This is a genomic window from Brasilonema sennae CENA114 (genome assembly GCF_006968745.1).
GTDB lineage: Bacteria > Cyanobacteriota > Cyanobacteriia > Cyanobacteriales > Nostocaceae > Brasilonema > Brasilonema sennae.
In genome coordinates this window covers 6,446,640-6,561,982 of record NZ_CP030118.1, presented here as the reverse complement: position 1 = coordinate 6,561,982, position 115,343 = coordinate 6,446,640, and the positions used below count along the sequence as shown (strand labels likewise).

Annotated in this window: 106 protein-coding genes, 1 tRNA gene, 3 pseudogenes and 1 CRISPR repeat array (2 of these 111 cut by a window edge); of the genes and pseudogenes, 58 read left to right on the top strand and 52 right to left on the bottom strand. The window is 42.3% G+C overall.

The features are described 5' to 3' along the window. On the top strand, positions 1-145 hold the 3' portion of the coding sequence (gene groL / locus DP114_RS27345) for a chaperonin GroEL (protein ID WP_169263010.1). Its footprint begins 1,538 nt before the window's first position; the window shows 145 of its 1,683 coding nt (coding positions 1,539-1,683); its start codon lies beyond the left edge, outside the window; its stop codon occupies positions 143-145. Between the two features lie 529 nt (positions 146-674). Next, on the top strand, positions 675-1,514 hold the full coding sequence (locus tag DP114_RS27340; protein WP_169263011.1) for an SPFH domain-containing protein: 840 nt from the start codon (positions 675-677) through the stop codon (positions 1,512-1,514). Here DP114_RS27340 and folP read toward each other — a convergent pair. Both folP and tpiA read right to left on the bottom strand, forming a co-directional pair. Further along, positions 1,511-2,377 carry a dihydropteroate synthase gene (gene folP, locus DP114_RS27335; RefSeq protein ID WP_171977622.1) on the bottom strand — a complete coding sequence of 289 codons (867 nt, stop codon included), beginning with the start codon at positions 2,375-2,377 and terminating at the stop codon, positions 1,511-1,513. The two genes, DP114_RS27340 and folP, sit on opposite strands and share 4 nt — an antisense overlap. Before the next feature lie 194 nt (positions 2,378-2,571). Then, positions 2,572-3,297 carry a triose-phosphate isomerase gene (gene tpiA / locus DP114_RS27330; protein ID WP_169263013.1) on the bottom strand — a complete coding sequence of 242 codons (726 nt, stop codon included), beginning with the start codon at positions 3,295-3,297 and terminating at the stop codon, positions 2,572-2,574. Positions 3,298-3,486: 189 nt separating this feature from the next. Here tpiA and DP114_RS27325 point away from each other — a divergent pair, with 189 nt between their 5' ends. The 3 genes from DP114_RS27325 (at position 3,487) to DP114_RS36440 (ending at position 6,324) form a co-directional block, all read left to right on the top strand. Further along, positions 3,487-4,968 carry a GTP-binding protein gene (locus DP114_RS27325; protein ID WP_171977621.1) on the top strand — a complete coding sequence of 494 codons (1,482 nt, stop codon included), beginning with the start codon at positions 3,487-3,489 and terminating at the stop codon, positions 4,966-4,968. A gap of 430 nt (positions 4,969-5,398) precedes the next feature. Then, positions 5,399-5,986, top strand: a complete 588-nt coding sequence (locus DP114_RS27320; RefSeq protein WP_169263015.1) for a hypothetical protein — start codon at positions 5,399-5,401, stop codon at positions 5,984-5,986. A gap of 227 nt (positions 5,987-6,213) precedes the next feature. Beyond that, positions 6,214-6,324, top strand: a complete 111-nt coding sequence (locus DP114_RS36440) for a transposase DNA-binding-containing protein (RefSeq protein ID WP_169263016.1) — start codon at positions 6,214-6,216, stop codon at positions 6,322-6,324. A gap of 216 nt (positions 6,325-6,540) precedes the next feature. On the opposite strand, the gene DP114_RS27310 is transcribed toward DP114_RS36440, so the two are convergent. The 5 genes from DP114_RS27310 to DP114_RS27290 form a co-directional block, all read right to left on the bottom strand. After that, positions 6,541-6,966, bottom strand: coding sequence for a DUF3011 domain-containing protein (locus DP114_RS27310; RefSeq protein ID WP_171977620.1), 426 nt, complete (start codon positions 6,964-6,966; stop codon positions 6,541-6,543). Positions 6,967-7,225: 259 nt separating this feature from the next. Beyond that, complete coding sequence (locus DP114_RS36435; RefSeq protein ID WP_370469290.1) at positions 7,226-7,327, bottom strand: element excision factor XisI family protein; 102 nt, start codon at positions 7,325-7,327, stop codon at positions 7,226-7,228. Next, positions 7,317-7,412: an element excision factor XisH family protein gene (locus DP114_RS27300; protein WP_211178816.1), complete on the bottom strand. Its 96-nt coding sequence runs from the start codon at positions 7,410-7,412 to the stop codon at positions 7,317-7,319. Before DP114_RS27300 ends, DP114_RS36435 begins: the two co-directional genes overlap by 11 nt. Before the next feature lie 52 nt (positions 7,413-7,464). Then, complete coding sequence (locus DP114_RS27295; RefSeq protein ID WP_171977619.1) at positions 7,465-8,022, bottom strand: thermonuclease family protein; 558 nt, start codon at positions 8,020-8,022, stop codon at positions 7,465-7,467. Between the two features lie 3 nt (positions 8,023-8,025). Further along, positions 8,026-8,421: a 2Fe-2S iron-sulfur cluster-binding protein gene (locus DP114_RS27290; RefSeq protein ID WP_169268980.1), complete on the bottom strand. Its 396-nt coding sequence runs from the start codon at positions 8,419-8,421 to the stop codon at positions 8,026-8,028. Positions 8,422-8,509: 88 nt separating this feature from the next. Here DP114_RS27290 and DP114_RS27285 point away from each other — a divergent pair. Together DP114_RS27285 and DP114_RS27280 are read left to right on the top strand one after the other, a co-directional pair. Then, positions 8,510-8,596: transfer RNA gene (locus tag DP114_RS27285), tRNA-Ser, on the top strand. Positions 8,597-8,660: 64 nt separating this feature from the next. Beyond that, on the top strand, positions 8,661-9,056 hold the full coding sequence (locus tag DP114_RS27280) for a hypothetical protein (protein WP_171977618.1): 396 nt from the start codon (positions 8,661-8,663) through the stop codon (positions 9,054-9,056). Positions 9,057-9,649: 593 nt separating this feature from the next. Here DP114_RS27280 and minE read toward each other — a convergent pair. The 5 genes from minE to DP114_RS27255 form a co-directional block, all read right to left on the bottom strand. Beyond that, positions 9,650-9,949: a cell division topological specificity factor MinE gene (gene minE, locus DP114_RS27275; RefSeq protein ID WP_171977617.1), complete on the bottom strand. Its 300-nt coding sequence runs from the start codon at positions 9,947-9,949 to the stop codon at positions 9,650-9,652. Between the two features lie 30 nt (positions 9,950-9,979). Beyond that, entirely contained in the window at positions 9,980-10,786 is an 807-nt protein-coding gene (gene minD / locus DP114_RS27270; protein WP_171977616.1) for a septum site-determining protein MinD, read from the bottom strand. 52 nt (positions 10,787-10,838) lie between these two features. Beyond that, positions 10,839-12,170 carry a septum site-determining protein MinC gene (gene minC, locus DP114_RS27265; protein ID WP_171977615.1) on the bottom strand — a complete coding sequence of 444 codons (1,332 nt, stop codon included), beginning with the start codon at positions 12,168-12,170 and terminating at the stop codon, positions 10,839-10,841. A 48-nt stretch (positions 12,171-12,218) separates the two neighbouring features. After that, entirely contained in the window at positions 12,219-13,592 is a 1,374-nt protein-coding gene (locus DP114_RS27260) for a four-carbon acid sugar kinase family protein (RefSeq protein ID WP_171977614.1), read from the bottom strand. An 83-nt stretch (positions 13,593-13,675) separates the two neighbouring features. Beyond that, entirely contained in the window at positions 13,676-14,338 is a 663-nt protein-coding gene (locus DP114_RS27255) for a magnesium transporter (RefSeq protein ID WP_171977613.1), read from the bottom strand. Positions 14,339-14,678: 340 nt separating this feature from the next. Between DP114_RS27255 and DP114_RS34545 the strand changes: the two genes are divergently transcribed. The 5 genes from DP114_RS34545 (at position 14,679) to DP114_RS35415 (ending at position 18,544) form a co-directional block, all read left to right on the top strand. Then, complete coding sequence (locus DP114_RS34545; protein WP_216669943.1) at positions 14,679-14,927, top strand: hypothetical protein; 249 nt, start codon at positions 14,679-14,681, stop codon at positions 14,925-14,927. A gap of 523 nt (positions 14,928-15,450) precedes the next feature. Continuing rightward, on the top strand, positions 15,451-16,839 hold the full coding sequence (locus tag DP114_RS27245; protein WP_171977612.1) for a hypothetical protein: 1,389 nt from the start codon (positions 15,451-15,453) through the stop codon (positions 16,837-16,839). Between the two features lie 311 nt (positions 16,840-17,150). Then, complete coding sequence (locus DP114_RS27240) at positions 17,151-17,540, top strand: hypothetical protein (protein ID WP_169265991.1); 390 nt, start codon at positions 17,151-17,153, stop codon at positions 17,538-17,540. After that, on the top strand, positions 17,537-18,004 hold the full coding sequence (locus tag DP114_RS27235; RefSeq protein ID WP_171977611.1) for a PIN domain-containing protein: 468 nt from the start codon (positions 17,537-17,539) through the stop codon (positions 18,002-18,004). Before DP114_RS27240 ends, DP114_RS27235 begins: the two co-directional genes overlap by 4 nt. Before the next feature lie 42 nt (positions 18,005-18,046). Further along, on the top strand, positions 18,047-18,544 hold the full coding sequence (locus DP114_RS35415) for a transposase (protein WP_246162827.1): 498 nt from the start codon (positions 18,047-18,049) through the stop codon (positions 18,542-18,544). 59 nt (positions 18,545-18,603) lie between these two features. Here DP114_RS35415 and DP114_RS27225 read toward each other — a convergent pair whose 3' ends face one another. Continuing rightward, positions 18,604-19,578, bottom strand: coding sequence for a GUN4 domain-containing protein (locus DP114_RS27225; RefSeq protein WP_169265989.1), 975 nt, complete (start codon positions 19,576-19,578; stop codon positions 18,604-18,606). A gap of 542 nt (positions 19,579-20,120) precedes the next feature. Between DP114_RS27225 and DP114_RS27220 the strand changes: the two genes are divergently transcribed. The 10 genes from DP114_RS27220 (at position 20,121) to moeB (ending at position 29,030) form a co-directional block, all read left to right on the top strand. Further along, on the top strand, positions 20,121-20,936 hold the full coding sequence (locus DP114_RS27220; protein ID WP_171977610.1) for an inositol monophosphatase family protein: 816 nt from the start codon (positions 20,121-20,123) through the stop codon (positions 20,934-20,936). A gap of 82 nt (positions 20,937-21,018) precedes the next feature. After that, positions 21,019-21,951 carry a J domain-containing protein gene (locus tag DP114_RS27215; RefSeq protein ID WP_171977609.1) on the top strand — a complete coding sequence of 311 codons (933 nt, stop codon included), beginning with the start codon at positions 21,019-21,021 and terminating at the stop codon, positions 21,949-21,951. Beyond that, positions 21,951-23,195 (top strand): ATP phosphoribosyltransferase regulatory subunit, encoded by a 1,245-nt coding sequence (locus DP114_RS27210; protein WP_171977608.1) that lies wholly within the window; start codon positions 21,951-21,953, stop codon positions 23,193-23,195. Before DP114_RS27215 ends, DP114_RS27210 begins: the two co-directional genes overlap by 1 nt. 285 nt (positions 23,196-23,480) lie before the next feature. After that, a complete protein-coding gene (locus tag DP114_RS27205) occupies positions 23,481-23,705 on the top strand; it encodes an indolepyruvate ferredoxin oxidoreductase subunit alpha (protein WP_169265985.1) in 225 nt (74 codons plus the stop codon). A 184-nt stretch (positions 23,706-23,889) separates the two neighbouring features. Continuing rightward, the gene (locus DP114_RS27200; protein WP_169265984.1) at positions 23,890-24,627 is read left to right on the top strand and encodes a PEP-CTERM sorting domain-containing protein; all 738 of its coding nucleotides are present in this window, start codon (positions 23,890-23,892) and stop codon (positions 24,625-24,627) included. Between the two features lie 286 nt (positions 24,628-24,913). Next, positions 24,914-25,657, top strand: a complete 744-nt coding sequence (locus DP114_RS27195; RefSeq protein ID WP_171977607.1) for an ABC transporter ATP-binding protein — start codon at positions 24,914-24,916, stop codon at positions 25,655-25,657. Between the two features lie 128 nt (positions 25,658-25,785). After that, on the top strand, positions 25,786-26,190 hold the full coding sequence (locus tag DP114_RS27190; protein ID WP_171977606.1) for a DUF4112 domain-containing protein: 405 nt from the start codon (positions 25,786-25,788) through the stop codon (positions 26,188-26,190). A 59-nt stretch (positions 26,191-26,249) separates the two neighbouring features. Then, a complete protein-coding gene (locus tag DP114_RS27185) occupies positions 26,250-26,996 on the top strand; it encodes a sterol desaturase family protein (RefSeq protein WP_171977605.1) in 747 nt (248 codons plus the stop codon). A gap of 260 nt (positions 26,997-27,256) precedes the next feature. After that, complete coding sequence (locus DP114_RS27180; protein WP_246163428.1) at positions 27,257-27,718, top strand: M67 family metallopeptidase; 462 nt, start codon at positions 27,257-27,259, stop codon at positions 27,716-27,718. A gap of 139 nt (positions 27,719-27,857) precedes the next feature. Next, complete coding sequence (gene moeB, locus DP114_RS27175; protein WP_171977603.1) at positions 27,858-29,030, top strand: molybdopterin-synthase adenylyltransferase MoeB; 1,173 nt, start codon at positions 27,858-27,860, stop codon at positions 29,028-29,030. A gap of 134 nt (positions 29,031-29,164) precedes the next feature. On the opposite strand, the gene DP114_RS27170 is transcribed toward moeB, so the two are convergent. Next, positions 29,165-29,809, bottom strand: a complete 645-nt coding sequence (locus DP114_RS27170; protein ID WP_169267722.1) for a Uma2 family endonuclease — start codon at positions 29,807-29,809, stop codon at positions 29,165-29,167. Between the two features lie 407 nt (positions 29,810-30,216). On the opposite strand from DP114_RS27170, the gene ada reads away from it, so the two are divergent. Beyond that, on the top strand, positions 30,217-31,302 hold the full coding sequence (gene ada, locus DP114_RS27165; RefSeq protein WP_171977602.1) for a bifunctional DNA-binding transcriptional regulator/O6-methylguanine-DNA methyltransferase Ada: 1,086 nt from the start codon (positions 30,217-30,219) through the stop codon (positions 31,300-31,302). On the opposite strand, the gene DP114_RS27160 is transcribed toward ada, so the two are convergent. Both DP114_RS27160 and DP114_RS27155 read right to left on the bottom strand, forming a co-directional pair. Beyond that, the gene (locus DP114_RS27160) at positions 31,299-31,835 is read right to left on the bottom strand and encodes a hypothetical protein (RefSeq protein ID WP_171977601.1); all 537 of its coding nucleotides are present in this window, start codon (positions 31,833-31,835) and stop codon (positions 31,299-31,301) included. The two genes, ada and DP114_RS27160, sit on opposite strands and share 4 nt — an antisense overlap. A gap of 91 nt (positions 31,836-31,926) precedes the next feature. Beyond that, positions 31,927-32,436: a MarR family winged helix-turn-helix transcriptional regulator gene (locus tag DP114_RS27155; RefSeq protein WP_169267719.1), complete on the bottom strand. Its 510-nt coding sequence runs from the start codon at positions 32,434-32,436 to the stop codon at positions 31,927-31,929. 70 nt (positions 32,437-32,506) lie between these two features. On the opposite strand from DP114_RS27155, the gene DP114_RS27150 reads away from it, so the two are divergent. Then, positions 32,507-33,154, top strand: a complete 648-nt coding sequence (locus tag DP114_RS27150) for a DNA-3-methyladenine glycosylase family protein (protein ID WP_171977600.1) — start codon at positions 32,507-32,509, stop codon at positions 33,152-33,154. Between the two features lie 83 nt (positions 33,155-33,237). Here DP114_RS27150 and DP114_RS27145 read toward each other — a convergent pair whose 3' ends face one another. Then, positions 33,238-33,906, bottom strand: a complete 669-nt coding sequence (locus DP114_RS27145) for a response regulator transcription factor (protein ID WP_169267717.1) — start codon at positions 33,904-33,906, stop codon at positions 33,238-33,240. Continuing rightward, entirely contained in the window at positions 33,903-35,186 is a 1,284-nt protein-coding gene (locus tag DP114_RS27140) for a sensor histidine kinase (protein WP_171977599.1), read from the bottom strand. The genes DP114_RS27145 and DP114_RS27140 overlap by 4 nt, the downstream gene beginning before the upstream one ends. Before the next feature lie 629 nt (positions 35,187-35,815). Between DP114_RS27140 and DP114_RS35865 the strand changes: the two genes are divergently transcribed. Beyond that, entirely contained in the window at positions 35,816-35,944 is a 129-nt protein-coding gene (locus DP114_RS35865; RefSeq protein WP_256379287.1) for a hypothetical protein, read from the top strand. 99 nt (positions 35,945-36,043) lie between these two features. Here DP114_RS35865 and DP114_RS27135 read toward each other — a convergent pair whose 3' ends face one another. Further along, positions 36,044-36,223, bottom strand: a complete 180-nt coding sequence (locus DP114_RS27135) for a hypothetical protein (RefSeq protein ID WP_169267715.1) — start codon at positions 36,221-36,223, stop codon at positions 36,044-36,046. Between the two features lie 424 nt (positions 36,224-36,647). On the opposite strand from DP114_RS27135, the gene DP114_RS27130 reads away from it, so the two are divergent. The 3 genes from DP114_RS27130 to DP114_RS27120 all read left to right on the top strand — a co-directional run bounded on the left by DP114_RS27130 (position 36,648) and on the right by DP114_RS27120 (position 39,557). Then, on the top strand, positions 36,648-37,091 hold the full coding sequence (locus DP114_RS27130; RefSeq protein WP_169267714.1) for a globin domain-containing protein: 444 nt from the start codon (positions 36,648-36,650) through the stop codon (positions 37,089-37,091). A 98-nt stretch (positions 37,092-37,189) separates the two neighbouring features. Next, positions 37,190-37,531 carry a glutathione S-transferase gene (locus tag DP114_RS27125; protein WP_169267713.1) on the top strand — a complete coding sequence of 114 codons (342 nt, stop codon included), beginning with the start codon at positions 37,190-37,192 and terminating at the stop codon, positions 37,529-37,531. 427 nt (positions 37,532-37,958) lie between these two features. Beyond that, a complete protein-coding gene (locus DP114_RS27120; RefSeq protein WP_171977598.1) occupies positions 37,959-39,557 on the top strand; it encodes a glycosyltransferase family 39 protein in 1,599 nt (532 codons plus the stop codon). Between the two features lie 162 nt (positions 39,558-39,719). Here the strand turns inward: DP114_RS27120 and DP114_RS27115 are convergent. The 7 genes and pseudogenes from DP114_RS27115 to DP114_RS27085 form a co-directional block, all read right to left on the bottom strand. Then, positions 39,720-40,653, bottom strand: a pseudogene (locus tag DP114_RS27115) (IS630 family transposase). A 235-nt stretch (positions 40,654-40,888) separates the two neighbouring features. Continuing rightward, complete coding sequence (locus DP114_RS27110) at positions 40,889-41,809, bottom strand: cation diffusion facilitator family transporter (protein ID WP_171977597.1); 921 nt, start codon at positions 41,807-41,809, stop codon at positions 40,889-40,891. A 32-nt stretch (positions 41,810-41,841) separates the two neighbouring features. Next, positions 41,842-42,339: a hypothetical protein gene (locus tag DP114_RS27105; protein ID WP_171977596.1), complete on the bottom strand. Its 498-nt coding sequence runs from the start codon at positions 42,337-42,339 to the stop codon at positions 41,842-41,844. 146 nt (positions 42,340-42,485) lie between these two features. Beyond that, entirely contained in the window at positions 42,486-45,611 is a 3,126-nt protein-coding gene (locus DP114_RS27100; RefSeq protein ID WP_171977595.1) for an efflux RND transporter permease subunit, read from the bottom strand. Between the two features lie 37 nt (positions 45,612-45,648). Further along, positions 45,649-47,337 carry an efflux RND transporter periplasmic adaptor subunit gene (locus DP114_RS27095; protein ID WP_171977594.1) on the bottom strand — a complete coding sequence of 563 codons (1,689 nt, stop codon included), beginning with the start codon at positions 47,335-47,337 and terminating at the stop codon, positions 45,649-45,651. Positions 47,338-47,762: 425 nt separating this feature from the next. Continuing rightward, the gene (locus tag DP114_RS27090) at positions 47,763-48,251 is read right to left on the bottom strand and encodes a DUF2808 domain-containing protein (protein ID WP_171977593.1); all 489 of its coding nucleotides are present in this window, start codon (positions 48,249-48,251) and stop codon (positions 47,763-47,765) included. A gap of 38 nt (positions 48,252-48,289) precedes the next feature. Continuing rightward, positions 48,290-48,763: a DUF2808 domain-containing protein gene (locus DP114_RS27085; RefSeq protein ID WP_169263241.1), complete on the bottom strand. Its 474-nt coding sequence runs from the start codon at positions 48,761-48,763 to the stop codon at positions 48,290-48,292. Between the two features lie 1,210 nt (positions 48,764-49,973). Between DP114_RS27085 and DP114_RS27080 the strand changes: the two genes are divergently transcribed. From DP114_RS27080 to DP114_RS35405, 5 genes are all read left to right on the top strand, one after another. Beyond that, positions 49,974-51,416: an ATPase domain-containing protein gene (locus DP114_RS27080; RefSeq protein ID WP_171977592.1), complete on the top strand. Its 1,443-nt coding sequence runs from the start codon at positions 49,974-49,976 to the stop codon at positions 51,414-51,416. A gap of 82 nt (positions 51,417-51,498) precedes the next feature. Beyond that, positions 51,499-52,110: an IS607 family transposase gene (locus DP114_RS27075; protein ID WP_169263239.1), complete on the top strand. Its 612-nt coding sequence runs from the start codon at positions 51,499-51,501 to the stop codon at positions 52,108-52,110. A gap of 32 nt (positions 52,111-52,142) precedes the next feature. Then, positions 52,143-52,877, top strand: coding sequence for a hypothetical protein (locus tag DP114_RS27070; protein WP_246162825.1), 735 nt, complete (start codon positions 52,143-52,145; stop codon positions 52,875-52,877). A 187-nt stretch (positions 52,878-53,064) separates the two neighbouring features. Next, the gene (locus tag DP114_RS35410; protein WP_246162823.1) at positions 53,065-53,451 is read left to right on the top strand and encodes a response regulator; all 387 of its coding nucleotides are present in this window, start codon (positions 53,065-53,067) and stop codon (positions 53,449-53,451) included. 55 nt (positions 53,452-53,506) lie between these two features. Then, the gene (locus DP114_RS35405; RefSeq protein ID WP_246162821.1) at positions 53,507-54,163 is read left to right on the top strand and encodes a sensor histidine kinase; all 657 of its coding nucleotides are present in this window, start codon (positions 53,507-53,509) and stop codon (positions 54,161-54,163) included. 212 nt (positions 54,164-54,375) lie between these two features. On the opposite strand, the gene DP114_RS27060 is transcribed toward DP114_RS35405, so the two are convergent. Beyond that, positions 54,376-55,701, bottom strand: a complete 1,326-nt coding sequence (locus tag DP114_RS27060) for a hypothetical protein (RefSeq protein ID WP_169263237.1) — start codon at positions 55,699-55,701, stop codon at positions 54,376-54,378. A 29-nt stretch (positions 55,702-55,730) separates the two neighbouring features. Continuing rightward, the gene (locus DP114_RS27055; RefSeq protein ID WP_169263291.1) at positions 55,731-56,825 is read right to left on the bottom strand and encodes a cysteine synthase family protein; all 1,095 of its coding nucleotides are present in this window, start codon (positions 56,823-56,825) and stop codon (positions 55,731-55,733) included. A gap of 1,078 nt (positions 56,826-57,903) precedes the next feature. Here DP114_RS27055 and nifJ point away from each other — a divergent pair. Further along, a complete protein-coding gene (gene nifJ, locus DP114_RS27050) occupies positions 57,904-61,812 on the top strand; it encodes a pyruvate:ferredoxin (flavodoxin) oxidoreductase (RefSeq protein ID WP_246162810.1) in 3,909 nt (1,302 codons plus the stop codon). A gap of 195 nt (positions 61,813-62,007) precedes the next feature. Here the strand turns inward: nifJ and DP114_RS27040 are convergent, their stop codons facing one another. Further along, positions 62,008-62,823, bottom strand: coding sequence for a class I SAM-dependent methyltransferase (locus tag DP114_RS27040; protein WP_171977591.1), 816 nt, complete (start codon positions 62,821-62,823; stop codon positions 62,008-62,010). 298 nt (positions 62,824-63,121) lie between these two features. Here DP114_RS27040 and DP114_RS27035 point away from each other — a divergent pair, with 298 nt between their 5' ends. Then, positions 63,122-63,949 (top strand): serine hydrolase domain-containing protein, encoded by an 828-nt coding sequence (locus DP114_RS27035; protein ID WP_171977590.1) that lies wholly within the window; start codon positions 63,122-63,124, stop codon positions 63,947-63,949. Here DP114_RS27035 and DP114_RS27030 read toward each other — a convergent pair. The 3 genes from DP114_RS27030 to DP114_RS27020 form a co-directional block, all read right to left on the bottom strand. Next, complete coding sequence (locus tag DP114_RS27030; protein ID WP_246162808.1) at positions 63,920-64,543, bottom strand: class I SAM-dependent methyltransferase; 624 nt, start codon at positions 64,541-64,543, stop codon at positions 63,920-63,922. The genes DP114_RS27035 and DP114_RS27030 overlap by 30 nt on opposite strands. A 246-nt stretch (positions 64,544-64,789) precedes the next feature. Continuing rightward, entirely contained in the window at positions 64,790-64,948 is a 159-nt protein-coding gene (locus DP114_RS27025; RefSeq protein WP_169263234.1) for a YqaE/Pmp3 family membrane protein, read from the bottom strand. A gap of 105 nt (positions 64,949-65,053) precedes the next feature. After that, the gene (locus DP114_RS27020; protein WP_169263233.1) at positions 65,054-65,425 is read right to left on the bottom strand and encodes a translation initiation factor; all 372 of its coding nucleotides are present in this window, start codon (positions 65,423-65,425) and stop codon (positions 65,054-65,056) included. 92 nt (positions 65,426-65,517) lie between these two features. On the opposite strand from DP114_RS27020, the gene DP114_RS27015 reads away from it, so the two are divergent. From DP114_RS27015 to DP114_RS27005, 3 genes are all read left to right on the top strand, one after another. Continuing rightward, positions 65,518-65,661 carry a hypothetical protein gene (locus tag DP114_RS27015; protein WP_169263232.1) on the top strand — a complete coding sequence of 48 codons (144 nt, stop codon included), beginning with the start codon at positions 65,518-65,520 and terminating at the stop codon, positions 65,659-65,661. A gap of 238 nt (positions 65,662-65,899) precedes the next feature. Beyond that, complete coding sequence (locus tag DP114_RS27010; protein WP_171977589.1) at positions 65,900-66,448, top strand: CAP domain-containing protein; 549 nt, start codon at positions 65,900-65,902, stop codon at positions 66,446-66,448. 148 nt (positions 66,449-66,596) lie between these two features. Next, entirely contained in the window at positions 66,597-67,220 is a 624-nt protein-coding gene (locus tag DP114_RS27005) for a ribonuclease H-like domain-containing protein (RefSeq protein ID WP_171977588.1), read from the top strand. A gap of 121 nt (positions 67,221-67,341) precedes the next feature. Here the strand turns inward: DP114_RS27005 and DP114_RS35400 are convergent, their stop codons facing one another. Next, complete coding sequence (locus DP114_RS35400) at positions 67,342-67,785, bottom strand: rhodanese-like domain-containing protein (RefSeq protein WP_246163423.1); 444 nt, start codon at positions 67,783-67,785, stop codon at positions 67,342-67,344. Positions 67,786-68,501: 716 nt separating this feature from the next. On the opposite strand from DP114_RS35400, the gene DP114_RS26995 reads away from it, so the two are divergent. After that, the gene (locus DP114_RS26995) at positions 68,502-68,795 is read left to right on the top strand and encodes a HEAT repeat domain-containing protein (protein WP_171977587.1); all 294 of its coding nucleotides are present in this window, start codon (positions 68,502-68,504) and stop codon (positions 68,793-68,795) included. Positions 68,796-69,169: 374 nt separating this feature from the next. On the opposite strand, the gene DP114_RS26990 is transcribed toward DP114_RS26995, so the two are convergent. The 3 genes from DP114_RS26990 to hpnA form a co-directional block, all read right to left on the bottom strand. Beyond that, positions 69,170-69,694, bottom strand: a complete 525-nt coding sequence (locus tag DP114_RS26990) for a hypothetical protein (RefSeq protein WP_169263228.1) — start codon at positions 69,692-69,694, stop codon at positions 69,170-69,172. A gap of 322 nt (positions 69,695-70,016) precedes the next feature. Next, the gene (hpnH, locus tag DP114_RS26985; RefSeq protein ID WP_171977586.1) at positions 70,017-71,039 is read right to left on the bottom strand and encodes an adenosyl-hopene transferase HpnH; all 1,023 of its coding nucleotides are present in this window, start codon (positions 71,037-71,039) and stop codon (positions 70,017-70,019) included. A 122-nt stretch (positions 71,040-71,161) separates the two neighbouring features. Continuing rightward, entirely contained in the window at positions 71,162-72,151 is a 990-nt protein-coding gene (hpnA, locus tag DP114_RS26980; protein ID WP_216670040.1) for a hopanoid-associated sugar epimerase, read from the bottom strand. Positions 72,152-72,335: 184 nt separating this feature from the next. On the opposite strand from hpnA, the gene DP114_RS26975 reads away from it, so the two are divergent. Further along, the gene (locus DP114_RS26975) at positions 72,336-72,593 is read left to right on the top strand and encodes a hypothetical protein (RefSeq protein ID WP_171977584.1); all 258 of its coding nucleotides are present in this window, start codon (positions 72,336-72,338) and stop codon (positions 72,591-72,593) included. A 7-nt stretch (positions 72,594-72,600) separates the two neighbouring features. On the opposite strand, the gene DP114_RS26970 is transcribed toward DP114_RS26975, so the two are convergent. The 3 genes from DP114_RS26970 to DP114_RS26960 form a co-directional block, all read right to left on the bottom strand. Continuing rightward, complete coding sequence (locus DP114_RS26970; protein WP_246162806.1) at positions 72,601-72,750, bottom strand: hypothetical protein; 150 nt, start codon at positions 72,748-72,750, stop codon at positions 72,601-72,603. 197 nt (positions 72,751-72,947) lie between these two features. Further along, positions 72,948-73,622 carry a thioredoxin family protein gene (locus DP114_RS26965; protein WP_171977583.1) on the bottom strand — a complete coding sequence of 225 codons (675 nt, stop codon included), beginning with the start codon at positions 73,620-73,622 and terminating at the stop codon, positions 72,948-72,950. A 52-nt stretch (positions 73,623-73,674) separates the two neighbouring features. Then, positions 73,675-75,795 carry a protein-disulfide reductase DsbD family protein gene (locus DP114_RS26960; RefSeq protein ID WP_171977582.1) on the bottom strand — a complete coding sequence of 707 codons (2,121 nt, stop codon included), beginning with the start codon at positions 75,793-75,795 and terminating at the stop codon, positions 73,675-73,677. Positions 75,796-76,254: 459 nt separating this feature from the next. Between DP114_RS26960 and DP114_RS26955 the strand changes: the two genes are divergently transcribed. From DP114_RS26955 to DP114_RS26945, 3 genes and pseudogenes are all read left to right on the top strand, one after another. Then, positions 76,255-77,283, top strand: coding sequence for a CHAT domain-containing protein (locus tag DP114_RS26955; protein WP_171977581.1), 1,029 nt, complete (start codon positions 76,255-76,257; stop codon positions 77,281-77,283). After that, positions 77,276-77,668: pseudogene (locus DP114_RS26950) on the top strand (RNA-guided endonuclease IscB); the annotation flags it as partial. The gene DP114_RS26955 and the pseudogene DP114_RS26950, both read left to right, overlap by 8 nt. Before the next feature lie 188 nt (positions 77,669-77,856). Continuing rightward, complete coding sequence (locus DP114_RS26945; RefSeq protein WP_171977580.1) at positions 77,857-79,737, top strand: ATP-binding protein; 1,881 nt, start codon at positions 77,857-77,859, stop codon at positions 79,735-79,737. On the opposite strand, the gene DP114_RS26940 is transcribed toward DP114_RS26945, so the two are convergent. The 3 genes from DP114_RS26940 to hpnI all read right to left on the bottom strand — a co-directional run bounded on the left by DP114_RS26940 (position 79,652) and on the right by hpnI (position 83,309). Further along, positions 79,652-80,155: an IS607 family transposase gene (locus tag DP114_RS26940; RefSeq protein ID WP_211178263.1), complete on the bottom strand. Its 504-nt coding sequence runs from the start codon at positions 80,153-80,155 to the stop codon at positions 79,652-79,654. The two genes, DP114_RS26945 and DP114_RS26940, sit on opposite strands and share 86 nt — an antisense overlap. Positions 80,156-80,263: 108 nt before the next feature. Further along, a complete protein-coding gene (locus DP114_RS26935) occupies positions 80,264-81,898 on the bottom strand; it encodes a B12-binding domain-containing radical SAM protein (protein WP_171977579.1) in 1,635 nt (544 codons plus the stop codon). A 229-nt stretch (positions 81,899-82,127) separates the two neighbouring features. Further along, the gene (hpnI, locus tag DP114_RS26930; protein ID WP_171977578.1) at positions 82,128-83,309 is read right to left on the bottom strand and encodes a bacteriohopanetetrol glucosamine biosynthesis glycosyltransferase HpnI; all 1,182 of its coding nucleotides are present in this window, start codon (positions 83,307-83,309) and stop codon (positions 82,128-82,130) included. Positions 83,310-83,452: 143 nt separating this feature from the next. Between hpnI and DP114_RS26925 the strand changes: the two genes are divergently transcribed. Both DP114_RS26925 and DP114_RS26920 read left to right on the top strand, forming a co-directional pair. Then, complete coding sequence (locus DP114_RS26925; RefSeq protein WP_171977577.1) at positions 83,453-85,075, top strand: cyclic peptide export ABC transporter; 1,623 nt, start codon at positions 83,453-83,455, stop codon at positions 85,073-85,075. 52 nt (positions 85,076-85,127) lie between these two features. Further along, positions 85,128-86,243, top strand: a complete 1,116-nt coding sequence (locus tag DP114_RS26920; RefSeq protein WP_171977576.1) for a radical SAM protein — start codon at positions 85,128-85,130, stop codon at positions 86,241-86,243. A gap of 91 nt (positions 86,244-86,334) precedes the next feature. On the opposite strand, the gene DP114_RS26915 is transcribed toward DP114_RS26920, so the two are convergent. Beyond that, positions 86,335-87,015, bottom strand: a complete 681-nt coding sequence (locus DP114_RS26915; RefSeq protein ID WP_169263217.1) for a class I SAM-dependent methyltransferase — start codon at positions 87,013-87,015, stop codon at positions 86,335-86,337. Between the two features lie 93 nt (positions 87,016-87,108). Here DP114_RS26915 and hemH point away from each other — a divergent pair, with 93 nt between their 5' ends. From hemH to DP114_RS26890, 5 genes are all read left to right on the top strand, one after another. Continuing rightward, positions 87,109-88,272: a ferrochelatase gene (gene hemH / locus DP114_RS26910; protein WP_169263216.1), complete on the top strand. Its 1,164-nt coding sequence runs from the start codon at positions 87,109-87,111 to the stop codon at positions 88,270-88,272. A gap of 44 nt (positions 88,273-88,316) precedes the next feature. Next, a complete protein-coding gene (locus DP114_RS26905; RefSeq protein WP_246162805.1) occupies positions 88,317-88,814 on the top strand; it encodes a hypothetical protein in 498 nt (165 codons plus the stop codon). Positions 88,815-89,068: 254 nt separating this feature from the next. Further along, positions 89,069-89,980: a CRISPR direct-repeat array (repeat unit 37 nt; unit sequence GTTGAAATTATTTATTCCCCGTTAAGGGGATTGAAAC). A gap of 148 nt (positions 89,981-90,128) precedes the next feature. Continuing rightward, positions 90,129-91,652, top strand: a complete 1,524-nt coding sequence (locus DP114_RS26900; protein WP_171978313.1) for an FAD-dependent oxidoreductase — start codon at positions 90,129-90,131, stop codon at positions 91,650-91,652. A gap of 410 nt (positions 91,653-92,062) precedes the next feature. Beyond that, positions 92,063-92,230, top strand: a complete 168-nt coding sequence (locus DP114_RS26895; RefSeq protein WP_169263215.1) for a PASTA domain-containing protein — start codon at positions 92,063-92,065, stop codon at positions 92,228-92,230. 131 nt (positions 92,231-92,361) lie between these two features. Continuing rightward, on the top strand, positions 92,362-92,763 hold the full coding sequence (locus tag DP114_RS26890; RefSeq protein WP_171977575.1) for a hypothetical protein: 402 nt from the start codon (positions 92,362-92,364) through the stop codon (positions 92,761-92,763). Positions 92,764-92,865: 102 nt separating this feature from the next. Here DP114_RS26890 and DP114_RS36430 read toward each other — a convergent pair. The 7 genes and pseudogenes from DP114_RS36430 to DP114_RS26855 form a co-directional block, all read right to left on the bottom strand. Beyond that, positions 92,866-93,018: pseudogene (locus tag DP114_RS36430) on the bottom strand (adenylosuccinate lyase); the annotation flags it as partial. Positions 93,019-93,169: 151 nt separating this feature from the next. After that, entirely contained in the window at positions 93,170-93,730 is a 561-nt protein-coding gene (locus DP114_RS26880) for a sugar-transfer associated ATP-grasp domain-containing protein (RefSeq protein ID WP_169263286.1), read from the bottom strand. A gap of 206 nt (positions 93,731-93,936) precedes the next feature. Beyond that, positions 93,937-94,191 (bottom strand): hypothetical protein, encoded by a 255-nt coding sequence (locus tag DP114_RS26875; RefSeq protein ID WP_169263213.1) that lies wholly within the window; start codon positions 94,189-94,191, stop codon positions 93,937-93,939. Between the two features lie 142 nt (positions 94,192-94,333). Continuing rightward, positions 94,334-94,531: a putative ATP-dependent zinc protease gene (locus DP114_RS26870; protein ID WP_246162802.1), complete on the bottom strand. Its 198-nt coding sequence runs from the start codon at positions 94,529-94,531 to the stop codon at positions 94,334-94,336. A gap of 228 nt (positions 94,532-94,759) precedes the next feature. Beyond that, on the bottom strand, positions 94,760-96,055 hold the full coding sequence (purB, locus tag DP114_RS26865; protein ID WP_171977574.1) for an adenylosuccinate lyase: 1,296 nt from the start codon (positions 96,053-96,055) through the stop codon (positions 94,760-94,762). 1,116 nt (positions 96,056-97,171) lie between these two features. After that, positions 97,172-98,134 (bottom strand): YihY/virulence factor BrkB family protein, encoded by a 963-nt coding sequence (locus DP114_RS26860; RefSeq protein WP_169266735.1) that lies wholly within the window; start codon positions 98,132-98,134, stop codon positions 97,172-97,174. A 572-nt stretch (positions 98,135-98,706) separates the two neighbouring features. Beyond that, positions 98,707-101,430: an MHYT domain-containing protein gene (locus DP114_RS26855; RefSeq protein ID WP_171977573.1), complete on the bottom strand. Its 2,724-nt coding sequence runs from the start codon at positions 101,428-101,430 to the stop codon at positions 98,707-98,709. Positions 101,431-101,892: 462 nt separating this feature from the next. Here DP114_RS26855 and DP114_RS26850 point away from each other — a divergent pair, with 462 nt between their 5' ends. The 4 genes from DP114_RS26850 (at position 101,893) to DP114_RS26835 (ending at position 106,957) form a co-directional block, all read left to right on the top strand. Further along, a complete protein-coding gene (locus DP114_RS26850; RefSeq protein WP_211178580.1) occupies positions 101,893-103,350 on the top strand; it encodes a serine/threonine-protein kinase in 1,458 nt (485 codons plus the stop codon). 550 nt (positions 103,351-103,900) lie between these two features. Beyond that, the gene (locus tag DP114_RS26845; RefSeq protein ID WP_246162800.1) at positions 103,901-106,018 is read left to right on the top strand and encodes an FAD-dependent oxidoreductase; all 2,118 of its coding nucleotides are present in this window, start codon (positions 103,901-103,903) and stop codon (positions 106,016-106,018) included. 306 nt (positions 106,019-106,324) lie between these two features. Continuing rightward, a complete protein-coding gene (clpS, locus tag DP114_RS26840) occupies positions 106,325-106,651 on the top strand; it encodes an ATP-dependent Clp protease adapter ClpS (protein ID WP_171977572.1) in 327 nt (108 codons plus the stop codon). Between the two features lie 12 nt (positions 106,652-106,663). Further along, complete coding sequence (locus DP114_RS26835; RefSeq protein WP_169266730.1) at positions 106,664-106,957, top strand: DUF2103 domain-containing protein; 294 nt, start codon at positions 106,664-106,666, stop codon at positions 106,955-106,957. A 45-nt stretch (positions 106,958-107,002) separates the two neighbouring features. Here DP114_RS26835 and DP114_RS26830 read toward each other — a convergent pair whose 3' ends face one another. Beyond that, positions 107,003-107,323, bottom strand: coding sequence for a hypothetical protein (locus tag DP114_RS26830; protein ID WP_171977571.1), 321 nt, complete (start codon positions 107,321-107,323; stop codon positions 107,003-107,005). 169 nt (positions 107,324-107,492) lie between these two features. Continuing rightward, on the bottom strand, positions 107,493-107,984 hold the full coding sequence (locus DP114_RS26825) for a molybdenum cofactor biosynthesis protein MoaE (protein ID WP_171977570.1): 492 nt from the start codon (positions 107,982-107,984) through the stop codon (positions 107,493-107,495). Positions 107,985-108,259: 275 nt separating this feature from the next. Between DP114_RS26825 and DP114_RS35395 the strand changes: the two genes are divergently transcribed. The 4 genes from DP114_RS35395 to DP114_RS26800 all read left to right on the top strand — a co-directional run. After that, positions 108,260-110,881, top strand: a complete 2,622-nt coding sequence (locus DP114_RS35395; RefSeq protein WP_370469278.1) for a hybrid sensor histidine kinase/response regulator — start codon at positions 108,260-108,262, stop codon at positions 110,879-110,881. Positions 110,882-111,187: 306 nt separating this feature from the next. Further along, positions 111,188-114,490, top strand: a complete 3,303-nt coding sequence (locus DP114_RS26810; RefSeq protein ID WP_171977569.1) for a PAS domain-containing protein — start codon at positions 111,188-111,190, stop codon at positions 114,488-114,490. A 129-nt stretch (positions 114,491-114,619) separates the two neighbouring features. Continuing rightward, positions 114,620-115,066 carry a response regulator gene (locus tag DP114_RS26805; protein ID WP_171977568.1) on the top strand — a complete coding sequence of 149 codons (447 nt, stop codon included), beginning with the start codon at positions 114,620-114,622 and terminating at the stop codon, positions 115,064-115,066. A gap of 16 nt (positions 115,067-115,082) precedes the next feature. Then, positions 115,083-115,343, top strand: the 5' portion of a protein-coding gene (locus tag DP114_RS26800) for a hybrid sensor histidine kinase/response regulator (RefSeq protein WP_169266727.1). Its footprint extends 1,632 nt past the window's final position; the window shows 261 of its 1,893 coding nt (coding positions 1-261); it begins with the start codon at positions 115,083-115,085; its stop codon lies beyond the right edge, outside the window.

Here is a 115,343-nt window from a genome sequence, read left to right as displayed (position 1 = left end):
GGTTTTAACCACTGAAGCAGTCGTGGTCGAAAAACCTGAGAAGAAACCCGCAGGTGGTGCGCCTGACATGGGCGGCATGGGCGGCATGGGCGGCATGGGCGGCATGGGCGGCATGGGCGGCATGGGCGGCATGGGCATGATGTAGTTCTGTTGACCATATAAATGTCACCCTTGGTGGGCACTGCCCACCTTTTTTGTTTAACCACTGAGTGATCGCCCGTATACGCCCAACCAAGCTGAGTCCTGCGGACACGCTACGCGAACGCTTGGTTCCCTGAACGAAGTTCAGGGGAGGCACTTCGTGCCTCGGGCGTAGGGCGCGCCTTGCGATCATGGTCGAAAAACTTGCTATGCCAAAATTGGACTTTATCATTAAGACTAATTAATTTCCCCTATACCCCTATTCCCTTACCCCCCTTTTTCTTGACATACTATTTATTTAGTAAAGTAAATGACAAAATTAGCACTTGCACACGCAGCTATGTTGATGATTTAATAGCCATGTCCAAAGCTAACTCATCGCTAATTTCATGTCATTTTTTACCAGAGTCTTGCCTTGAACCACAACTTGTGATAAGTACATTACACATTCTGGATATTAGACTGAAGATAGGACATAGTGTTAGTGCTATGTTCTTAGGGCTAATTCCGCCAAATGTTAAATAGGAGAATATATGGAACCAATTATTGCCATAGTCTTAGTGCTTATAGGGTATGCATTAGGATCGGCAAAGCTTATTAATCAGGGAAATGAAGCTTTGGTTGAACGTTTGGGGCAGTATCATCGCAAACTGAAACCAGGACTCAACTTTATTGTTCCCTTGCTTGATCAAATTGTCATGGAGGACACGACCCGAGAGCAAGTTTTAGACATCAAGCCTCAAAATGTAATCACCAGAGATAATATCTACTTGGAAGTGGATGGAGTTGTTTACTGGCGCGTCACAGATATAGAGAAAAGCTTTTACGAAATTGACGACTTGCAGCAAGCACTAACAAACTTGACTACAACTACGCTTAGGGAAATCATTGCCCAGAATACCTTGGAAGAAACCAACGCCGCCAGAGCAAGCATGAACACTGCCTTGCTGGCTCAGTTGAATGAGACAACGGCGCAGTGGGGAGTTGGAATTCTGCGGGTAGATATTCAGAGTATTACACCACCTGAAAGTGTTCGCAAATCAATGGAAGAGCAACGAGCTGCTGAAATTAGTAGCCGTGCTGAGATTTTAGAAGCAGAAGGGCGACGCGCAGCCGCAATTAAGAAAGCAGAAGGAACAAAAACCTCAATGCAGATCATTTCTGAAGCTTTACGTTCTAATCCTGAAAGTAAGGAAATTCTGCGCTATCTCGTGGCTCAAGATTACATCAATGCCAGCTACAGACTGGGTGAAAGCGAGAATGCCAAAGTTGTGTTCGTAGATCCAGGCAAAGGTGGTGAGATGATGGATTTGATTTCCCAAATGACATATGGCGAAGAACATGTCAACAATGGTGAAAATGGTTCTACTTAGTCTGATGGCTGGACTTGCGAAGATTGTCGGAAAATTGCATCAGCAACCAATGATACATCGCGCATTTCTTTAATATCGTGAACTCGCATGATATCAGCACCATTAAAGATAGCAGCACAACATGCAGCTGCTGTTCCCCAGACTCGTGCTTTCGGATCTGGCTGATTTAAAATACGACCAATGAAACTTTTACGAGATGCTCCTACTAAAATAGGACACTTAAGTTGACGCAATTGGGGTAAGCGGCGCAAAATTTCTAAATTTTGCTCATAGTTCTTGGCAAAGCCAATCCCTGGATCGATGATAATTTTTCTTTCGTCAATACCTACAGCAATAGCTGCAGCGATTTGCTTTGCCAAAAAACTATAAATCTCTCCCATCAAATCTTGATAATCAGTGAATTGTTGCATTGTTTGCGGGTTTCCCCGGATGTGCATTAATATAATAGGCACATTCATCCTTGCCACTGTCAGTAACATTTCTGGGTCTAAGGTACCCCCGGAAATGTCATTAACTATATCTGCACCTGCTTCTACAGCAGCCTGGGCAACAGCTGCCCTTGTTGTGTCTACAGAAATTGGCACTGGTATCTCTTTTCGCAGTATTTGCAATACTGGCAGAACTCGGTTAAGTTCTTGTGCAAGAGTGATTTGCTCTGCCCCTGGTCGAGTTGATTGACCACCGACATCGATAATATCTACACCACCTGCTACCATTGCTTGTGCTTGTGCTAAAGCAGCAGTGACTGTATTGAATTCGCCACCATCACTGAAACTGTCAGGTGTGACATTTAGAATCCCCATCAGATATGTTCGCTGTCCCCACTCAAAACAGCGTTCTCGAATGATTAAATTGGGTGTCATAAGATTCGCACTCTACAACTCGTTCCTAGGCTCAGCCTAGGAACGCTTGACTAGAGGCTCCGCCTCCAGATTTCAAAATGACTTTTGCGATTTTTACGTGAGACAGAGTCTGACTGTATGCATTCCCTGGCTCAGCCAGGGAACGAGAGCAACCAGAGAAGCCAGGGAACGAGAGGACTTTGGTTACTGAACATTCACTTATAATTCACAAGTCTGGCGAAACTTGCGGGTTCTAAACTTGCTCCTCCCACCAGAACGCCGTCAATTTCCCTTTGAGCCATGATTTCGTCTATATTATTCGGCTTTACCGAACCACCGTATTGAATTGGCACATTAGGATTGGTCAATTGATTGCGAATTATACCGATGACACGATTGGCTTCCTTGGTTTCACAAGTGTCACCAGTGCCGATCGCCCAAATCGGTTCATAAGCAATAACCAAATTCTCCTGATCAATATCCACAAGGTCTTTTTCGAGCTGGTTGATAATCAGTGATTCTGTTTCCAGCGCATCTCGTTGTTGTTTGGTTTCACCTACACATAGAATAGGCGTAAGACCAAACTTTTGAGCAGCTTTGAGGCGCAGGTTGACGGTGTGATCAGTTTCACCAAAGTATTGCCGGCGTTCGCTGTGACCGACAATAACATAGCGCACACCAATCTCGGTGAGCATAGGTCCAGAAATTTCACCCGTGTAGGCTCCACTCCCTTCCCAGTGAATATTTTGCGCCCCCAATTGTATACGACTTCCATGCAAACTCTTGGAAAAAACGCTTAAATCAGTGAAGGGGACGCACAATACCACTTCTCGGTCTTGAGGAGTTTCGCCCAAGCTGGGCAGAAATCCTTTTAAAAACTCCAGGGATTCTGCCTGGGTTTTGAACATTTTCCAATTACCGGCAATAACTATTTTTCGCACAGGTGATTTCGTCAAGAACTATAACGCTACTACATGCATTTTTCAGTTTATGACTTTAAGGGGTCATCACGAAAGATGAACATCACTACTGTCTATTTACTGTTGTAGATTCTGCCATTTTTCACGATGTGGTCGTTGTCGCTTCATGAACGTCATGATAGTAGACGAGATATACATAAAAATATAGATATGACTCCAACATTACCCTTACCCGAGCCACATCGTAATGATTCGCCCAACAGTAGCGAAAACTCTCTCAATTGGGACGAACAGCTAGATAGTGCGATTTTTACTTTTGAAGATATTCAAGCAGAACTCAACTATAAACAAGCGCGAACCGCACTGCGAAATTTGGTAGATAAGCTTGATCTGACTCAAGAGGAAAAAGACGGACTGGAGATGCAAATTGGCGATTTGGAAACAATGCTGTTGAAATTAGAACGCATGGTAGTTCAGATAGCCGCCTTTGGTATGGTGGGACGAGGCAAATCATCTCTACTCAATGCTTTGGTAGGGCAACCAGTATTTGAAACTGGTCCCTTGCATGGTGTCACGCGCAATTCTCAAACAGCAAATTGGACTATCACAGAAGAAGAGATTGGGGAAACACAACGTGCTTTGCGAGTGACTCTACCGGGAAGTGGTCAATCTCAAGTGGAATTGATTGATACCCCAGGATTAGACGAAGTTAATGGTGAAACCCGCGCCACACTAGCACAACAGATCGCAAAACAGGCGGATTTGATTTTGTTTGTCGTTGCTGGCGATATGACGAAAGTTGAACATGATGCACTTTCCCAATTGCGGGAAGCGGGTAAACCTATTTTGCTGGTGTTTAACAAAACAGACCAGTATCCTGAAGCAGATCGCATGGCAATTTACGAAAAAATTCGGGATGAAAGGGTACGAGAATTACTTTCACCTGATGAAATTGTGATGGCTGCAGCATCGCCATTGGTGAGGAGAATGGTTCATCGTCCCGATGGTACCAGGGGTGTGCAGCTCAGTACAGGAGAAGCCCAAGTTGAAGAACTGAAGCTGAAAATTTTGGAAATTCTACATCGTGAAGGCAAAGCTTTGGTCGCCCTCAACACAATGCTTTATGCTGACAACGTTAATGAGCAGTTGGTGCAGCGAAAACTTAAGATTCGAGATATCAGTGCCAATCAGTTGATTTGGAAAGCGACGATGACCAAAGCAATGGCGATCGCCTTCAATCCTGTCATGCTAGTAGATGTTCTTGCTGGTGCGGTGATAGACATTATCCTGATTCTAGGCTTATCAAAACTTTATGGCATTCCCATGACCGAAACCGGAGCCGTAAAATTATTACAAAGAATTGCCTTGAGTATGGGTGGTATCAGTGCTAGCGAATTATTGGCAAATTTGGGCTTGAGTTCACTCAAAACATTACTTGGTCTGTCTGCACCTGCGACTGGGGGTGCTTCCTTGGGTGCCTATGTGTCAGTAGCACTAACTCAAGCGGGTGTAGCAGGCGTTTCTTGCTATGGTCTTGGGTATGTGACCAAAGCATATTTAGCCAATGGGGCAAATTGGGGACCGAATGGTCCTAAAGCTGTGATTAGTCAAATTTTGGCAACCCTTGATGAAGGTTCAATTCTCAATCGGATTAAAGATGAATTGCGATTGAAGATAAAAGCTAAAACATAAAAGAACACAATAATACAGCAGAATAGAGGCGTCAGCAGTCAGAGCAAGCATTTAAACTTAAGGGGTGGACGCGGGATTATCTAGCAGGATGCGCACACTGTAGTCGTCAAGTTGTGATTAACTTCTTTGCGAAACGACCTGTTGAAAAGAAGTTGTTCCAATTTGTTTGGTGGGAGCTTCAGAAATTCCTCTAAAGTGAGGGGTTGAGCAGTTGTGGCTGTCATGGCTCCAAAAATTCGGTGTTGTGTTCTTAATTCTAACAACACGGGAGTTTCCTCGCTCATTTAAAGCGCGATGGCGCAGAGCGCCCGCTTCGCGATCGCCCTAAAGGGGTGGCATAAAATTAAGTCATCCTAAAAATGATACCTTCGCCAAAATGAGGTATCACAAAAACACGGCAAAATCATACGATTTGAAGTTATACACAGTTATGCAACCTGATTTACAAGGTTTATATATTACACAAGACGACTTAAAACAAATAGCTGGTCTGGGTCGTAGAGATTTGAAAGCTCATGAAACATTAAAATACCCAGGTAAGGCTCCCTTATTACTTTTAGGCGCGTATACAGAGCAAATATTGTTTTTTGGCTGGGGATTAATTCCAATTGCTTACTTAGTTAAGTGGAAATGGTTTAGAGAACGTCAGAGAAATATTCTCAGACAAATTGATGGTTATAATGCAGTGTTAAAAGCAATAGATATTAATGACCAGCTAGAAGCGGCTGGAAACCAAGGAGTCAGTTTAACTGATAGAGAAAAAGCCATTGACGTTTTAAAAATCACAAGAGCCAATTTAGTTTGTGCGTTAAAAACAGAGCGTATTTTGAGGAAAAATAAGGAATTTATTACTCGAAATATGGAACTTTTGGAGAGCAATGTCACTGCTATGCAAGGCATAAAATTCAGCCATGAGGCGAGAGAATACGCACAACGAGTTGATGATGCTTTGCAAATTGCACAACAGGTGCAAGTAGAAATCAGAAAGCTAGAAGAAGATAAAACCAATGAACAGTGATAACTGATAAATGTCTACAAAAAGATAAAGATAACCTTGGTCAAATCAATTAGTTGTAGAAAAAGACTTATGCAAGATGAAACGCCCTCACCCCCAACCCCCTCTCCCAATGGGCTATCCATTACCCGCATCTTTCTCAACATTTATACAACGCCGTTAAAATATGCCAAAAACATTGATAGGTATAGTTTTTGAGAGAAGAGAATATTTGCGGGTAATAGTGCATCATGGAAAAATGCGCTTCAGTTGAATTAAAACAGGCATATTTAGGAGACACAGGACGAAACAAGCGTCTAGTAAGGATCCTAGAAGACTTGGGAGCACAACCTACGCAGTAGGGTACCTTAAGCGTGTGGAAACATAGCCGCAACCACCGCAGCATACGATTTTTGGAACTCATCCGGACACGCGGGAGTGTGGAAGCCTCGGAGGAACAAGCACGTAGTGCTGTATTCCGTTCTTTAGACCGCGGTTCTTCGTTTTTGATAAGTGTTTATCCGGGTCTTATAGAATATCGAGTCTTAATTAACTCTCCAAAATCCCGCTAGATTCGCTTATCTACGGTATCCGCCGTTATTATATCTGTCATTTCCGCCGTATCCGCCGTATCCGCCGTTATTATATCTGTCATTTCCGCCGTATCCGTCATTATATCTGTCATTTATGTCGTATCTGCCGTCTTGGCGTTCGCGTAGCCGCTGCTTTGCAGCATCGCTGACTGCGAACTCTGCTCGACAGCCATTTCTTACCCAAATACGGTTTCTGCGATAACCCCAATTTCCTCTACAACTAGCATCAGACAATTGCCTGACAAATCTTACTCTGCTTCCTCTACCTACCTCACAAGTATTCCTATCATTACCACGACTTTCACAAGTTATTGTGTCTCGCGCAGAAGCTGGTGAAGCGTTAAAAACCGTACCTAAACTAACGGTGGTAACCATCAAGGTGGCAGCTATTATTGGTAAACGAATGCTCATATTAAATGTTGAATCTCTTTTAGAATAAAAAACTAACTATACTAATTATTCCAAATTTGTAAAAAGACTTGCCTATATCTCAAGTCATAAAATTTAGTATCCTAAACAGTTTCAACAAATCAGTGAACACAACGACCGCGCTCAGTGCATCGCAGTGAACAGTAAACAGTTAACAAAAGAAACAGATCCGTATTTTCTGTTGTAACTGATAACTGGTAACTGGTAACTGATAGCTGATAACTGATAACTGATAGTTGACTCAACCAACACCAAATTTTGTGTATTGATGCATCTTTGGTGGATCAATACCCAACACAATATCGTGTTTTGGTACTCCGATTTCAACTAGCTTATTGGCAATGTGGATATGGATCGTGGGTTATTTGCCATTTATCCTTCTGGAGGGCTGTTTTGACAATAGTATGAAATGCATCAATTGCCAGCATAAATGACTTATGAATGTTGAAAATTCCTAATTATCAGCCCCAGGGCGAATTACTAACGATACTGACGGCGAAATTCAGCGGGTGTCAAACGCATAGGTTTTTGTGGGTCCCAAATTCCTAACCCCATGAGTCTAGCCCATTGCTGGGCACGTTCTAAGCGTAGGTCATATTTGTGGTTAGGCGATCGCCCCACAAACAAAGCGTACCCTTGTTTCACCAACTGTTCATTCAACAAAACCCCATTTTTCCACGCATAAGCCAAACTCCGCCCAAATTGATCTTTGATTTGAACATCAAACTCCAGGATGACTGGCTGTTCCAAAACCTCCGCTTCTAGGCGTTCTTTGGCTGCATCTCCCCAAGGACGTTGCTGCAAATCTGGTGCATCGATTCCCAGCAAGCGTACTTGAGAAATGAGACTTGGTTGATCACCCAAACCTACCACCTTCAAAGTTTGTCCACTGACAACTTGTGTGATTTTGACTTGCACCTGTGTGCTTTCTTCAGGTTTTTTTTGAGGTTGACAAGCTACAAGTAGTAGTAGACAAAGCAGAATGACGATTTTTTCTAGCTTTGCACCAATGCCCTTGAAACAAAATTTAATCTTCATCTATTAATCTTCATCTAAGGGAAGACCTTTGCGAACTTTCCCCCTAGCGAAAAAGCGTCCAAATTGGAGTTCATAGACTTCATCTTCGTCTTGTGTCTCCACCTCCAAATCAGAACGAGCATAACTGACGCACAATAGGGCATAACCTTTTTTCTGTAATTCTGGTGAGAGTCCAAGAGCTTCCGGTTGGTAAATTTCTCCTGAGAGTACCCGGACAGCACAAGTGGTGCAAGCCCCATTCCGACATGAAAACGGCAGTTCTACCCCTTGTTTTTCACCCGTATGCAGGATGTAGCGGTCATCAGGGACTTGGAAGGTGTGTATAGTGCCTTTGGCGCGTTCGCCTTCGGCGCTGCGCTTTGCGCATTCACGAACTTTAATAGTGTATGTCTCGGACATTTGAATTTTTGATTTCAATTTGGGACTTTAGACGAAATTTAGTTGCAGTTTAATTTATCTTATTGTATACTTGGAATTCGTGACGCCTGGAGAGATGGCCGAGCGGTTGAAGGCGCAGCACTGGAAATGCTGTTTGGGGGCAACCTCAACGAGGGTTCGAATCCCTCTCTCTCCGTTTCATAATACAGCAATAACTCCTGAGTCAAGAGGAGCCAGCACTACAGGAGGGTCTCCCTCCTATGGCACAAAGTGCCACGCGCAAGGGACAGTACTGGCTCACGCCACATGCACGCCACTTGCTACAACGGGGGGAACCCTCCGCAGTCGCCACAACGGTCAAAGCTCGCCGCTTGGGTTGCTTCCCCCGGCAGACTTTGGGGGAACCCCCGCAAGGCGCTGCTCTCCGCAACGCAGTGGCTCCTCAACGCTTAAAGTCGCGCACGGTGAGACAGCACGGCGCAGGAGGTGAGACCAGTGCTGCGGGAGGGGAGCCACTGCGTTGGAGAGCCAGTACTGCAGGAGGGTCTCCCTCCGTAGGTATCTGGCGTCCGGGTTTCCCGGCTTGTTCGCATGATTGCGTCTCCCCTTGGGAGATAGCATGTGGCGTTTTCCCGACAGCCAGGCATCTGGCGTAAGCGCAAAGCGCACGCCAAGGGCGAACGCGTAAGCGCAAGCGCACGCTAAGAGCGTTCGCGCAGCGTCTCCGTAGGAGATACGCGTAGCGTGTCCGTTCGGCTTTGCCGTGCCCGTTCGCGCAGCGTGTCCCTTTGGGACTCAGGGCTCAGGACTCACCGTCTCCCAACGCGAGTGCGTGCCCGCAGGGCTTAGGAGATACCCGAAGGGGTCTCCCGACCTAGGCGACTGCGTAAGCGCAAGCGCACGCTAAGAGCGTTCGCGCAGCGTCTCCGTAGGAGATACGCGTAGCGTCTGGTGCAGGAGATACCCGAAGAGCAGTGGCTCCCCTACACCCTTACCCCCTTACACCCCTAGTTTGTTGACTAGCGTCCGCGCTACCTGAGCGCAGTGCTGCTTTCCCTCCGGATTGGCTCACCGCCCTGCTGACGTCTACAAGGCGGCGAATTTTAGTCGAGCAGTGGCTCTCCAAAGACAGAGCACTGCCTAACTGCGCTACTTCACTAGTCGCGCGGAATCGATTCTGGCGCAGTTAGGACAGAATTATTTATTGTTGTTGCTAATGATCACACAAAAAGCGTCAAATCACTTAGACCTAATTGCTGCTGTCTAATTCAGACATTTCTTCTTGATCTTCTTTGACTCGACGAATTGGCATGTTAGCAATTAAAGCTGTTGTCCGTTGATTGCTTTCCAGGGAAAACTCTAAGCCGTCCGTTTCAATTTCTACGTAACGACAAACAATATCTAAGATTTCTTGCCGCATCTTTTCTAGTACATCAGGGCTGATGTCAGCACGATCATGAGCTATCACTAATTGCAGGCGGCGTTTAACTTGAGTGCGACTGTTGTCAACACTACGAACAAAAAATTTTTCTAATATTTCAAGAATCATTGGAGCTAAGTCAGCAACAGACGGAACAGATTAAAGACTTTTTGTCCAAAACAACTTTCTCAAACGAGAGAATATGTTGTCTTGAGTTGAGTCCAGTTCAAGAAATTCAACCGTTTCCCCCTCTAATCTCCGAACAATGTTATCGAAAGCTGTAGCAGCTAAAGAAGGGTTTTCCGCTAATACTAAAGGTTCACCGCGATTGGTAGATACAATAACCCGCTCATCATCAGGAACAACTCCAATCAAGGGAATTGCCAGAAGTTCCTGAACATCTTGAACAGACATCATATCATTTGCCCGTACCATTGCAGGTCTGATACGGTTAATAACCAAGTGAATACGTTTAATGCCTTGTGCTTCTAGTAACCCAACGACGCGATCAGCATCACGCACGGAAGCAATTTCTGGAGTGGTGATAATCAGGGCTTCTTTTGCTGGGGCGATCGCATTTTTGAACCCCATTTCAATTCCCGCTGGGCTATCAACCAAAACATATTGATACTTCTGCGCCAGTGCATTCACCAATAACTTCATCTGGTCAGGAGTGACCGCATCTTTGGTGCGATTTTGCGCTGCAGGTAACAAAACGAGATTAGGTTGCCGCTTATCTTTCACCAAAGCTTGTTCTAACCGACACTCTCTTGCCAGAACTTCAACCGCAGTATAAACTATCCGGTTTTCTAGCCCTAGCAACAAATCCAAATTTCTCAAACCAAAATCCGCATCAACCAAAGCTACTTGACGCCCCATTTTGGCTAAAGCCATTCCCAAATTTGCCGTAATCGTGGTTTTTCCCACCCCTCCTTTGCCGGAGGTTGTAACAATAATGCGAGTCATGATAGAAACGAGCTCGATTAGTGATTAGAAAATATACAACAATAAAAAAGATTTATGTATCTTTTATCATCCTACTTAATAGGATTTTAGAAAAATCGCTCACCCTAGCAATACGGATTCCTTGGGACGTAATATACGCCACTTCTGGATAAAATTGCAATGGCGATTTTTCTGGTGCCCTAGCAACAGCATCTGCAATTCGCAGCTGGGTTGGTTCCATCTGCAAACTCATAATCAGACAATCACGGTTTCCAAGGGCACCCGCATGAGCAATTCCACGTAGACGACCCCAAACAAGAATATCTCCATTTGCAACTACGATACCACCAGGATTCAAGTCCCCTAAGAGGATAACATGACCCTGATGACGGATTTCTTCTCCAGAACGCACCGTCTTGTCTAAATAGAGAGGTTCTGCAAAAGGAGGTGTCTCAGACTTTAACTCACTGCCAAGTGTTGTTTGTCGCTGTAGTTGTTCTACAGAGTAGCCCATTGTAACTGCAGCGATCGCAGTTTGCCGACGACTAGTAGAAACTGATTTTAGCTGAATGTGAAATTGATTCAAACTTTCCGCCAGTTCTTGGAGTTGTCTGTTATCCAATAAGCGATCTTGGGCGATCAGATTCACGGCTGTGTTAGGTGAAAAAGAGCGCTCGCCAGCTAAAAGTCGCAGCTTCATTTGTTGCCAAATCTCAGTCCAACTGTATTCTGAGGCTGGCAATTGTGATTCTGTTGGTAGTATTAATAAAAGTTTTCCCTCCTGACTTTTTATTTGGACTTGAATATTAGGATTCACCGTTGCTGTTTTAGACGGGAATTCTTCACTCAACTCTACGTTGATATTGGCTGGATTAAATTCTACATCAGGAACGACGGAATTTGACTCAACATTGGAATCGGAAGGATTTGACTCTGTATCCGAAATAGGATGTGGCTCACTATCAGGGACGAGAGAATTTGCTTTTACATTGGAATCGGAAGAATTTGTCGGTTCTATATTAGGTTCTAAAGAATTTGCCTCCACATTGGAATCGGAAAAATTTGTCTGTTCTATATTAAGCTCGAAAGAGTTTGACTCCACGTTGGAATCGGAAGAATTTGTCTGTTCTATATTAAGCTCGAAAGAATTTGACTCCACGTTGGAATGATTGGAATTTGACTGGACATTATAATCTGGAATATGTGATTTTAAGTAAAGTAAGACAGAATTTACCTCTGCTTCGGGGAGGACTGGGTTTTCCTCTGGTTGCGAAATCGACTTTAAATCAGAAAGAGCAGAGATTTCCTCTACTTCACCAAAAGATTTTTTTGACTTCTGCTCAGGGATAGTAGAGTCAGAAGTCGTGTAACGGTTGCCAGAATACGGGATAGAGCGATCATCCATACTAGATTAGTTACAATTTGCAACAGCGTTATTAAAAAATCACACTCCTCACGCTAGATTTTTACTGAGTCTTTTAGCGACTATTGATAATCCATCGGCATCGCCAACATTTCCTGGAAACAGCACGACTGGCAGATTAGGAAACTGAGGATGGTCTGATGGAGTTATCACCATTGAACAACCAGGTAAAATTTGACCAAGTAACCGTGCCGAAGTCAAAGCTAAACCTGTACTTAAGACATCGTTTGAAGTAATGCCACCTTTACTGATTAAAAATCCCATATCCGATGGTAAACCCCGCACGATATCCATCAATAAGCTTGACACCTTTGTACCAAACTCTAACCTTGCCTTAGCATTCTTAAAAGTCAGTTCTTTACGACTGGTATAAACCACTGCTGTTTTTCCAGCATCATATGCTGCATGGATATGATCTAGAACCTCGTTTAGCAGTGTAGCAGATTCATTTGCTCCATCATCAACTAACCGCGCCACATCCACTTCAATTCCCATCGTTTTCTCTTGTTGCAACAGTACCTCTAACTGCTGAGTTGTCTTTTTAACATGGGAACCAACAATTACTATACCCGGTTTACTTCGTTGCACGTACTGTGACATATTTTCTGGAGCAATCGGTTGGGGCGGTAATCCTGCTAAAGCCGTTAAGATACTAGCAGCACTACGAAACAGAAAGCGTTTCCCCTGACTGACTGCGGTTAGAACGTCTTGTGCAAACTGGTTGAAATCTGCTTGAGTTTCACCATCCACAACAGCACATTGGTTATTAGTGAGTTGCATAAGTCGTTCTAAGCTACCAGCGCGAATATCCGCTAATGAAAACCTTTCTACCGACTCAGCACTGATACTTCCTTGAGTTTTTTCTTCCACATACTTGGGTAAGTAGCTATGACGATACTCAAAGACTGAATCACGAGCAAATTCAGTTTCATGGACAGGGGTGGGAACACCATCAACTATCAAATAATGTACACTGTCGCGCGTAATACGTCCGCCTTCAAAAAACGCTGGTACGATAAAATGAGCATCAAATGGACCTAGTTCATCGGCGATGACATCAGTTTCAATTGGGTAATGTCCCCGTAAAGTCGAATCAGAACGGCTGACAACGCTAAACCCTTTTGTTGTATCTGTTTGTAGGCTAATGGTGGATTTTTCTCCCGTATCTCCACTGACTGTAGATATAGCCTGTTTGAGGTTATGGCAAACTTCTCTGGTAATAGATGCTGCTTCTTCTGGGGGAAGTGCTCTTGTGTTTGTTAATACAAAGAAGATTGGTGAATCATCTTGCAACCCCAAGGATAGTGTTTCCACATCCCAACGCATGAGTAGCAAGCAACTGTGGACTGTTTGAGAACCTGTTGGATCATCATCTAAGACAATAATTTTTGGTTGGTTAGTCATGTTTAAGTCAACGGACAACTATTTGTTGGAAACTTCTGGCAAGGATTGCTCCTTTGAATGGAGACTGCTTTGATCAGCGGGATTCAGATTTCCCGCAATTTTGTGATCTCTGTTTGCACACTCATTGCAATCTGCAATGATTGATTTAGAATTTGAGCATACTCGCTTGCCTGACTGCTCACTTGTAAGGCTTGCAACTTAGTTAAATTATTGACAAGTAATTCTTGATTATTGGTAAATAATTCTTTATTATCTCGTATAATTCGTTCTGTTTTCAAAGCGCGAACGAAATCTTCTCTCATAAGTTGCAGAGCAGTAAGGACTTTTTCTCTATCAGCTATACGACTGTCTGTGTCCCCAGATGTTATTTGTTGATCATGGATAGCGATCGCGATCACCAACTTATGATATTTATCGACTTGATCCAAAAGTACTCTGAGTGTTCTGGGATAGGTAAAACGCCGCCAAAACCAACGCCCAACTATAATAGCAATTAGCACAGTTGTCAGCAAAACAATTCCTAGTATTATTGAAGAACCAATTGTCGGCAGAATCACAAACGCATAAACAAACCCGACAATGATCAAACTCAGCAGCAGTGCTACAACAATTTCGTTAATCAAAAAACGAAATCGCTTCTCGCGATCCTTCATAATAGAAGGTCGTAAGACATCATCTGGATTTAATCCAATTAAACGTCTCAGTTCTCCCTTAGTTATTTCCAGGCTCAATAAGTCCGGCTGCACAGATGGATACTCCTATCAAAGAGCGAGTGACGTTTTTGTTGTATCCTCATTTTAGGTAACAGTGTATCGCTCTTTGATCACTTTAGTGGGATAAAAATTAAAGGCAAAATCACCAAACCAAGATACTGCTAAGCGTTTGGACTTTAATTTTTCACACAAAGCCCAAAACATTGATTTTTGCCTAAAAGCCGTCAACAGTTACAACAAAGCGCTAAAAACTCTCACACAAGCAGATTTCTCTGAGTTACATCTGGAGGTTTTGCAAGACTTAATTCGCGTCTTTTTGGATTTGTGAGAAACTGCGAAAGCCCAAGAACTGCAACGACGCGGTACAGATTTGTTGCGACGCTTGCTGGATGAGTGCAAAAGTCCTGAAAAGAAAAAGCAGTTGGCTTTGAAGTTTGCTCCTTTTGAGCAGTTAACTGTTGACTTGGCTGTGCAGTTGGGTGAGATGGTGCAAGCGTTGGAACTGGTAGAACAAGGGAAAAATGCTTGCTTGGCTTGGTTGCTGGATACTGGGAGTGATGAGTCACCTGCATGGGAGGAGATGAAACAACTGCTCAATTCCACTACTGCTATAGTTTACTGACATCTTAGCCCAGCCGCCCTACACACTTTCATCCTCAAACACGACGCTTCATCACCTATCCTCATTTCTCCTTCCTCTTTTGCAAGCGGGGTTGGGGGATCTCTTCTAGGTAAATCCTATCTTCAATTCTCCACATTTTTCTTATGCTAGAAAGATACACAATCCGCTACCAAGCTTTTTTGCAAGCATTCAATAAACTTGATTTATCAACCCTTTGACCAGAACTGCAAGAAAAACTTCACCCAGTCCGTCAAGCGTTGGGGAATAATGTGAATGAAGCTACAATTAGGCGGCTTGACGCTTTGGTAAAAAAGAGCGAGACTCCTGCGGAGTCGCTCCGCGAACGCCTCAATCAACTTTACGAAAGCGAATGTCTTACTTTAATAGGGAAAAACAATGAACAAGATGCTGCGGACATTTCACGTTTAATTAGGTTGAGTTACTTATCTTTTTTACAAAATTTGGGATACTCCCAAATCGACTGTCAATTAATAAAACTAGAATTTGATTAGATCTTTACTCGATGAATGACTTAATTTACTACCCCACTCTCGATGTATTTGTCTACCAATTAAGAGATGGATTGGGAGACAGTGAAGCTCAAGTTGCTGAAAATCACGATAAATTCTGGAACAACCTACCTCCTAAATTACATGTCTATTTAGAGGAGGAGTTAGCAGCTGAGAACCCAGAATATATCAAATTACTAGACTTACTTGATCCAAAATACCGAAAGCCATTTAATATCAAAGATAATCATTTGATTTTTCAAGATAAGGTTGCAGATTATCAAATTGGAGGTTATTACTATCCAGTTCGCTTAAGTGATACTTACGGACTACTGTTTGACTGTTCTGTTGATGACTTTGATCATCCTCACTCTGTTACTTTTTTTCAAAAGCTCAAAGAAAAAGCCTCTGCTAAAAATGGTAACCTAGGGAAAACTTGGATGCTTTCCGGTTGCCTACCTGCAAATTTTCAAGCTAATTTAGAAGATTTAGCCAAAGCATCTGCCAACGCTTTAATCCCTGGTGATTGGCAAGAGTTAAAAATTGGAAATTTTTTAGGCGCTACAGTTTTTGAAGTTTGGAAATCGCCCCAGAAGTGGGAGAACGTGGCAGAAGAAAATACTCACATTTTAATATTTTTCTATCCCGCCCTAAATATTATGGAGGAAGCTGCAGGCTTTTATGGAGATTGGCTGCGGTTATTATGTGTGCGTAACAAAATTTTGTGGGAATATGCTTATGCTGAGAAAACAACGAGAAGTTTACAAGCTGAATATAAGTCTATCACAGAAAACGTTGCAAAAGTGAAAAGTTTATATACAGAACATGGAGAAGTAATATTATCTGGTAACAAGTTACAGTACTTACAAAAAATATTGAGTGAGAGTATTGCGACTTTATCAGATTATCTCAGAAAAATCAGCGATCTGGAAATTATCAGCTTGGCGATAGAGACGAATTTAAGCAACTACCAAAAATACCATCAACAGATCGTCCAAAAAGCAGAACAAAAGCAACAAGAATATGGTAATTTGGGTGATACAGACTTGGGGTTTTTGAAAAACTTCAGTGATATTGTTGAGGAAAAATACAAAGCGCAGGTAGCGCAAGACCGTGCTAGCCTGAGTGTAGGCTTGAGAATTTTAGAAGACTTAATCAACACTGTTCGGGGTATTATTGAGATTGAGCAAACCAAGAGCGATCGCACTCTAGACAACACCATCGCGCTTGCAGGAATTGGACTCGCCATCAGCGGCATAACAGCCACCGCCATCTCCACCCAACAACCTCCAGTGGCATCTTATAAAGACTTTTCTTTCGTAGGTTCACCAACTTTTGTGTGGAGTATTGTCTTTAGTTCACCATTTTTAATTATTCTCATCCTTCGCCTACTTCGCCGGTAATATAGCGGTTTTCAATTGGGTGGAATACATCAAACAGTTAAGAAACTACTCTGCACACCTTACGTTAATCTACCCTACAGGAACGGCTAGCGGCGAACGGGCACCGAAAGGAGTATGTTGGCTATTGCTTATACCTGTAAACCAAGGATAGTACACAGAGCTACTGCTCAGTCCATTTTAATGGACTTCGGCTATTAGCCTGGGACTTATAGTCCTAGGCGGACTACCAATACAAGATTATGATATAATTTTCTATATAGTTAATCTTTAAAAAAATATTATTCATAATCTCGTGAAAAACTTAAATCAATATGAATCTAGCTGTAGAACTCCCTAGTGGAAAAATATTAAACCTTTCTCGCTTCATTGCTCTTATTCCACTTACAACTACAAGTAATAATTACAACTTGATTTTAGAAGGTTATTCTGCTCCCATTACTCTAGAACCAGATGATGCTGAAGCTCTCAAGAAACTATTGCAATTAGATAAGGATTTAGTTACTGCTAATCAATTAGAATTGGACAGGCAGAAGCGATTAAAGCAAAATCAGCGAGCAATAGCCTTATTAAAACAGCGTATTCAACGCCATGAAAATATGTCTGAAGCAGAATCACTACACAGAGAAGAAATATTTGAGAATTTTAAACAAATAATAGATGCAGAACGTTTTCCCGAACAAAAGTTATATTCGCAATCATGATAGTTTTTATTGACTCTGGGGTACTGGGAATTCTTACCAATCCCAATAAGTTAGGAGAAGCTTACGATTGCGAGCAATGGCTTTATACTTTGTTATCGCATGGTGTTCATGTTTGTTCTTCTGATATATGCGATTTTGAAGTCAGGAGAAGTTTAGTTTTAGCATCACAAAAGAAAACTGAACTCAATAGTATTCAGAATTTAGATGAACTTCGAGAAATCATTGATTTTTTACCAATTACTTCAGCTTTATTGAAACAAGCTGCTTCTTTATGGGCTGCTGCTCGAAGTCAAGGCATTCCCACTGCAGATGATAAGAGCCTTGATGTAGATATTATCATTTCTGGTCATTGGCAAATTCTTAAGGAAGATTTTCCCGGTCGTTATATTGTTATTGCCACTACAAACGTAAAGCATTTGAGTCGCTTTACTGAGGCTAAAGTGTGGAGAGATATTAAATTTTAATTGAATGTTTTCCCTCCGTGCCAGGTATTGTGTTTTAATCGGATGCTGAACCGGACAGGACACTTTTGGGAAAAACGATATCACAGCACAGGTTTTGCTAATACAGATACCAAAAGGGCGTTAAATACGCTGCTATATATCCACGCTAATCCTAAAGCAGCAGGAATACAGCAGGGTTTTTTCTACGATTTCAGCAACTATGGCATCCATGACCGCTTCAGTGATGATGGTATCACCCAGTGGCATCCTGCATTTTTGCAATTGGGGAAAAACTTGGAGGAATGCGCTGCTAAATATCGAGGATTTTGCAAAAAATATCGACCACAAGCAAAGTCAGAAAAAAGAAACCATTGGGGTAGTCGCTTTTTGCCATCAATGAAGAGTAAAGGAAATCAGAAAAAGTCACCAGGGCAAATGAGTTTACCTTGGGATAAGCAAACAATCACCGAATGTACAGAGGTGCATGAAGTAGCAGAAAAATTTATCCACGCAAATGGATTTTTCCCCCCGGTGCCAGGTATTGAAATGCGGAAATGTTGATTCTTGCGTACGAAAGGAAGCTGCAATAAATATTCACAAAATTCTGAAACGCTTAAACATTACAGTTTACAAGTCTCGATGCAAGAGAAGAGACCAATCACAAACTCTACCCCACATACCATACCACACGGGAGGTGTCCAGGCGAAACAGTTGTATCAAACGTGGTATCAAAAGTGACTTTATTGATCCCAAGACTATTAACGCTTATCTCCCAACCTACGCGATCGCCAAACTTTCTCAAGGCTTGTTCGTTGTATCTACCCGGCTTGCCGCCGACACTCAGGTAAATTTCCTTCTGAACGCTGAAGCCAAAATGTCCATTACTGTATTTTACCCACAATTGGTCAATTGTGCGCAGGTCAGTGCAGGGAAAGTTTAAGAGTTCTTCTTCCCTAATGTAGTCATTTTTCTGGCTATCTACAGCTTGAAGCATTACCAGATAAGTTTCATAGTCAGCTTCTTCCCACTTTCTTGCTGCCAGTAAGTCTCGCAGTTTCGTGTAATCTACACCTTTTTCTGATCTGAGGTCATCACTTGAATCATTTCTTTGATTTTGCGGAGTGTTTTGAGCTTGGCTTTGTGGGATCACCTTCACCCTTACTGGCTTTCTCCCAGTAATACCCCAGATCAGTCTATCCATTGGAGGAATATAAACACGTGTCTGTTCCCGAAAATCAACCCATGTCATGCCTTTAAGAAAACGTGCGAGACTAGGCTCCTGTGGAGCATCAGGAAGAAGCACAGGAATAACAGGACACTGTCGAGCGTTAAATTCACTCAAAAAGGCTTCTATTTCATTTTTTTGCCAAGGACCAATACCACTTTTACCAACAAAAACTGCTGCTGATTTTATGTGATCAATCTGCTTTTCTAGTTCTCGCTGCCAAGGAAAACCAGGTTGTAGTTCCCATATATCCAACCACGGTTTAATCTTATTTTCTTCTAATTGCTCTGCAATTTTTATGACTGCGTCCTTATCTTCGCTATTGTGGCAAAGGAAGACATCGAATTGAAATTGAGCATCAGTTTCCATCTGGTTTGACTAATTCCTGTATTGCCTTGAGTGCAACTTCTAACTCTTGCTCATTACTATAGCAATCCTAGTTTGTCATTGCGTTAGCGCAGCGTGCCCGGAGGGCAGCAGAACGTAGTGGAGCGTAAGCGCAAGCGCACGCCAAGGGCTAACGCGCAGCGTGTCCCCTTGGGACTCAGCAATCGCAAAGTACGGATAGAGATTGAGCGTCAGAACGGTTACAATTTTTGTAGGGTGGGCACTGCTTACTGTTCGCGGAAACTTCTACTTGTATGTTGTCAGCAGTGCCCACCACCAAGGATTTTGAGAAGGGACTCAGGGCATACGTAGCGCAATTGCTTCACTGTGCGATACGCGTAGCGTCAAGCCAAGGGCTTATCGCCAAATCTTGAAATTGCTGTGACGGTAATTTGTAAGGTGGGCACTGCCTATCTTCTGATGTCATGAGTCTGCTATGAGTGAGCAGTGCCCACCCTACCCTTAATTCACTACCCTTAATTCACAATTCGTAATAGGCTAATATTACGAATTATTAACGAGTCATGAGTAATCTGCAAATCTTTTTGGATATTGCTACAGAAGCAGCCCTTGCTGGTGGCGCGGTGTTGCAAGGTTATTTGGGTAAGGTGGAAGACGCGATTACTGAAAAAGGACGCCCCGGTGATTTGGTAACGGCTGCTGATAAAGCTTCGGAAGCTGTCGTTTTAGATGTTTTGCGTCGTCACTTTCCTGACCATTCTATCCTGGCTGAGGAATCTGGGAAACTAGGAAATCAAGATAGTGAGTATCTCTGGGCGATTGATCCTCTGGATGGAACAACGAACTTTGCTCACCAATATCCCTTTTTTGCTGTTTCTATTGGGCTTTTGATTCAGGGTGTCCCGCAAGTTGGTGTTATTTATGACCCTTTCCATGATGAACTGTTCCGGGCGGCTCAAGGTTTGGGAGCTACGCGGAACCGTTGCCCAATAAAGGTTTCAAAAACTTCTGAACTTGGTAAAAGTTTGTTGGTTTCCGGATTTGCCTATGACCGTCGTGAAACATCTGACAACAACTATGCGGAATTCTGTCACTTGACTCATCTGACTCAAGGAGTTCGGCGTAGTGGTTCTGCATCTCTAGATTTGGCTCATATCGCCTGTGGTCGTTTGGATGGCTACTGGGAAAGAGGTCTTTCTCCTTGGGACATTGCTGCTGGTATCATTTTAATACGAGAAGCTGGCGGAAAGGTGACTGCATACGATGGGAGTCCCTTAGATATCTCGTCTGGTAGAATTCTTGCTACGAATGGTTCTATTCACAACAGCCTAAGTCAAGAACTACAACAAGTTCCACCACTATCTTCATGGGTTGACTAGCGATATTACTTAGTAATAATTAGTACATAAATATTAAACTAGAGAAATCCAACGGCTAGTCAACAAATTGTGATGCAATTCTATGTCTTTCAAGTTTAATCGCGGATTATTTAAATATGATTTTATAGACCATCACGCAGTTCTGTGTGTACCAGTTGATGCAGATGTCAAAGAAATCCGCAAACGCTATCTCAAAATTGCCCGCCGCTTACATCCTGATACCTGTAGGGATGAAAGCGATGCGGAAAAAGAACTTGCTAATGAATTGTTATCTAAGCTGGTGAATCCAGCTTATGAAACACTCTCTGGTGAGAAACAGAGAATGGAACATATTTTAATTTTGTCCCAAATGGGTAAGCGTTTGGTGCAAGAATCTGTTTCGGTGGAACTCAAGAGTGATGTGACTCAGCAGCTAGCTAGTGCACCTCATTTTGAGCATATCTATAAGAGTGCAGTGGCTCAAATTGCTGAAACTCAATATGACTCTTTACAGGAAGTACAAGACACGATAGCCTTAGCCAGCGAGTTGAATTTGGTATACATAATGCGGAGTGCTGGCAAAATATTTGCAGCAGCATCATCAGCAGAAATTCCAACGAATGCAGCCAACAAAGCCGCTGTAACCTCTCCACCACAAAAGCAAGACTCGGTTGTCTTACAATACATCCGTCGTGCTCAAGATTTAATATCACAAAATCAATTGACACAAGCAAGGGTAGAATTACAAGATGCTCTGAAACTAGAGCCAAATAATAGTCGTTGCCATAGCTTGATCGGAGTGGTCTATTTGAAGCAAAATCTTACCACGAGTGCAAAAGTTCACTTTAACCGCGCCCTGCAATTAAACCCCAAAGACGAAATAGCGTTGGCGGGGAGACTTAAAGTTGAACAGATTACAGGGCAAAAATCCAGTGGTGCGAAGCGTACAGCTTCGTCTCATACTGGGAGTCAGCAACCAGGTAAATCTGGGGGTAGCGGTTTGTTTGGTGGTTTGTTTGGTGGGAAGAAAAAATAATGGTGTATCAATCTCCAGTGGGAGCGAGGGATTTATTACCCTTAGATGTGGCTCAAAAGCGCTGGATAGAAAACAGGCTACAGCAAGTGTTTCACCGTTGGGGATATCATAGAATTATCACCTCAACGTTAGAGCGTATGGATACGCTGATGGCGGGGGGAGCAATTGATCGCTCTGCGGTGATTCAACTGCAAAATGGTAACGATGAGGATTTGGGGCTACGTCCAGAATTGACAGCCTCTATTGCTCGCACGGCTGTAACGCGTATGGCAGGGGTGAATTATCCACAACGCCTGTATTACAATGCCAATGTTTTCCAACGCACAGGCGAGTTGAAGCACAACCGTCAGCAAGAATTTTATCAAGCTGGGGTGGAGTTGTTGGGCAGTGGTGGTGGCTTAGCCGATGCAGAAATTCTGCTGCTGATGGCAGATTCTTTACAGGCTGTGGGTTTGAACAATTGGTATTTGATTTTGGGTGAAGCGGAAATTACGCGCTCGCTCCTCAAACCTTTTCCCCCTCATCTACAAGAAAAAGTCAGGAGTGCGATCGCCCACCTTGACCGCATAACCATAGACACTTTACCGTTAAGTGATGAACTACGAGAACGCGCCAGAATCATGCTAGATTTGCGCGGGAAGCCTGCGGATGTTCTGCAAAAAGTCAGCAGTCTGGGTTTAGACGAGAGTTTACAAGCAGTTGTAGATAATCTGAAAAACCTAGTAAAATTGCTAGAGCTTTCAGTCAAATCGAGTACAACATCAATCTCGTCAAAAGGGATAGAAATCATCCTTGACTTGAGCTTATTACAAACCTTTGACTACTACACAGGTATCGTATTTGAGGTCATCAGTCAGATTGATGGACAAACGCGAGTTCTTGGGCGAGGAGGTCGTTATGACCAGCTTTTAAAGCTTTATCATCCGAAAGGAGAAAGTGTACCAGGAATAGGTTTTGCACTATTCTTGGAAGGTTTACAACAAATTCTCTTGTCTTGTGGGCGGTTACCACAAACCACGCCAGGGACTAATTGGTTGATTGTACCAGAAACGCCCGATGCTTACACAGCCGCCTTTGCTTACGCTACAAAACTTCGAGACTCGACTCACTTGGTACGGGTTGAAATGGATTTGGGGGGACGAGATGTGGATGAGATTCGACAATATGCACGCGATCGCACTATCAACCAAATTGCTTGGATTAAAGCTGATGGTTCAAGGATGATAGAGTCATTAGTCAATTAGTCATCAGTCATTAGTCTTTAATAAACAGGACTTACGCAGCGATGATTGGTCATTGCGAGTGGAACGCAGTGTAACGTTCGCGCAGCGTGTCCCTTTGGGACTCAGCAATCCTGGTCTTGACGAGATTGCTTCGCTTCGCTCGCTGCGGACGAAAATACGTTACCTTTGCGTAAGTCCTGATAAAAAACCAAAGACAAATGACTGTCAGACTAGTGATTCAGTATTATTGCTAGGCTATATAGAGCTGGCTAAATACAGCAATTTTGATCCAAAGAGAGGGGAACTATGCCACACACAATTGTGACTAATGTCTGTGAAGGTGTCGCTGATTGCGTAGACGCTTGTCCAGTAGCTTGCATTCATGATGGTCCTGGCAAAAATGTCAAGGGAACTGATTGGTACTGGATTGACTTTGCCACCTGCATTGATTGTGGTATATGTATCCAAGTTTGTCCAGTAGAAGGGGCAATTGTTCCAGAAGAGCGACCAGAATTACAAAAAACACCGTAGTATCAACGATCACGTTATCAGCAAACAGGCGGTATTATCTATTACATACAAACATGATACCGCCTGTTTTTACACTGATAGTACTAGATAAAGATTTCAAAAAGTAACAGTAAATATTTATTGTTCGGAAATTGCTAGTGCACCTGTGTATAGGTGAGTATAGTAATCTTACGTAGAACCATTCATGAGTGTAGCTCTGATTAGCAATTTCTTGAGATTAAGTTTGGCTACTGGGGTAATCACCCTAGTATCAGTTTCCAGTGCTATAGCAGGAACACTGAATGTTGATTTTACAAAGTTAGAAGGCTTAACAGGTGGAAACCCCGGTTTAACTGGTGTTTACCGTGCGGATCTCTCTAATCTTGGCTTCGATATCAATTCCATTGCTATTGCTGATAGCAACAGCGCCCAAGGTGGTCAACCTGGGAAATTTAGCGGCTTTGATTTAGATGCAATCAAGATTAGCAACGTGTTAGTTAACAATGCAACAGACATCAAAAACTTACCAGGGCTAGATGTCTTCGATTTTACTCCCTCAGGGACTTTATTCACCCCAGGAACCCAGCGCTCTCCAGCTGACCCAACAGATTTATTTGGCACAAGGGGTGGTAACATTGATCATTCAGTTGCAACACTTGCGTATTTTGATGCCAACGCTAGTGCTGATGCCAATGCTTTCGGGATGGTAAGCTTAGGTGATGGTGGAAAAGTTGTATTTAACCTCAAAAATCCCATTTCAAACACCACTCCACTTTACTTATACATTGGAGAAGCTGGTGATAATGGTGAGGTAGCAAGTGGTCAAATTACAGTTTCTGACAACAAATCTACTCAAGTTCCAGAACCAACTAGTTTAGCTGCTGTATCTTTACTCGGAATTTACTTTACCGCTATCCGTAGAAAGAAAACGAAAGCTGCTTAACTTCAAAATTTAGTTAGTAATTTTTGAAGCTCACGTTAGGACATAGGTTTTTGACCTATGTCATTTTATTGGCGCTGTGTTTGTCTTGGGATATAGTTGGATCATTTAACTTTAAGCTAAATGATTGTATTTTAAAGTAACTATAGGATTCGTATTTGATTTTTGCGAAGCTTCGTACAGTTTATATTAAGCGTTAAGAGTTAAGCGTTCGGGTGTTAAGCGTTGCCTGTTAAGCGTTAAGCGTTCCCTAGCTCAACTATATTTTGTATTTATAATATAGAACATTATGTCTGATTCGCTAACTGATTCATCTGCCCTGCTAGAAGTGAAAAATGTCCACGCTGGATACATCAAGGATGTGGACATCCTACAAGGTGTGAATTTTCGAGTGGAACGGGGGGAACTGGTAACAGTCATTGGTCCCAATGGTGCTGGAAAATCAACCTTAGCAAAAGCTATTTTTGGGCTTTTGACTCCCCACACAGGCTCAATTACCTTCAATGGCGAGAATATCGGTGGACTCAAGTCGAATCAAATCGTTGAGAAGGGAATGTGTTACGTACCGCAAATTGCTAATGTCTTTCCTTCGCTGAATGTAGAAGAAAATTTAGAAATGGGCGCTTTTGTGCGCAATGTTCCCCTCAAACCGCTCAAGGATAAGATATTTCATATGTTTCCTAGGCTAGGCGATCGCCGCAACCAACGTGCTGGTACTCTCTCAGGTGGCGAACGTCAAATGCTAGCAATGGGCAAAGCCTTGATGTTAGAACCCAGCTTACTGCTTTTAGATGAACCTTCTGCAGCTTTGTCTCCCATCCTGGTAACGCAGGTGTTTGAGCAAATTAAACAAATTAACCAGACTGGTACAGCGATCGTACTCGTAGAGCAAAACGCCCGTAAAGCTTTGGAAATGGCTTCACGGGGTTACGTTCTTGAGTCCGGACGCGATGCTATCTCAGGTCCAGGTTTGCAATTATTGAATGATCCCAAGGTAGGCGAACTGTATCTGGGAGCAGGTAAGGCGCACTGAGAAAATGAGGAAGTCAGACAGCAAGCTTAAGGCAAAGCTACTTCTGATGTAATGGGTGTTCTTTCTCAGGGTACAAGACTCGTAACCGAAACTGATGCAATTTAAGAGTAGTGCAAATCTTGGAAATTATGGACGCTGCCAAACGCCTTGCTACTCTCAATCGCATTCGCAAACTCAGCGTATTAATGGATACGTCTATACGGGTTCCTTTTTTCGGTTTTCGCGTCGGATTAGACCCAATTATTGGTCTAGTTCCAGGTGCTGGTGATTTAATCAGTACAACATTTTCAGCTTACATCATCTTTTTAGCTACTCGCTTTGGTATACCACCTAAAGACTTAGCCCAAATGATTTTCAACATTAGTTTGGAAGCAGTCGTTGGCACAGTACCATTGGTGGGTGATTTGTTTGATGCTTTCTATAAGTCCAATATCCGTAATTTGGCGATTTTAGAGCAACATCTCACGGTAGTTGAACCAGAACTCGAACAAGTCAGGAGTGAAATTTACGACACTAAAGTTAGCCAAATTTAAAAGTGAGAGTTTCGGTGTGAGGAGTCATATTATCCTGACTGCTTGGAGGAAACGTTAAATTGACGAACCACTCATTTTTGTTCTATTGGTTTGTCTTGTTCGCTGTTATTCTTGCTCGATACTTTCTCATAGCTGGGGGAGCATACTTGCTCTTCTATTCAGCTGTAGGAAAGTTCCTTGCAAAACGGAATTTGCGTCTGAAGCCGCCGATGGCTGGTTCCATTCAAACGGATATCAAATTATCGGTTCTCTCTGCAGTCGTTTTTGCTCTTTGTGCAGCGCTCATATCAAAGTACGGTATAGGAGTAACACTCTTCTACACTGACTTGCATAAGTATGGACTGTGGTATTTAGGAGTTAGCTTTGTTGCGGTGCTCATCCTTCAGGATACGTACTTTTACTTTATCCATCGGATGTTTCATCACCCTCTGATTTTCAAATGGATGCATCAGGGGCATCACCGTTCGGGAGAACCAACACCGTGGAGTTCCTTCGCTTTCGACCTACCGGAGGCAATCATACAGGCACTCTTTTTTGTCGGTGTCATCTTCACCGTTCCCCTCCATTTAATCACCTTGGTTGCCGTGCTCATGACCATGACAGTATGGGCAGTGTTAACCCATCTTGGATTTGAAGTATTTCCCTCGTCATCCCACCACCACTGGCTTGGAAGGTGGTTCATCGGTCCAATGCATCACTTGATGCATCATCGCAAGTACACAGTACACTACGGATTGTACTTCACGTTTTGGGACAAGCTACTCGGTACGGAATACCCTAATTATGAGGATGAGTTCCACCTGTAAATTTCTTAAGGTAGAATCTACTCCCATCAGGCGTGCAAGATTACCTATCTTCTTTTTGATTTTCTTGGCGTACTTGGCACGGCAGTTGCTTCAACGGGGGGAACCCCCACAACGCACTGCCTCGTGTTGGCGGTTTGTTAAATTAGGTATTCTTCTGGCGGGAAGGGAGTAAACTGCTCGTCAGGAATTTCTGATCACAGCCACAAAATGGCAATACATTTAATTCATCAGCGTCTATCTGCGGTTAAAAATCTTTCATGATTCTCAAACTCTTCCCACAGCACATAGAAACCATCTACACCCACGCCGAAACCACTTACCCAGAAGAATGTTGCGGTATAATATTTGGTCATCTGACAAGCGAGGGCAAAACTGTGGTAGAAGTGATGTCAACAGAAAATGCTTGGAATGCAGAAACAGCCGCAGATTTCCCTAAAGATGACACATTAGATTACAGTAAGAAGCAAAGGTACGCGATCGCCCCCCAAGTCATGTTGCAAGCACAAAGGGAAGCACGTGAACGTAACCTAAATATCGTAGGTATCTATCACTCCCATACTGATCATCCAGCAATTCCCTCAGAGTTTGACCGTCAGTGTGCTTGGCAGGAATACTCTTACATTATTGTTTCTGTACAAAATGGCAAAGCGAGTGACATCAAAAATTGGTGTTTAGACGATAACCACCAGTTTCAGCAAGAAGCAATTGAAAACAAAATTTAACAGTATTTTACAATCTCTCCAGACACGTCGTTTTTGGATAGGATCAATAAACTGTCTTGCGTATAGAAAGGCGTAGCGTGCCCATAGGGCATATTTTCAATTTTGAATTGTTCAGTTCGCTCTTGCTCATTAAAGTGCTATGCTCAATCCTAATCTGGATGAAATCCAGCTGACGAAAGATGATTACGAACGTTACTCCCGCCACCTGATTTTGCCAGAAGTGGGGTTGGAGGGACAAAAACGCCTGAAAGCTGCCAGTGTACTATGTATTGGTACAGGTGGACTGGGTTCACCTCTGCTTTTGTATTTGGCTGCTGCAGGTATTGGACGTATTGGTATTGTTGATTTTGATGTTGTCGATACTTCCAATTTGCAACGTCAAGTTATTCATGGTACGTCTTGGATCAATAAACCTAAGATTGAATCTGCAAAGAATCGAATTTTAGAGATTAATCCGTATTGTCAGATTGATTTATACGAAACTCGTCTGACTTCGGAAAACGCTCTCGACATTGTTAGACCTTATGATGTTGTGGTGGATGGTACCGATAACTTCCCCACTCGTTATCTAGTCAATGATGCTTGCGTGTTGCTGAATAAGCCCAATGTCTACGGTTCCATTTTCCGTTTTGAAGGACAAGCTACAGTATTTAACTACGAGGGTGGACCAAATTATCGTGATCTTTATCCCGAACCACCACCACCAGGAATGGTTCCTTCTTGTGCAGAAGGTGGTGTCTTGGGAATTTTGCCAGGAATTATTGGTGTCATCCAAGCAACGGAAACGGTTAAAATCATAATTGGTAAGGGGACAACTTTAAGTGGACGCTTGCTGCTTTATGATGCGTTGAACATGAAGTTTCGAGAGTTAAAGCTGCGTCCTAACCCAGTTCGTCCAGTCATTGAAAAGTTGATAGACTACGAACAATTCTGCGGTATCCCACAAGCCAAAGCACAAGAGGACAAACAGCAGATGGAAATGTCAGAAATAACAGTTCAAGAGTTGAAGCAATTGCTGGATAGTGGTACAAATGATTTTGTGCTGCTGGATGTCCGCAACCCGCACGAGTACGAAATTGCCCAAATTTCTGGTTCTGTTTTGATACCTTTGTCAGAAATTGAAAGTGGTTCAGGCGTTGTGAAGGTAAAGGAATTACTCAACGGTCATCGCCTGATTGCTCATTGTAAATCAGGTATGCGTTCTGCCAAAGCCCTTGGCATTCTCAAGGAAGCGGGAGTTAATGGCACGAATGTAAAGGGTGGTATTCTTGCTTGGAGTAAGGAAATCGACCCGTCAATTCCGACATATTAAGATGAACTGCAAAGACACAGAAATTTTTTGTGTCTTTGCGCAAGTTTCTATCAGGAAAAGAATCTAGATTATTGAAAGCAATAGCGATGAGGTATCAGATCCATATTGCCTAAAAAGGCTATCACAATAACGTTTCACTTATTGTTTTTTAAGCCTTGCTCAAATTCGTCGATACACTCAAGTGAATTTGTCATTAAAGCGCATCGAGAGAGCAATGATATGTCTAGGTCTGGCAAAAGTTCACTTGTATCAATGCGCTCGTATCCATAGGTATCTATAAATTGCTTGGGAGTTTCTTCTCGCAAATAGTATAGATAGAGTCCATTAGTTTTCCACATCCAAACTTCTTTGACACCAAGTCGCCGATAAGTCTCTAGCTTATCAAGATTACCGCTTGTGATATTTACTTCGATAGCAATATCTGGGACGCTTTTTTCTTCTCCTATGCAGTAACACTCATCTGGTTCAGCACCAGCTTTTTTAGCTTGATTTCTAAAAGTAGTGCTTCCCATAGGTATACAGTTAATGCGCTTTCTGTACATATAATGCTCTAGCAACATAGCCAGATTTTTTTTCACTTTTTCATGTCTAATTGACGGCGACACAATTTCTAATACCCCATCCAAGTAGGTAATACGGTAATGGGAATTATCCTCCAGTTTGGCTAGCAGCGCCTCATAAATTTCCCAACTTACGCCGCTAATGGTAAATCTTTCCTCTGGGTCATCTACATGTACCAGTTCTGATTCTTCTATGAGTTCTTTTAAGCTGCTTACCATATTATGCGCTGCTTGCGGTACATCATTACCGTAACACAATGGAACAACATGGCAGTTGCTTACTTCGTGTAAGCAATTGAAGATTTTATATCATGTCCGCCTAATTAGTTATAATTCGGTGCATCTGTGCAAAAAGAGTGAAAACTCTTTCTCCCCCCTGCTCCCTTGCAGTCTTAATGATAAGTCTTTCACCGGACACGATATTAGTCAAGCACTGTCGATTAATCCCAACTTTGCTGAAGCGTACTTAGTTAGAGGGTGAAGTTTTTCTTACAATCTCTACGCGGATTGCTATAGAAGCTTAAATATTGATCGCAATAATCGGGTAGAACGTAGTTTGTGCATACGTCTAATCTAGTGTTACTTCAAGCCCTTAATCATGAGCGATATATCTTAACGAGATATCAATGAAATTACAACAAACCAGCACCACAGAAGAAACTTTTTGGCAAGCAGTTCTCAATAGAGATTCCAGTTTCGATGGAAAACTATTCTACGGTGTTCGCTCTACAAGCATATACTGCCGACCAACTTGTCCTAGTCCAAGACCGAATAAAAACCAAGTTTGTTTCTTTCAATCACCACAAGAGGCTGAAACAGAAGGTTTTCGAGCTTGTAAGCGATGTCACCCACAATATGAAATAGTTGAGAATTTGACCAAGGCTAAAATCTTGGCAGTCTGTCGATACATCGAAGAACAAGTTGATCGTATCCCAACTCTATCGGAACTAGGTTCTCACTTTGGAATAAGTCCTAGCTACTTGCAACGAGTTTTTAAACAAATGATGGGCGTATCTCCTTTTGAATATGCAGATGGACTTCGCAGCGAACGCCTCAAACAGCGTCTTCAGCAAGGAGAGGAAATTGCTCATGCACTTTACGACACGGGATATGGTTCAAGTAGCCGACTCTATGAAAAAGCATCAAAGCAACTTGGAATGACACCCAAGACTTATCGGTGTAGTGGCAAAGGAATCCACATTACCTATACCGTCGTTCCATGTTCTTTAGGATATCTGCTTGTCGCAACAACAGAAAAAGGAATCTGCGCTGTTAAATTGGGTGATGAAGCAGATGAACTAGAACGTCTTCTTCTTAGTGAATTCAATCAAGCGCAAATCGTACGTGATGACGATATGCACCGAGACTGGGTACAGACAATCCTTGATTTCGTCAAAGGAGACATAGCCCACATCGATTTACCCCTTGATGTACGTGGGACAGCATTTCAAAAACAAGTCTGGCAGGCGTTACAGAATATTCCTTATGGCGAAACGCGTACCTATACTGATATTGCCTCTGAAATTGGTAAGCCTCAGGCAGTCCGCGCTGTGGGTAGTGCTTGTGGTGCTAATCCAACAGCGCTGATTATACCATGTCACCGTGTCTTGCGAACGGATGGCAATCTCGGCGGCTATCACTGGGGGATTGAACGCAAACAAAAATTACTTGCACAAGAAGCACAACAAAATGACAAAAGTTCAAGCTGCTAGCTATTAGAAGCAACTGGCTGTTTCTCCGGCTTTTTAATCTTTCGCCTTCCCCAAGGCTTGAGAACTGAAATACCAATAATGACTAAAAGACATGAAGTCTGAATAATAGCACCCACAAGTACTGCCTTTTGGTCAAATACGTACAGCGGATTTTGCAGCGCTTGCAACCTTTCTGCATCAGAGATAGCAGTCATTGCATTTGTCCAAGGACCAAGCCAAATTGTACCAGTAACGATGAGTGTTACAGTTGCTATCCACTTGACGATAACCCAGTAGTGTTTGAAGAATCCCCAAATCGTCAGCCAGCAGAGTAATCCACCGGTGATCAGCGATAAGGTAGCAGAAGGAATAATCACAAAATCATCCAGTAGCTTCATAACTGCATTGACAGCGTACAATTCATCACCGCTGGGAGTGTTTCGGTTGCTTAAAGCAATAGCGATCATGCATAAAGCAGTACCAAACCAAATTCCTCCAAAGGCGACATGAAACGTTAGCAACCAGTTTTTTTGCTTGACGCTTAGCTTGTTCATATGAGTTTTTCCGAAACTTGATTAGGTGGCATATAGTTAGCCTCCTAATTAATAGGTTACACTAGCTAACAATCATCGACAAGCATTTTATTTAGGGGTCAAGCATTGCTGAGGTGCCAGCGCGTACCTTATTTAAAAGCTTGATGAGTGTCTTTTTTTCGGTGTCAGTGAGATTTGCCATCAAGTTGGTGGTGCGGCAAAAATGGTCTGGAAGCATTTGAGAAAGCAAGTCCCGTCCCTGTTCTGTGAGTTGTAAACGAAGCATCCGCCTGTCTTCTGAATCAGGAAAGCGTTTGACTAATCCATCTCGTTCAAGTCCGTCAAGGAGTCCTGTGATTGTTGCTTTTGTAACACCTGCTCTCTCAGCACATTCAGAAGGTGTTAATCCTTTCTCGTCAGCCTGAAACAATTGCATCAATAGCGTAAATTTGCCCTTTGAAAGACTATATCGGGCAAAATGAGCGTCTATGGCTTGATAAACATCAGCCGTGGTGTGTAGAAAAGTTAAACAAGTTTCTACTGCAGCAATGTCTAACTGCGGGTAGCGCTTGGCAAAATCTAGTATTGTCTGTTTATCAACGAAAGGACGCAGTATAACCACAATCAAAAAGCAATTTGGAACGCTAGCTTATTCTAAGGTACCTTAAAGTCAAATTTTTATTACTGTATTTATGTTGATCTCAGAATCACTCACACAAGAAACTCTTGCCCGTGCTTTGATGGAACTTGCCAGTCGCGACAACGATTTTGCTCACGTTCTCGAAACTCTGGGATCTCCACCAATGTGGAATAGAATTGCTGGTTTCCCAACGCTTGTGCGTATCATTTTAGAACAACAAGTTTCTTTGGCTTCTGCAAAGGCTATCTATGAACGCTTGTGTGCAATGGTAGTAAGGCTGACGCCAGAAAATTTTCTCACACTTGATGATGTTCAGTTAAAAGCAATTGGCTTGAGTCGGCAAAAGACTGTGTACACTCGTGCATTGGCGAATGCTATTGTAAACGGTGAGCTTGACCTTGTTAAGCTAGAGACAATGGAGGAAACAATTATCCGGACTGAGTTAAAGCGGATCAAAGGTATTGGAGATTGGACAGTAGATATTTACTTGCTGATGGCGCTGCAACGCCCTGATGTTTTTCCCAAAGGTGATTTAGCATTGGCGATCGCCTTACAAAAACTCAAGAACTTATCAGTACGTCCAACACCAGAACAACTCGAAGCCATTGCAGACAATTGGCGTCCTTGGCGTGCCATTGCTGCAAGAATTTTATGGCATTACTACCTAAACATCCCTAAAACTCTACCATCCCAAACGTAATTTTTCCCTGTTCCCTGTTCCCTGGGATGCACTGACTAGCACTGAGCGTAGTCGAAGTGGCTTGTCGAAGTGTTCCCTGTTCCTCAAATTTCCAATTGTGGGAGAAAAGTACTAGCAAGGAGGGCTGCTTGAGTGCGATCGCGCAAATGCAACTGACTCAAAATACTCGTGACATGATTTCTAACTGTCCGTTCTGAGATGTAAAGTGTATGAGCAATTTCGCGGTTACTCAACCCCATTGCAATTAATCTTAAAACTTCTTTCTCCCTAGGAGACAGTTCTGCTAGTTCTGATGGAATGGCTGAGTGTACTGGTTCAGATATCTCAGGCGCATTTAGGGCTTTTTCAAACAGTCCTGGTCCCATATGGGTGTAACCTTGATGTACGGCTCGAATGGCGATAGCCAAATCCTCAAGCGGTGTATGCTTCAACAGATAACCTTTTGCTCCATAGCGCATGGCTTGTGAAACATATTCATCATCATCAAATGTTGTCAGTACCAGAATGTTTATTTCTGGAAATCCCTGACAAATCAACCGAGTTGCAGCAACGCCATCCATAACGGGCATTCTAACATCCATCAGCACAACATCTGGTTGCGATGGTGTTCCATAAAGTCTCTGCAATGCTTCAATGGCAAGTTGACCATTTTCAGCATCACCAACCACCTGTAAATCAGGTTTTGATTCCAGTAGGTTCTTAAGTCCTTGACGAATAATAACTTGGTCATCTACCAGCAACAGTCGAATCATAAGATTTTGGATTTTGGATTTTTTGTTGCAGGTTCAGAATTCATCATACTAGACTCTAGTATCAGTATGCTGACTTGAATGCGGCATCCCGCTCCTTGTTTGCTCATAATATTAAAGTTTCCTCCTAATGCAGTTGCTCGTTCTCGCATTCCTTGAAGTCCAAAACCTGTGGTGTTTTGTTCTGGATAAAAGCCTTTGCCGTTGTCTTCCACAAGTAAGTTTATCCTTCCAGTTTGCGTTTGCAACTGCACACTCACCTCAGTCGCTCCGCTATGTTTGGATATATTGGTCAGTGCTTCTTGTAAAATGCGATAGATAGCAGTACCCACTTCAGAAGTCACAGGAGATGTCAGGCTAATTTTGCACTCTGGTGTGAGAGTTGTTGCGCTACTAAAGTCTCGGATGAGATTGTCAATTGCCTTTTCTAGAGACTTCCCGCGTAATGGATCAGCTCGCAGTGTTGCGACAGAACGAGAGACTTCCTGCAATGCTTGGTAACCTAGCTGTTTTACTTGTTGAAGAAACTCTATAGCTTTATCAACATTAGAAGGCAATAATAGCAAAGCATTCTCTAGCTGAATTGTCTGAGCTGTGAGAGCATGTCCCAGGGAGTCATGAATTTCACGAGCAATGCGGTTGCGCTCTTGTAAAGTTGCCTGATTTTCAATTCGCAAAGCATACTGGCGTAGCTGCTCATGAGCAAATGCTAATTCTTGCCGACTTCTGCGTTCTGCCAGCACAGCGTTAACTAGTAGCAATACAAAAGTCAACGTCAAAGCAAAAGTAATCGCATTATTCAGTATAAAATTAACTGTATTAGGCGGCGGCATGGGTGGTCCTATACACGCTCTTCCGTGTCTCAAAGGCAAGGGCATTTTGAAGAAAACAGGGGTTCGGCTAATTCGTAAGAACTCTGTGTAGAGGTATGATATGTATACTAGAGCGGCAACAATTAAGCGACCTTTTAAGTTGAACATTTGGCAACTGCGAATCACCGCAATTAACCCAAGTAGGGGAGCACAACGAAGATGATTGTTTGTCAAAGCTGGTAGCAAAAGAATCCCGAATTCTACTACCGTATAGATAACTTTGTAACTGAAGTTCTGCTTTGGTAGCCTTAAACCCATGACTCCAAACACAACAATCCTCAAAACAGTGAACCAAGGAGAAGTGTGGAATGGGTAGATAGGGGGAATTAGGAATTCTGCCAAGAGACTCATGCCCAATAACAGCCATTCCAAATAAAGTAACAAGCGCAGGGAAGGGAAAGAAGGTGACATTTCACAAAAGACAACAAAATAGTGCAACGTTTGGGCTACTTTTACCGTATTTTATGTGAGAGTTTCAGACTAGCGCTTGCTATCCTATTTTCATTCGGTAAAGACTATGACAAAAGTCACAAATCAATGGTTACTTTATTCCCAATGTGTTTGGGACATTTGCTTCATGTGATCTATGGGGAGAATCATTTAGGATAGCAACGTGCTGATCACGAAAAGCAAGGATTGAGAAATAAGGTAGAGTGGGTATAAAAATAGGAAACCTATACAAACTGTTCTAATAATAGAGAAATTATCAAAGATTTGCTCATTTGAGCACAGTTGATACTCATGATGGAGTTGTTGGTAAGAATTACGAGTGATCAATTGCTAAATATCCATGCTCCAGTTCCCCCCAGTTCTTTGAAAATAGAGGATTGGGGGTTTTTTTATTTTTAGATCAATATATTCGCGTTTGCACGTTGCGGGAGTAGTGCGCCAGAAAGTTAAAGATATGGGAGCCAGTAGACATACTTACGAGTTACGAGTTACAAGAACTTCTTTCCAAAGGATGAAGTTACTTTTGAGTAGGCTGTTATACACTTCTTTTTAGTAAGCAGTTATTTTTTACATAAATTTATTAAGACATTATGCAAACTCAAAACGCTGAAATCCTACAAAAACTGTTTGAAGAAGAACTGAGTGACGATGAGTTGCTTGCTATTATTGCAGGGGTTTTAGAAGATGATGTTGTAAAGAACACTTCCTATCAGCACTGATGTTCCAGCAACTATATAGATATAGGTATAGAAAACCCCAGTCCTAACCTTAGGCTGGGGTTCTCGGTTAGGGGTTGCATAAAGTGACCTACCAGCCAGTTATTCTTCCGGTTGCTCCTGTTCTTTCAACAACTTTTCTAACCATAGCCCTCCTGTTTCCAGGTTAGTTATCGCTAGCTCTCTAGAGCGGTTAGGCGTTGCATTATCTAGTCGCTTCAGCCCAAGGATAACTTCCGATAGCATCTCAAGTAGCTCTTCATCAGTTTTATAGTGTGCCATTTATACGCTGCTCCACTTACGACCAAAGGCAGTACTGTACCACTTCTACGCGTCAGCCCAAAAACAAACCCTCGTTAGTTTTATCTAACAGGGGAATAAAATAGCTGTGGTAACGGTTATCACCTGGTAGTATTGTGAAGTCCCACTACCAAAACGGAGTTGTTGCTGAGCGCAGTCGAAGCACCGTTTATGGTAGGGGCTTCCAGTTTCATCCGTCAATGCCACGTTGGGTATTTCTATTGCTAGAAATTCGGAACCAAATCCGATGATGGTCTTACTTGACGTCCGGAGGTTTGGAACGCGTCCCCTACGGTTTGGTCGATTTACCTGAAAATTGCTCTCCAAGTATGAGCTTGCTCATAGTAACTAATTTTCAGACCGATTAAATTGGTGTTAGTCAAAAATCATTTCGGTGAAAGAGATTATGATTAGCCAACAAACGATAGACATTGTTAAGTCTACAGCCCCTATGTTGAAAAAGCACGGGTCTAAAATTACATCTCGAATGTATGAAATTATGTTCTCTAAGCATCCAGAGATTAAAGAACAGTTTGATATGTCTGCTCAAGCAAATGGTTCTCAGCCTGCAAGATTGGCTACAGCAGTTTATAGCTATGCCAGTCAAATTGACAATCTACCTCCTCTTAAGGCAATGGTAGAAAAGATTGCCCATCGCCATGTTCAGACCGATGTTTTACCAGAACAATATCCGATTGTAGGAGAGTGCTTACTGCAAGCGATGAAAGATGTATTGGATCAAGCAGCTACAGAAGAAGTGATCGCAGCTTGGACAGAAGCTTACCAGGCATTATCTGTTGTCTTCATTAACAGAGAAAATGACATATACACCAGTGTAGCTCAACACTAATGCAATGAATGCCGGACTGATATAAGCCTAACAAGTCGTTTTAACCAACACCATTAAGGTTGTAAAACTGTTTTAGCCCCATAAGGGAGTTTGAGAAAATGATGACCTTATACACTGCCCCATTCTTTGAGGAACTACCTAGCATCAGCCCAGCCTGTCTAGAGCTTGAAACTTGGCTGCGTATGGCAAAGCTGTCCTACAACAAGGTCATCGTCACAGCACAAAGTTTTGAGCTTGCTCCTAAAGGTAACATTTATTTCATCGATTATCCGGTAAAAATCGTAGGTGATGCCTTCTTGATCATTGAGATGCTCAAGCAAACAGAAGCGATTGATCTTGATGCCAGCTTAAATGCTACAGAACGAGCAATCTCCTTGGCGTTCCGCCGCATGTTCAAAGAGAACACTGTTTTCCTTACTCGCATTGTTGAACTGCCCTGATCAAACAGACTTGACTTTTCCTCCTATTTAACTTTTTGTGTTCCACTATCAGCTAGCTCAATAAAATTGTTGAGAAAATTTGTCATAATAAAGGTAGTTCAAGGTTATGAGGGTAACCATATGATTCTCACAAAAGCAAACACAAGCGTATGGAGAGTAAAAACTCTCGCCAAACTTCACCTATAAACACAATTATATTCTCATGCAGCTGGCTTGTATGAAAAGTTGATGGGCTTGCGCGGTTCGGAAGAAACCTCAATAATAGACTTCTCACGGCAACGTGCTACCTTGTGTTGGCGGTTCGGTATTCATCCCCATTTTGTGTAAGGCCGAAAATAAAGTTCTTCAGCAGTACCTGTATTTTTTATATTGATAAAAAATATAAAAGAAATAAGTTAAAATATTTCAAAATTAAGGATGAAATAAAATGAGTAAACAAACAGGTACTGCTCATTTGCTAAGCATCAAGAATATTTACCCTTATGCTTTTTTCGGAATTCTCTTATTGGCAGGGGTTTTAGGTCTAATAGGCTTAAATAAAGGACTCTGGAACGATGAGTATTTTACAATTCACAAGATTTCACATCCTAACATTGTAGAAATGTTTAGGGAGTTAAGAAGAGATGTTCATCCACCTTTATATTATATATTGCTTTATTTCTGGGGTCAAATCAGCAAAAAAGAAGAATTTCTCAGATTATTTTCAGTTGGTTTGAGTTTAGGAACTTTAACTATTGTCATTAACTGGATTAAACAATACTCTCCTCTAGCTAGTCTGCTTGCAGGAGTTTACTTAGCAACAACACCAATAATGCTAAGATATTCACAAGAGCTAAAAGCTTACCCTTTACTAGTTTTTGCAACATCACTGGCGTTTCTTTTTGCCTCCCATATCATAGCTAAACCAGAAAAAGTTTTAGGATATATTGGTTTATGTTTGAGCTTTTTTTTCGCGGTATGTACGCATTTAGTTGGGATAATGCTTATACCTAGTATTGTCTGTTTTCTTTATATTCAAGCTTTCTTGCTTAGAAAAAAGATACAAGACTTAAAACTACTTTTAGCAATAATAATACCTATCATTACCTTTCTTTATCTTAAGTTTTTCTGGCTAAAACAAGTACGAGAAATTCAAGAGACTTGGTGGTGGATGCCTGATATTAACTTAAATTTAATATCATCCACAGCTAAATATGTATTCGGTTTATCTTCTTTGTATTTACCGATTACTATTATTCCTTATTGTGCGTTTTTAGTTTCAGGTATCTTCGCTCTTTCAGTGTTTTTTGGTAGCTGGAGAATTAGCTTTCCTTTTCTGGCTGCTACAATAATTTATTGGATAGTAATTTTAGTTTATTCTCTGATAGGTAGTCCAATATTTTATTATCGAATTATTTTGCCTAGTCTAGTGCCGTTTGTTGCTTTTGTGGCATTACAAATAGCAACTATACCAACTCATAAAATAAAAATAGCATCTATTGTATGCTTAATCATATTAAGCCTAAGCTATACAGCAAACTGGGTAACTCATCAAGCCTATAAACCTGTGGAAGAAAACCGAGAAGTCGCTCGATTAGTGGAGTTGGAGTGGCAAAAAAATGACTTGATTATATTTTATCCAGATTTTATTCAGGGAACCGTCAATTATTACTTTAAAAAGATCCCATTGGAAAAACAAATTGTCGTATTGCGAACCAATAATCTTAACGAAATTAATAATAATATTAAAACGAAGATATCAATGATTTATAGAGAAAGAAAAATCATTGATCTATTTTTTGTTGTGATGGATGGAAATCTTGAAGGGTATAACGACTTATTATATAATGTCTTTCACGTTCTCAAAGATAAAATGATCAAGGAAACAAGAGTTCACTTGTTTTTAATTAAAGGTCATGACTCATATTTTTCAAATAAATCTGAATCTGTAGATAAGTTTCTAGTAGCTTCGGAGTCCAAATTGGGTAAACCATATTTATATCAAGACTTCGGTATGTATGTGAGTTCAAAATATATAAGTAGGTAGGCGGGAAAAAACCTAACTATGTTAAGATAAGTAAATACCCAGAATATATCTATGTAAGTAACAAATGATATGGGCGGTCGTTTAAGGGTATTCCTCACGCGTGAGCAAGACCAAACCCTGTTAAACCTGAGAATTGTAGATGTATAGCTGTAGCCAGATTAATTAGGACGCTGCTTGCTTGAGAACGATTTCCATTGCATCACGTAAATTGTCTGATGTGGCTAAAAGCTTGCGAACCTTACTTTTCAAAGTAGCCCAACACTTTTCAATCCGCCAATCGATCCGGTAAATAAGGTGGTAGGTAAACTAACTGACAAGAAAGCCTCTTCAATTAATTGAGCAATCCGACCGCCACGATGAAAGGTAGCATTATCGACTGTTTCCCCCACTCACGGGGACGCAACATTGAAATCAAGCAAGTTTCGCTCCCAGGTCTCAAACACGGTACGATTACACGCCCCCTCTCCTATCGGAGACGCTGCGCGAACGACCGTAAATGGCGCAATTATTTGCCCATCTCGATAACCAGCGATCATGTTGAGCCGACTCTTGCGACAACCTGATTTGAGGTCGTAAAAACGTTCCCCAACAGGGGCCTATCCGTAACCGTAATTATCTCTCTCATCCATGCCAGACTCATCAACGTATACCAGGTGCGGTGCTTTAGGGTTTTTCAGTTGCGCCAAGAACGCTGCCCGCTTGGCTTCATCTCGTTGACTATATCCGTATGTTTTTTTTTACGAGTATGTCCTATTTTTTGCAATGCCCTGGAAATTGTGCGTTGGCTAATATCTCCCTCCCATAGCTGTGCCATTTCACTCTGGGTTTTGTCCCCATACTCTTTGACAAAGGTGCGAAACTTCTCCCAATCCCTGATTTTACCTTTCTGCGGCGATGCGTTCCTGTGTTTGGGTTTGACATCACCCGTTTGGGCTTTGCGCTGACACCACAAGTTAATTGTGTTGCGACTGATATTGAACAGAAGGCTTGCTTCACACTTCTTGAGACCGTCCAACTCGATACGCGTAGCGTCAAGCCTCCGGCTTATCGCCTGCATTACCTTTTGCCGCAAATCATCACTATAAGGTTTAGCCATTGAAATCGGGTAGATGCTATGGGAACTCTTATAGTTTACGTCCTAATCTTGATGGCTATAGCTATAATTGTTAGAAATTGAGAGATAAAAATTAAGAGTACTTTCTCACCTCATATCTTGCAGCATTCTCAACAAGACCCAAACCTAGGGTTTCTGAACCAGAAATTAAGGTTTATAAGAGCAGGCATTGTCAAGAAACCCGGTTTTTAACTCAGGTGCAAGATCTGAGTCACCTTTAAACAACATTTTCATTTTCTTGAGCAAGAGAACATGGATAATTCGGATCACCACTTTCTATTTGGATTGTGGCGTGTTCAATGCCGAAATTGTCGTGAAGTTCTCGATTTACCTGTGTGAAAAAAGCATCGCCGGGATGTCCTGTAGGTATAACCAAGTGAACTGTAAGTGCTGTTTCAGTGGTACTCATTGCCCAAATATGCAGGTCATGAACACTACTCACACCAGGAAGTTCAGCTAGATACGTACGAACTGCAAGCGGTTCAATACCTGCTGGTACGGCATCTGTCGCCAAGTTGAGAGATTCTTGGAACAATTGCCAAGTACCTACAACAATCACAACAACAATAATCAAGCTCACAACAGGATCGAACCACAGCCAGCCAGTTGCAATAATAGCGATACCAGCCAACACTGCACCCAAAGATACGACTGCATCAGCAACCAGGTGGAGAAAGGCTCCTCTGATGTTCAAGTCCCTCTCGCGCCCAGACATGAACATTAAGGCACTTACCGTGTTAATGACGATGCCTACCGCTGCAACGCTGATAATTATACCGCCTGATACTGGGCTGGGTTCAAGAAAGCGCTGAATAGCTTCCCATGCGATCGCACCTGAAGCTACAAGTAAAAGGATAGCATTCAACAGAGCAGCCAAAATCGAGGAGCGACGCAACCCATAGGTGCGACGTGGCGTGGGACGACGACGGACGAGGACGCTTGCTCCCCAAGCAAGTAGCAAACCCAAAACATCACTCAAATTATGACCCGCATCGGCAAGCAGGGCAAGGGAGTTAGCAAGAATGCCATAAATTGCCTCGATGATGACAAACCCTGTATTGAGAGTGACGCTAATTATAAAAGCACGGTTGTAATTACTACTTCCGTGGTTATGTCCGTGACTGTGATTATGAGACATAAATGCCCTGCAAGCTATGTCAACTGCTCAAATTATTGCTTAACAGTAAATCGACCGTTTACCTTTTCACCGCCAATATCAGCAGTAACTTTTACCGGATATTGACCGGGTGCGTTTCCTGGAAGCGCAGCTGTATAGTGTTTATCTTTAGCATCATATTTGAAATCTAAGGTTTTCTGAGTTCCGTCAGGTAGTTGAACTTGAGCTGTTACTTTGGCATTGGATACTATTTCGTGTTTTTCACCTTTTTCTATAATGAAATCCAAATGAGAGCCTTTGTCTTCTTTATGAGTTACTAACTCTAAATGATATTGACCTGACTCGACAACTTGACCACCATGTCCATGCTCTTTGTCACCATGCTCGCTTTTCCCATGTGATTTAGCAGTCTCAGTTTTTGAGGTATTGGTTGCGGTTGAAGATTCTGTGTTACTTGCTGAATTATTTTCTTGGGTTGCATTACTACAAGCACCTAAGAAAAGCAGCCCCACAGTTCCTAGAACAATCAAGCCTGATTTTAGTGATTTCATTGATTTACTCCTCATCTAGAATAATTAAGAATTGAGACAAAGTTGGGTAAACTTGTATTTTTATACAACCGACCCTTGAGCAATGTTAATGTTTTGCACTTGCATGGTCTTTTTAAAAACCAAAAAGCTGCCAAACATGGTATTAACTATCGCTCAAAAACTGCTTGAACTGCCTTGCCATTTTCCACAGATGACACAGTTCGCTTTGGCATTAAGAAAGAGCCAAACTTAGCATACAAGGCTGGTAATACTACCAGAGTTAACGCTGTAGAAGTAAACAACCCACCTAACACGACTATTGAAAGAGGTTGTAGAATTTCCTTTCCAGCACCACCTTCAACGACCAAGGGTGCTAATCCTAAAGCGGAGGTAAAAGCTGTCATCAAGATGGCGTTAAGACGTTCCATCGAACCTTTCATCAAAACTTCTTTAAAAGGCATTCCTTCAGTAAATTTCGTGTTGTAATTATCCACCAACAGCAAACCGTTACGAGTAGCAACTCCAAATAAAGTTACAAAACCAACCAAAGACGCAATGGAAATGATGCCTCCAGTCAAAGCTACCGAAAATATCCCCCCCACTAATGCCAAAGGCAAATTAATCATAATCATGGCGGTCGAGGGAATAGATTTGACTGAAAGGTACATGATTACCGTAATGAGGACAAAGGCTATGGCACTGAAAATTAAGATATTTTGAGTTGCTCTTTCTTGCGCCTCGAATTGACCTGCGTACTGAATATAGTAACCAGAGGGCGGATGTACTTGTTGCTGAATTTTGGTTTGAATTTCATTGACAACAGAACTTAAATCTCTACCACTGGCATTTGCAGAAACAACAATCAAACGAGAAACATTTTCACGGTTAATAGTGTTGGGACCAGTACCATTGTTAATTGCGGCAACTTGTGCTAAAGGAATTTTATTACCGCCATTCGTATCAACTAACAAATTACCAATGGTCTCTAAATTTTGCCGTGCATCTGGTTTTAACCATACTATTAAATCAAAGGTTTGTTGTTTCTCCAAAACTTGGGACACCACACGTCCATTGAAGGCAGTTTCAATAATTTCAGAAAGTTTTCCGACTGTTAAACCATATTGAGAAGCGGTTCCTCGGTTAAATTTAATTTGTATCTGTTCTACTGGAACTTGAGGTTCAAGTTGCAAATCAACAATTCCCTCAACGGTTTTCATCACCTCATTTACTTGATTCCCAATGGTACGGAGTTGTTCTAAGTCTGGTCCAAAAATCTTGAGTGCGATCGCACTCCTCACCCCAGACAATACCTCATCCATCCTGTGAGAAATAAAACCACCAATATTTGGTGCAATCCCTGGTATTTTGGCAAATTCCGACCGCAGCTTTTCTATAGTCGCCTCCCTGTTTTTCATCCCTTCGTCGCTTAACTCAATATCAATGTGTCCTGAGTTCACCCCGGCTGCTTCCTCATCTCTTGGCGCACGTCCAGAACGCAACTGTACATATGGAAATCTCTTGTCATCTTTAAGTGCGGCTTGGAGTGCTTCGCCTGCTGCATTGGTCGCTTCTAAAGAAACTCCCGGATAGAGAATCATACTATTTACCAAAGTTTGCTCCTGAAACTCTGGTAAAAACACGCTTCCAAAGGAAGGAACAATGACCATTGCGGCTATGAGGCTGGCAGCAGCGACAACTAATATAATTCCAGAATATCGTAGAGCAAACGTTAACAGGGGACGATAAAGTCGCTTAAAAAATCTTGCTACCCAAGGTTCGGTTTCTGGTAGGTGTCCGTGAGGCAAAAGAATTGCACATAAAGCCGGAGTTACAGTTAATGCTGTCAAACTAGAAGCAATTACTGCTGCTAAATATCCCAATCCCATTGGAATAAAAATGCTTCCTTCTACACCAGTCAAAGCAAAAATTGGAGAGAAGACAACTATAGTAATGATGGTAGCTCCAAAAACTGAATCGCGCACTTCCTGACAGCCATCAAATACCACATCTAAAACGGGACGTGGATTGAGAGAGTGTTTATTTTCTCGCAAACAACGGTAGACATTTTCTGCGTCTACAATTGCATCATCAACTGCCGAACCAATTGCAACTGCTAACCCTCCCAAAGTCATTGTATTTAAACCTTGTCCCAACCAATTGAGTAACATCACTCCTACTAGTAAAGACAGGGGAAGTGCAGTTAAACAAACAGCGAGGTTGCGCCAATTCATTAAAAATGGAATGAGGATAAGGGCAACAATAATACTGCCTTCAACTAAAGCCTCTCTCACATTTTCAATAGAAGAATCGATATAGTTTTCCTGACGGAAAGTGGCAGTCACTTTAATATCTTTGGGTAAACCTGGTTTGATTTCTTCTATCGCCGCTTCTAAGCCACGGGTGACAGTGGGAGTATCAGCTTGAGGCTGTTTATTAATCAAGACAATAATTGCCTTTTTACCGTTAAAGCTACCGTCCCCCCGTTTAATAGCTGCACCAATTTGCACATCAGCAACATCTAATAGTTTCACTGGTGTACCATTACGAGCAGTAATAACAGATTGCTGTAATTCTTCGATAGATTCAATCCGCCCAACACCCCGAATTAACCTTTCTCGGTCAGGAGTGATTAAGTAGCCACCAGGCGCATTGACATTTGCAGCTTTGGCAGCTTCTGCCACATCTTCTAAAGTAACATTAAAGGCGTTTAACTTCTCTGGGTCAACTAAGACTTGATATTGGCGAATATCGCCGCCATAAGCCACAACCTGACTCACACCAGGGACAGCCAAAAGACGGTTTGTCACTTGCCAATCAACAATACGCCGTACCTCCATCAAAGAAGTGGTTTGGGAGGTGAAGGCATATTGCAATACAGTACCAATAGGAGAACTAGTAGGGGAGACTTGGGGTGTTTCCACACCTTCAGGAAGCTTACTTTGAGCTTGTTGCAATCGTTCTGTGACTAGCTGTCTGGCTTGATAGGTATTCGTTCCCCAGTTAAAAATGACTCTGACAACCGAAATTCCCGATGCACTCGAAGAACGTACCGTTGTCACACCGGGAGTACCATTAATTGCACTTTCAATTGGTAATGTCACCAGAGATTCGACTTCTTCTGGTGCTAGTCCTGGCGCTTCTGTTTGAATTTCAACTTGAGGTGGTGCAAAACTAGGGAAGACATCTAAGGGCATTTGGATAATTGTTTGGAATATCCAAAGAGTGGCGACAATTGCACCCAGGATGACTAACCAACGACGCGCAATTGCCCATTTTATAATTCCACTTAACATTTTTATTTATATTTATTTATGACTTAATTAATTATTTTTATTTCTGATTGGTAATTTTTGATTCATGATGAATAGTGTGGTGATTATCAGTAAATTCTGTTGATTCATCCCCAGAAACTGCGCTGGAGAAAGATTCTTCACTTTGAAATGCTGGTGTTAAACCTGGTTTGGTACGACGACCTAGTATGAAACCAGTGAGTGCGATCGCACCCCCAACTGAAATGGCTGACCACCAGGGCAATTGCACTCCACTTTTGTTTTGTACCGTCGCTTCACTTGAGTTCTGTTCTTCTTTTGAGTGGTCGTGACCGTGTTCATCTTCGTGTGAGTCAGATTTGCTACCGCCCCGCAAAGACTGGGCATAAAGTTGCGGCGCACGTTGTGTAACCACCAAATCTCCATTGAACAAACCACTCTTGACCTCAACTAAATCTCCAGACGTTTGACCTAATGTCACTTCCGTTGACTCGAAGGCATTACCGTTTTGTACATAGACCATTGTTTTATTATTTGCCTCTACTACAGCAGATTTGGGAATTGCTAAGGTAGCTGCTGATGTTTGGTCTGTCAAAACTTCTAGTTGGGCAAACATTCCTGGCTTGAGAATTCCTCCTAAATTATCTATTTGGGCTTTGACAGGAACAACTCGTGTTTCACCTTCTACTACTGATCCAACGACAGCTATTCGTCCGGTGAAGGTGCGATTAGGCATAGAAGCCACCTTTAAGCTTACCCTTTGACCCCTCCTGATCTTGCCCAAATCTTTTTCGTAGATATTTGCGGTAGCATAAACTTGACGGTCATTGACAATCGTCATCAACTTGCCACCCGCATCCTCAAAGGATTGACCAATGGTAACTTCTCTGTCAGCAACCCGACCGGAAATCGGAGATGTTACTGTTACCAGTCCCTTAGGATTGGCGCTGTTTCCCAATTGTTGCAGTCTCGTTTCATAAGTAGTGCTACTTAGTCTTATACGTTTTTTTGCTACTTCAACTGTTGATTTAGCACGTTTGAGTTTATTTTCAGCATCTATCACATCTCGGCGACTGGAAGCTTTGGTGAGTTCAGCTTTTGCCTCTGCTAGCTTGGTTTGGGATTCTAAAGCATCACGTAATGGTAAAGCGCCAGAATCAGCTAACTGCTTGTCCTTGTCGTACTTCTCTTGAGCAAATGATACCTGGCTTTGTGCAGAGGCTATTTCGGCTGTGGCTATTTGCTGATATTTGTCGTAGTTTTGCTGAGCAAGTTGTAAATCAGCTTGGGCTTGCTGCAAATCAGCCTCAGCTTCAGCAAGTTTTTCCTGAGATTCAACGCGCAGTGTCACCAAATCAGGACTAGTTACAACAGCTACGGGTTGACCTTTTTTTACGACTGCACCAGGTTCCACCAACAACTCAACTACTTTCGCCCCAGAAATTGGTGTAGTCACTTCCGCTTTTTGACTGGGCAAAGTTTCAATCTGTCCAGTAGTTTTAATCCCCACAGCGAGCTGCTGGCGTTTAACTGGCTCGACTTTAAGCTTTAGCCGCTGTGCAGTTGTAGCATCAATCTCAATTTTACCGGAAGTTTGACCTGCTTCAGTATTGAATGCATCCGCACCACTATGATCATGCCCAGCGCCTGCTAGAACTTGTCCAGGAATGGTTAGTAAGAGCAGACTCAAAAGTCCTCCAGAAATACAATGGAGTGTCGTAGATTTTTGGGAAGGTTCAAGGCTGTGCATTATTAGAAATGTCCTTGAGTACTGAGGAACTAGAGTAACGGCTTGAAGCTGGCATTTGCGTTCTGTTAAAGTCGCTTGCCATTGAGTCAACACAGCAAATGTTCTACGCTAACAGAACCACCTTGCTCTAGTCTGTCATATGAGGATGAAATTACTGTGAAATTTTGGGCTTGACTTCAACAAATATGCAATCAAACTCTAGCTTGACTATAAAAGTTTTTAATGGCTGGGTAAGTAAGTCGGCGTAAAAAATTCAAGGTATGTCATTGCGAGTAGAACGAAGTGAAACGTAAGCGCAAAGCGCACGCCCAGAGGGCGAACGCGCAGCGTGTCCCCTTGGGACTCAGCAATCGCAAGGTTTTTATTCTTCTTTACATTCTGTTACATAGTGAGGTTTATTTGTGCCGACTTACTTAGTAATAGGATTAATAACCCATGCGAAAACTAGCTCCTCCTATAGGAGTTTGCGTACTACTGCCAGCAAATTTAGCGAAGAAGCGGTAAAAATAACTATTTCCTCCTGTTACTCGTTTGACATTCTTAAGGTCAATTTCTAATTGAGTATCAGGAGCAACTGGTTCGGTAAAAGCTAATAGTATAGTTTTGTCATTCACAGAAACATTAGTGTTAATTTTTCGACCATTTTTATCTTCTACAATAATGTCATCAACACTAGTACTCAAAGTTATATTAGTTGGTGCCTGAATACTTATCTGAGAAATCTCCTTACTATTTTTGGGAATATGTACTCGGAAAGTATGTCTAACAACATGCCAGCGCGTAGGAGGAAATTGCACGTTTCCATCAATGTGAGGATCTTGACTATCATCCGCGCTAGCATTTGCATAGTTAACAGGAATTAAGGCTACAGTAGCCAGAGCCGATGCAACAGCATACATGATTATTTTCTTCATTCAACACCTGTTGTGATAATTTCGTGATAATTTATAAATTAAAATGTGGAAAACTGAGCTGTGCCTACGGGAATCTCTGTGTCGTTACCGACGGCTTTAGCCCAAAAGCTGTAAACAGAAGCAGGACCAACAGTTGGTTGTCTGACTTTATTAAATTCAATTAAGAGCTTGGTGTTAGAAATCACTTTTTCCGGAAAATCTATTAAGATTCTTCTACCATTGACAGAAATATTAATGTTAATTTTTTGACCACTATTATCCAACACATCAATATCATTACTAACAGCCACAGAGGATGGAGTATCAATAATTAGCTGGGAAAGAGCATTGTTATTCTCAGGAATGTGTACTCGAAAGGTATGTTTAACAATCCGCCAGCTATTAGGAGGAAAATTGACATCATTAACATTGGAAACCCTGTTGTTATCTGTTTTAGCAGTTGCATAGCCAGCAAAAATTAAAGCTGCGCTAGTCAGAGCAAATGCCGCAGCAGAAATCAGTGTTTTTTTCATCTTGTCTGTCCAATGAATCAATTATTCAATTAGATTGCAGATTCATCCTTTGCACGAACCTTTATTTAACTAGAATGACAGGTCACTATGAAATCAAGATGAAATTTTGCCTTTTTAACAAAAATTCTTCATTCATATTGTGATAAAGAGTCAGGATCACCCCTGCTGGCAACAGTACCTATGCTCATATCTTGCACCAGCTTTTGGATCCGCCAAGAAATTTATTTCTTGGCTTAAAACTCAAGTAAGCTAAAGCTTACTGAATATACATTCCAGTCGGTTAAAACTGAGATCTTGCACCAGGCGACTGCGTAAGCGCAAGCGCACGAATCGAGCGTTCGCGTAAGCGTGTCCCTTTGGGACTTACAAAGTAGCGTACGCGTGCAGGAGATACCCGAAGGGCTTCGGTGCAGGGTACTTTAGTTCAAGGCGTACTCAGGGGAAGGTGCAAGATCTGAGTATGAAGTGATCGGGCGATGCTCCCAAAAGGAGCCGCTGAGTCCTTACGGACATCTTCTGTCCAGACGCTCTTGCAACGCCCAAGCCGCGTCCGGTAGGCATACGCGATTGTGCGGAGCGCAGACGCCCTTGGCGTATCGCACAAGAGACTAAAAACGCATCGATAAGCCAACAAAGGGCTGAAAATTATCAGGTTCTTGGGTGTAGGGTGAAACAGGTTGTACTGGCTTTTGTCAAACAGAGGAATCTCCAGGGCGAACGTATCTTATTTACTAATAAAAACTAAAGAATATCGCAACATCACATAGATAATTGTAAAAATGGACGGGATGAAAAAAATCAAATATTTGCTACAAATGTGAATTAGCTTATCTTCAACTGCCTGACTATTTATTAATAGCAAAAACAAAGTACGGAATACATAATAGTATATTTTTCCATAAAAAATAATAATAAATAAACCTTTCATATCAAAGATGAAACTCAATTTTTGATGTGTTTTTTATTTTGGTATAAATGTACTATAGTGGATACGTTCGCGCTGTCTATGCACGTGATTATGCAAGTGGAGCAGATCAAGCTTTTATTTCCCAAAGTGTTTATTCTGCATCAAAAACGGTATACTTTACATCAAAATAATATAAGCCTGAACTTTTTGACTCCGGATTGGTAGTAAAAACCTATGCAGTTGAAAGAGCACGCTATGCTAAGATTGCGCCCTTATTAACAAGGAAAGGAAGACTGTTCGCAAATGTCCGAGAATCGTTTGTCTTCGGGAATTTCGGGTTTAGACGAAGTTCTCCACGGTGGTTATGTTCCAGGTCGCGCCTACTTAATCCGGGGTGGACCTGGGGCTGGCAAAACAACGCTGGGAATGCATTTCTTAGTAACCGGGGCAGCAAGAGGCGAACAGGTTTTGTTCATTAGCTTGGGAGAATCTGTCACACAACTGAGGCGAACTGCTGTTGGGCTGGGATTTGACTTAGAAAACATTACTTTTCTTGACCTCAGCCCCACAGCGGAATTTTTCGCCGAAGTTCAGACTTACGATATTTTCTCACCGGCTGAGGTAGAACGTGAACCGACAACCCGTCGAATTGTACAGCAGGTAGAAGCCCTCAAGCCGCAGCGCATTTTTATTGATTCGATGACCCAGTTTCGCTACCTTGCGACCGATACGTTTCAGTTTCGTAAGCAAGTGCTGTCGTTTCTGCGATTTTTGGTCGAGCAAGACATCACTGTTCTATTCACCTCAGAAAGCAGTGAAGAAGCACCCGACGATGATTTACAGTTTATGAGTGATGCGGTAATTAATCTAAGCTTCAGCGACAGTGAGCGCACGCTGTGTATTTCTAAATTTCGGGGGAGTGACTTTCAAAACGGCAATCATGCAATTCGCCTAACCAGTACAGGAATGCAGCTGTTCCCGCGATTAATAGCACAAACCTACGGACAAGCTTTTACTACTGAAGTGATCCCCTCTGGGATTCCAGAAATCGACGAGTTGCTGCACGGTGGAATTGAGCGCAGCACCATTACCATTATCAGCGGTCCGAGTGGCGTGGGTAAAACTACGTTGGGACTCCAGTTTATGAAAGAGGCTGCCGGACGGGGGGAACATTCGATCATTTACACTTTCGAGGAAAGAAAGGAAACGCTGCTGCGCCGCGCAGAAGGGATTAACATTGCAGTTAATGCGATGCAGCAGCGCGGGACACTCTCAGTTGTTCAAGTGGAGCCGCTGTATTATACACCCGATGAATTTGCTAACTTGGTGCGTCAGGAAGTAGAGCAAAAACAAACGCGGATTGTCATGATTGATAGTGTGTCCGGCTATCGGCTTTCGGTGCGCGGGGAAGAGTTGACTAGCCATATTCATTCGCTATGCAAGTATTTGCAAAATATGGGTGTTGCTGTGCTGCTGATCAACGAGGTTGAAACGATTACCGGGGAATTCCGAGTTACAGAAATTGGCATTAGCTATCTGGCAGACACGATTATATTTTTGCGTTACTTAGAAATGCAAGGTGAACTGCGGCGGGCGATCGGCGTTTTGAAAAAGCGCATGACCGACTTTGAGAAAACCCTGCGCGAATTTAAAATTAGTCGCTACGGAATCAAAGTCGGCGAGCCACTCACACACCTTCGAGGTGTGTTGACTGGGGTGCCCGAATTGCTTAAGGACAAACCGTGATTCGTAGCTTGTGTCGTTTAGCCGATTGACCTCATCTAAAAATAACGGAGTATATTGTAGTCAACCGTATTCAATCAGAACAATGAAATACCTGACTCCACAGCAAGTGTACGAGCAATTTGGCTATCACCCAAAAACAACCGCAGAGTGGGCAGACTTGGGGAAAATAGAATGTATTAGATCACCCGGAGGTCATCGACGATATCCTGAATCTGCTTTTACCTCGCCAATCTCATCGGACAAACAAAGAGTTCTCTATGCTCGCGTTAGCACCAGAACTCAGTTAGAGGAATTGACTAGCCAAATAGATTACCTTGGTAAAACCTATCCTGGATGCCGCGTTGTTAAAGATGTTGCCAGTGGAATGAACTGGAAACGGAAAAACTTTACCAAGCTGATGACCGAAGTCTCAAACAACGAAATCTCTGAGATAGTCGTAGGGCACAAGGACAGGCTCTGTCGTTTTGGTTTTGAGTTTGTCGAGTGGTTCTGCAATCTTCACGACTGCAAGATCACCGTAATCAATAACGCTAAACTTTCTTCCCACGAGGAATTAATGCAAGACTTTATGTCAATCATGCATTGCTTCAGTTCCAAACTTTACTTCCTTCGCGCTTACAAAAAGAAGATCGAAGAGGAGCAGAATATTTCTGATATTCCGGAGAAAAATCGTAGTCAATGTGAGTCAATATGAGTAGAATCGAAAGATCGTAGTGAGTCGAGACTATGAAACGCAAAGTGAAAAATCAGATAACCGTAACAAGAATAGCCATTGTTGGCACTGCAAAATTAAATAAATGGAAGTCTGAAGAACTTGATACTATTGCGCTTCGACTTGGTAAACTGCGTTGTGATCTATGGAACGAGTTTGGCTCATTGAAAGCTTGGGGAGTTTCCAAGTTTGATATTGACAAACAGCTAAGGGCAAGTAAAGACAAGTACCAGATGCCTACAAAACTTTGGGAAGCAACACTATACGACGTTATCGATGACATCCATCTGGTACAAGCAGCTTGTATAGAGAAAGTCATGAAAGCTTTAGGGCAACGTTATCAGTCATTTCAGTCTAAAAAAGGAGTGCTGCAACTCACTCTAGAGAGTCGAGAATGGATGGTACACCCTGCCCTTTGCACTTTGATCACAAAGTTTTGGTATCGCGGACATACCAAAGTCAGTAATCAGATCATTCTCAAGGCTTTTGATACTCAAATAGATTCTGGCAACGTTGTTTGGCTTAGGTTTGGTGGTTTAAAGAACGGAAAAACTTTAAAAATTCCTACTACTCTCCCCTATACCGTAAAATGCCAACTGCGCTTGATTAAGCGCAACGGTAGGTGGGAAATTCACTACACGACTGATATTGAGAAAGCCAGCAAGAAGACAGAAGGTAAGACTATTGGCTGTGACCGTGGTTACACTGAAGTTTATGCAACATCTCAGAAAGAACTCAGAAGTTTCTAGACGCTCTTGCTCCCACTTGGGACAAAGTGTTTGAAGCGATAACGGGCACGGATAAGCCCAAGACTCTAGAACCTAAAAGAAAACGTACGAGTAAGGTCAATAAGAGAGCGAATTACGAGCAATTAACGCTATTTAACTACGCTTGACTACGTTATTTGCGTATCCCAGTTAGCAAGGTATAACAGCGATGAGTGTAATTTTAATTTTTGTAGAGCAATCTGAGAATCGTCGTCTGCTGGCAGAGTGGCTGGGAATATCTTACAAAGTAGTGGTTCCAGACTCACTGGTGCAGGCAGGAAAAGCCATGCCACTTTTAGATGAGCCATTTGACTTATGCATTCTTGATGGTCCAGCACTGGATCACCTCTGGGAGTGGGTGCAAGCCAGAAAACACAAAGAGCAACCCGTTTTTCTGCCGTTTTTGCTGATTACAATCCGCTCTGATGTCAAACTATTGACACGGCATTTGTGGCAAAGTATTGATGAGCTGATTGCAAAACCAATCGAAAAGCTAGAGTTGCAGGCACGAATTGAAATGCTGCTGCGATCGCGGCGGCTTTCACTACAGGCTTGAGACTGCACTCAAGCAAGAACGCGAACTTAGAGAACAAAAATCGCGCTTTATCTCAATGGTTTCTCATGAATTTCGCAATCCACTAAATACAATTGCTGGTTTCACTCGTTTGCTAGAACAAGACAAACTATCTCAAGAAAAAAGAGCGGACTTTTTTCAACGTATCCAAGCTGCAGTTCGCCGCATGATTGCCCTGCTGGATGATGTTTTGACCTTGAGCAAATCTGAAGCCAATCGCCTAACGTCTCATCCTGTTGGGCTAGCTATTTCGCCTTTGTGCCAGAAGCTAATCGAAGAAATCAAATTCAGCACATCCACTGGTCACACGATTAATTTCAATTGCGAGGATGAATGTGTCACAGTTTATATGAATGAAGCTTTAGTGCGGCACGTTTTGACCAATCTACTGTCTAATGCTATCAAATACTCAGCACCCGACAGCAGCGTTGAACTGAGAGTGCAATGTCAATCGCAAGCTGTGATATTTCAAGTGCAGGATGAGGGGATCGGTATCACTCCAAAAGATCAACAACGACTGTTTGAATCCTTTTATCGTGCTAGTAACGTCGGCAATATTTCTGGAACTGGACTAGGACTGGCGATTGTTAAACAGTTAGTTGAGCGACATGGCGGAACAGTTACGGTAAAAAGCGAAATTAATGTTGGGACAACATTCACCGTAACCCTGCCCATCAGCAGCGAAATGTCTTAATTGGGAATGGAGCGATGGTTGAAGCAGATTTTTCTAAAAAGTAGGTAAATTTGTAGCAATTGCGACTTCTAAAAGTTTTTTAACTAATTCGCGGAAGTCCCCATCTTCAATCGAAAGTAGGATGGGGATTGACAGCGGTACTTCACATAAAATTCATTTGCAGTCAGGAACTTGCAAAAAATAAAATATTACATTTCAAAGAATAATAATCACTATCTATGTTGAAGTGCGAAAAGAAGCACCAAAATTTCACCTATAATTCCCGCAATCATTCCATACGCTGCTGAAGTAGCTCCGCTATGTCCAGCGAAAATGAGACTTCCACATACTATCAAGGTGAAAGATGCGGCAATGATTGTTGCAAGATTAATGAACCAGTTCTTTGCCCAGTGAATAAGAAGTCCTTGGAAAGTATTTTGGAGCGCCAGGAGAAAGGGGAAGCACGAGAGAATTTGTACAACCGGACGTGCTGCTTCCACAAGAGTTGGATTATCTCCGAAAAACTGACGAAGAAGTGAGAATCCTTTGTCCGTAAATCCCAGAAAAAACGGTATTGAGGTAAAACCCAAACCGACAATAATTACAAAGGTAATAAGTGTCCGCTTTGAAGTCTCTTCATACGAAGAAATCACCACTTGTTGAACCATTCGTGTGCCATTCGCAATAGAAAGAACCAATCCCCAAGCAGCGGGCCACACAGCGAGTGCAAGACTTCCATCGAATGATCGAGCAACAAGACTCAAGAGTATCGCCCTCGAACCCCAGAGAAGAAGCATTGTTGAGGCAAGGGGAAGATAGTAAGATGTGACACCTCGAAAGGTTTTAGGAAACTTTGTAGTCTCATGGTGTATGTGCTGGTCAAGAATAGAGGTAATGCCGAGACGCGAACAAAACCATGTGACTAGTACCGCTTCAATGAGTATTGCTCCCATCAAAGTGACACCTGCAAGGAGTGCCCCATCACATTTGAGACTCACTCCCACTGACAGCGCTACAATGACCCAAATAAATCGTGCAACACTTGCCCATCCTACGGGAGCGCTTTTTCGAGCACGGATAAGCAGTCCTTGAAAAAACCGTCGCCAAGCAATCACGAACGGCCAAAGAAACATCAAAAGAAAAGGAGTTCTGCCTCGTGTGGCGATGAAAGTGCTGACTCCAAATACGTCAAGAAGAAGCCAGTTATATAAAGGCTCCCATGTGAGTATAAGAAAGATACCACTTAGACAGAGTCCCGCAAATACCGTAAACTGCCAAAGCGCACGCCGAGACATGGCATAGCTCCCAAGCGCCGTTGAGGCATGAAGAATCATAATAATTGGGCTTTCCAGAAATACAGCAACCGCTTTGACAATTCCTACTCCTGCTAACGTCTCCTGCGGGAATGCAAGGCGACTGAGTGCAGCTGTCTGAAGCGGATCGCCGAGGGTCATAGCCACATCGGACAGGGAAAGTGGAATAAACTGGGTGAGTAGCATCAGAAGCGATCGCTCCTGAAGTGCGTTCTTACCTTCTTCAATGTGGGGTGGGGTGTTCATAATATTTCTCAGCGCTATCCGTGATGGTACTAGAAATACAAGGGACTTAGTGAAGCGATTGCATGATCAAGATGCTCCCCCTCGATAAGCGCAAATCCGTGATGGGAGAGCCAATTGGAATCGTACACTGTCTCCAAATATCGATCCCCTCGGTCTGGATTGATCATAAGAATACGGGCACCAGGACCAAGTTCACGTGCAAGATGCAAGCCACCAGCAACAATTGCCCCAGTTGACGCACCCAGAAGCAATCCCTCGCGACGTGCAAGTGCATGACAGACTGAGTAGGCGATCGCCTCAGGTATCACATACGCACGAGTTAACAGCGAAAGGTCGAGATTCGGTGGAAAGAACGATAAGCCAATACCCGTCATCTTGTATGGTTTTGATGGTGTTCCCATAATGACCGACCCCTCCACATCAACGCCAACAACTTGCAGATGCGGAAAGCGGGGCAGAAGATAGCGAGCAATTCCCATTATTTGTCCAGCAGTACTAATACCGACCACTACGGCATCGAGATCTGAAGAAAAGTAGGCTTCAATCTCACGCGCAGTATAGTGTGAATGTGCCTCCGGATTCAAAGGATTCAAATGCTGACATGGATACCAAGCATGAGGAATAGTTGCTGCAAGCTTCTTTGCTCGTTTCATTCGGGCTTTTTGCATCGAGCCTGATTCGTCTGCCTCGTGAAGAGGTACATCTACAAGTTCAGCACCGTATGCTTGAATCATTCGTCGAAACGGTGAAGCAGTTTTTGCATCGACTACAATAATGACTCGATACCCTCGTGCTGCTCCTACCATAGCAAGACCAACGCCGAAATTGCCCGAACTTGATTCGATAATTGTACCACCAGGCACAAGTAGCCCTTCCTCTTCCGCACGCGTGACGAGGTAAATCGCATTTTTCTCCTTAATTGACCCTCCAGGATTGCAGCTTTCTAGCTTCAAGAAACATTCTGATGTAACACCGACACGGCAGATGTTTCTGAGTTGTACAATAGGCACATTTCCTATTGCCTGGGTAACATCAGCAGCCGCAAATTTTTTCCATGTACTATGATTTTTTTGTTGAGAGTTAACAACATTCTCGAAAGCTGAAGATTTGGCAAGGTGATTCATATTAATTGTGTACAAAAATAATAAACTTGTGAAACTGATCGTGACTGCTGCATCATTAACATTAGAAACCCTGTTTTTATCTGTTTTAGTAGTTGCATAGCCAGCATAAATTAAAGCTGCGCTAGCCAGAGCAAATGCCGCAGCAGAAATCAGTGTTTTTTTCATCTTGTCTGTTCAATGAATCAATTATTCAATTAGATTGCAGATTCATCGTTTGCACGAACCTTTATTTAACTAGAATGACAGACCACTATGAAATCAAGATGAAATTTTGGATCTTTAACAAAACTTATTCATTCATATTGTGATAAATTGTCATGAGCGCCTCTCCTGGCAACAGCACCTGTGAAGTGATCGGGCGACGCTCCCAGAGGAAGGCTTACCTGGCGCGATTGCACAAGAGACTAAAAACGCATCGATAAGCCAACAAAGGACTGAAAATTATCAGATTCTTAGGTGTAGAGTGAAACAAGTTGTACTGGTTTTTGTCAGAGAGAAGAATTTCTGCTTGTAATGATAATTGTGAATTCAATGAAATATTTATTTTATACCCTAATTGTATTATTAATTATACTCCAATTTGCCCTATAAAAGTTCTGATGAAATTCTCGAACCTATACCCCCATAAAAAGACTTAATTTTCTAAAATCCTTAGAGATTCGAGCCTTTTTTGTTTGAGTACATCAGTAATTAACAGAAAAAAACAAAAATGATGTGATGCAATACTAAAAAAGCAAGATTAGTGTTCCTTCAAAAAAAGAGCGAAATGTAGTCAGTCAACGAGATAACTTAGCATGAAAAAATATTGATCTAAAAAATGACTTCACGGGTAGCAACTACACAGTTTATTTTATCTCCAGCAAGTCATAAGTTTTAGGCTCATTACATTTCGATGAAGTGAGCTAAACAGTGTAACAGCTAATTATGTATTTGATACCTGATATCTTGCACCCTCCGGCTTCGGCTGCTCATAATCTGTACTACTAATCGCTCAAGAAGAAAACGAAACTTGCATCACTAGGTAGGAATAGATGACCGCAATTCCAGCAGGCGGCAATCTCAGAGGAGAGGAGAAATCATGAAAAAAACCTTTGCAACAATAGATGGAAATGAGGCTGTTGCCCGTGTTGCTTACCGCCTAAATGAAGTGATTGCCATTTATCCTATCACCCCCTCATCATCAATGGGTGAATGGGCAGATACCTGGTCGAGTGAAGAACGTCCCAATGTATGGGGTACTGTTCCAAGAGTGGTGGCAATGCAGAGTGAAGGTGGGGCAGCGGCTGCGGTGCATGGGGCATTGCAAACAGGTAGTCTCACGACAACCTTCACATCATCCCAGGGATTGCTGTTGATGATTCCCAACCTGTACAAAATAGCAGGTGAACTCACCAGTGCCGTTATTCACGTTGCTGCACGGTCTTTGGCAACCCACGCCCTGTCAATTTTTGGCGATCATAGTGACGTGATGGCTGCGCGTGCGACTGGCTTTGCCTTGTTGTGTTCCGCTTCAGTACAGGAAAGTCAGGACTTTGCTCTGATCGCTCAAGCTGTCACCCTTCAGGCACGAGTGTCATTTATGCACTTCTTTGACGGCTTCCGCACCTCTCATGAAATTCAAAAAGTTCAACTCCTGGAAGACAGCGATCTTCAGGCGCTGATTGATGAGGAACTGGTATTTGCTCATCGCGATCGCGCTTTAACCCCAGATCATCCAGTCTTGCGGGGAACCGCCCAAAACCCCGATGTTTACTTTCAATCCCGCGAAAGCATTAATCCTTATTACAACGTTTGTCCCGACATTGTCCAACAAGCAATGGATAAATTCGGGGAACTCACAGGACGATATTACCGCATCTTTGAATACCACGGTGCCCCTGATGCTGAAGAAGTTATCGTGATCATGGGTTCCGGCTGTGAAACAGTGCATGAAACCGTAGATAACTTCATTGCCCGTGGAAAAAAAGTTGGTGTTGTCAAAGTTAGGCTATTCCGTCCTTTTGACGTCAAACGCTTTGTAGAAGTTTTACCTGCTAGTGTCAAAGCAATAGCAGTCCTAGATCGCACCAAAGAACCTGGTAGTGCAGGTGAACCCCTTTATTTAGATGTTGTCACTGCTATTCACGAGGAGTGGTTAGATAGAGAAAGGGGGAGTGGAAGACTTTCTACTCCGAGAATTATCGGTGGTCGTTACGGTCTTTCTTCCAAAGAATTTACCCCAGCGATGGTGCAGGCAGTTTTTGAAAGCTTGACTCAGGCAAAACCAAAAAATCACTTTACCATCGGTATTAACGACGACGTTAGTCACACGTCTTTACCATTTGACGCCGACTTTTCTATTGAACCAGATAACGTCGTGCGAGCAATGTTCTACGGATTGGGTTCCGATGGTACAGTCGGCGCAAACAAAAACTCAATCAAGATTATTGGTGAACAAACTGATAACTACGCTCAAGGTTACTTTGTTTACGATTCCAAAAAATCTGGTTCAATGACCGTGTCGCACCTGCGTTTTGGTCCACAACCAATTCGCTCAACTTACCTGATTGACAAAGCCAACTTTATTGGTTGTCATCAGTGGACTTTTTTAGAACGCATTGATGTCCTAAAAGCCGCTGTTGTTGGAGGAACATTCCTGCTGAACAGTCCTTATGATGCTGATACTGTTTGGGAACATCTTCCAGTGGAAGTACAACAGCAAATTACTCGCAAGCAACTGAAGTTCTATATCATTGATGCGAATCAGGTTGCTCGCGAAAGTGGGATGGGAGGACGGATTAACACAATCATGCAGGTATGCTTTTTTGCCTTAGCAGGCGTCTTACCACAAGAAGAAGCGATCGCCAAAATCAAGCAAGCCATTGAAAAAACTTACGGAAAGAAAGGCGCGGAAGTCGTCCGCATGAACTTAGAAGCTGTAGACAGAACTTTGGAAAATTTGCATAAAGTCGAAGTAGAGATCAAACAGATGACTTCCTCATCATCCCCATCTCCGTCATCACCCCCACCCCCCCCACCTCCCCCATCACCCCCATCTCCTCCATCTCCCTATCCCTCACTCCCCGTTAGTCCACCAGAATTTATGCGAGAAGTTCTCGGCAAAATCATGGCATGGCAGGGAGATGAATTGCCCGTGAGTGCGTTCCCTGTAGATGGAACTTTTCCCACAGGGACCGCAAAATGGGAAAAACGCAATGTAGCAGAAGAAATTCCTGTTTGGGACCCTGATGTCTGCGTACAGTGCAGCAAGTGTGTCATCGTTTGTCCTCATGGTGTGATTCGGGGTAAGGCTTATGAAGCGGGTGAATTAACTAACGCCCCAACAACTTTTAAATCAATCAGCGCTAGAGATAAGGATTTTGCGGGACAGAAGTTTACGATTCAAGTTGCCCCAGAAGACTGTACAGGATGTGCTATCTGTGTAGATGTTTGCCCTGCCAAAAATAAATCTTTGCCAGAACGCAAAGCAATTTATATGGAAGCGCAGTTACCTTTGCGGGAACAAGAACGTGAAAACTGGAATTTCTTCTTAAGTCTGCCAAATCCTGACCGTCGGCAACTGAAATTACATCAGGTTCGCCAACAACAACTGCAAGAACCATTGTTTGAATTTTCTGGTGCTTGTGGTGGTTGTGGCGAGACGCCTTACCTAAAATTGCTGACACAATTGTTTGGCGATCGCGCAGTTATTGCCAACGCCACAGGTTGTTCTTCAATCTACGGTGGAAACCTACCGACAACTCCTTGGACAACGAACGCCGAAGGAAAAGGTCCTGCATGGTCTAATAGTTTGTTTGAAGACAACGCTGAATTTGGCTTTGGTTTCCGCCTCTCCCTAGATAAGCACGCCGAATTTGCCACTGAACTTCTGCAAAAATTGAGCGATGAAATAGGAGATGATAACCTCGTTCAATCTATCCTTAACCAAGAGCAAAAAACCGAAGCAGATATCTACGAACAACGCGAACACGTTAAGTTGCTAAAACAAAAGTTAGATCAGCTGCTGGAGAGTGAACAAAACGCAAAGACGCAGGAACACCAGAACGCAGAGAGTTTTGCGATCGAAAGTTTAAAATCTCAAATTATAACCGCAGACGCACGCGGATACACACAGACAGAACAGACAAATGTCAACCTCCAAAAGCGTCCATCGGCGGTTCAAAATCTTAGACCTCAAATTATAACCGCAGATATAAACGGACACACGCAGATGAAACAGACAAATGTCCGCGTTCATCAGCACGGCAGGTGCTTCAAGTCGGGAAACGCGCCCAACGCACTGCCTCGTCCATCAGCGGTTCAAAATCTTAAGTCAATAGCTGATTACCTTGTTAGGAAAAGTGTTTGGATCGTCGGCGGTGACGGTTGGGCATATGACATCGACTTTGGTGGAATCGACCATGTAATTGCAAGTGGTCGCAATGTCAACATCTTGGTCATGGATACCGAAGTTTATTCTAACACGGGTGGTCAGTCTTCCAAAGCAACTCCACGAGCAGCAGTTGCTAAGTTTGCCTCGAGTGGCAAGCCAGCAGGTAAGAAGGACTTGGGACTAATTGCCATGACATACGGTCATGTTTACGTAGCAAGTGTAGCGCTTGGTGCACGAGATGAACATACTCTCAAGGCATTTCTGGAAGCAGAAGCTTATGACGGACCATCACTGATTATTGCCTATAGCCACTGCATTGCTCATGGTATCAACATGACTACAGCAATGAATCATCAGAAAGCTTTGGTAGAAGCAGGTCGTTGGTTGCTGTATCGATATAATCCTGACTTACGCAAAGAGGGTAAGAATCCTTTGCAATTGGATATGCGTCAGCCCAAGCAATCAGTAGATCAGTCGATGTACCAAGAGAATCGCTTCAAAATGCTCACTAAGAGTAAACCTGCCCTTGCCAAGCGCCTGTTGGAAGAAGCGCAAGCCGAGGTAGATGCACGCTGGCAGATGTACGAGTATTTGGCAAATCGCAAACTACCTTAACAGCTTTGGATTCATTACTGTAATTCCTGCCCTTACCTCACCCATATCCTCTGTGCAACATCCAAGAGGGTAGGGGTAAGGTTCGTGAAATTCTTCATTTTTTGTAAGCGATTCGGAATTATTTCTCCTTGTGCTTCCTCTGCGCCTCTGCGCTTCTACAGTTTTTTAATCATTCAGATGCTACCGGATTTGATATCATCTGTCTTTTCGGGCAATCTGAACCGCACAGAGATATGAGAGTTGAATATTCTCTCCAAAGTCCTCCAATTTTTCCCTCAACCTTTTAAATAGCAAATCCTTTGTCTGCGGATCAAGCGATCGCAGAGTACTTAGAAGATTAAGAAAATTATCGATACTATATGTAACTTCACACGCTATCTGCTCAGACACCAAATCTCTAAAATAACCTGAGTTCAGAATGTTTTGTCCAAAACTTCTCAAAATATCCGCTTGAGTTTCTGCACCTTCATAATGCGCAAGTGAAGGAGCATACGCTTGATAAACCTCCTCAATGGCTTGGTACACTTCGTATCGAGGTTCGGGTGTCATGTTCCATAACAAGATCAGACTACCGTTGTCTTGTAATGCCTCAGCCGCTTTGGAATATCCAATCTCTGGCGGTATCCAGTGAAAAGCATTGGCTGACAAAACAGCGTTGAACTTCTTAGCTTCCAATTCCCACTCTTCAAATGAAGTATTGCAAATCTCAACTTTTGAATATGGCGCACAATTGCGTTGTGCTAAATAATAGAAATCTTGGTTTGGCTCAAGACAAATCATACAAAAACCCAATTGAGCAAAACAGACTGTTGCGTTCCCCGGGCCACAGCCGACTTCAAGAATCGTTGCATCTGAAGAAAGTTGAGCTAGAGTCACAGCACGATTAATCAGTTTTTGAGAATAAGGTGCTCTTGCTTTATAGTAGACATCAGCGACAGGAGAATACCAAGTTTTTCTCTGTTCCAAGTTCATGGAATAACGAGGGTTTCTTTGTTGTTTAGGGTCTTGCATGAGTTATTCCTACTTACCGATAACTGAAGCAGCACAACAACTTCAGACTGACTTCGTTTATTTTACATACGTAATCTATCCTTGACTGGTTAAGGTCAGAAACAAAGTTATATTTTGAGAATTTTTTGTCCTGTACTGATGAGAATGTCATGAAAATTTTATTGTACAAATGTATCCACTATGACACTTGTAGTCAGTGAAACTAAGAGTGTGTATTCCCTTTAAACTTATCTGCTTGACAATTCTGTCTATCCTAGTTTTTCTTTTTTCTGGACTTCCCTGCTTTGCCCAGGAAAGCTTGACCAAACTAAACAACCCTGCACCTGTATCTATTTCGCAGCAAGGTCCAACTGAACCTAAAGAGTTAGAAGCCTTTACTGATAAATTCTTCCTCCAATTGAAAGATGGGAATATTCCTGGTGCAGTGTTTGTTCTAGTCAAAGATGGCAAAATCTTCTTCTCTAAAGGCTATGGCTATGCCAATCTAGAGCAGAAAACACCTGTGATTCCAGACAAAACTCTATTCCGTCTTGGATCTGTTTCCAAAGTGTTCACAGCCACAGCCGTAATGCAACTAGCTGAACAAGGCAAACTCAACTTAAACGAGGATATTGACCACTATCTCAAGCAATTTCACACTCAGAACAATCAGTTTAAACCTATTACCTCTGCCCATCTGTTGACTCACACAGATGGGTTTAATGTAGGATGGTCGATTGGGGCTGCGACTCGCTGTCAGTCTCAACTGCCATCCTTAGAGGAATTTTTGAGTAAAAACCTGCCCAAGCGAGTTCGACAACCGGGCGAACTGTATGTCTACGGCGATGTAGGGATAGCATTAGCAGGCTACTTGGTAGAAGTGCTGTCTAAAGTTTCATTCACCGAATACATCAACCAAAATATCCTCAAGCCATTAGATATGGGCCACAGCAGTTTTCAGCAGCCCTTACCAACTGCACTTGCACCTGATTTAGCCGTGGGCTATAGCTACAGAAAGAATGCATATATACAAAGCCCCTTCACGTGTGCCAAGAGTGTTCCCAGCGCTGGTATGAGTGCCACAGCCACAGACGTTGCTCACTTTATGATTGCTCAATTACAGGGGGGGCGTTATGGCAATGGATGAAGCTACGTAATCACTTATTCCATCTTCCCAAGTCAGATGCTTTCCTTCGCTGAAGTAAGAAAACTTGTGACTCCAATCCACATCAAACATCATAGCTACAGGATGGAAATCGACCAAAACAAAGCGTCCACCTGATTTGAGAACGTCTGCAATTCCTTTTGCCCAAAGGTTCAGATTAGATATCCAACAAACTGCACCATAAGACGAGAAGACAATATCAAATTGCTCGCCTCGCCTTGCTGTTTCTTGCAACCAATCAAATACATCTGCGCGATGAAAGGTAGCTGGAATTCCAGATTCTTCTGAGAGTTTTTGAGCAAAGGTAATTGCTTCGTCACTTATATCTACACCAGTCACAAAAGCACCAAGTCGCGCCAAACTCAAGGTATCTTGTCCTGCGTTGCACTGAAGATGAACCAAGGATAAGCCGGTAATATCTCCTAAAAGTTCTTTCTCTTCTCGAAAAAGGGTGCTTCCCCCCTCCCGAAAAAACTTAGCTTGATCGCCTTTATGGCTATTATGTGCCTTGGTAGCTTCATTCCAAGATAAACGGTTCTCTTCGTGAAGGTCTTTTCTTGGAGAGCTTGCTGTCATTGTTTTGCACCCACTTTATAGGTTAAATTTATCGAAACTGGGCGAATACCTTTTATGAAAAGACCCTTTGATGAATTTTCGCAGCGTTTACTAAAAAGACTTTTTCCTAACAACAAAACAAAAACAATATGGGTGAGCAATGCCCACCCTAAACAATCAAACCTAAATGTTCACTTCCAAAATTTTTTGGCTTATTTATCTAGTTTTCTTTGTTCTTTTTTTTTTCTCACTTTGTTAAGTTTATTTTTATTTTCTAGCAATTACCCACACAGCGTGAATAATTCCAGGAATATAACCAAAAAGTGTCAAAAGTATATTAATCCAGAAGTCTGTACCCAAACCCACTTGCAAAAATACTCCTAAAGGCGGAACAAAAATAGCACACAGTAACCTAACTAAATCCATTGTTTCCTCCTATTAATATCAAAACGAGCAGGATTTTTATATTTTTCCAACATAACATTTCTGTACTAAAACAACATATTTCTGAAGTTCGATAAACACAACAGATTAACCACCGCTAATTTTAGCTTTATAACCTAGCTTGGTTACAATCTCTAGTATTTTCTGCTTATGGTCGCCTTGAATTTCTATTTCGTTGTCTTTAACTGTACCACCTGTACCGCATTGAGCTTTCAATTGCTTCAGTAAGGCTTGTAAGGTTTCTGGTTTGGATTGAAAGCCAGTAATGACAGTGACAGTCTTGCCTTTGCGTCCGGCGCGAGTAGCTTGCACGCGCAGATTTTGCTGTTGAGGGGGTAGTTCCTCGATTGGTCTTTCTAGGGCAGCAGACATTGGTCTTTGTAGGGCGGCGGAGTTATCGTTGCCAAATTCCCGGTAGACAAGACGGTTTTCAGAGGATTTGCGATTTGATGATGACATAAGACTAAATTGAATGAACCGCACACAACCAAGAGACAAAGAGGAAAAAGAGTTTATATAATGATGGTCGTTCTGTTATTTTAGCTTGTCCTGTGACTACGATTCCCCTACCCTGTGGCTTGAAATCAACAACTCAACTTCCTGATATACAAGGACGTTTTAACGCTCAGTATGTCTTTAAAACCCTCACGAGTGCTGTTGCTGGATTAGAAACAGCGATTAGGGCGATACCGTAGAATGTGGTTTGATGTATGCTGTCACAGTCTCGATGGCTATGCAAAGAAATACGGTAACTTCTGTATCATTTTTATAAAAACTTAGCTCTCTTATGATTGTTATGAAAGACTCTTGACGCTTCTAGTTATGATATGCCATCATTTCCTAACTTCCTGAATACAAACAAGTATACGGGTATATGAAGAAACAAAAAAATAAGTTCTGCGTCTTACAACTTTACATACTACATAATTCTCCATGTTACGACAAACTGCTTTTGGCATTGCTTTAAGTACGCTTGTCCTTGCTAGTGGAATGTCTTCCGCTTACATACGAGGTCAAACCTTACCAAAGAAATCAGACCAGAAGCAGGTATTGTCAATGTCCTCACCTCGATTGACGCCACCTGTAACTGCTAAATCGACTGATTTAGAAAGGTCAGTTTTTGACCAAATTAATCGATATCGAGCTTCTAAGGGTTTGCCGAAGCTGGTGCTAAATGCCAAAATATCGCGGCAAGCAAGACTTCACAGTTTAAGCATGGCTAACGGTAAAGTTCCGTTTAGTCATCAGGGATTTAGAAGGAGGGTTGGTGCTATTCCTATTCGCTGTAGAAGTGCAGGAGAAAACCTTGCCTTTAACTTAGGATACAGCGATCCCGCTGAGGAAGCTGTAACTGGTTGGCTTCACAGTTCCGGACATCTTGCTAACATCAAAGGTAATTACAATATGACTGGAATTGGTGTGGCGACTAATAGCCAAGGTAAAGTTTATCTTACGCAAATTTTCCTTCGTAGTACTAGATAATGATAAAAATCTGTTCATAGTGAGTGTTTAAGCGCTCACTATTCAAAATGGTCAAAGTTCTATAACCTGGAATAGGAGGAGGTTAGAAGCTCCTCAAGAAGCCATGAATATAGATAATATAGGTATTTAACCAAACGAAATCTCATTCATGGAAGATTTTCAGGTTTGCGATCGCGACCTTAGTGATGATGCACTCTCCCACTATCTACAGGCTGATGTTATTGCTGTAGATACCGAAACAATGGGATTGTTACCACAACGCGATCGCCTGTGTCTGGTTCAGCTGTGCAACAGTGAAGGTAAAGTGAGTGCAATTCGTATTGCAAAAGGTCAAACTGATGCTCCCAACTTAAAAAAACTCTTAGAAGCCGCGAATATCCTTAAGGTCTTTCACTTTGCGCGCTTTGACATTGCCACGCTGCGTTACAATTTGGGCATTCACGTTAATCCTGTTTTCTGTACTAAGATTGCCAGTAAGTTAGCTCGTACCTACACACAACGTCATGGACTCAAGGATGTAGTGCAAGAGTTGGAACGGGTGGAGTTGGATAAAAGCGCTCAAAGTTCTGACTGGGGAAACGCTGCTAATTTATCTGATGCACAACTGAGTTACGCCGCCAACGATGTACGTTACCTAGTCAGTGTACAGCAGAAACTCGTTGATATGCTCAAACGAGAAGAACGCTTAGAACTTGCTGAAGAATGCTTTCGATGTTTACCGACAATAGTTTCTTTGGATTTGTTGCAATTCAAGGATTTGTTTGAACATTAATCACATTTGTGCCTTGTCTGCGCCAGTACTGCTTTAAAGGTAACGCTGGCGCAAACAAGTGACTTTACCGTTAGGTCAAAAGTCAATAACGAAGGACAAACATACTAATGAGTAAACATCTTTATTGCTGTTTTTCTGCGTGATCTTTCAAACGATCAACAACATTGTAGTCATCTGCACCAGCCGGAGTTTGTGATTCTACAATACCCTCTGTAGGACCGCCAATTTCCTTCCAAGCCGCCAGACCACCTTTGAGTTGGGAGACGTGTTCAAAGCCTGCACTTTTCAATGATTGTGCAGCTTGAGAAGCTTGTTCATCGCTATCACCGTAAACATAGATATCACGGGCTTTATCCAAAGATGATTTGGCTCGATCTACCAATGTATCAACTGGAAAAGGCATTGCGCCCATGATGTGACCTTGGTTGTAGGTATTGCGATCGCGCACGTCTAGAATTGTCAAAGCAGGTTCACCCCATTCCAGACGAGACTTAAGGACATGAGCATCAGACACTGGCTCAATTGGTGGCTGTTCTGGAATGATATCGCCCAGTAGATTATCCACAGCATTTTTCGCTGATTCAACAGTGTTCTTCGCTGCTGATTCAACATTATCCTTAGCTGATTGTGCGGTTTGCTTGACTGATTCTGTAGTGTCCTTGGCTGCTGATTGCGCAGTTTCTTTCGCTGATTGTGCAGTATTTTTTACAGATTCTGCAGTATCCTTGGCTGCTGATTGCGCGGTTTCTTTCGCTGATTGTGCAGTTTCCTTTGCTGATTCGGCAGTGTTCTTTGCTGATTCTTCAGTGTTTTTTGACGAGTCCATACTATTCCTCTCCTGCGTGACTTAGATAAAACGCCTTGCAAAAATTTCAAGGCAACATAGATCAATATACGCCCTTGCCTAGCGCGTTTTTACATTAGATTCGCGCCATACTTTTGCAAAAATTTATTCTATTGACAAAAATGTACCGAATAACACTACTTGAATTGCTCTTTCTTGAGAGTGAAGTTCTACATTTCCGTCTAACGGTAGACTGGCTTAAAAAACTTGCTTACTAAAAATAAGTTTTATTAATTTTTATGTTATTGCTCTAGCCAACTCTATTAGGACGTAGGGAACGCTTAACAGTGAAGAAATACTTAACTCGTCAAGAAGTTTGAAAGTCTCGTAATCTCCATATTTTTTCATGAGTTCATGTGCTAATCTACCTGGCAACGGCTATATTATCTTTTGCTTCCAGAATATCCTAAATAAAAATACGTAAAAAAACGATATAAATGTCTGAAACAATCATAACAATCCTTGGTGCTGATGGGAAAGAAATTTATATCCAATACGACGAGCAAGACAGTGATGAACTTCAAGCAGTGGAAACTTTAATTGCTGCCCTCAATGACTCACACTCGGACGTGAGAAAGAAGGCGGCAGAAGCTTTGGGTGAGATTAGCAATCCAGAAATTTTGCCAAAGCTGATCCAATTCCCTGAAATAAACATTTATGATCCTGACATATTTGTCTTCGCAACGACATTGGCGGTTCGATTCAGCAAGCAACCACTACTTAGGAAGTAGATTTCTCCAAAAATGATTTTTAGTGCAAGCGTGGGGTATTGGTTTAATAGCCATTTTTGGAGAGGTCTAGTGGGGAAAGCCTTTGATTCCCGTCTATCCTGTGGGAGTAATCGCTGCAAAAGTAGCCATACACAGACAAGCACTTACAAATAAGAATTTTGGCTATAAAAACTGTCTAGCGTCTCATTTCCATGAGACAAGCTTTGGCGATGCATTTGTTAGTCCATTTTAATGGACTTAGGCTGTTAGCCTGGGACTTACAGTCCTAGGCGGACGAGAACACTAAGATTGACGTGTTTAACTAAAATTAAATTAAAAGGTGGTTGTTGGAACCACCATGAAAAGTCAAAATATTCTCATCAAATCACTATCAACTAAGCAGCAGTTAGAACAAAGTCAACTTCGCTTGTTCCACCAGTTTCTGACTTCCCAGATGTCAGTTTCTGATTATTTACTTCCACTGCAAAAGGTGTGCCTTGAAGGTTGATATTGTAATCAGTTTTTTGATTTGTATATCCAACACTGGCAATCATTTTACGACCTTGATCTGTATACATGAAAGCCAACATTTGATTTTTTTTCTGCTGATTGTCGTATGCCCAAATCACCATATATTGTTTGCCTTGATAATCAAATACCTTAGGCGGACGGTTGGGGACATAACGACCAGGATTACCAAAGCTTCTATCAAGGAACTCTTGAACAGAGTTTTGTTCTACAGTTGCATAAGCAACTTCTTTTGAAGATGTTGGTTCAGCATCTGGTTGGTTTTCATCAACGACTTCTTCTTGTCCCCGGTTACGAAAATAATCTACTGCTGCTTTAGTTCCAATTGCACCAACAGCAGCAACACCTGCACCAACCAAAACATTGCGAAGGAGGTTATTTTTATTACTCATTTTTTCTCCTAGTGGATAGAAAACACCGTGGTCAATAGTATCATCACCAGTTGTTTGCGTTAAATATATAAAATGTATTGATTTTTTAACTTTTGTGATGTTGGACTTTAACCGAAATCCACAAATGACCACTACGCCAGAAAACAGCGTGTCCAAAAGAAGGAACGCAAATTCCAACAGAGTAATCATTTGTGGTGGCTGATGGGAAATGTATTCTCAGACTAGTACTTCACCAAAGCAACTTTAACGGGTTGATGAGGTGAAAAAATTCTTAGTCTCCCCCCTGCTTGCCTTAACCTGGCAATTTTGGGTTGATCCAGCACTAGTTCCCCATACCCAAAAGCGCCTTAACCGATCGCCCGATATTTGTTGGCTGCATCGCATCCATTGCAGCGGTGGGTTCATAACCGCAATGTACCATGCAATCTGCACACTTGGGATTTTTACTAGCCTGACCGTATTGACTCCAGTCGGTTTTATCTAATAGTTCTTGGAAAGTTTTGTAGTGACCTTCATTTAGAAGATAACAAGGCTTTTGCCAACCAAGAACACTATAGCTGGGACTACCCCAAGGAGTACAATCGTAGTCTTTCTCACCAATGAGAAAATCTAAAAACAATGGGCTATTAATAAAATCCCAGTTTTTCTTGCCTGCTTTGTAGGGAGCAAAAATTTGCCGGAAAAGTGCCCGTGTTTGTTCGCGTTTGAGAAAATGATCTTGATCCGGTGCCCATTCGTAACTATAGCCAGGGGAGATCGTCATCCCATCAACACCCAAGGTGGTGAGCAAATCAAACAAGTCCTGCAATTCTTTGGGATCACTACCGTCAAAAACCGTAGTGTTTGTCCCGACACGAAATCCTTTTGCTTTTGCCGCACGAATCGCGCTAATTGCAGTATCAAAGACACCTTTGCGATCGACACAATGATCGTGCCACTCCTTCGTCCCGTCTAAATGCACACTGAAGGTCAGATATGGGGAAGGTTTAAACTTGTGCAGACTTTTTTCTAGCAACAAGCCATTTGTACATAAGACAATAAACTTTTTGCGTGCAATCAAACCTTCGACAATCTGATCAATTTGAGGATGCAGCAGGGGTTCGCCTCCAGGAATGGAGACAACTGGTGCGCCACACTCATCCACTGCAGCAAAGCATTGTTCGGGAGTTAAGTGTTGCTTGAGTATTTCTTTAGGATGCTGGATTTTGCCACAACCTGGACAAGCCAAATTACACCGGAATAAAGGTTCCAACATCAGAACCAGAGGGAACCGTTTGCGACCCAACACACGTTGAGTCACTATGTACTTACCTATTTCAATAGCTTGTTGTAAATGAATTCCCATAATTGTCCTCTACACCACTATCAAATAAACTCTAGCCAGCAGCAGTCTGCATTGAACCCATGAGCAAAATGCCCGATGACAATTTTGCATCGTTATGATAATAATCCCAAAAGTCTCTAATTTTATGCTACCTCAACGTATTTCTCTGCTACAAACCAATTTACGGCGTCTTGTAAAGCTGTTTTGATTGACGTTTGAGGTAAACCTAGTTCTCGGACTGCTTTGGAAGCATCGTAATACATAGGTTGATGCGCCATGCGAACACCATCTAAAGGAATCGAAGGCGGTTTGCCTAAAGGCGCGAGAATTCGTTCATCAATCCAAGCTAAACTCAAGGGTAGCCACGCTGGGACAGATTTTTGAGGAGCGCTCAAACCTGTTATTTCGGCAAGTTGGTCTAGTAGTTCTTTTAGGGTAAGGTTTTGGTTCCCTAAGATATAACGCTCTCCCGTTTTTCCTTTTTCCAAAGCTAATAGGTGTCCCCTCGCCACATCGCCCACATCGATAAAATTCAAACCCGTATTCAAATAGAAAGGCATTTGCCTTCGCAGAAATCGGAGAATGATATCCCCAGTGGGAGTTGGTTTTATATCCCAAGGACCAATTGGAGTGCTTGGATTGACTATCACGATATCTTGACCCTGTTTTACGGCTTGTTTTGCTTCCTGCTCAGCTAGATACTTAGACTTCTTATACTGACCAATTAGTTCCTCAAGAGGACTTTGATGAGTTTCATCCACTACCTTCCCTAGTTCATGAACCCCAATAGCAGCAACCGAACTGGTGTAAACGGTGCGTTCAACACCTGCTTGACGAGCAGCCGCCAACACATTGCGTGTTCCCAAAACGTTATTCTGGTATAGTACATCTTGGTCAGCTTGCCAAAGGGAATAGTGAGCCGCAACGTGAAAAAGTACCTGAGCACCCTGTATTTTCCGGTACAAATCAGGATCGTTCAAGTCACCTTTGACAACCTCTACATCTAAATTCTGTAAATTGTTCAAGGAGCTGTTAGGACGAACTAAAGCCCGGACTGCATAGCCTTCTTGAAGCAGCAAGCGTGCCAAGTTAGCACCAACAAAACCAGTAGTACCAGTCACAAACGCGCGAATTGTCATTGGTCGTTTACCTTGCTATCAGGTTGTTAAATAAAATACCCAGGATAGAAAAAATATAAATCATTATAGAAAAACATTGCTGAAGAATGAAAGATTTTCTTCGTTTTTTTTGGGGATAGCTTTGTGAAAGTTTTTAGAATAGAAATAGAAATTTATAATAACAATTAGGAATAGTCTAATGCCCAAATGCCTTTTTAATAAAATAATTGTACCTGGCTTACTTTTTTCCTTGCTGATCATGACAACCGCTTGCGCCAAGGATGAAAGTTATAGTGACTCCAACTCTTCAGAAGTTAATCAAACAACAGAAATTCGGAATGGTGAAGTGAAAATGAATTGTTCCTCCAGTTCACCAGATAATGAGGTGACTACAACAGCGACTGTTAATGGCAGAGAGTACAAGTGTGAAAATGGACGGGCGGTTAGGGTGAGATAACTTATGGCTACTTTATTTGTGTGATAATTTGCCTGACAACAGCAAGAAAACGTTCCATGTCAGCATGGGCGATCGCTCCCATTGTCGAGACTCTAAAGATTGATTTGGCTAAAGTTCCTTGCCCAGCATAAATCACAAAGCCCTGTCGTGGTTTCATGATGGGCGACGGCGAGGTGAGTGATGTCGTTGTTTTTATCTAGAAGTGTTAAGTAGCTCAACATAAAAAAACGTAACATCTAGAAACCCTTCGGCTACGCTCAGGGTTTCTGACACCACGCATTTTATGTTTAATTTGGTGGTTCTACTTACCAAATCCTTGATATTGATTTCGTCACCCCAAGGATAATGCAGGTATTAACTACCATATTTTACAGAGCAACCGTAAGGCTGAGTGGTGGAATCAGCTACGTTCTGTCCTTTGAGTACACTGTCTACAGCAGGAATGACATAGTTTTTCGCCGATTTGATATCAGCAGCATTCGTGCTAGGCTTGTCGTCAATAGCACCTGCATACTTTAAGACACCGCTACTATCAATAACAAATATATGAGGTGTAGTGCGGGCTTGATAAAGACGACCAATTTCACCACTAGCATCTAAAAGTACAGCGGTAGGGCTAGCATTGCGGCTCTTTGTCAATTGATTTGCTTCTTGGGGGGTAACATATCCTTGTTGTCCTTGAGCTGACGAGATGACAGATAACCAAACTACACCTTTACCAGTAGTTTCTTTTTGCAATTTTTGCATATTGTTGCTGTTGTAATGCTTTAGGACAAAAGGACATTGATGATTTGTCCATTCCAACACCACAACTTTACCCTTAAAGTCGCTAAGTCTGTGACTTTTGCCATTGCTATCAGTAGCAGTAAAATCTGGTGCAGGTGAACCAACGCGCACGGGAGTAGCAGCTTCAGCCGCATTGCTTGCAACATTAGGAGTATTCTGGCTCACTGTAGAGGGATTTTGGCAAGCAGTCAGCGCTAGGCTAAAAGCAGAGTAAAGTGCAATTGCAATAAGTTGATTTTTCATGGTTTTTCTGAGTTCAATTGTGAATTGTTAATAGCTAATAGCTAATTACTATTTACAAACTTTTTACCTTTTGTTGCACCTCTTGGGGAGAAAGAATCTGAGGTAAAATCTGCGGTGTAGCAGAATTAGCTGGGTATAATAGGTACAAGGGTACGCCACTGCGCCCGAAAGCTGCTAGTGCTTGGGTTATTGCAGTGTCGCGGTTTGTCCAGTCAGCTTTAAGGAGAGCTACGTCTTTTGCTTGGAAAGCAGTTACTGTCTCAGGTTGGTTAAGAGCGACGCGTTCGTTTACTAGACAAGTAATACACCAAGCAGCAGAAAAGTTGACAAATACAGGTTTACCAGACTGGCGTACTTGAGTTAATCTTTCAGGAGTATAAGGTTGCCAATTTAGAGAAGTTGAAGTTGCTTGTTGAGTGTTAGAGTTGGCAACGTTGGGAGCTATGCTACCTGGTAATTGTGCCAAAGCCAGGGCAAATCCCAGTACTACCAATGCAGCAATACTACCAAAGCGCCGTCTCCAACCGGAAATGATTTGAGTTTTTTGATGCAACCAAACGGCAAAACTTATAAGTACCAACCCAAATAAGACTGCGGCTACACCATCGCTTCCTGCTTGCTGCGACAATACCCACACTAACCAAGCGGTTGCAGCATACATTGGGAAGGCAAGAAGTTGGGCAAAAGTTTCCATCCATGCACCCGGTCGAGGTAAGATTTTTTGTAAACCGGGAAGAAAACTGATGAGTAGATAAGGTAAAGCTAGACCAAAACCTAAGACTAGAAAAATAGCTAAGGCTACTATCGGTGTTTGTGTGAGTGCAACTCCAATAGCGGTTGCCATAAATGGTGCGGTACAAGGTGTAGCGACGACTGTGGCAAAAACCCCTGTGAAAAATTCACCCCACAAACCGTTACGTGCTGCTAAAGTTTGTCCCATTCCCATTAAGGAAGCACCAAAGATAAACACCCCTGACAAACTCAAGCCAACAGCAAACAGTAAATACGCCATTAAACTGACAAATACGGGTGACTGTAACTGAAACCCCCAACCAATTTGCTGTCCAAAACTACGTAATACTAGGAGTATCACCGCTAGGAATAGGAAACTTATTAATACTCCTGCGGTAAAGACAATTCCTCTCTGACGGACTTCCTGTTTGCTGAAATTTGATTTTTGGAGAACGTTTAATGCCTTGAGGGATAACACGGGGAAAACACAAGGCATAAGGTTGAGGACAATTCCACCCAATAGTGCTAATCCTAAAACCTGCCATAATGGTAAAGAAGCTGTAGTAGCAGGTTGTGTTGTTGTTGCTGCTCCTAGTTGAGTTGCGATCGCGAATGCTTGAGTTGGAGTTTGCCTATCTAGGACTTCTTGCAGTACGAGTATACCAGTTACTTGGTTGACCTCACCGCGATTTCCTCTTTCTAGTAGAAGAGTTAACCCATCTTTGTCAAAGCTGGCTTTCTGGGGTGCAGGGTTATTGATAATACCATCTTGATCAGGGAAAAACGCAACTTCTTTAATCTGACTTGCTTGTAATTGCGGTGCATTAACTTTTAATATCAGAGTTTCTCCCTGAATATGAGCGGTAGTTTGCCACGGAGAATCTTGAGGTAGAGTAGCCCGTGTTTTCTCAAATTCCTTTGCCCACCGCGTGTTAACTGTAGGCGTACCTGTTGCGATAGGTAAGCTGAGACTAAAAGTACCATTTTCTGGAATACACTCTTTCTCACATACCAGCCAATCAGCCCTAGCAGTCAGTTGAATAGGCTCCTTAGTATTCACAGTGCCTGGAGTCGTAATTTGACTCAACAGCATGACCTCATCTTTGTAGCCAAAATTCATCAACCCACTAGCAGGTAGTCTCTCAGGGTAAGGATACACCAATTCTCCCGCCGAAAATCCCTGCGGTAACTTCCAAGCAATACTGGGAGCAGCACCAGAGTCACCAGGGTTTTTCCAATAAGTATGCCATCCTTGTTTTATTTGAAAATGTAACCCTACCCAAAACGGTTTCCCTGGTTGAATACTATTGACTTCACTTACCAAGTGTGTTTGCACGTGTTCAGTCTTGACTGGGTTTGCCCAAGCAGTAAGAGGGAGAAGAACGAGAAAACTGAGGATGAATGTAATTATTTTGATGGCTATTTGTGTCAATTTATGCATATCTTTAGCTCATATTTGTACTAACACATTTTGCAGATGTTAGAGGTTGTTTTAAAAGTCCCAGAACGAGTTAGTTCACCCTATGGCTAACGCCACGCCTTACGGCTATCGGGTTCGCCAGATGCCTACCGAGGGAAACCCTCCTGCAGCACCGGTCTCACCAAGTCAAACCGGATTCCTATAGATGTGTCATATCAATATATAAAGTTCTAACCTATTTTTTTGAAGTAGCACTAAGCTAAATTTCTGAGCATAATTTTGGCACGTCAAACAAAAATTTTAATTGCGATACCTGCGGTGAGCTACGCTAACGCACAAGCACAATATAACCAATGCCACAGGGAGTAAAATTTCTCTGGAATTTAATTATCTGCATATGTAGTTTTGTATAGCTACTATTTATATGCAGTCACCATTCTCTGTGACACTACAAACGCTTGTTCTTTTGGGGTTAGAAGTATGAAGAAAATTCTGATTTTATCCGCTAATCCTATTAATACAACTCAGCTTCGTCTAAATACGGAGGTTCGGGAAATCCAATCAGCTTTGGAGCGTTCTAGAAATAGGGAAGAATTTGAACTTATTCCTAGATTGGCTGTAAGGATTGACGATTTACGTCGTGCGCTGTTGGATTACTCTCCACAAATTGTACATTTTTCTGGTCATGGGGATGGAACTAATGGTATCGCTTTGGAGGATAACAATGGATACACGCAATTGGTGGGTACGGAGTCGTTGAGTAATTTTTTCAAGTTATCCCAAGAAACAGTTGAGTGTGTGTTGCTCAATGCTTGTTATTCAAAAACTCAAGCAGAAGCGATTTACCAGCATATCAACTGTGTTGTTGGAATGGAACGTGCTATCACAGATGAAGCTGCTATTCATTTTTCTAAAGCATTTTATGATGCTCTAGGCGCTGGGAGAAATTATAACGAAGCTTTTGAATTTGGTTGTAACAATATTGACCTCAATAGTAGATCAGAGTGTTTTATACCTAAAATTCAAATCAGAAATGAGTCTAAAACTTTATTTCCACTTAAATCAAGGGAGCCAAGAGCAAATATGACAGGTGGTAACAACGATAACAAACGCATTCAAGGCGGTTATATACAAGGGAATTTTTCTGGTACTTATAATAATTCTGGTAATTATATTGAGGGGAATTACAATGCTTCAGGAGAAGAAAAAAATCTGGCTGAATCTGCTGCTGAAATTCAGAAATTACTAGAACAATTATCCAAGAGTTATTCTACAGATACGTTTGCTGGAAAGGTGCAAATTGCCAACGAAACTATAATCGCGGTTGAAAATAATCCGACTTTAGCAGCAAGGATACTTAGCGCTTTAAAAACGGGTGGTGTTTCAGCTTTTGAGCAATTTCTGAATCATCCCGCAGCTAGCTTTGTTATGGGTGCGCTGGATGATTGGCAGAAAACTAAAGGTCAACAACCCAGGTCTAAAGACACTGGGCTTCTAGCCAAAGTTTAACCGTAGTCGGCAACATCTTCAAAAATCCCATTGGTTAGATGCTGCATGTGTGGGACGCTCAACACCGATTCTTAATATCAAAGGTGTCAAACCGCTAATGATTACAGCCAATGGACACGGTACACGGCAACAATGCGGTACTAATAAATACGGTTTCCCTGTTCGCCATTGTTCAAGAACTAAGTTTCACTTTGGCTTTCAGACTGGGGACATTGTAAAAGCAATTGTGACCACAGGAAAAAAGGTCGGTGTGTACGTTGGCAGGATTGCGACTCGCGCAACGGGTAGTTTTAACGTCTCAACGAAAGAAGGATTAGTTCAAGGCATTGGTCACAAGCACTGTAAGCACATTCATAAAAAAGACGGTTATGGTTATTCGTTCTGAAAATGCCACGGGGATTAAAATCCCAGTTCCTAAAAGGAACCGCTGCGCTACGTGCCGTTTCCCTCTCAGGTCTAAAGACTCTGAGCTTCCCACATCCCGCGAGGTTTCTGTGATTAAGCCATAATACACTTTTGTTGAATGCGGTCATTGACTTTTTTCCTGTTAAATAACTTTATTTAAATAAGACTATGACAGAAAATAAAAACTCTGACAATCAAGAATCAGTAAGAAATAGCAATGATAACAAGCGCATTCAAGGTGGATACATAGGTGGGAATTTTTCAGGAAATTATAACAACTCTGGTGATTATGTAGAGGGCACATTATACAGTGTGCAGGGTGAGGCGAATGTACTCACTTTTAATCAAACCGAGATTCTGCAAATTTCTGAGAAGGCGATTACCGCTCGCGAATTAATTATAACTTCTCCTTATAAAGGTTTAAAACCATTTGAGTCAAGAGATAAAGAGTTATTTTTTGGTCGTGATAATTTTATTACAACTTTGGTGGATGAATTAGAACATACCAATTTAATTTTACTTTTGGGTGCAAGCGGTAGCGGAAAATCTTCTGTGGTGCGGGCGGGTTTGATTCCCTGGTTAGAAAGAAAGTATGGAACAGCATTTATTAATTTAACATTTACCCCAGATGCTGATCCGTTTGAGTCTTTTTATGCTAGTTTGCTTGGTAATAAGTATTCGCAAAAAGAAGCGATAATGGCTCGCGAGGTGAAGTCAGAAACTTTAATTCAGGTAGTGGACAAACTCAAGAAACCTGATGATTTTTGGTTGATTTTTATCGATCAGTTTGAAGAATTGTTTGCTATCAGCGATGAAAGCAAGCGTGACGAATTTGTCAATGGTTTGATAAGATTGAGTCAAGCTAAGTTGCCGAAGGTGAAAATTATAGCAACAATGCGCGCTGATTTTTTTGAAAGATTAAGGGAATTTCCTCAACTTGTGGAAGTAACACAAAAGCATCGCCCGATGATTGTAGAAATGCAGCCAAACGAGTTGCGTTTAGCAATCGAACAACCAGCAGCGCATCACGGAGTCGTTTTTGAAGCAGGATTAGTAGATACAATTATTGCTTCGATTCAGGGACAAGCGGGTTATTTACCTTTGTTGGAGTATACTTTAAATTTATTATGGTCAGAAGAAGTCAAAACTGGTAGTATCAATGACCGGACTTTGAATATTAGTACATATCAAAATATCGGCGGTGTTACGGGTGCGCTGCAAAAGCACGTAGATAATCTTTATAAAGAGTTGTCGTCATCGGAAAAGCTGGCGGTACAGAGAATATTTCTCAAGTTGGTAGGGATTGGTGACAATGCTGAATTTGGTATACAGTGGAAACCTGTTCGCAGAAGGGCGCTTTTATCTGAGTTTGGGGATGATGAGCGTGCTGTGTTGTTAAAATTGGTGAATGAGAATTTGTTGGTGAGTAATGCTGAGTTGTTGGAGAATTCTTCAAAAAAGGGTTTATTTAGTTCCTCAAAGTTGGAAAAATCTGATTCTACAATTGAAATTACCCACGAAATTCTACTGACTTGCTGGGATGAGTTACGTGACTGGATTCAGAAAAATCGTCTAGGTATTGCTTTGCGTAACCGTCTTTACGAAGATGTTAAGCGATGGAAAATTAAGAAACCAGAAGATGAACTGTGGAGTGGTTCAAAGTTAGAGCAGATTTTAGAACTGAAGAAGGATGACAATTTTCATCAAGTTTTGGGCGGGTTTAATGATGATGCGAATCAGTTTATTGATGCTAGTGTGGGGGTGCGCGATCGCCAATTAACAAGAACTAGAATCTTCGCTGGTGTTGGTTTGACTCTAGCGGCGTTGACAACTGTAATTAGCGTGGTTGCTATTGTTCAACAACAAGAAGCCAAAAAGCAAAGCATTATTAGTATGACTCAAACCGTGGAGTCTCGTCTTCTCGTCAACAATCAATTTGATGCGATGGTGCAAGCAATCAAAGCTAAGAAAGAATTAAAAAATCTTTGGCTTGGAAAAGATAGTGTTTCTCAACCATTTCTCGCTCTGGGGAAAGGTTGTCTTGGTTGAGAACCACGAGTCTTGTGTTGTCTTGCTGTAGGAGCCATTGGATGAGGTCAAACCCAAAACGAGCGAGTCTGTCTTTGTGGGCAACCACAACAAGTCCGACATTGCCTTCACGCACTCGTCCCAAAAGGGTTTTAAGTCCCGGTCTTTTGAAGTTGAGTCCGGAAGCAATGTCTGTGATAAGTTCTGAGTCTGGGTAGAGGTTTTTAAGGACTGCAACTTGTCTATCAAGATCAGCTTTTTGTCCACGGCTTGAAACACGGGCATAAGTGATAGTTGCCCCATTTCCTCTGTTTGCTGATATACCCGTGTAGCTCGTGATGTCATATCGCCTTTGACCTGATGGCGTTCTAATTGCCTTAATGATACCTGTTTTTTCCCAACGCCTCAGTGTGTGTAAGCAAACTCCAAAATGAGTCAAACCAATTAAAAATTAAATCCTTGACATCTCCCTGCACCTTTAGGTGCAGGGAGATGTCAACTCCGAGAGGTATAGCAGTCGCCAGGTAGATTAGGACACGAACTTTGGTCAGGTGTGAACGGTATTGCGTATTTTTTGGGAATAGAAAGAAGCTGATTCTTCCTTCTTAGCGCATTCGGTCGTAAACTTAATCAGATGGTGCCCGACCAATCCAACGTGAATCAGTTGCTCGATTTTACCAGCTTTCAATGCTGGTAGTGCCATGTTCCAAAAAGTTTTGCGATAGTTACCCAATAGACCTACTCGCAGCAGGAGATTGCTCATAATTGTTAAACCTTTCTTAATATTTGCCCAAGAAGCACGAGCAGGACTATTGGGAACCTCTATGCGGTTAGGGTAGGTATGCTCCATATTGTAGGCATACCGCTGATAAAGAAATTCCGGCTCATATGCAGTTGTCACACAGCGACGCCACATCTCAACGACTTGTTCATAAGGCATGAGAAACTCGATATTCGACTCGCGATTTTCATCAGACACAAGTCGTCCTGCTTGTTCTAACCTACTCCACAATGCTGTTTTTGGTAATGCATGAAGTAGGTTGATTGTCAACATAGGAATTTGAGACAGATGAATAAATTCCAGAATTTTGTCTGCGGTTTCTGGTGTATCTGTATCAAACCCGATGATGATTCCTGAGACAACTTCCATCCCATAACTATTGAGAACTTTCACTGCCTCAAGAATCGGCATACTGAGGTTGTGAGTTTTGGAAATAGCTTGGAGGGCTTCCGTTTCTGGCGTTTCAATACCGCAGAAAACTGTACAAAAATACGCTTCGCGCATCATTTCCAAAAGTTTGGGACTCTGCGCTAAATTCAATGTGGCTTCGCAGGCAAATTGAATCGGATAGCCATTGCGCTTTTGCCAATCAATCAGGTGCGGAAGCAACTGCATCAGAGCACGGCGATTACCCACAAAGTTATCATCGACAAAATACACTGCCCCTGGGTTTCCGTATTCCAGCATCGCATCTAGTTCAGCAAGAACTTGCTCTGGAGTTTTGAGACGGGGATTGTTTCCATATAATGCAGGGATGTCACAAAACTCACAGTGATAAGGGCAACCACTGGAGAATTGAATATTGCCAAGGAAATATTGATCGAAATTCAGCAGGTGATAAGCCGGAATCGGAAATTCATTTAGGGGTAAGCGTTCTTTGGTTTCAAAGCGAATTTGCTTTTGGGGGCGATTGCTATGTAGATCCAAATACTCAATCATTTGGTCAGTTGCATCTCCCAATTCACCCAGCTGTAAAATATCAAACTCTGGGTAATATTCTGGACAACCAGACACCGAAGGACCACCTACAACAGTGATTTTACCTTCTCGGTGGGCAAGTTCATTAATTTGATTCATCTGTGGTCGCTGGATATGCATCCCACTCACAATCACCACATCAGCCCAGATAAAATCAGCCCTTTTTGCCGATCGCACATTTTCATCAATAAAGCGGACTTCCCACTCTTTAGGAAAATAAGATGCGACAACCAAAATCCCTTGTGGTGGCATAAAAGCCCGAACATTTCCTCTCAAGGGGTATGCATGATGAAAGGTTCCAAACGAGCGGCTGTACTTGGGAAATATACAGAGAATGCGTCTATGATGGCGCGGAATGTAGGGAGTGTTTCGAGTCGTCTTTTCTAAAAGAGGTTTTTCTAAAGATATTAACTCACCATTCATACTGGATTCACTCCACAAATTTGAACAGCTACAAAAACCTCACCCCTGCCCCTCACGCCAGGTGCTACAACGGGGGGAACCCCAACGCCAGATCCCTACGGAGGGAAACCCTCCTGCAGGACTGGCTCCGCAACGCACTGGCTCTCCTTATTAAGGAGAGGGGTGCCCGATAGCGTAGCGTGCCGTTAGGCATAGGGCGGGGTGAGGTTCTTCGTTTTTTTATAAGTGTTCATCCGAACATAATATTATTTGTCATTTCCACTAGCTTACCGCCTTTTATGAGTCGAAATCGTCGCCCGCGCCATTCAATTGTCCTGCCAAATAAGCTGTAGCACCAAATCAGAAAGCCAATGACGTCGCGTACAGGAACAATCCAGAAAAACTTTTGGACACCAGAGTCTTGAAGGTAGATAACGCCAACAACCCAGCCCATAACTAATCGCATTAGCCAAGTGATAGCGAACACAGCACAGCCGATTGTTGATCCACCTGTAGCAATCAGCAGTAGCAAGCTTGTGACAGTACCATAAGTAAAAATCAGTCCCAGATAACCCCAAGGGCGAGAAACTCGTATACAACGTGCCCAGCGAATTTGACGCTGGATGGAATCTGCTATAGTGCTAGATGCCAATACATGGTCAACTATGTAGTCGGAAAGGACAACCTTGTAGTCTGCTTGAGTGGGTAAGTAGCCGAGTTGAAAGTCGTCTGCCAGATAATCGGCGATCGCCCCAAATCCCCCAATTTCATCCAACACTTCTTTACGAATCACAATCGTTGAACCAAAGGCGAACTTGATCCCTTCTATTTGATTGCTGACTAAGACACCAGCATGGAAATCAGTTGCTGTTCCAACAGCTTCCAAAATGCTTGCCCATCCTTTGGCTACAGAACGGTATAGACAAGTGACAACACCAACACTCTTGTCTTCTAGTGGCTGGATGATTCTTTGCAGATATTCTATCCCAACTCGGATATCGCTATCAGCAATAATCAAGATTTCATGTTTAGTTTTGGTGACGCCGTTAGCCAAATTACTCACCTTGGGGTTAGTTCCAATGATGTCTTCGCAGACGACTAACTCAATATCTAATTCTGGAAACTCGTGAATGATTTGCTTGACAACTGGTATGCCACAGTCTAATGGATCGCGAACACAAAAGACAATTTGATAGTTTGGGTACTTCTGTTGGCAGAAAGAAACCAAGTTATTGTATGTTTCGTCATCTTTACCACAAATGGGCTTGAGGATAGTAACGGGTGGGTGGAAATTTAGCTTTCCGAGATGGGGATGATGGAAGAAGGCGAACGCTGCATAGATTCCATAACAGTAAAACAAGACAGCCGATATACAAAGGATGAATAATAGGAAATGAATGATAGTCAGACTCAAAGAAGTTGTCAAAAGCATAGAAAAATAGATTGGTTGTCTCAGACGCCAGCAATGTGCGCGTATTATGAATGATCTGCACATTAGTGTATGACCTAAGATATAACTTTGGAGTCAAAGTTCCCTGTTAAGCGTTCCCTTTTCCCTTTTCCCTTTTCCCTCTCATGAATCTGATTTACTTTCTCCTGCGTTCTTCTTGGGGAATGGTGGCGATCGCAATTGTCACCGGATTTCTCAGTGGCGGTAGCAGCGCCAGCCTCATCGCCCTGATCAGCACTGCAGCAAGTGGCAGCAATGGTGAACGCCTCACGACTCTGGCTTGGGCTTTTCTCGGGCTGGCACTCGTAGCACTGATTACGAGTGTGATTTCTCAGGTGATGCTGATTCGCTTATCTCAAAATGCTGTCTTCCAATTGCGAATGCGCTTGAGTCGCCAGATTCTCTCTTCCGGGTTGAGTCATTTGGAACAGATAGGAAATCCCCGAATTTTGGCAACCCTCACTGAAGATGTGCAGACAGTTGCTAATGCTGTACACCAACTGCCTTACCTTTGTATTGATATTGCTATCGTAGCAAGTTGCCTACTGTATATTACTTGGCTATCGTGGTTTGTACTTGTGATGGTTATAGGACTTGCAGTGGTAGCAATTGGTAGTTCCCAGTGGTTGTTAGTCAGAGGAGAGAAATTCCTTGCTCTTGCACGAGATGATCAAGATATATTATTTAAGCATTTCCGTACCATAACTGAAGGAGTAAAAGAACTCAAATTACACCACAAACGGCGTCAGGTCTTCCTTTCTCAGAATCTGCAATCAACCGCAGCCCAATTCAGCCGTCACAGCATTGAAGGTTTAACTTTCTTTACATCAACAACGAGTTGGGGAAGACTTTTGTTTTTTTTCGCGATTGGTTTTGTGCTGTTTGCACTTCCGCATCTGTTCACCATCAGTCGTCAAACTCTTTCTGGCTACATCTTGACTTTTACATACTTGATGATGCCAATGAACAACCTTGTGGAGAACCTCCCCGTAATCAGTAAAGCTAGCATAGCCTTGCAAAAGATAGAGTCACTGGGTTTATCTTTGGCAAACCAAGCTGAACAATCAACCGTTCCACCAGAAAGCAAGTCTTCTTGGCACGAGTTACAATTTGTGGATGTGACTCATACTTATCGTACAGATTTAGAAGACAGCAGCTTTCTTATCGGTCCTATTAACCTAACATTTTATCCTCAACAACTGGTGTTCATTGTTGGAGGAAATGGCAGCGGTAAATCGACTCTCGCTAAACTTATTACAGGACTCTACATTCCGGAAGGTGGAAAAATTTTGTTTGATGGAGAGTTGATTACCGAAGAAAATCGAGAGTGGTATCGTCAACATTTTTCTGTCGTTTTCTCGGACTTCTATTTATTTGAAGAACTTTTAGGATTAGATAATATTAACTTAGATACTCAAGCTCAAGAGTACTTGAAGCTACTCCAGATTGACCATAAAGTCAAAGTAAAAAATGGCAAGTTTTCGACTACAAATCTTTCACAAGGGCAGCGCAAACGACTTGGCTTGCTAACAGCATATTTAGAAGATAGACAAATTTATCTGTTTGATGAATGGGCGGCTGACCAAGATCCAGTATTTAAAGAAATCTTCTACACTCAACTTTTACCAAAACTGAGAGATCAAGGCAAAACTGTACTGGCAATTACCCACGATGACCGCTATTTTCATGTAGCAGATAGGATTATAAAACTGGATTACGGTAAGGTGGAGTTTGATAAAAAAAACTAGTCACTAAAATCCAGTATAATTCCTGTGAATATTATTAACAAAAAAGTATAAGATGCCTCATAGTAACTCGGTTTTGCAGTCAAAAAGACGGTCATTGTGGCAAATGGCGCTACAGGGATTTTTAGATGGTGGACCTTCCACGTGTCAATTCGCCATTACCAGTGCATGTAATGCTCGTTGCGGGTTCTGCAACTTCGCAGTAGATAAGTTGCCGATAGATTTGAGGCATTCTGTAACCCTAGATGATGCAAAGCTTGCGGCGGAGATTCTCTATCGCAATGGGGTATATTTCCTCATCTACGTGGGTGGTGAGCCAATGCTCCATCCCCACTTGACAGAAATGATAGCTCATGCGTCTAGTATCGGTATGGCACCGATGCTTGTGACTAACGGTTCGCTCTTGACGCCAAAACGCATCGACGAGATGGCTGATGCAGGGCTTTTAGGAGTTTTTATTTCTATTGATGCTGCTGCGGCTTTGGAACACGAACAGAACCGAGGACTTATGGGAGTGTGCGCTCGCATCCGCGATGCCAATACCCATTTGAGCCGCCGAGGCATCGGTACAACCGCCTCAGTCACCATGAGCCGACTGATAGAAGATTACCAAAAGCTCCCACCATTCTTAAAGTCACTTGGGTTTGACAGCGTCACCTTCTCCTATCCACTCACGACCTTGGCATCATCCTACCTTGGTTATGCAGAGTCCCACTTGGTGGACTACACTGTTGAGGAATTGCATGAGCGCTTCGAGAACGTCAAAGCGCTCAAACGTGATTTTCGCGTCGTAAATCCTACCAGTTCTATAGAAGATATGCAGCGTCACTTAAGTGGTGAACCAGAGCAATTCGCCTGTCTTGGTGGCTGGAAGCTCTTTTACCTAGACTGGCACCTTAACCTCTACCGTTGTCACAACTGGGATCAGCCCTTGTGCCACATCACAGAGTTTGACGGCTCACAGCGAGTTCGTGATGGGTGTACAGCGTGTATGATGGACTGCTACCGTGACTCAAGTGTCATGCAACATATCGGCGTTGCTGTTAGTGACGGAGTGCAAGCAGCAGCACAGGGAAAGTTCAAGCAAGCTTTGAAACATTGGTTTAACCGGAAAAACCTGCTTTCTTTGAAAGCTGTCTTGGAAGAAGCTTCCTGGTTGCGCCAACTGTGAATGGTTGCTCAATCACCAGGGCGAACTGTAAATTTGGACATTTGGGATCCTCCCGATCCTAATTCAGACGACTCTGCGTCGTCTTTTTACCTCATTTCTTCGCCTGTATCACCTGCAAACTCCCACCTGCATACAACTTCGGTTCACCAACTTCAAACCCAATCTCTGTTAATAACGCAGGCAAATCAGTTTTCAACAATTGCCAAGCCGTGTGTGTTTCAAACAACAACAAAAATACCCAAATTCCAGGCACAAATAAGGGATTGGTAGGATTATGAAAATCCACGAGTGTAAACACGCCTCCTGGCTTCAAGACTCTGTTTACTTCTTGGAGAATCTGCCGCAGTTGCTGTTGCTCCATTTCATGCAGTGCGACGCTTGTATGCACTACATCAAACTCATGATCTGCAAATGGCATATCTTCCGCGAAAGCTTCCACATATTTAGCTTGGGGAACATTTTGCTGTGCCCGTTTTAGGGATAATGGGGAAGCATCTAAACCTGTTACATTTTGTGACAATTTCACTAAAAACTGTGTGACTTGACCACTACCACAACATAAATCTAGAACTTTGGTATCTTTTGAAATTGTTAATCCTTGCAAAGCTAATTGCCTCAAACGCCCCTCACCCTTACGGGTTCGCCAGTCGCTACAACGGGGGGAACCCCCGCAACGCGCTGGCTCACCGCCTACACTCAGAGCCGCTAAACCAGAGATGCTATCGTAGAACCATTGATAGCGGTAACTCCAATTCCTCAAAATTGTAGCCACAACCTTTCCTCTTATCGTTAACTTAGATATTTATTCAGGATATATTGTTAACATTAGTAAAAAAGCTGAAAAGATTGGGGGATTTTAATAGCTATGGGTCGCGTAGGCGTGTTATTACTCAATCTCGGTGGTCCTGACAAATTAGAAGATGTTAGGCCATTTCTCTATAACCTATTTTCTGATCCCGAAATCATTCGCCTACCGTTTACCTGGTTGCAGAAACCCCTAGCTTGGTGGATTTCCTCAAGGCGTGTTCAAAAATCTCAAGAAAATTATAAGCAAATTGGCGGCGGTTCACCGTTACGACGGATAACCGAAGCTCAAGGAGAAGCCTTAAGAGAACAGTTGGATGACTTGGGACAAGACGCTAAAATTTACGTGGGTATGCGTTACTGGCATCCTTACACCGAAGAGGCGATCGCCAAAATTACCCAAGATAACATCGACCGTCTTGTCATCTTACCCTTGTATCCACAATTCTCTATCAGTACTAGTGGTTCCAGCTTCCGGCTTTTAGACAAAATTTGGCAAGAAAACCCAAAACTTCAGCTGATTGATTACACTGTTATTCCCTCTTGGTACAAATCTACAGGCTACCTGCAAGCAATGGCGCAGCTGATTGATCAACAAATAGAACAGTGTCCCAATCCTGATGAAGCTCAAATTTTCTTCAGCGCCCACGGCGTTCCCAAAAGTTACGTTGAAGAAGCAGGCGATCCTTACCAGCAAGAAATTGAGGAATGCACTCATCTGATTATGCAAACCCTCAATCGACCAAATTCTCATGTCTTAGCTTACCAAAGCCGCGTTGGTCCGGTGGAATGGCTGCAACCTTATACAGAAGAAGCTATCCCGGAACTAGGGGAAAAAGGTGTCAAAGACTTGGTTGTCGTACCTATCAGTTTTGTCTCAGAACACATCGAGACATTACAAGAAATTGATATTGAGTATCGCGAACTTGCAGAAGAAGCTGGAATTCACAACTTCCGTCGCGTACCTGCACTCAACACACATCCGGTGTTTATCAAAGCCCTAGCTGATTTGGTTCTCGATGCATTAAAAGCCCCCAGTCTGAAGTTCGCCCAAGCCACCCAATGGAAGAAGAAGGTGAGAATTTACCCGCCAGAGGGTTGGGAGTGGGGTATGACAAGTAGTGCAGAAGTTTGGAATGGTCGTATTGCCATGTTAGGCTTCATAGCATTAATTATCGAACTCGTTACAGGTCACGGTCTACTGCACCTGGTTGGGTTATTGTAGTCAAGTCGCTGTGCAATTTTTCGTGATTCGTCATTAACTTAGTAATGGTGAATCACGAATTCTTTAACCTTATGTGGTGGAAACACAACTATATTACTTTTATATTGCTTCTGTTACTAACAAGCCTGACAACACTTTATTTATGGTTTCCTGTAGATGATTCTAATTGCAACATCAAAGCCGTTTTGAGACCAAGATTTGGAAAATACGATGTGTATGCTACCAAAGTCGTTGTTCAGCCGTGGCTTGGTGAACATCAAGTGTATGGAATCTTTATGGTTCCAGATAAATACAAGGATGCCCCATTTTTTGTTTTAACTGTAAAAGGTGCTGGCAGCAACTGTGAAAAACCATTTGGCACGTTACAAGAAGTTGATGGGATTTTTGCTGAACCAGGTACGCATTTGATCAGGGACTACATCAGAACTCGAACGGCTTTCAGATTAATCCTCCAGGGTATGTACAATGAATTAAAAGATCCACAAAGCTGGAAACTGACTTATCCACGTAATATTACTCCTAATAAAACCTCAGAATTTTGAAAGACTGCGCGGATGGGTAGGTGTTTGAAAAGTCAAAAGGACATTTGCGGCTCAAAGGCTTATCAGCTCTGAATTTGAGAGTTTTTCAAAAAAACGGCATCCGCGCAATCGCTAGAACCTTTGCCAGGAGTGAGTTTGAGGCTATTTTGAAATTGGCACTACTTGACACCTGATCGCTGAAATGGTACTTTTGTTATACATCCGCGCAACCGCACCTCGAAAACTGAATTGGTCATGGGTTTCATATGACAGCAGTTGAAATTATTTATTCCCCGTTAAGGGGATTGAAACTTGGATGGAATTATGTAAGAGTTACGCCTTAAAAGTTGAAATTATTTATTCCCCGTTAAGGGGATTGAAACAAGAAGAATCAGAAAAGTAGCTGTAGAATAGAAGAGGTTGAAATTATTTATTCCCCGTTAAGGGGATTGAAACATTATTTGAGATGCATTCGGCTAGTTTGTTTACCGTTGAAATTATTTATTCCCCGTTAAGGGGATTGAAACTGGTAAACGTTCGCCGCAGTTATTAATCCAAAACCAGTTGAAATTATTTATTCCCCGTTAAGGGGATTGAAACTTTGATGAATTTCAAACTGAGTTCGGCAGTGATTCTATGTTGAAATTATTTATTCCCCGTTAAGGGGATTGAAACTTTGTATATAAGGTAAATCTTGTCTACTGTCTACAGTTGAAATTATTTATTCCCCGTTAAGGGGATTGAAACGCTGCTGAAAATCTCAATGAAAGCAAATCCGAAATGTTGAAATTATTTATTCCCCGTTAAGGGGATTGAAACTACTTAGTAATGTTAAGGTACAGGCTAGATTACAGGGTTGAAATTATTTATTCCCCGTTAAGGGGATTGAAACCCAAAAGCCTAAATCCCGAAAAGTATCAACTAAGAGGTTGAAATTATTTATTCCCCGTTAAGGGGATTGAAACAGTTCGAGAGAACGGTCTTGAGTTTGCTGGAACAGTTGAAATTATTTATTCCCCGTTAAGGGGATTGAAACTTCCCCCATAGACACGAGAATAAAACTATCAATGGCGTTGAAATTATTTATTCCCCGTTAAGGGGATTGAAACGCTCAATTTGATGCGCGATCGCACACCATAGTTTTCGTTGAGTTGAAATTATTTATTCCCCGTTAAGGGGATTGAAACAATAGAACATCAGGATATTGCTTGTACAAGGATTCGCAAGTTGAAATCACCCACTTCTCCCCAAGGGAATTAAAACCAAAGTAAGAGTTAAAGCGAGATATTTTATCTAATATTGAAAATAATTGCAGATGCCAACACCAACATTAATATGCTTACCGATACTCATGCAGCAGAGAAAACCAATCATTCTCGCCAAAATGTATTGATTGTTGGGGGAGGTCCAGCAGGACTTGCCACAGCATTAATGCTAGCCAAACGTGGTTGGACAAATATTACAGTTTTGGAAAAACGCGCCACTGCTGATTACTATGAACCCGACAAATCATTCAATTATCTCATTGATGGTCGGGGTCAAAAATTTACTGACTTCCTTGGAATAACTGACAAGCTAATAGAAATCAGCGTTCCCAATAAAGAATTTTATCTAACAGAAATCAAAGCCAACGGAAGCAAAAAAACATTTAAACTACCTTTTGTCGATCCAAAGCAAAAAACAGCTTACTGGATTCCCCGAAGGGCATTTGTTCTTTTGCTATATCAAGAAATTGAACGTAATTGGCAAGACAAGATCACTGTACTGTTTAATACAACATGTGTTGAAATCAATAAGATAGCCCAAGAACACGCAGAGGGTGAACAGCTTGAAGTTGTTAGCCAAACACAGAATGGTAGGGTTGCCAAATTTGAGCCTCAGCTTCTGGTTGGTTGTGATGGCATTTACTCTATTGTCCGAAACACTTTGAAAGAGTGGGACAAGTCTACATCAGATAGATTTGAGATGAAGTGTTTTCCTTCGCCTAGCTCAAAGTTGAGGTATAAAGTGTTAAGTTTACCTCCAAATTTTCCGTTAGATAATAGTGGTGAGGAACACGCTGTATGTACTATGTCATACGCAGTTCGTAGCGCTTTCCGAGACAGCAGGCGAACATTATCCCTTGGTTTATTACCGATTAAAAATCCAGATGAATTTCGTAGTGCAAATATCATTAGACTACCAAATCATGAGATATGGAAATTAAAAAATAGTGAACAGGTGTATAACTTTCTTGAGCAAGCCTTTCCACAATTGCCTATACACCAAATAGTTTCGCCTGAAGAAGCTGCTCGATTTGCTTCCAGTGAAGGCGGTTACTTTCCTCCTCCCCAATATTGTTCTGGATTGCACTTCGAGTTAAGACACAAACAAGTAAATCAAGGAATGGGCGATCCCTCTTCTACAGTTGGGGTAGTCTTGTTAGGGGACACTATCCATTGCTTTCCTCCAGACATTGGACAAGGAGTCAATTCTGCATTAGAAGATGTGTGTGTCCTCAACGAAGCACTTTCTAAAAATGATGATGACATCTCTGGTGCTCTACCTTTATACGAATCCTTACGGTTTGCTGATGTCAAAGCTTTGATACGTCTTGCCCAAATTGCTTTTCCTTGGCAGTATAACCAAGCTCCCCTTCGCACAAAGCTTTGGAATGTCAACACTTTGCTGCGATTTTTACTCAATCGATTGCTACCTCAAATCTTTAGTCCTCCAGCCTTCTTTCTGATTAGAAATTATCAACTTTCTTACCAGGAAATCTTAGTTAAGGCTCAACGTACTACCCAAATCCTGTATATACTCGGTTTGATAGTGATAAGTGGATTTTTAGCTTCAGTTTTCAGGTTAGTTCAAATCTAATAAGCCAACTTGCGGGTTATTGAATTGTGAGCGAAAAATACCTGTCTATTCAATACGGTTCGGATAAGATCCCCCCGCCTGCGGCGACCCCCTTTTTAAGGGGGTAAAAGAGGGTTATAAGCCCCCTTTTTAACTCTGTTGGGGGGATCTTCCTTGAGAAAAAAAACAAGCAACCGAACCGTATTGCCTGTGTATTCATGCAATCTGCGCTCCAGGCAGAGCGCCAAGCTATCGCCCATCACCAATTATTTTCAAGTCCTGCTCAATTCGATCCAAAAGTTGAAATTATCCACTTAAGTGCAAGGGGATTAACACTGCATGATCAGAGGAAACACAAGTGGTTGTATCTTTGATGTGTAATACTCAATGAACAAAACAAATCTTACAAAACGAATTGTCCTTTCTCACTGATGAATCTAGCCGCCCAGCAGCTTACTAATCTAACAGGAAAAACTAGGTCAGAAGCAAGAACAATACTCACCAATCAAGGCTTTGAATTTCAAACCTCCACAACAGGCGGATATGAAACCTATGAGCATCCAGATGGTAGTGTAATTCATATTAGACCAAATGGATAAATTGTTCGTACCGAGCCAAAGATTAAAGGTAATAATAGAAAATATTACCCTCGCAGGTACGACAAATTTGGTAGCAAAATACAATTTATCCCTGGAGCAAATACACATAGTACCGGAAAAATTGTGATTCCATGACTATAAGCATTGCCCAAAATATAACAACCTTTTTGGAAGATTTGAAAAGCGCTGATCTCATTGGAATTTCTTTACTTCCTCAAAATGTTGGATTGCGCCTTGAGTTTACCTTTGGTCCCGAATCTGGTGATGCGAAGATTGAACTTTATCGAATCGTTCACCTTGTGATTTCTCAGCCTCTAAATACAGATGATGAAGATTTTTGCTTTTGGGTAGGGGAGGTCGAACTCAAGAAAATCGAGGAAGGCGAAAGTCAAATTTTATCAGCCTTGTCTTACCCATTTAAGGATTCAAAGGGAAGCATTGAGACAGATTCATCACTCATTTATTTTCGTTTGGAAGGAGATATCTGTGTAGAAGTCGTTTGTGGGAATTATAAAATATTTCAAGAAATTTAACAGTTATAGCCGTTGCCAGGTAGATTAGGACATGAACGAATGAGAAAATACGGACATTACGAGATTTTCAACCCTGTTCCCTGTTCCCTGTTCCCTGCTATATGTCCTAATAGAGTTGGCGATTGCTATATCAGTGCGTTCTATAGATGCGGCTAGTAAGGCTAATTGTTGGGCAAAGTCGGCGTGGCGATCGCGCGATATCACCTGTGTTAATGCTGTATCCGGTTTGAGTCCGAGTTTTTGGCAGGCGATTGCGCAGGGCGCAGACGCCCTTGGCGTATCGCACCCCATGCCGAATTAGGTGATTTGTTTACTTCTACGGCATTAACATTGGTAGTTTTACCTGCTTTGTATGCCAAGTTTGGTAAATAGTTTTCTGTTGTGGGAGCATTATGAACCCAAGAACTTACTTGTAAAGATCAGACAACACATTAATTGAACTGGCTTCTACTGCAAATGCTTCTTGTGCAAAGGCAATTTTTTCTGGAATTCCTGAAAGTTTTGGCAAGGCATGATCAATTGCTTTGAGTCGCCCAATTAGCCCTTGTTGATTAGCAATTTGAATTGCAAGTCCAGGACGGGCGTTAATTTCTAGTAAAAGTGAACCTTTTTGCTGATCAAGAACAATGTCAACGCCGAGATAGCCAAACTCTGTTTTATCGCCCAATTTAGCAGCCATGTTTAATATTGTTTGCCAGTGAGGTATCTGGCGATCGCGCAATGAATGCCCAGTTTCAGGATGTTTTTCAATGTAGTGGTTTTTCTGGATACCAGCTAGCGTTGTGCCTGTTGAGAGATCAATACCAACACCAACGCCACCTCTGTGTAAATTAGCCTTACCGTCAGAAGCCCGCGTGGGGAGACGCAACATTGCCATTGCTGGAACCCCCCGATAGACAATCACGCGGATATCGGGAACACCTTGATAAGCTATTTCATCAAAAACTGGGACGATTAAATTTACCATCGGTAAAATCTTCGTCACCAACAAAAAAAAGACTATCGCCTGTCTCTGGTAAAGCTTGCGATCGTCTAGTTAACACTTTGGGAGCAGTTCCAGGTATCCGAAAGCCCCGAAGTGGCTACTGTGGTAAAGAAGTTTGTCCTTGCAAATAGAGCGTTTGACCGAAGTTGCACGAGTGAGGTAATAAAACGCTAATCTAATACGAATCACTAAAGAATATTTAAATCTAATAACGCTTGCTGTAAATCATTCACACTTAGCTCGTTCCCTCCTACCACATCCTCCACTTGTTGGAGAAGACTAACGCTGCCGCCCCATATTGCTCGCAGATCCTCGTCTGTCAGTCCCTCCCACTCGTCGTCGATTTGAAGTAGGTTGTGGTTTCGTTGGTTTTGTCGTTTGCTGTTCGTGGTGTTTTCGTTGTCACTGAGACCGGAGTTTGTCGTCAAAATGGTATTTTTCATGATGTGTTCCTATGAGGTTAAGAACAGGATGTGTTTAATACAACAACAATATTGCAAAAATCACTTGTTGTCAAAACATCGTATCAAAACCTTGTGCGATCGCGAAACCGAGAAAACTGAGAATATTGAAAAGGCGATCGCACTAGTCTTCCATCCACTTGAATTTGTCTAAAATTTCAGCATTAATTGACGTGGTCTTGGCACCAGTATCAAGCTTTACTTTGATCTCTTGAGCAACACCAGGAATCCTTGCTTTTTCTACCCAACCGACAACCTGAGTTTTGTATTCTACCCCGTCAGTTGCTTGAGTTTTTTGTGAGGTACATCCGGTTACAGACAAACACCCAATAAATATAAAAATGAAGATTCTTTTAACAGTATGCTGCGTACAGAATCTACATTCACCCCTTACATACAACGATATATGAAATATTGTTACCTACAAATCAAAGATTACCTGATTGCAGCTGTAACTAGATCGCCCTGAAGGCAGATTTGTGAATAAAGAATGTTGATATTACTTTCAAAAATGGGTGCGTTACGCAGCAGTTACGCACCTCATTCCAAACTAAATTCCCAATCTTTGATAAACCTGTTCTAAATGTTTTAAATGCTGTTGTGAATCAAAACACTCCTCAATTTCTGCCGTAGATAACTTTTGGGTAACGCGAGAGTCTTTGACTATCAACTCATGAAAATCACCATTTGGTTTGTTCCAAGCAGTGTGAGCGTTTTCTTGCACAATTGCGTAAGCTTCTTCACGGCTCATTCCTTTATCTATCAGTGCCAACAGTACCCTCTGGCTGAATACGACGCCACCATAGCAGTACATATTCCGTTCCATGTTCTCTGGATAAACCAACAGGTTTTTCACCAAGTTGGTTATTTCCTTCAACATAAAGTGAGTCATAATGCAAGAGTCGGGAAGAATCACTCTTTCTACCGAACTATGGGAAATATCTCTCTCATGCCAAAGTGCGATATTTTCTAACGCAGCACCAGCATGAGAGCGAACTAATCTCGCCATTCCTGTGAGTCTTTCTGAACGAATGGGGTTGCGTTTGTGGGGCATTGCTGAGGAACCTTTTTGCCCTTTGGAGAAGAATTCTTCGACTTCTAGAACGTCTGTTTTTTGTAAGTTGCGAATTTCGACGGCGAAGCGTTCTATGGATGCGGCGAGTAAGGCTAGTTGCTGCACAAAGTCGGCGTGGCGATCGCGCGATATCACCTGTGTCGATGCTGTATCCGGTTTGAGTCCGAGTTTTTGGCAGGCGATCGCCTCCACACGAGGTTCAATATTGGCATAGGTTCCCACCGCACCAGACATCTTACCCACAGCGATTGTTTCACGCAAAATTTTCAAACGTTCTTGGTGTCGCAACACTTCTGCCAACCACCCAGCCAACTTAAAACCAAAAGTGATCGGTTCAGCGTGAATACCGTGAGAACGCCCAATCATCACCGTCGTGCGATGTTCCTTAGCCTTTTGACGAATAACCTCAATCAAATCTTCTAGGCGTTGCATCAACACATCCAGACTAGCAACAAGTTGCAGCGCTAAAGCTGTATCCAGGACATCAGAACTTGTTAAACCCAAATGGATGTAACGCCCCACCTCTCCAACATATTCATTGACATTTGTCAAGAAAGCAATCACATCGTGGCGGACTTCAGCTTCAATTTCCAGCACCCGCTTTGGATCAAAATTCGCCTTTGCTTTAATTTCTTCAACTGCTGCAGTTGGAATATAACCTAACTCAGCTTGAGCTTCACAAACAGCAATTTCTACTTGCAGCCAAGTTTTTAGCTTATATGCTTCTGTCCAGAGATTGCCCATCTCGGGCAAGGTATAACGCTCAATCACAGTCCGCCACTTAGTACAACCGTCATATTGTACAAAGAACGCGGGAACTCATAAAGAGTATGTATCAGACTTTAATCAAAAGTTTCCTCTTACTTTCAGCAAACACGCTTAACAAGGAACGCTTAACAGTGAACAGGGAATAGGGGACACGACACCGATAACCCTTCGGGTTCGCCCTAGTGGGAACGGCCACGCCTTACGGTGAGTCCAGCGCTGCGGGAGGGTCTCCCGACAGCCAGGCGACTGGCGAACCCGGAGGGCTATCGGGTATCTCCTGCCCAGACGCTACTTTGTAAGTCCCAAAGGGACACGCTTACGCGTATCTCCGTAGGAGACGCTGCGCGAACGCTCGATTCGTGCGCTTGCGCTTACGCCCAAGCCGCGTGCGCTTGCGCTTACGCAGTCGCCTACGGACGGAAACCCTCCTGCGCCGTGCTGGCTCACTGCTAACTGATAAATTTGACTTATTTTTGTGTACACTGTCACATCTTTAGAGTATATATCTTTAGGTTGTCGTGTTATTGTTTACCCGCAAAAAAATCTAAGCTGGTATTTGTAGAGTAATTTATGCGTAGAGTATAATTCCAACAATTTAGAGTTGTCTGAATTACAAGTATAAAAATTATCTTTTTTAATTCTATTCCTTCTGGATGTGGGTATATAGCTAGTTCTAAGGCAAAATAAAACTGCTATGCTTCTCCAGCATTTCTCTTCTCAATTACTACTAAAGCCTCTAGAGAAAACTAGAGGTTTTTTTTAAGTTTTTTTATGTGGTTACTTGATAAATAATTTCACCTAAAAAAATCAAATATAATTTGATAATCTTGCTTACTTCCAGTAAGTTTTAGTCGTTGTGTACATATTACTCGTAGAGGTAGGGAACGGTTAACGTTTAACAGGAAACTCTTAATACTGAACATAAACTGTACTGAATTCCGTTAAAACATCAAATAGAAATCCTATCTTTCATTTTTTTGGTCTACTTAAGTCTGATATTTTGTGAACCAAGATGATTAAAATCTTGGCTCAACTTACCCCATAAATTCTTGCTTTGTTGACGGACTACGAGTTGCAAGTAAAATGTACTATCTGCCAAAAACATTTTTGGAATTACTATTAGTTAGAGTCATCACCAAAGCGTTTTCTCTTTTGTGTTCGTTCATTCCTATTGTTTGGTTTCATCCCTTGATTAAGACGAGCATCTTCAGTCAGAGGAACGGCATGTTTATCAGGAACAATACGAGAACCATACTTTCTCGCATAAACCTGGGTAAATTCAGCACCAAAAAAGAGAATCTGGGCAGCATAATTCACCCAAGCGAGGATAACGACTACAGAACCAGCAGCACCGTAGGCTGATCCAAAACTGCCGTTACCCAGATACTGTCCTAAAACATATCTCCCAATAGAAAACAGAAATGAAGTTAGAGCAGCGCCAATCAAAACATCATTCCAAGTAATTTTGACATCAGGTAAGACTTTGAAAATAAGTCCGAATAGCAATGTGGTGATGACAAAACCAAGAAGAAAATTCACAAACTGCCAAATAAAATCGACACCAGGGAGCACATTTCTAAAGTAACCAACCAACCCCACTAACACTCCACTAATCACAAGTGACACAAGTAATAAAAAACCAATAACTAATACCATCGCAAACGATGTCACACGTTGGCGAACTATGTTTTTCATAACCCGTCCGGGTTTTGGCTGCACTTCCCAAATCGTATTCAGTGCATCTTGCAACTCAGTAAATAAACCAGTTGCACCAAATAGCAAGACTATAACACTAATAATAGAGGCGATAATTCCTGCTCTTGGCTGGTTGGCATTTTTGATAGCTTCTTGGATAACGCCTGCACCATCACGACCGACCAAACCCTCAAGTTGCTGTCTAATTGCGTCCTGTGCTGCTGCTTCTCCAAATACCGCACCGACGATCGCAATTACAATAATCAGTAATGGGGCAATAGAAAAAATAGTGTAATAAGATAATGCTGCGGCTAAACGCGACGCTTTATCCTTACTCCATTCTTGGAATGTCTCTTGGAACAGTTCTACAACTGCCTTTAAATTCATTAAAATATCTCCTTTTGTGGTGATGTACTGACCAGCATAAGCGAGCAGTACTATAAGAATCCGGTTTGGTTTATGTTAGCTTGCGTGGCAAAGCCATACGAACTCGTGAGCAGTGGGAACACAACGACCACGCTCAGTGCATCGCACTTAACGCTTAACGCTTAACTGAGAACATAAATAAACTTTACCTAGCTGAACAAAAATCTGTGGAGGAATCCTATAAAAATATTATATGTATTGCATCTTTCCCCAATGTTGATGTAAAGTTCTTTTTAAGAAGTTAAAATTTTTGCCACTTTGATCTACTTTTGTCTGACGTTAACATCTGGGATATATATTTCCCAGACAAAGTGCCGGACAAGCTTTATCCAGCTCGTTTGGTCTTGGCTGTTCTTTGAGGCGGCTATACCGCCTCAACCTGGACAATTTTGGATAAAAACGAGTTATACCCTTTGACAAAAATCCTGATACATTTGACTCCCCCAACTCCCCCGACTCCCCTGACTCCCCCCACTTACCCGCGTTTGTTCTAACTTTAAAGTGAAACGGTATTAGCTGGTGGGGCGGTATGATCAAGCTTGTCCGGCTTTGTTTAGGAGTTCCCCTTCCCCTGTTTTAAAGGTACCGACTGAGTCTTGTAATTCTAGCGCTACTTGTTGTGTTTGCTGTAGAGAACTAGACACTATGCTAGACGACTCGGCAGTACGTTCACAAGCGATCGCTACCTCTTTTATGGATGACACAACTGTTTGAGATGTTTTTGTCTGAGAAACTGTTTCTGTAAGAATTAACTCTAAGCGAGAATTCATTTCGCGGGACACATCTATAATCTGATTGAGGTTAAGCTTGGCATTTTCAACAACTTTTACTCCACCCACCATCTGAGTTGTTCCTTGTTCTATGGCTTTGACAACTTCCTTGGTTTGCGATTGAATGTTGTCGAAAATTTGTGAAATTTCCTTGGTAACTTCAGCAGACTTGGTAACCAATTGAGAAATTTCTTCTGCTAATTTGATAAAGATTGGATTTCCACCCATCCACGCAGCCTCAACACCAGTATTGACAGCTAACAAGTTGACTTGTATATCAATCTGGTTCATTAAGGATACAAGGGAGGAAATGTTTTGAGAAGTTTCGCCCACACACTTGACTCTGTTGGCTGTTTCCACAATAATTTGTTGTAAATTCCAAATAGTGTCGAGTGTAAAATCCATTGCTTTAGCAGTCGCCTCTGCTTTATCAGAAGTCGTTTCAATCATTTCTGTCGCAAGGCTTGCACCCTGTGCAACTGTTTGGATTGACACGCTCATGTTATCCATTTCTTCAAGAGTGTGGTTAATTTCGTTAACCTGTGTGATTGCTTCATCTGCTAAGTGTTGGAGCGCACTAGAGTTTGAGCCGATAGCAACATTCACGCTGTCAGCAGCTGTTTTTACTTGAGTTACAATCCGCTGGAAACTGTCAATAATTGTATTTAAAAAATCTGCTACTACACCAATTTCACCAGATGAAATTTTAGCTCGAACCGTTAAATCACCATGAGTTGCTTCTTTAACGTCAGTAATAAGTTCTAAAAGCTGCCTTTGGAGAACTTCTTTAGTTTGGCGAAATCCTTCTTCCGCCTGCTTGCGTAAAGTAATGTCAGATAGCACCCCAATAAAATTTGTGACTCGTCCAAATGCGTCTCGTACTGGAGAAACTGTTAATTCATACCAAAATGGAGTATTATCTTTGCGGTAACTTCTGACAGTAATCTGGTATTCACTTGAATCACGCATAGCGTCGCGTATTTGTTCAACAGTCGTTTGATTTGTGTCGGTTCCCAGTAAAAAGCGGTAGTTGCATCCAAGCACTTCTTCTTGTGAATAGCCTGTGATTGTTTCAAAAGCAGGATTGCAAAAAATGATCGGATTGTCGCTTTGGTGCGAGTCGGTAATAAAGATGGCGTTACTAGCAGCTGCAATTGCTCGATCGCGAAGCCGTAAGACTTTTTGCGCTTGTTGAAGTTCATCAAAAAGACTTGCTTGTTCTAAGGCAATTCCGACTTGAATTGCCAGTTGTCCAAATAAATCAATTTCAGATTTTTGCCATTTTCGAGGTTTCAAGCATTCATGGGCACATAATAAACCTGTAAGCTGATAATTTTTTAAAATCGGTGCAACTAAATTTGCCTTGATTTGAAAACTTTCTAAAAGATTTTTCTGGTAATCTGTCAAATCCGCTTGAGAAATTTTGCTAGTGGCTCGAACTCTACCATTTTTGTACACTTCAATTTCATCTTCTTGAAAAGCATCATTGATTTTTTGTCCTAAAGTTTTTACAAAACCCTCTGCGACTGACTCGGCGATGATAGTAGCACTCCAGTCTGAATTGAAGCGATAAATAATAACACGATCTGTAGTTAATGCTTGACGAATTTCATTAACTGTTGTATTGAAAACATCATCTAAATTGAGCGATCGCCGAATGCCTAAAGTAATTTCTATAAATTGCTGGGAACGTATCGTTTCGACTTCTTGTTGTTCCAAAAGCTTCCCTGAGGCTGCTAAACGCTGATCGACAAACGAAGTTAGCAATGCAAAACCCAAGATAACAACAGTGGCGACACCAATCCCAATAGCCAGCCAACTTAGGGAGTTAGTTATTGCTTGGGAACTCGTAAATACTTGTAAATTGCTAGCTTTAAAATGAGCTGCTGCCATTCCTGTGTAGTGCATCCCAGCAATTGCTACTCCCATGACGACTGCACTGCCAAGCTTTGTCCACCCTACGGTACTCGTCTGCATGCGTAATTGAAACGCAATCCATAGTGCGATGATCGACGCACCAATGGCGATCGCCACAGAAAGCATAAACAGCGGTGGGTTATACTCAGTGGTTGCTTCCATTCGCATCGCGTACATTCCAATGTAGTGCATCGACGCAATACCAATACCCATGAGCGTACCGCCAATCAGCAATTGCCAGAGATTCAACACTCGGCGACTGGCAAGAAAAAGTGCGCCAAGCGAAGCGATGATCGCAGGCAGTATTGACACCACCACAGTCCACATGTCGTAGAACATCGGTATCGGCAAACTGAAGGCAAGCATCGCGACAAAATGCATCGACCAGATACCGATTCCCATCACAATCCCGCCACCAATGAGCCAAGCTATTCTAGCTGACGCTCTAGCTGCCGTGACCCGCCCAGCTAAATCAAGAGCAGTGTATGATGCAAGAACTGCAATGATAATTGAAAGCCCTACAAGCCGTAAGTCATGGCTACTACTGATAACTAAATCTTGCTGAAGCATCAGCTTAACCTCAAGCTATATGATCGATGAAATTTGATTTCTTCGTGGTTTGATGCATATTGATTAGGCGTTCAATACCACTAAAAGCATCACTATTTTGGCACTTTTTTTAGATAATGTTTGCTGACTCATAAAGAAGCGTTATAATTGACTTAAATTACTTGAAAATAAACTAATTTGGCTCGATATATATAAATTTTTCTGAGTTTCGCTTTTTTCATAATTTTCTTATCCAAATATTCTCTGTAGAGAGTATTTAAAAGAACTTATTTTGAATTTAAAATCTTGAGTTGATATAAAATTTAATTGTTTCTCAAAGTAGAAATTACTGTAATATTCTGCTATTGACAACTTTCTATGAAAATTCTATTAACATCATTGACAAAAATCCGAAAAGGTACACTGGATTTGTAAAAATTATGATTTTATCTTGTCAATTATTTAGAAAACACAAAAATTAATATGAATCAAGAAAAAAGAACGATACCAGCATTACTGAGTGAGCGTTATCACATCATCAGTGTACTTGGATCTGGTGGGTTTTGCGACACGTTCTTAGCAGAAGACACCCAAATGCCCTCGGCACGCCGTTGTGTAATTAAACAACTCAAACCAGTGAACGAGAGTTCTCTGATTCAAGAACAGATACAAAAGCGATTTCGACGGGAAGCTATCACTTTAGAGGATCTCGGAGCAACTAGTCATCAAATTCCCAGTCTGTACGCTTACTTTCAAAAGTTTGGACAATTCTATTTAGTACAAGAATGGATCGACGGACAAACCCTCTTTGAGAAAGTCCAACAAAGTGGATGTTTAAGCGAAACTGAGGTTGTCTCGATTTTGATCAGTTTGTTAGATGTGCTGGAATATGTGCATGACAAAGGTCTGATTCATCGCGATATTAAACCAGATAACATTATTTTGCGCTCATCAGATCACAAACCAGTATTAATTGATTTTGGTGCAGTGCGAGAAACGATGGGAACAGTGGTGAATTCTCAAGGATCTATCAGCAGTTCAATTATTGTTGGTACAGCGGGGTTCATGCCTAATGAACAAGCAGCAGGGCGTCCAGTTTTTGCTAGTGATCTATATAGTTTAGGATTAACAGCTATTTATTTGCTCACAGGACAATTGCCGCAACAAATGACAACAGACTTATACACTGGGGAGAGTATCTGGCAGCGCGATGGAGTCAGTGCAAGTTTAGCAGCAGTCCTAGATAAAGCAATTCGGAACAATATTAAAGAACGCTATCCCAGCGCTAGAGCAATGATATATGCTCTACAGAGTATAGCAAGTTCTCTGGCATTTGGGCAGGTAGCTAAACGTACTCAACCACCAGCCCAGACTCTTCCTACAACTCTAAGGCCTGCCGCTGAAAACAAAAGACAGAACAGCATATTTATTGGCAGCGTTTTTATGATAGGTGCATTATTCGGTACATCCATAATTATTGGTCTTTTGTTAACAAACTTTCGCCAACCAACAGCGTATAAGAAAGAAACATCCTCTGGGTTAATCACAAAACCACAAAGACCAGATGCCTCTTTTAGGTTATCTCCTTCTGGAAACCCCAGTTCTCAAATGGTGCATAAACAACTAATGACTGGTGCTTTGCCTAGTTCATTTCATTTTATAGCAGACTCTACCTTCCCAAATTTACAAAGTGCTGTTAAGCAAACGAAAACTTTGCAGGGAGCAGGTTATTCTCAAACAGATGTGTTTTGGATACCAGATTATCCAAATCTGGTTGACAGGCATTTATTTGTTGTGTATGTAACGACTTTTAGCGATCGCTCTAGTTGTTTAAGCTTCCTCAGGGATTATGGAAAAGCGAATCCAAGCGCATACTGCGCTTTCGCAAGTAAAGATCCTAAAGCACCAACAGCCCGCGTATCCTTTAGAGAAATTCAGTAGTTGTCATCTACCGCGTTTTTCCAATACGTGATATATGATACTAATTCTCGATGATAGCTTGCGTGGCGTAGCCATAGATGCACTTAATATTTATGAAACGAACCGCGAAGACGAGCCAGCGCTGCAGGCTGTGCACTGAGCGTGGTCGTTGTGAGGGTTTCCCGACCTAGGCGACTGGCGTCGCCAAGAACGCCAAGGGTGGAAGAGGTAAGTATTTAGTGCAAGTTTACTCCAGAATTGGTATGAGTAATCAGCGTGAGTTTATTTGCTTGCTGATGATTATCTGATCAGTTACCAGTTACCACTGTTAAGCGTTCCCTTTATAAAAAAAAAGCCCGCTAAAAGCGGGCACAACAACACAACACAAATGGTCTAGCTCAGAGGGTGGTGAAGCGCTTACTCTGTGATAAATTAGTTGTCTTACATTGTTCAAGTAAAATCTTGGTGTTCATTGTTTCAGTTTCCCTTTTTTGTTTGTGTGGCAAAAGTTATTGAAATCGCTTCTGATATTTCATATGGGTGACTTTTGATTTTTATGCACTTAAGGCAAATGCATTTGTTTAATTTGTCTGGTCGCAGAAAAAAAGTCGCCAGGAAATTTGGGAAGAATGCTGTAAAAGGTGATTTAGGAGTTGAACGGATCTTGTTAAGAATCAAGCGATTGCTATCTATACTGACTTTTTTCTCTTTTCTCGCACCATACGCTGTCGTTGCTGCACCACCCAAAACACCAGACAAAACAGTCAACTGTGACATCCTTGTTGTAGGTGGAGGACTGTCTGGTGTCGCTACAGCTTATGAGGCAATACTGGCAGGGCAAACGGTATGCCTGACCGAAATTACTGATTGGTTGGGAGGACAAATCTCCTCGCAAGGAACTGCTGCACTTGATGAACGACCAACTCAGCGTCGCAAACTCTTCTACTCTCGCGGTTACTTAGAACTGCGAAAGCGTATTGAGAGTAAATACCGTGGTAATATTAACCCTGGTAACTGTTGGGTCAGTGACTCGTGTTTTCTGCCGCGCGATGGTCATGAAATTTTGACTTCAATGCTCAAAGATGCTGAAAAAAAAGGCAAAGGAAAGTTGCAATGGTTCCCGAACACGGTGATTAAGGAATTGGAATATAGTAGCGACGGGAAGCTCATTAGTAGTGCGATCGCCATCCAACATCAACCAGTTCAAGGTGCACCACCCCTAAACACAACTCCATTATCTCAAACCATCGAAGACACTTATACCTACCAAAACTCATCCCGCTTTAGCAAAACTATTGTTCGCCTCGCCCCCAAGCAAACCAAAAGTAAAGCTGGAAGTAACGCCCCTAACTGGTATGTTGTAGACACTTCAGAAACTGGCGAAATTATCGCTCTTGCTGACGTTCCTTACAGACTAGGAATTGATGCTCGTTCTTATTTGGAACCTTCTTCTTCCAGTCCTCAAAATGATCCTTTTTGTACTCAGGGCTTTACCTACACCTTTGCAATGGAGGCGACCAAAGACCCGCAACCGCAAACAATGCCCGCATTTTATCCAGAATACTCTCCATATTATAGTTATGAATTGAAGCGCTTAGCAAGTTTTCCCTTGGTTTTCACCTACCGTCGCATTTGGAGTCCCACGAAAGGACAACCAATGGAATTTGGTGGTGTCAAGTTTAACGCTCCCGCCCCAGGGGACATCTCAATGCAAAACTGGACTTGGGGCAATGATTACCGTCCCGGAACCTCTGCTGATAACCTCATTTACACTCGTCAACAGTTACAAGCGAGTGGGCAACTGAAGCCAGGAGGTTGGATGGGTGGACTGCGAACAGAATCTTTACGCAAAGCTGAGGAAATCTCTCTGGGATACTATTACTGGTTGACCGCCGGGGATACAGATTCTCAATTGGGCAATGGTGTCAAGCAGCCACAACCAAATAACCGCTTTTTATCGGGGTTAGATTCCCCAATGGGGACAGCGCATGGCTTGTCAAAACATCCATATATGCGAGAAGGACGACGTATTATTGGACGCCCTAGCTGGGGACAACCCGAAGGCTTTTCTATTTGGGAAATTGATATCTCTCGTCGCAACTACAATGACGAGTATTACCGCAAAACACTACCACCAGATATGTATCGCCGCCTAAAAGCCGCATTAGGAGGTTTGGAAGCAGCATCCGTTCTTTCAGGGCAGATCAGTCCGGATAAGGTAGCGCGGCGAACTCGTTCCACTATTTTCCCTGATGCTGTGGGTATCGGTCACTACGCTATAGACTTCCATCCTTGCATGACCAAAAGCCCTCCAGAAGCGCCCGGAAATACAGATCGTGCCGGTGAAAGACGTGGTGCTGGGCAAGCTTATCCTTTCCAAATTGCACTCAGGGCGATGATTCCTCAAAAAATCGACAATTTACTCGTCGGTGGTAAAAGCATTGCAACCAGTCACATCGCAGCAGCAGCATACAGGGTACACTCTTTTGAATGGTCTGCAGGTGCAGCAGCGGGCACGACAGCAGCTTTTGCCCTGAAAAATGGCATCGCACCCTACCAACTCGTAGATAAATTGCCCTTACCAGAACCGCGATTACAACTCCTCAAACAGCTGTTGGAGAAAAATGGTAACCCCACTGCCTTCCCGGATACCTCGATTTTTAACCAAAATTGGGATGATTGGAAGTAATTAGTCATTTTTGAAAAGAACTCAGTTGTCAGAACGCAGAACTCAGAAAACATCCTGTAAGGCGTGGCGTCAGCCATAGAGTCACAACTCTTTTTCTTCTTTCCATAAATGAATAATGGTGCTAGTATCCCTTTCCTTATTCCTATTCTGACTACTGAGTTCTGTTAGCGTAGCGGGGCGTTTGCGTAGCGCCCCTCTTAGGGGCTAGCCCGTTCTGAGTTCTTTCTTCGGTTATTAGACTATTGACTATGGACTACACTAGTTAATTGTAGTTTAGTTTTGTTAAGCTTCTTGGCTAGGTGTACTATGGTTACAAGACTAACAGCCGCTGTTTACGGGATGGCAACAGCACCAACTAAAGCTCCTGAACGGTCTAGTCAAGTGACCCGTAAGCCATATCCAAATTATAAAGTGATTGTATTGGATGATGATTTTAATACTTTCCAGCACGTTCACGATTGTTTGGTAAAGTATATTCCGGGTATGACTAGCGATCGCGCTTGGAAACTGACAAACCAAGTGCATAACGAAGGTCAAGCAATTGTCTGGACAGGTCCCCAAGAACCTGCTGAATTCTATCATCAGCAGCTTTCTCGGGCTGGTTTGACGATGGCTCCCCTTGAAGCCGCATAATACTGTAAGAAAATGGCAAAACCCACTGAGGGCAGACTTGTTTGGAATCACTCAACCCACATTAGTGGTCTTATCCCAATCCTAGAACGTCTCATACGCCAGGATGGGATTCAAACCGTGACACCGGGACAAATTGGGCGAGTCAAAGGTCATAGCCCTCATTTACAATTGCGAGTTTCTGTACCAATTCGCGGTGGGTTTAAGGCGATCGCACGCCACGGCAAAACAGTGCAAGAGGTGTTTATTGTGACGACTTTGGATCAAAATCAACTTGAGGAGGCGATCGCCTTTGCGATGAAAAAGTAATTTCTAGCCTTTTGTCCAAAGTCCAATGGTTAGTTCTACTAATGACTATTCCTGAACACGACGCATTGCAAATTTATGTAGTGGCAGACTGACAACGCAAGAAAATGTTAAGAAATATGACAGTGCAGTCGTTATCCTTAAACTCATGACTACAGTTTCCCAATCAGGTAAAACTATTTTTTGGATAGCGAAAGCAACACAGTAAACTAGCCAGTAGGAAAAGCTCATCCTAAACAGAATCTTCTCTGTTTCTTCCACTTCATCCTTTTGCTGCTTGCGTTCCCATAGTAACAATAGACCAGTAATACAAGCTACGAAAGACAGAAGCACAAAGGAATCATGAGAAACTAAATTTATTGAATGCATGCGTTTCTATCCCCAAAAAATTTTTATTTCTATAGGAGATCAGTCTAAAGGAATAATCTTTTGGAATAAACAGATAGTTACAAACTGAAATAGATAACTCCCAAATTTGTAAATAAGTGCAAATAATTTCTAAGTTTGTTGTTAGTCGTTTGTTGTTAATTGTTATTGATTAACAACCTTGAACTTCACAAGCGCCAATACTCACCCAGCTACTTGAACCATCTGCCCAATGTTCTTTTTTCCAAATAGGGGCGTTGTGTTTGAGAGTATCTATCGCATACCGACAAGCTTCAAACGCTTCGGAACGATGAGGACAACCCACAGCAACTAAAACGCTGATTTCACCAACTCGCAACCGCCCAACACGATGATAAATGACGATACGGTTCACAATAGACCATTTTTGACGAATATCAGCAGCAATTTGATAAAACACCCGCATTGCCATCGGTTCATAAGCTTGATATTCTAGAGCAATCACAGCTTTACCATCTGTTTGATTACGAACCATGCCACTCATCACCACAATAGCGCCATTTGCGCTAGTTTCCGCTTTGCCATAAACCTCTTCAATAGACAATGGCGCAAAGCTAATGGCAAAGCTATCTTCAGCTTTGGGCTGAATGGCAGAGGTAACAGAAGCTACGAGACCCAAGTTCATTTGAATAATTTCTATATGTATGGGGAATTTATTATTCTAAGTTTAATTCTAAATAAAAAATACCAACACTCATGTAAATTTGCTTGACCTTACGTGATATCACTGAAAATAAAAAAGTTTGTCATCCTCCTTTAGGCATATTACTATAATGAAGTGATTCAAATGGAGAATTCGATAGTAACTTCGTCGAACGATCAAGTGCAGCAAGTACCGATTTTACCTAAAGGTAAGTTCCTAGTTCAAGCTACCAGTTGCAAGTAGTATAAGTAGCCGTCATGAACTTTGTACACCCTATGGCTGACGCCATAGATCGTCAGTTGCGCGACTGTCGGGAAACTCGAGCCAAGCAAAGCCTCACCAAAACAGATGAAAATATTTCTCCTTCACTCACTCACTCACTCCCTGCCTCGTTACTTTCAAGTCAGGTATGTTTAGTTTTTGGAAATAAAAAAGCAAATGTACATGGCAGTTTCAAACCGACTTACAGTAAACATTCAACTCATGCCGTCACCTTTAAACTTCACTTGTTGAAGAATCTGGAGAACCCTATATCACATCAAGACAAGCGATCATTCAATATTATAGGAAAAGATATAATGAATCTTTTATTGTCTAACAATGAAGCAGCAAGGCTTGTGGCTCTCCATCAGTATGACATTCTCGACACAGCACCAGAACAAGCATTTGACGATTTGGCATTCTTAGCCGCCCAGACTTGCGCAACACCGATTGCAGTAATAACTTTGATAGATACTAACCGTCAGTGGTTCAAAGCTAAAGTCGGGTTGGATGTAGAAGAAATGCCTGTGGATATTGGGTTTTGTCCCCTTTGTATCCAACAACGTGATATTTTAATCATTCCTGATACTTTGAGTGATGAACGGTTTGCCACTAATCCCGTAGTAACGTCTGCCCCTTATGTGAGATTTTATGCTGGAGTTCCTTTAGTAACACCAGAAGGACATGCGATCGGGACTGTATGTGTTGTTGATCGCGTACCGAGGAAAATCAGCCATGAACAAGTGGAGTCGCTAAAAGCAATTAGCCGTTTAGTGATCAGACAACTAGAGTTACGCCGAAATTTAACTCAGCTAGCTAGCATAAAAGCAGAATATCAGCAAGCCAAACAGAAATTGCCTTGGAAAGAAGAACTTTTGCGCTCAATGACTGGCGTTTCTCCACTAGCAGAACAGCAAGTTCGTGAACAAGCAGTATTAGTCGATATTGTTACAGACGCAATTATTGTACGTGATTTAAGTAGCAGTAGAATTTTACTGTGGAATAAAAGTGCCGAGAACCTCTACGGTTGGAAAGCAGAAGAAACTCTTGGTAAAAAAACAGACGAAATTTTCTCTAACGAACCCTTGCCGCAATACTGGGAAATTTATAAAAATGTCTTGAAATCTGGCTCATGGCAAGGTGAGTTGCAAACAATCACGAAATCTGGCAAAAAAATTATTGTTGAAAGTCGTTGGACACTAGTACGCGATGAGCATTTTCAACCCAAATCAATCGTTGTAGTTGATACTGATATCACAGAGAAAAAACAATTAGAAAAGCAATTTTTACGCCATCAGCGCCTGGAGAGTATAGGTACTCTCGCAAGTGGTATTGCTCACGATTTAAATAATGTGCTGTCCCCAATTTTGATGTCAGTACCAATGCTCAAAGCAAGTTGCGATGATGAGCGTAGTAGGCAAGTGCTAACCATTGTAGAAAATAATGCCAAACGCGGCGCAAATTTAGTCAAACAGGTGCTGTCATTTGCAAGGGGAACTGAAGGCGATTGGGAAAACTCCAGCTCCTCTACGGGCGATGCACATAAGGGAGCCGCCTTCGGCGATCGCGTCGGTTGTGATTATCCAAAGCCTTCCTCCCATAGGGGCGGCGAAGCAGGAAATGCTTGCGCTGAACTTCCTTGCGGGAGCCAATCTTCGGTTGGCTGGGCGTATACGAGCGATGCACATAAGGGAGCCGCCTTCGGCAATCGCACTGTACTTCAATTAAACGAATTGATCTCAGAAATGACGCAAATTATCGAACAAACTTTTCCCAAATCAATAGTCGTCAAAACTGAAATTCAGCCAAGTTTATTACCTTTCTGTGGTGATAGCACACAAATTCATCAAGTGTTAATGAATTTGTGTCTCAATGCTCGTGATGCGATGATCAATGGCGGAACTTTGCAAATTTCTGCTAAAAATATTTTCATTGATCAAAACTTTGCCAAAATGCATCTTGATGCTCAAGTCGGTTCTTACATTGTCCTCACAGTTTATGACACAGGAATTGGTATCCCTAATGAACTCTTAGATAGAATTTTTGAACCATTTTTTACAACAAAAGAGTTTGGTAAGGGAACCGGACTTGGATTGTCAACTGTCATGGGCATTATTAAAGGTCATGCTGGGTTCATGACTGTATCTAGTAGCGTTGGCAAGGGCACAAAATTTCAAGTTTACCTGCCAGCAATCAAGACAGCTGCGACGCAGTTAACGGAAGACCGAAAAAATACACCAACCGGACACGGAGAATGGATTTTGGTTGTAGATGACGAACCTGCGATCAGAGAAATTACAAAAGTTTCTTTAGAAAAGAATAATTACTTTGCAATGACTGCCAGTGATGGTATAGAGGCAGTGGCACTCTATGCTCAGCATAAAGATAAAATTAGTGCGGCAATTGTCGATATGATCATGCCAGATATGGATGGAATCACGACTATCAATACCTTCCACAAAATGAATCCACTGCTGCATATAATTGCTGTTAGTGGACTAGCAACAAGCGAACAGATGCTATTAGATAAAGCCTCTGAGTTAATAGCATTTTTACCCAAGCCCCATACAGCACAGGAGTTACTAAACACTTTGCATTCGGTTATTTCTCATCATTAGATAAAGTTAAGAATTAACTCATCCCACAATTGCGGTACTAGTCATAAAAGCTCAGAGATTTCGAGTCATTAATCATGACTCCAAGTCTCCTTAGTAAACAGGAAAATATCCTTGTTAAATAGTTGAGATTTTTGATTGTTTCATGACTGTGATCTATCACGAAACTAATAACTAATGACTAAAACGGCTGGCGTTTACCTTGTCCACTCTCACGGATAGCTGACTCCAGCCGTTTTTTGTTGAAGTCGGAAAAGATGAGGGAGAATAACAAATAGCTGATAACAAATAACTGATAATAAATATCTAATGACTAATTTGATTCTGGTTGTAGACGACGACGCTTTGACGCGGTTACAACTACGAACTTTGCTACAACAAGAAGGGTATCAAGTAGCAGAGGCAATCAATACTGAGCAAGCTTTATATTTGTATATAAAATTACAGCCAAATATAGTGTTGCTGGATGCCCTGATGCCGATGATGAATGGCATTAGCTGCTGTGATCAATTGCAAACACTTGCTGGTGCTACGGAAATACCTATTTTAATCATGAGTGATCCCAACGAGTCAGCATCAATGGAAACCGATGGGGGTGCTGGTGCTATTGATTATATTACCAAGCCAATTAAGTGGCAAGTCTTGCGTCAAAGAGTGCGTCGTCTTTTGGAAGCTCATCACGCTATACAGAAATTGCAACAGCAAACCGAACAGGCGCAGAGTCGAGAGGCGCAACTGGTGATGGCATTAGAAGCAGCCAGCATGATTACTTGGGACTGGGACATTCTCAATAACAAATTAACTTGGCCGGATAACCTCAAACCACTCTTTGGCTTAGAAAGTGCTACGTATGATGCTTTTATTGAACGCGTTCATCCCCAAGACCGAGATTTTGTCAACCGTTCAGTGATGCAAACTCTCCAAGAAGGCACAGAATACGATATCGAATTTCGTGTTGTTTGGCACAACGGTATGGTTTGTTGGATAGCAAGCAAAGGTGTCGTTTTTCGTGATTCTTCTGGAGTCGCAGTGCGGATGACTGGAATAGGGATGGACATCACTAAACGCAAGCAATCGGAGGAGGCGTTAGAAGTTTATGCCAAACGACAAGCACTTGTAGCAGAACTCAGTCAAGTAGCACTCGGTGGTGTAGACTTAACCACGCTGATGGACGAAACTGTTGCCCTGGTTGCTCAAAGTCTGAAAGTTGAGTATTGCAAAGTTTTGGAACTCTGTAGCGATAATAACACCTTACTGCTACGGGCGGGAGTGGGTTGGGAGCCAGGGCTTGTAGGATACGCAACTGTTAGTGCTGGAATGGACTCTCAAGCTGGTTATACCCTGTCTTCCCAAGAGCCAGTCATTGTTGATGATCTGGGCACAGAAGAGAGATTCAACGGACCTCCCCTGCTGCATAAGCATCAAGTCGTCAGCGGTTTGTCAGTCATCATTCATGGCAAAGAGCGTCCTTTTGGCGTTTTAGGGGCACATAGTACCACACAACGTACTTTTAGTAAAGATGACATTTACTTTTTGCAAGCTATAGCCAATATGTTGGCTACAGCCATTGAGCGTCAAAAAGTCGAAGATGCTCTTAGAGAAAGTGAGCAACGCTGGCAGTTAGCTTTGCGGGGCAATAATGATGGTATTTGGGACTGGAATGTTAAAACGAATCAAGTCTTCTTCTCGACTCGCTGGAAGCAAATGCTCGGTTACTCTGAGCATGAGATTCCCAATCATTTTGATGAATGGATGAACCGCGTGCATCCAGATGATATGATTTCGGTAACACGAGTCATTCAAGACCACTTTACCAAAAAAACCCCTTTTTACATTAGTGAGTATCGAATTCGGTGTAAAAACGGTAGCTACAAATGGATTTTGGATCGAGGTCAAGCACTCTGGGATGATCAAGGTACAGTTGTGCGGATGGCTGGCTCCCATACAGATATTACTGAACGTAAGCTGGCAGACGAAAAACTACAAGAAAGCGAAAACCGTTTTCAAATACTTGCTCGTGCTACGAATGATGCTGTCTGGGATTGGGATTTACTGACAAATAAACTGTGGTGGAATGACAACGTACAAACTCTGTTTGGTTATTCAACACAGCAAGTCAAAAGTGAAGTAAGTTGGTGGCATGAGCATATACACCCAGATGATAGAAACAGAATTATTTCTGACATTGATGCTGTGATCAACAGCAATCAACATTTCTGGTCAAATGAATATCGCTTTCGCCGTGTAGACAATTCTTATGCCTACATTTTTGAGCGCGGTTATGTTGTTCATGACAACACAGGCAAGTCAGTGCGAATGATTGCGGCAATGATAGACTTTTCTGAGCGCAAGCGGGTTCAACAAGAGCTACAGCGCCAGAACTTGCGATCGCAATTGTTTGCCAATATTAGTTTAAAAATTCGTCAGTCCTTACAAATTAATGAAATTCTCCAAACCAGCGTCACAGAGGTACAAAAGCTACTGCAATCTGACCGTGTCCTTATTTTTCGGCTGCTTCCACATGGTTCTGGAGTGGTGATGCAAGAAGCTGTGGTTCCTGGTGTGCCTGCTGTTGTCGGACAAAACATTCATGATCCCTGCTTTGTCGAAGATTATGTCCAGAAATACCGTAATGGACGGATTAGTGCTGTTACCGATATTGAGCAAGGTGGTATCGAGCCTTGCTATATAGAATTTCTGAAAAAACTTAATGTTAGATCTAACCTTATTGTCCCTATTCTTCTAAAAAATCAACTTTGGGGGCTGCTCATTGCCCATCAGTGTATTTGTCCTCGTCAATGGACGAACTGGGAAACTGAGCTTTTGCGACATCTGGCTGATCAAATGGGCATTGCTCTTGCGCAAGCTCAACTTCTAGAACAAGAAACTCGCCACTCGCAAGAACTCATCCGTTCTAATGACGAGCTGCAACAATTTGCCTTTGTCGCCTCTCACGATTTGCAAGAGCCATTGCGTAAAATCAAAACATTTGGCGATCGCTTAAAAGCGACTTGTGGTCATGCTTTAACAGAACAAGGACTAGATTACCTAGAACGGATGCAAAATGCAACCCGTAGAATGCAGGCTTTGATTGAAGATTTGTTAACACTTTCGCGAGTGACTACCAGAGGACAGCCTTTTGTCCCAGTGAATTTGACACAAATTACAAAAGAAGTTTTGTCTGATTTGGAAGTGCGTATCCAACAAACCCAGGCGTATGTGGAGGTAGGCGAGTTACCTATCATTCACGCCGATCCGCTACAGATGCGTCAACTACTACAAAACCTCATCGGCAATGCTCTGAAATTTTGCTGTAAAGAAGAACCACCTATTGTTAAGATTTACAACCAGATATTAAACCAACAAGATGTTGTCCAAGTGTGTCAGATTATTGTAGAAGATCATGGCATTGGTTTTGATGAAAAGTATCTTGACCGCATCTTCAACGTTTTTCAACGCCTGCATGGTCGCAGCGAATATGAAGGGACTGGTATAGGTTTGGCTATCTGCCGGAAAATTGTTGAGCGTCACAACGGGAGCATCTCGGCACAAAGTACACCTGGGCAAGGATCAAAATTTTTGATTCTACTGCCAATGCATCCTCCGGCATAATATGCTCTTGCTTAAAAGAGTTTATGATACGCCCAGAGGTTGTCGAGGATTTGGCAACCAATCTTCATTCATTTGTTGCAATTTAATAATCAATTAATCCTAAAACCAACGCAAAGGAGAAAATGCAGAGTGAAGGGTCGGCAAATAACCGTCACAATTTTGATGGCTGATGATGATGAGGATGATTGTATGTTAGCTCGCGAGGCGTTGGCAGAAAGTCGATTAGCAAACGAGTTACACATCGTTAACGATGGTGAACAATTAATGGATTATCTTTATCATCGTGGTATGTATACCCACAAAAGCACTGCACCGCGACCACATATAATTTTGTTAGATTTAAATATGCCCAAAAAAGATGGTCGTGAGGCGCTTAAAGAGATTAAAGCTGATCCACATTTAAGGCAAATTCCCGTTGTTATTCTGACGACCTCCAAGGCAGAAGAAGATGTTTATAGTAGTTACGATTTGGGTGCCAACTCATTTATCATCAAACCTGTCACCTTCGCGTCTTTGGTGGAAGTTATGAAAACACTAGGAAAGTACTGGTTTAACATCGTGGAACTGCCACTATAAGCAAAGGGAGGCAGAAATGAAAGAAAGTCAATTCAAAGTTCTTCTTGTTGATGATGACGAAGATGACTACGTTTTAACTCGTGATTGGTTCGGTGAATTCCAAGTCGCTTGTGGGGAATTGGAATGGAAAAATAATTATCAAGCAGCAATAGATGCAATTGTTAAGAATCAATACGATGTCTGTCTTGTAGATTATCGTTTGGGTGCCAGTAACGGACTAGATTTGTTGCGTGAAGCAATTGATCAAGGCTGCTCTTCCCCAATCATTTTACTTACA

Coding starts and splice junctions, on each gene's coding strand:
- DP114_RS26965 (WP_171977583.1), bottom strand. CDS start 73,622: ATGAAAAATCAACTTATTGCAATTGCACTTTACTCTGCTTTTAGCCTA.
- DP114_RS27085 (WP_169263241.1), bottom strand. CDS start 48,763: ATGAAAAAAACACTGATTTCTGCTGCGGCATTTGCTCTGACTAGCGCA.
- DP114_RS27235 (WP_171977611.1), top strand. CDS start 17,537: ATGATAGTTTTTATTGACTCTGGGGTACTGGGAATTCTTACCAATCCC.
- DP114_RS27080 (WP_171977592.1), top strand. CDS start 49,974: ATGTCCGAGAATCGTTTGTCTTCGGGAATTTCGGGTTTAGACGAAGTT.
- hpnH (WP_171977586.1), bottom strand. CDS start 71,039: ATGGGAATTCATTTACAACAAGCTATTGAAATAGGTAAGTACATAGTG.
- nifJ (WP_246162810.1), top strand. CDS start 57,904: ATGAAAAAAACCTTTGCAACAATAGATGGAAATGAGGCTGTTGCCCGT.
- DP114_RS27220 (WP_171977610.1), top strand. CDS start 20,121: ATGAGTAATCTGCAAATCTTTTTGGATATTGCTACAGAAGCAGCCCTT.
- DP114_RS26960 (WP_171977582.1), bottom strand. CDS start 75,795: ATGCATAAATTGACACAAATAGCCATCAAAATAATTACATTCATCCTC.
- DP114_RS26920 (WP_171977576.1), top strand. CDS start 85,128: ATGCCTCATAGTAACTCGGTTTTGCAGTCAAAAAGACGGTCATTGTGG.
- DP114_RS27170 (WP_169267722.1), bottom strand. CDS start 29,809: ATGGTAAGCAGCTTAAAAGAACTCATAGAAGAATCAGAACTGGTACAT.
- minE (WP_171977617.1), bottom strand. CDS start 9,949: ATGATTCTTGAAATATTAGAAAAATTTTTTGTTCGTAGTGTTGACAAC.
- DP114_RS26945 (WP_171977580.1), top strand. CDS start 77,857: ATGACAGAAAATAAAAACTCTGACAATCAAGAATCAGTAAGAAATAGC.
- DP114_RS27145 (WP_169267717.1), bottom strand. CDS start 33,906: ATGATTCGACTGTTGCTGGTAGATGACCAAGTTATTATTCGTCAAGGA.
- DP114_RS26990 (WP_169263228.1), bottom strand. CDS start 69,694: ATGAGTAATAAAAATAACCTCCTTCGCAATGTTTTGGTTGGTGCAGGT.
- DP114_RS27040 (WP_171977591.1), bottom strand. CDS start 62,823: ATGCAAGACCCTAAACAACAAAGAAACCCTCGTTATTCCATGAACTTG.
- DP114_RS27245 (WP_171977612.1), top strand. CDS start 15,451: ATGAATGACTTAATTTACTACCCCACTCTCGATGTATTTGTCTACCAA.
- DP114_RS27200 (WP_169265984.1), top strand. CDS start 23,890: ATGAGTGTAGCTCTGATTAGCAATTTCTTGAGATTAAGTTTGGCTACT.
- DP114_RS27030 (WP_246162808.1), bottom strand. CDS start 64,543: ATGACAGCAAGCTCTCCAAGAAAAGACCTTCACGAAGAGAACCGTTTA.
- DP114_RS26975 (WP_171977584.1), top strand. CDS start 72,336: ATGCCCAAATGCCTTTTTAATAAAATAATTGTACCTGGCTTACTTTTT.
- DP114_RS27090 (WP_171977593.1), bottom strand. CDS start 48,251: ATGAAGAAAATAATCATGTATGCTGTTGCATCGGCTCTGGCTACTGTA.
- DP114_RS26860 (WP_169266735.1), bottom strand. CDS start 98,134: ATGAATTTAAAGGCAGTTGTAGAACTGTTCCAAGAGACATTCCAAGAA.
- hpnI (WP_171977578.1), bottom strand. CDS start 83,309: ATGCTTTTGACAACTTCTTTGAGTCTGACTATCATTCATTTCCTATTA.
- DP114_RS27005 (WP_171977588.1), top strand. CDS start 66,597: ATGGAAGATTTTCAGGTTTGCGATCGCGACCTTAGTGATGATGCACTC.
- DP114_RS27060 (WP_169263237.1), bottom strand. CDS start 55,701: ATGAACACCCCACCCCACATTGAAGAAGGTAAGAACGCACTTCAGGAG.
- DP114_RS26890 (WP_171977575.1), top strand. CDS start 92,362: ATGACTATAAGCATTGCCCAAAATATAACAACCTTTTTGGAAGATTTG.
- DP114_RS27340 (WP_169263011.1), top strand. CDS start 675: ATGGAACCAATTATTGCCATAGTCTTAGTGCTTATAGGGTATGCATTA.
- DP114_RS27020 (WP_169263233.1), bottom strand. CDS start 65,425: ATGTCATCATCAAATCGCAAATCCTCTGAAAACCGTCTTGTCTACCGG.
- DP114_RS26845 (WP_246162800.1), top strand. CDS start 103,901: ATGCATTTGTTTAATTTGTCTGGTCGCAGAAAAAAAGTCGCCAGGAAA.
- folP (WP_171977622.1), bottom strand. CDS start 2,377: ATGACACCCAATTTAATCATTCGAGAACGCTGTTTTGAGTGGGGACAG.
- DP114_RS26825 (WP_171977570.1), bottom strand. CDS start 107,984: ATGAACTTGGGTCTCGTAGCTTCTGTTACCTCTGCCATTCAGCCCAAA.
- DP114_RS27055 (WP_169263291.1), bottom strand. CDS start 56,825: ATGAATCACCTTGCCAAATCTTCAGCTTTCGAGAATGTTGTTAACTCT.
- DP114_RS27105 (WP_171977596.1), bottom strand. CDS start 42,339: ATGAAATCACTAAAATCAGGCTTGATTGTTCTAGGAACTGTGGGGCTG.
- DP114_RS27215 (WP_171977609.1), top strand. CDS start 21,019: ATGTCTTTCAAGTTTAATCGCGGATTATTTAAATATGATTTTATAGAC.
- DP114_RS27125 (WP_169267713.1), top strand. CDS start 37,190: ATGATGACCTTATACACTGCCCCATTCTTTGAGGAACTACCTAGCATC.
- DP114_RS27240 (WP_169265991.1), top strand. CDS start 17,151: ATGAATCTAGCTGTAGAACTCCCTAGTGGAAAAATATTAAACCTTTCT.
- clpS (WP_171977572.1), top strand. CDS start 106,325: ATGGTTACAAGACTAACAGCCGCTGTTTACGGGATGGCAACAGCACCA.
- DP114_RS26995 (WP_171977587.1), top strand. CDS start 68,502: ATGTCTGAAACAATCATAACAATCCTTGGTGCTGATGGGAAAGAAATT.
- DP114_RS26850 (WP_211178580.1), top strand. CDS start 101,893: ATGAATCAAGAAAAAAGAACGATACCAGCATTACTGAGTGAGCGTTAT.
- DP114_RS27140 (WP_171977599.1), bottom strand. CDS start 35,186: ATGTCACCTTCTTTCCCTTCCCTGCGCTTGTTACTTTATTTGGAATGG.
- DP114_RS27110 (WP_171977597.1), bottom strand. CDS start 41,809: ATGTCTCATAATCACAGTCACGGACATAACCACGGAAGTAGTAATTAC.
- DP114_RS26905 (WP_246162805.1), top strand. CDS start 88,317: ATGGTGAATCACGAATTCTTTAACCTTATGTGGTGGAAACACAACTAT.
- hemH (WP_169263216.1), top strand. CDS start 87,109: ATGGGTCGCGTAGGCGTGTTATTACTCAATCTCGGTGGTCCTGACAAA.
- DP114_RS27210 (WP_171977608.1), top strand. CDS start 21,951: ATGGTGTATCAATCTCCAGTGGGAGCGAGGGATTTATTACCCTTAGAT.
- DP114_RS26835 (WP_169266730.1), top strand. CDS start 106,664: ATGGCAAAACCCACTGAGGGCAGACTTGTTTGGAATCACTCAACCCAC.
- DP114_RS27120 (WP_171977598.1), top strand. CDS start 37,959: ATGAGTAAACAAACAGGTACTGCTCATTTGCTAAGCATCAAGAATATT.
- DP114_RS27075 (WP_169263239.1), top strand. CDS start 51,499: ATGAAATACCTGACTCCACAGCAAGTGTACGAGCAATTTGGCTATCAC.
- DP114_RS27320 (WP_169263015.1), top strand. CDS start 5,399: ATGCAACCTGATTTACAAGGTTTATATATTACACAAGACGACTTAAAA.
- DP114_RS27095 (WP_171977594.1), bottom strand. CDS start 47,337: ATGCACAGCCTTGAACCTTCCCAAAAATCTACGACACTCCATTGTATT.
- DP114_RS35415 (WP_246162827.1), top strand. CDS start 18,047: ATGCTGAACCGGACAGGACACTTTTGGGAAAAACGATATCACAGCACA.
- DP114_RS27325 (WP_171977621.1), top strand. CDS start 3,487: ATGACTCCAACATTACCCTTACCCGAGCCACATCGTAATGATTCGCCC.
- DP114_RS35395 (WP_370469278.1), top strand. CDS start 108,260: ATGAACTTTGTACACCCTATGGCTGACGCCATAGATCGTCAGTTGCGC.
- DP114_RS27150 (WP_171977600.1), top strand. CDS start 32,507: ATGTTGATCTCAGAATCACTCACACAAGAAACTCTTGCCCGTGCTTTG.
- DP114_RS27190 (WP_171977606.1), top strand. CDS start 25,786: ATGGACGCTGCCAAACGCCTTGCTACTCTCAATCGCATTCGCAAACTC.
- DP114_RS27225 (WP_169265989.1), bottom strand. CDS start 19,578: ATGGAAACTGATGCTCAATTTCAATTCGATGTCTTCCTTTGCCACAAT.
- DP114_RS27130 (WP_169267714.1), top strand. CDS start 36,648: ATGATTAGCCAACAAACGATAGACATTGTTAAGTCTACAGCCCCTATG.
- DP114_RS26970 (WP_246162806.1), bottom strand. CDS start 72,750: ATGAAACCACGACAGGGCTTTGTGATTTATGCTGGGCAAGGAACTTTA.
- DP114_RS26810 (WP_171977569.1), top strand. CDS start 111,188: ATGACTAATTTGATTCTGGTTGTAGACGACGACGCTTTGACGCGGTTA.
- DP114_RS35865 (WP_256379287.1), top strand. CDS start 35,816: ATGCAAACTCAAAACGCTGAAATCCTACAAAAACTGTTTGAAGAAGAA.
- DP114_RS27300 (WP_211178816.1), bottom strand. CDS start 7,412: ATGCTGGCAATTGATGCATTTCATACTATTGTCAAAACAGCCCTCCAG.
- DP114_RS27025 (WP_169263234.1), bottom strand. CDS start 64,948: ATGGATTTAGTTAGGTTACTGTGTGCTATTTTTGTTCCGCCTTTAGGA.
- DP114_RS26935 (WP_171977579.1), bottom strand. CDS start 81,898: ATGAATGGTGAGTTAATATCTTTAGAAAAACCTCTTTTAGAAAAGACG.
- DP114_RS27280 (WP_171977618.1), top strand. CDS start 8,661: ATGGCACAAAGTGCCACGCGCAAGGGACAGTACTGGCTCACGCCACAT.
- DP114_RS36440 (WP_169263016.1), top strand. CDS start 6,214: ATGGAAAAATGCGCTTCAGTTGAATTAAAACAGGCATATTTAGGAGAC.
- DP114_RS35410 (WP_246162823.1), top strand. CDS start 53,065: ATGAGTGTAATTTTAATTTTTGTAGAGCAATCTGAGAATCGTCGTCTG.
- DP114_RS27135 (WP_169267715.1), bottom strand. CDS start 36,223: ATGGCACACTATAAAACTGATGAAGAGCTACTTGAGATGCTATCGGAA.
- DP114_RS27070 (WP_246162825.1), top strand. CDS start 52,143: ATGAAACGCAAAGTGAAAAATCAGATAACCGTAACAAGAATAGCCATT.
- minD (WP_171977616.1), bottom strand. CDS start 10,786: ATGACTCGCATTATTGTTACAACCTCCGGCAAAGGAGGGGTGGGAAAA.
- DP114_RS26855 (WP_171977573.1), bottom strand. CDS start 101,430: ATGCTTCAGCAAGATTTAGTTATCAGTAGTAGCCATGACTTACGGCTT.
- DP114_RS26875 (WP_169263213.1), bottom strand. CDS start 94,191: ATGAAAAATACCATTTTGACGACAAACTCCGGTCTCAGTGACAACGAA.
- DP114_RS27205 (WP_169265985.1), top strand. CDS start 23,481: ATGCCACACACAATTGTGACTAATGTCTGTGAAGGTGTCGCTGATTGC.
- DP114_RS26900 (WP_171978313.1), top strand. CDS start 90,129: ATGCTTACCGATACTCATGCAGCAGAGAAAACCAATCATTCTCGCCAA.
- minC (WP_171977615.1), bottom strand. CDS start 12,170: ATGGATGATCGCTCTATCCCGTATTCTGGCAACCGTTACACGACTTCT.
- DP114_RS27310 (WP_171977620.1), bottom strand. CDS start 6,966: ATGAGCATTCGTTTACCAATAATAGCTGCCACCTTGATGGTTACCACC.
- DP114_RS27010 (WP_171977589.1), top strand. CDS start 65,900: ATGTTACGACAAACTGCTTTTGGCATTGCTTTAAGTACGCTTGTCCTT.
- DP114_RS27295 (WP_171977619.1), bottom strand. CDS start 8,022: ATGAAGATTAAATTTTGTTTCAAGGGCATTGGTGCAAAGCTAGAAAAA.
- ada (WP_171977602.1), top strand. CDS start 30,217: ATGAAATTACAACAAACCAGCACCACAGAAGAAACTTTTTGGCAAGCA.
- moeB (WP_171977603.1), top strand. CDS start 27,858: ATGCTCAATCCTAATCTGGATGAAATCCAGCTGACGAAAGATGATTAC.
- DP114_RS26830 (WP_171977571.1), bottom strand. CDS start 107,323: ATGCATTCAATAAATTTAGTTTCTCATGATTCCTTTGTGCTTCTGTCT.
- DP114_RS26895 (WP_169263215.1), top strand. CDS start 92,063: ATGAATCTAGCCGCCCAGCAGCTTACTAATCTAACAGGAAAAACTAGG.
- DP114_RS26955 (WP_171977581.1), top strand. CDS start 76,255: ATGAAGAAAATTCTGATTTTATCCGCTAATCCTATTAATACAACTCAG.
- DP114_RS26880 (WP_169263286.1), bottom strand. CDS start 93,730: ATGGTAAATTTAATCGTCCCAGTTTTTGATGAAATAGCTTATCAAGGT.
- DP114_RS27195 (WP_171977607.1), top strand. CDS start 24,914: ATGTCTGATTCGCTAACTGATTCATCTGCCCTGCTAGAAGTGAAAAAT.
- DP114_RS26925 (WP_171977577.1), top strand. CDS start 83,453: ATGAATCTGATTTACTTTCTCCTGCGTTCTTCTTGGGGAATGGTGGCG.
- DP114_RS27100 (WP_171977595.1), bottom strand. CDS start 45,611: ATGTTAAGTGGAATTATAAAATGGGCAATTGCGCGTCGTTGGTTAGTC.
- DP114_RS27290 (WP_169268980.1), bottom strand. CDS start 8,421: ATGTCCGAGACATACACTATTAAAGTTCGTGAATGCGCAAAGCGCAGC.
- DP114_RS27160 (WP_171977601.1), bottom strand. CDS start 31,835: ATGAACAAGCTAAGCGTCAAGCAAAAAAACTGGTTGCTAACGTTTCAT.
- DP114_RS35405 (WP_246162821.1), top strand. CDS start 53,507: ATGGTTTCTCATGAATTTCGCAATCCACTAAATACAATTGCTGGTTTC.
- DP114_RS27260 (WP_171977614.1), bottom strand. CDS start 13,592: ATGACTAACCAACCAAAAATTATTGTCTTAGATGATGATCCAACAGGT.